At 64.0% G+C, this 100,254-nt stretch carries 91 protein-coding genes and 3 pseudogenes (1 of these 94 only partly in view); 59 read left to right on the top strand and 35 right to left on the bottom strand.

The features are described from left to right. Nucleotides 1-635, bottom strand: partial view of a 2-hydroxyacid dehydrogenase gene (locus ACTJK4_RS13455; protein WP_440818124.1) — the 5' portion only. 298 nt of this gene lie to the left of the window's left edge; 635 of the gene's 933 nt are visible here — the first part of the coding sequence; its start codon is at nucleotides 633-635; the stop codon falls past the left edge of the window. Nucleotides 636-663: 28 nt separating this feature from the next. After that, a complete protein-coding gene (locus ACTJK4_RS13460) occupies nucleotides 664-1,551 on the bottom strand; it encodes a GNAT family N-acetyltransferase (protein WP_440818125.1) in 888 nt (295 codons plus the stop codon). A 194-nt stretch (nucleotides 1,552-1,745) separates the two neighbouring features. Between ACTJK4_RS13460 and ACTJK4_RS13465 the strand changes: the two genes are divergently transcribed. The 15 genes from ACTJK4_RS13465 (at nucleotide 1,746) to ACTJK4_RS13535 (ending at nucleotide 20,562) form a co-directional block, all read left to right on the top strand. Further along, on the top strand, nucleotides 1,746-3,275 hold the full coding sequence (locus tag ACTJK4_RS13465; protein WP_440818126.1) for an aldehyde dehydrogenase family protein: 1,530 nt from the start codon (nucleotides 1,746-1,748) through the stop codon (nucleotides 3,273-3,275). A 204-nt stretch (nucleotides 3,276-3,479) separates the two neighbouring features. Further along, nucleotides 3,480-4,145 (top strand): haloacid dehalogenase type II, encoded by a 666-nt coding sequence (locus ACTJK4_RS13470; protein ID WP_232039124.1) that lies wholly within the window; start codon nucleotides 3,480-3,482, stop codon nucleotides 4,143-4,145. 33 nt (nucleotides 4,146-4,178) lie between these two features. Further along, nucleotides 4,179-5,468, top strand: coding sequence for an NAD(P)/FAD-dependent oxidoreductase (locus ACTJK4_RS13475; RefSeq protein ID WP_440818127.1), 1,290 nt, complete (start codon nucleotides 4,179-4,181; stop codon nucleotides 5,466-5,468). A gap of 82 nt (nucleotides 5,469-5,550) precedes the next feature. Next, nucleotides 5,551-7,170, top strand: a complete 1,620-nt coding sequence (locus ACTJK4_RS13480; RefSeq protein WP_440818128.1) for an ABC transporter substrate-binding protein — start codon at nucleotides 5,551-5,553, stop codon at nucleotides 7,168-7,170. 45 nt (nucleotides 7,171-7,215) lie between these two features. Then, the gene (locus ACTJK4_RS13485) at nucleotides 7,216-8,172 is read left to right on the top strand and encodes an ABC transporter permease (protein ID WP_316871698.1); all 957 of its coding nucleotides are present in this window, start codon (nucleotides 7,216-7,218) and stop codon (nucleotides 8,170-8,172) included. A 28-nt stretch (nucleotides 8,173-8,200) separates the two neighbouring features. Beyond that, a complete protein-coding gene (locus ACTJK4_RS13490) occupies nucleotides 8,201-9,115 on the top strand; it encodes an ABC transporter permease (RefSeq protein WP_232040239.1) in 915 nt (304 codons plus the stop codon). A gap of 2 nt (nucleotides 9,116-9,117) precedes the next feature. After that, a complete protein-coding gene (locus tag ACTJK4_RS13495; protein WP_440818129.1) occupies nucleotides 9,118-10,755 on the top strand; it encodes an ABC transporter ATP-binding protein in 1,638 nt (545 codons plus the stop codon). Between the two features lie 20 nt (nucleotides 10,756-10,775). Then, entirely contained in the window at nucleotides 10,776-11,864 is a 1,089-nt protein-coding gene (locus ACTJK4_RS13500; RefSeq protein WP_440818130.1) for a tartrate dehydrogenase, read from the top strand. Between the two features lie 27 nt (nucleotides 11,865-11,891). Next, a complete protein-coding gene (locus ACTJK4_RS13505) occupies nucleotides 11,892-13,361 on the top strand; it encodes an NAD-dependent succinate-semialdehyde dehydrogenase (protein WP_440818131.1) in 1,470 nt (489 codons plus the stop codon). A 70-nt stretch (nucleotides 13,362-13,431) separates the two neighbouring features. After that, a complete protein-coding gene (locus ACTJK4_RS13510) occupies nucleotides 13,432-13,827 on the top strand; it encodes a winged helix-turn-helix transcriptional regulator (RefSeq protein WP_414562614.1) in 396 nt (131 codons plus the stop codon). Between the two features lie 64 nt (nucleotides 13,828-13,891). After that, nucleotides 13,892-14,419 carry a hypothetical protein gene (locus ACTJK4_RS13515; protein WP_232039132.1) on the top strand — a complete coding sequence of 176 codons (528 nt, stop codon included), beginning with the start codon at nucleotides 13,892-13,894 and terminating at the stop codon, nucleotides 14,417-14,419. 113 nt (nucleotides 14,420-14,532) lie between these two features. Beyond that, on the top strand, nucleotides 14,533-15,879 hold the full coding sequence (locus tag ACTJK4_RS13520; protein WP_440818132.1) for a TolC family protein: 1,347 nt from the start codon (nucleotides 14,533-14,535) through the stop codon (nucleotides 15,877-15,879). Beyond that, entirely contained in the window at nucleotides 15,876-17,096 is a 1,221-nt protein-coding gene (locus ACTJK4_RS13525; RefSeq protein WP_440818133.1) for an efflux RND transporter periplasmic adaptor subunit, read from the top strand. Before ACTJK4_RS13520 ends, ACTJK4_RS13525 begins: the two co-directional genes overlap by 4 nt. Then, the gene (locus ACTJK4_RS13530; RefSeq protein ID WP_440818134.1) at nucleotides 17,093-20,242 is read left to right on the top strand and encodes an efflux RND transporter permease subunit; all 3,150 of its coding nucleotides are present in this window, start codon (nucleotides 17,093-17,095) and stop codon (nucleotides 20,240-20,242) included. Before ACTJK4_RS13525 ends, ACTJK4_RS13530 begins: the two co-directional genes overlap by 4 nt. Beyond that, nucleotides 20,239-20,562: a P-II family nitrogen regulator gene (locus ACTJK4_RS13535; protein WP_182557788.1), complete on the top strand. Its 324-nt coding sequence runs from the start codon at nucleotides 20,239-20,241 to the stop codon at nucleotides 20,560-20,562. The genes ACTJK4_RS13530 and ACTJK4_RS13535 overlap by 4 nt, the downstream gene beginning before the upstream one ends. Nucleotides 20,563-20,678: 116 nt before the next feature. Here ACTJK4_RS13535 and ACTJK4_RS13540 read toward each other — a convergent pair whose 3' ends face one another. Further along, nucleotides 20,679-22,919, bottom strand: a complete 2,241-nt coding sequence (locus ACTJK4_RS13540; RefSeq protein ID WP_232039135.1) for a M1 family metallopeptidase — start codon at nucleotides 22,917-22,919, stop codon at nucleotides 20,679-20,681. Nucleotides 22,920-23,214: 295 nt separating this feature from the next. Between ACTJK4_RS13540 and ACTJK4_RS13545 the strand changes: the two genes are divergently transcribed. Both ACTJK4_RS13545 and ACTJK4_RS13550 read left to right on the top strand, forming a co-directional pair. Further along, nucleotides 23,215-23,505, top strand: a complete 291-nt coding sequence (locus tag ACTJK4_RS13545) for a hypothetical protein (protein ID WP_440818135.1) — start codon at nucleotides 23,215-23,217, stop codon at nucleotides 23,503-23,505. Next, nucleotides 23,486-24,958 carry a diguanylate cyclase domain-containing protein gene (locus tag ACTJK4_RS13550; protein ID WP_440818136.1) on the top strand — a complete coding sequence of 491 codons (1,473 nt, stop codon included), beginning with the start codon at nucleotides 23,486-23,488 and terminating at the stop codon, nucleotides 24,956-24,958. Before ACTJK4_RS13545 ends, ACTJK4_RS13550 begins: the two co-directional genes overlap by 20 nt. Nucleotides 24,959-24,976: 18 nt before the next feature. Here ACTJK4_RS13550 and ACTJK4_RS13555 read toward each other — a convergent pair whose 3' ends face one another. Then, nucleotides 24,977-25,819 carry a class I SAM-dependent methyltransferase gene (locus ACTJK4_RS13555; RefSeq protein WP_440475899.1) on the bottom strand — a complete coding sequence of 281 codons (843 nt, stop codon included), beginning with the start codon at nucleotides 25,817-25,819 and terminating at the stop codon, nucleotides 24,977-24,979. 215 nt (nucleotides 25,820-26,034) lie between these two features. Here ACTJK4_RS13555 and ACTJK4_RS13560 point away from each other — a divergent pair, with 215 nt between their 5' ends. Next, nucleotides 26,035-27,297 (top strand): TIGR03862 family flavoprotein, encoded by a 1,263-nt coding sequence (locus ACTJK4_RS13560; RefSeq protein ID WP_440818137.1) that lies wholly within the window; start codon nucleotides 26,035-26,037, stop codon nucleotides 27,295-27,297. 9 nt (nucleotides 27,298-27,306) lie between these two features. Here the strand turns inward: ACTJK4_RS13560 and ACTJK4_RS13565 are convergent, their stop codons facing one another. After that, nucleotides 27,307-28,461, bottom strand: a complete 1,155-nt coding sequence (locus tag ACTJK4_RS13565) for a methyltransferase (protein ID WP_440818138.1) — start codon at nucleotides 28,459-28,461, stop codon at nucleotides 27,307-27,309. A 300-nt stretch (nucleotides 28,462-28,761) separates the two neighbouring features. Between ACTJK4_RS13565 and ACTJK4_RS13570 the strand changes: the two genes are divergently transcribed. From ACTJK4_RS13570 to ACTJK4_RS13590, 5 genes are all read left to right on the top strand, one after another. Beyond that, nucleotides 28,762-29,496 carry a DUF3348 domain-containing protein gene (locus ACTJK4_RS13570; protein ID WP_440818139.1) on the top strand — a complete coding sequence of 245 codons (735 nt, stop codon included), beginning with the start codon at nucleotides 28,762-28,764 and terminating at the stop codon, nucleotides 29,494-29,496. Nucleotides 29,497-29,514: 18 nt separating this feature from the next. Next, on the top strand, nucleotides 29,515-31,821 hold the full coding sequence (locus ACTJK4_RS13575; RefSeq protein WP_440818140.1) for a DUF802 domain-containing protein: 2,307 nt from the start codon (nucleotides 29,515-29,517) through the stop codon (nucleotides 31,819-31,821). Further along, complete coding sequence (locus tag ACTJK4_RS13580) at nucleotides 31,818-32,471, top strand: OmpA family protein (RefSeq protein WP_322018530.1); 654 nt, start codon at nucleotides 31,818-31,820, stop codon at nucleotides 32,469-32,471. Before ACTJK4_RS13575 ends, ACTJK4_RS13580 begins: the two co-directional genes overlap by 4 nt. Further along, nucleotides 32,449-33,093 carry a DUF2894 domain-containing protein gene (locus tag ACTJK4_RS13585; protein ID WP_440818141.1) on the top strand — a complete coding sequence of 215 codons (645 nt, stop codon included), beginning with the start codon at nucleotides 32,449-32,451 and terminating at the stop codon, nucleotides 33,091-33,093. Before ACTJK4_RS13580 ends, ACTJK4_RS13585 begins: the two co-directional genes overlap by 23 nt. A gap of 161 nt (nucleotides 33,094-33,254) precedes the next feature. Continuing rightward, nucleotides 33,255-34,238, top strand: coding sequence for a hypothetical protein (locus tag ACTJK4_RS13590; RefSeq protein WP_260803201.1), 984 nt, complete (start codon nucleotides 33,255-33,257; stop codon nucleotides 34,236-34,238). Nucleotides 34,239-34,316: 78 nt separating this feature from the next. On the opposite strand, the gene ACTJK4_RS13595 is transcribed toward ACTJK4_RS13590, so the two are convergent. Further along, on the bottom strand, nucleotides 34,317-34,742 hold the full coding sequence (locus ACTJK4_RS13595; protein ID WP_232039144.1) for an HU family DNA-binding protein: 426 nt from the start codon (nucleotides 34,740-34,742) through the stop codon (nucleotides 34,317-34,319). Nucleotides 34,743-34,934: 192 nt separating this feature from the next. On the opposite strand from ACTJK4_RS13595, the gene ACTJK4_RS13600 reads away from it, so the two are divergent. Together ACTJK4_RS13600 and ACTJK4_RS13605 are read left to right on the top strand one after the other, a co-directional pair. After that, nucleotides 34,935-36,137, top strand: coding sequence for a DUF2252 family protein (locus tag ACTJK4_RS13600; RefSeq protein WP_433868222.1), 1,203 nt, complete (start codon nucleotides 34,935-34,937; stop codon nucleotides 36,135-36,137). A 131-nt stretch (nucleotides 36,138-36,268) separates the two neighbouring features. Next, complete coding sequence (locus tag ACTJK4_RS13605; protein ID WP_440818142.1) at nucleotides 36,269-37,138, top strand: NmrA family NAD(P)-binding protein; 870 nt, start codon at nucleotides 36,269-36,271, stop codon at nucleotides 37,136-37,138. A gap of 33 nt (nucleotides 37,139-37,171) precedes the next feature. On the opposite strand, the gene ACTJK4_RS13610 is transcribed toward ACTJK4_RS13605, so the two are convergent. Then, nucleotides 37,172-38,446: an Nramp family divalent metal transporter gene (locus ACTJK4_RS13610; protein WP_440818143.1), complete on the bottom strand. Its 1,275-nt coding sequence runs from the start codon at nucleotides 38,444-38,446 to the stop codon at nucleotides 37,172-37,174. Nucleotides 38,447-38,590: 144 nt separating this feature from the next. Between ACTJK4_RS13610 and ACTJK4_RS13615 the strand changes: the two genes are divergently transcribed. From ACTJK4_RS13615 to ACTJK4_RS13625, 3 genes are all read left to right on the top strand, one after another. Next, nucleotides 38,591-39,460: a manganese catalase family protein gene (locus ACTJK4_RS13615; RefSeq protein ID WP_232039147.1), complete on the top strand. Its 870-nt coding sequence runs from the start codon at nucleotides 38,591-38,593 to the stop codon at nucleotides 39,458-39,460. 87 nt (nucleotides 39,461-39,547) lie between these two features. After that, nucleotides 39,548-39,730: a hypothetical protein gene (locus ACTJK4_RS13620; RefSeq protein WP_373407682.1), complete on the top strand. Its 183-nt coding sequence runs from the start codon at nucleotides 39,548-39,550 to the stop codon at nucleotides 39,728-39,730. After that, nucleotides 39,730-39,972, top strand: coding sequence for a DUF6566 family protein (locus ACTJK4_RS13625; RefSeq protein WP_440818162.1), 243 nt, complete (start codon nucleotides 39,730-39,732; stop codon nucleotides 39,970-39,972). Before ACTJK4_RS13620 ends, ACTJK4_RS13625 begins: the two co-directional genes overlap by 1 nt. Nucleotides 39,973-40,060: 88 nt before the next feature. Here ACTJK4_RS13625 and pdeM read toward each other — a convergent pair whose 3' ends face one another. From pdeM to ACTJK4_RS13645, 4 genes and pseudogenes are all read right to left on the bottom strand, one after another. Beyond that, nucleotides 40,061-40,726 carry a ligase-associated DNA damage response endonuclease PdeM gene (gene pdeM / locus ACTJK4_RS13630; RefSeq protein ID WP_440818144.1) on the bottom strand — a complete coding sequence of 222 codons (666 nt, stop codon included), beginning with the start codon at nucleotides 40,724-40,726 and terminating at the stop codon, nucleotides 40,061-40,063. After that, nucleotides 40,723-43,325, bottom strand: a pseudogene (locus ACTJK4_RS13635) (ligase-associated DNA damage response DEXH box helicase). Before ACTJK4_RS13635 ends, pdeM begins: the two are co-directional and overlap by 4 nt. Then, a complete protein-coding gene (locus ACTJK4_RS13640) occupies nucleotides 43,322-44,968 on the bottom strand; it encodes an ATP-dependent DNA ligase (protein ID WP_440818145.1) in 1,647 nt (548 codons plus the stop codon). The pseudogene ACTJK4_RS13635 and the gene ACTJK4_RS13640 overlap by 4 nt, the downstream one beginning before the upstream one ends. Further along, nucleotides 44,965-46,011 (bottom strand): ligase-associated DNA damage response exonuclease, encoded by a 1,047-nt coding sequence (locus ACTJK4_RS13645; protein ID WP_440818146.1) that lies wholly within the window; start codon nucleotides 46,009-46,011, stop codon nucleotides 44,965-44,967. The genes ACTJK4_RS13640 and ACTJK4_RS13645 overlap by 4 nt, the downstream gene beginning before the upstream one ends. Before the next feature lie 495 nt (nucleotides 46,012-46,506). Here ACTJK4_RS13645 and ACTJK4_RS13650 point away from each other — a divergent pair, with 495 nt between their 5' ends. Next, complete coding sequence (locus ACTJK4_RS13650) at nucleotides 46,507-46,959, top strand: hypothetical protein (RefSeq protein WP_260803191.1); 453 nt, start codon at nucleotides 46,507-46,509, stop codon at nucleotides 46,957-46,959. Nucleotides 46,960-47,114: 155 nt separating this feature from the next. Next, nucleotides 47,115-47,501: a hypothetical protein gene (locus ACTJK4_RS13655; protein ID WP_316871664.1), complete on the top strand. Its 387-nt coding sequence runs from the start codon at nucleotides 47,115-47,117 to the stop codon at nucleotides 47,499-47,501. A gap of 47 nt (nucleotides 47,502-47,548) precedes the next feature. On the opposite strand, the gene ACTJK4_RS13660 is transcribed toward ACTJK4_RS13655, so the two are convergent. The 3 genes from ACTJK4_RS13660 to ACTJK4_RS13670 form a co-directional block, all read right to left on the bottom strand. Continuing rightward, the gene (locus ACTJK4_RS13660) at nucleotides 47,549-48,211 is read right to left on the bottom strand and encodes a Crp/Fnr family transcriptional regulator (RefSeq protein WP_232039155.1); all 663 of its coding nucleotides are present in this window, start codon (nucleotides 48,209-48,211) and stop codon (nucleotides 47,549-47,551) included. A 512-nt stretch (nucleotides 48,212-48,723) separates the two neighbouring features. Beyond that, entirely contained in the window at nucleotides 48,724-49,731 is a 1,008-nt protein-coding gene (locus ACTJK4_RS13665) for a GGDEF domain-containing protein (RefSeq protein WP_343620525.1), read from the bottom strand. Nucleotides 49,732-50,585: 854 nt separating this feature from the next. Further along, nucleotides 50,586-51,647 (bottom strand): SDR family oxidoreductase, encoded by a 1,062-nt coding sequence (locus tag ACTJK4_RS13670; protein ID WP_440818147.1) that lies wholly within the window; start codon nucleotides 51,645-51,647, stop codon nucleotides 50,586-50,588. A gap of 112 nt (nucleotides 51,648-51,759) precedes the next feature. Here ACTJK4_RS13670 and ACTJK4_RS13675 point away from each other — a divergent pair, with 112 nt between their 5' ends. After that, the gene (locus ACTJK4_RS13675; protein WP_232039215.1) at nucleotides 51,760-52,665 is read left to right on the top strand and encodes a LysR family transcriptional regulator; all 906 of its coding nucleotides are present in this window, start codon (nucleotides 51,760-51,762) and stop codon (nucleotides 52,663-52,665) included. A 115-nt stretch (nucleotides 52,666-52,780) separates the two neighbouring features. Further along, the gene (locus tag ACTJK4_RS13680) at nucleotides 52,781-53,725 is read left to right on the top strand and encodes a chemotaxis protein (RefSeq protein ID WP_092971204.1); all 945 of its coding nucleotides are present in this window, start codon (nucleotides 52,781-52,783) and stop codon (nucleotides 53,723-53,725) included. Nucleotides 53,726-53,770: 45 nt separating this feature from the next. Here ACTJK4_RS13680 and ACTJK4_RS13685 read toward each other — a convergent pair whose 3' ends face one another. After that, nucleotides 53,771-54,283 carry a hypothetical protein gene (locus tag ACTJK4_RS13685; RefSeq protein WP_440476091.1) on the bottom strand — a complete coding sequence of 171 codons (513 nt, stop codon included), beginning with the start codon at nucleotides 54,281-54,283 and terminating at the stop codon, nucleotides 53,771-53,773. Nucleotides 54,284-54,370: 87 nt separating this feature from the next. Next, a complete protein-coding gene (locus ACTJK4_RS13690; protein WP_232039217.1) occupies nucleotides 54,371-55,015 on the bottom strand; it encodes a TetR/AcrR family transcriptional regulator in 645 nt (214 codons plus the stop codon). Nucleotides 55,016-55,154: 139 nt separating this feature from the next. Here ACTJK4_RS13690 and ACTJK4_RS13695 point away from each other — a divergent pair, with 139 nt between their 5' ends. The 9 genes from ACTJK4_RS13695 to paaE all read left to right on the top strand — a co-directional run bounded on the left by ACTJK4_RS13695 (nucleotide 55,155) and on the right by paaE (nucleotide 61,894). After that, nucleotides 55,155-55,586: a YybH family protein gene (locus ACTJK4_RS13695; RefSeq protein WP_440476090.1), complete on the top strand. Its 432-nt coding sequence runs from the start codon at nucleotides 55,155-55,157 to the stop codon at nucleotides 55,584-55,586. Nucleotides 55,587-55,659: 73 nt separating this feature from the next. Continuing rightward, nucleotides 55,660-56,091, top strand: coding sequence for a VOC family protein (locus ACTJK4_RS13700; RefSeq protein WP_433868213.1), 432 nt, complete (start codon nucleotides 55,660-55,662; stop codon nucleotides 56,089-56,091). A 236-nt stretch (nucleotides 56,092-56,327) separates the two neighbouring features. Next, a complete protein-coding gene (locus ACTJK4_RS13705) occupies nucleotides 56,328-56,480 on the top strand; it encodes a hypothetical protein (RefSeq protein WP_232039220.1) in 153 nt (50 codons plus the stop codon). A 40-nt stretch (nucleotides 56,481-56,520) separates the two neighbouring features. Beyond that, entirely contained in the window at nucleotides 56,521-57,969 is a 1,449-nt protein-coding gene (locus tag ACTJK4_RS13710) for a DHA2 family efflux MFS transporter permease subunit (protein ID WP_232039221.1), read from the top strand. Between the two features lie 163 nt (nucleotides 57,970-58,132). Beyond that, nucleotides 58,133-59,152, top strand: coding sequence for a 1,2-phenylacetyl-CoA epoxidase subunit PaaA (gene paaA, locus ACTJK4_RS13715; protein WP_260803169.1), 1,020 nt, complete (start codon nucleotides 58,133-58,135; stop codon nucleotides 59,150-59,152). Nucleotides 59,153-59,169: 17 nt separating this feature from the next. Continuing rightward, complete coding sequence (gene paaB, locus ACTJK4_RS13720; RefSeq protein WP_004635034.1) at nucleotides 59,170-59,457, top strand: 1,2-phenylacetyl-CoA epoxidase subunit PaaB; 288 nt, start codon at nucleotides 59,170-59,172, stop codon at nucleotides 59,455-59,457. A gap of 9 nt (nucleotides 59,458-59,466) precedes the next feature. Next, complete coding sequence (paaC, locus tag ACTJK4_RS13725; RefSeq protein ID WP_440818148.1) at nucleotides 59,467-60,267, top strand: 1,2-phenylacetyl-CoA epoxidase subunit PaaC; 801 nt, start codon at nucleotides 59,467-59,469, stop codon at nucleotides 60,265-60,267. Beyond that, complete coding sequence (gene paaD, locus ACTJK4_RS13730) at nucleotides 60,261-60,773, top strand: 1,2-phenylacetyl-CoA epoxidase subunit PaaD (RefSeq protein WP_260803167.1); 513 nt, start codon at nucleotides 60,261-60,263, stop codon at nucleotides 60,771-60,773. The genes paaC and paaD overlap by 7 nt, the downstream gene beginning before the upstream one ends. A 20-nt stretch (nucleotides 60,774-60,793) precedes the next feature. Further along, complete coding sequence (paaE, locus tag ACTJK4_RS13735) at nucleotides 60,794-61,894, top strand: 1,2-phenylacetyl-CoA epoxidase subunit PaaE (RefSeq protein ID WP_260803166.1); 1,101 nt, start codon at nucleotides 60,794-60,796, stop codon at nucleotides 61,892-61,894. A 3-nt stretch (nucleotides 61,895-61,897) separates the two neighbouring features. Here paaE and ACTJK4_RS13740 read toward each other — a convergent pair whose 3' ends face one another. Together ACTJK4_RS13740 and pcaD are read right to left on the bottom strand one after the other, a co-directional pair. Continuing rightward, the gene (locus ACTJK4_RS13740; protein WP_440818149.1) at nucleotides 61,898-62,527 is read right to left on the bottom strand and encodes a TetR/AcrR family transcriptional regulator; all 630 of its coding nucleotides are present in this window, start codon (nucleotides 62,525-62,527) and stop codon (nucleotides 61,898-61,900) included. A gap of 64 nt (nucleotides 62,528-62,591) precedes the next feature. Beyond that, complete coding sequence (gene pcaD / locus ACTJK4_RS13745) at nucleotides 62,592-63,407, bottom strand: 3-oxoadipate enol-lactonase (protein WP_440818150.1); 816 nt, start codon at nucleotides 63,405-63,407, stop codon at nucleotides 62,592-62,594. A gap of 111 nt (nucleotides 63,408-63,518) precedes the next feature. Between pcaD and ACTJK4_RS13750 the strand changes: the two are divergent. Both ACTJK4_RS13750 and ACTJK4_RS13755 read left to right on the top strand, forming a co-directional pair. After that, nucleotides 63,519-64,469, top strand: a pseudogene (locus tag ACTJK4_RS13750) (LysR family transcriptional regulator). Nucleotides 64,470-64,600: 131 nt separating this feature from the next. Next, entirely contained in the window at nucleotides 64,601-65,419 is an 819-nt protein-coding gene (locus tag ACTJK4_RS13755) for a class I SAM-dependent methyltransferase (protein WP_440818151.1), read from the top strand. 63 nt (nucleotides 65,420-65,482) lie between these two features. Here ACTJK4_RS13755 and ACTJK4_RS13760 read toward each other — a convergent pair whose 3' ends face one another. The 10 genes from ACTJK4_RS13760 to ACTJK4_RS13805 form a co-directional block, all read right to left on the bottom strand. After that, the gene (locus ACTJK4_RS13760; RefSeq protein WP_414562552.1) at nucleotides 65,483-66,610 is read right to left on the bottom strand and encodes an acyltransferase family protein; all 1,128 of its coding nucleotides are present in this window, start codon (nucleotides 66,608-66,610) and stop codon (nucleotides 65,483-65,485) included. Nucleotides 66,611-66,699: 89 nt separating this feature from the next. Next, the gene (locus tag ACTJK4_RS13765) at nucleotides 66,700-67,983 is read right to left on the bottom strand and encodes an RNA polymerase sigma factor (RefSeq protein ID WP_440818152.1); all 1,284 of its coding nucleotides are present in this window, start codon (nucleotides 67,981-67,983) and stop codon (nucleotides 66,700-66,702) included. 11 nt (nucleotides 67,984-67,994) lie between these two features. Next, nucleotides 67,995-68,426, bottom strand: a complete 432-nt coding sequence (locus ACTJK4_RS13770; RefSeq protein ID WP_232039232.1) for a YciI family protein — start codon at nucleotides 68,424-68,426, stop codon at nucleotides 67,995-67,997. A 158-nt stretch (nucleotides 68,427-68,584) separates the two neighbouring features. Continuing rightward, entirely contained in the window at nucleotides 68,585-69,448 is an 864-nt protein-coding gene (locus tag ACTJK4_RS13775) for a hypothetical protein (RefSeq protein ID WP_440818153.1), read from the bottom strand. A gap of 246 nt (nucleotides 69,449-69,694) precedes the next feature. Continuing rightward, nucleotides 69,695-70,348, bottom strand: coding sequence for a GntR family transcriptional regulator (locus tag ACTJK4_RS13780; RefSeq protein WP_024979306.1), 654 nt, complete (start codon nucleotides 70,346-70,348; stop codon nucleotides 69,695-69,697). A gap of 226 nt (nucleotides 70,349-70,574) precedes the next feature. Further along, complete coding sequence (locus ACTJK4_RS13785) at nucleotides 70,575-71,783, bottom strand: porin (RefSeq protein ID WP_024979305.1); 1,209 nt, start codon at nucleotides 71,781-71,783, stop codon at nucleotides 70,575-70,577. Nucleotides 71,784-71,842: 59 nt separating this feature from the next. After that, the gene (locus tag ACTJK4_RS13790) at nucleotides 71,843-73,195 is read right to left on the bottom strand and encodes a TRAP transporter large permease (protein ID WP_440818154.1); all 1,353 of its coding nucleotides are present in this window, start codon (nucleotides 73,193-73,195) and stop codon (nucleotides 71,843-71,845) included. Between the two features lie 6 nt (nucleotides 73,196-73,201). Continuing rightward, complete coding sequence (locus ACTJK4_RS13795; protein WP_440818155.1) at nucleotides 73,202-73,690, bottom strand: TRAP transporter small permease; 489 nt, start codon at nucleotides 73,688-73,690, stop codon at nucleotides 73,202-73,204. 134 nt (nucleotides 73,691-73,824) lie between these two features. Further along, nucleotides 73,825-74,817: a TRAP transporter substrate-binding protein gene (locus ACTJK4_RS13800; protein ID WP_232039236.1), complete on the bottom strand. Its 993-nt coding sequence runs from the start codon at nucleotides 74,815-74,817 to the stop codon at nucleotides 73,825-73,827. Nucleotides 74,818-74,896: 79 nt separating this feature from the next. Continuing rightward, on the bottom strand, nucleotides 74,897-76,912 hold the full coding sequence (locus ACTJK4_RS13805) for a glycoside hydrolase family 28 protein (RefSeq protein WP_433868203.1): 2,016 nt from the start codon (nucleotides 76,910-76,912) through the stop codon (nucleotides 74,897-74,899). A gap of 674 nt (nucleotides 76,913-77,586) precedes the next feature. Between ACTJK4_RS13805 and ACTJK4_RS13810 the strand changes: the two genes are divergently transcribed. From ACTJK4_RS13810 to ACTJK4_RS13845, 8 genes are all read left to right on the top strand, one after another. Next, a complete protein-coding gene (locus tag ACTJK4_RS13810) occupies nucleotides 77,587-79,878 on the top strand; it encodes a LamG-like jellyroll fold domain-containing protein (protein WP_433868202.1) in 2,292 nt (763 codons plus the stop codon). 208 nt (nucleotides 79,879-80,086) lie between these two features. Further along, entirely contained in the window at nucleotides 80,087-81,061 is a 975-nt protein-coding gene (locus ACTJK4_RS13815) for a MerR family transcriptional regulator (RefSeq protein ID WP_316871626.1), read from the top strand. 98 nt (nucleotides 81,062-81,159) lie between these two features. Continuing rightward, on the top strand, nucleotides 81,160-81,888 hold the full coding sequence (gene folE / locus ACTJK4_RS13820) for a GTP cyclohydrolase I (RefSeq protein WP_232039240.1): 729 nt from the start codon (nucleotides 81,160-81,162) through the stop codon (nucleotides 81,886-81,888). 28 nt (nucleotides 81,889-81,916) lie between these two features. Continuing rightward, nucleotides 81,917-83,212 (top strand): NAD(P)/FAD-dependent oxidoreductase, encoded by a 1,296-nt coding sequence (locus ACTJK4_RS13825; RefSeq protein WP_433868200.1) that lies wholly within the window; start codon nucleotides 81,917-81,919, stop codon nucleotides 83,210-83,212. Further along, a complete protein-coding gene (locus ACTJK4_RS13830) occupies nucleotides 83,209-83,976 on the top strand; it encodes a DUF1365 domain-containing protein (RefSeq protein WP_433868199.1) in 768 nt (255 codons plus the stop codon). Before ACTJK4_RS13825 ends, ACTJK4_RS13830 begins: the two co-directional genes overlap by 4 nt. Next, the gene (locus ACTJK4_RS13835) at nucleotides 83,973-85,172 is read left to right on the top strand and encodes a class I SAM-dependent methyltransferase (protein ID WP_433868198.1); all 1,200 of its coding nucleotides are present in this window, start codon (nucleotides 83,973-83,975) and stop codon (nucleotides 85,170-85,172) included. Before ACTJK4_RS13830 ends, ACTJK4_RS13835 begins: the two co-directional genes overlap by 4 nt. A 2-nt stretch (nucleotides 85,173-85,174) precedes the next feature. Further along, the gene (locus tag ACTJK4_RS13840; RefSeq protein WP_260803149.1) at nucleotides 85,175-85,951 is read left to right on the top strand and encodes a DUF1295 domain-containing protein; all 777 of its coding nucleotides are present in this window, start codon (nucleotides 85,175-85,177) and stop codon (nucleotides 85,949-85,951) included. A 31-nt stretch (nucleotides 85,952-85,982) separates the two neighbouring features. Next, nucleotides 85,983-87,083, top strand: a complete 1,101-nt coding sequence (locus ACTJK4_RS13845; protein ID WP_433868197.1) for an SAM-dependent methyltransferase — start codon at nucleotides 85,983-85,985, stop codon at nucleotides 87,081-87,083. 23 nt (nucleotides 87,084-87,106) lie between these two features. On the opposite strand, the gene ACTJK4_RS13850 is transcribed toward ACTJK4_RS13845, so the two are convergent. Further along, nucleotides 87,107-87,637: a DUF2878 domain-containing protein gene (locus tag ACTJK4_RS13850; RefSeq protein WP_433868196.1), complete on the bottom strand. Its 531-nt coding sequence runs from the start codon at nucleotides 87,635-87,637 to the stop codon at nucleotides 87,107-87,109. Here ACTJK4_RS13850 and ACTJK4_RS13855 point away from each other — a divergent pair. Further along, a complete protein-coding gene (locus tag ACTJK4_RS13855; RefSeq protein WP_232039247.1) occupies nucleotides 87,626-88,258 on the top strand; it encodes a lipocalin family protein in 633 nt (210 codons plus the stop codon). The two genes, ACTJK4_RS13850 and ACTJK4_RS13855, sit on opposite strands and share 12 nt — an antisense overlap. An 11-nt stretch (nucleotides 88,259-88,269) precedes the next feature. Here ACTJK4_RS13855 and ACTJK4_RS13860 read toward each other — a convergent pair whose 3' ends face one another. Further along, on the bottom strand, nucleotides 88,270-88,749 hold the full coding sequence (locus tag ACTJK4_RS13860; RefSeq protein WP_260803145.1) for a chalcone isomerase family protein: 480 nt from the start codon (nucleotides 88,747-88,749) through the stop codon (nucleotides 88,270-88,272). Nucleotides 88,750-89,159: 410 nt separating this feature from the next. Here ACTJK4_RS13860 and ACTJK4_RS13865 point away from each other — a divergent pair, with 410 nt between their 5' ends. The 3 genes from ACTJK4_RS13865 (at nucleotide 89,160) to ACTJK4_RS13875 (ending at nucleotide 92,357) form a co-directional block, all read left to right on the top strand. After that, on the top strand, nucleotides 89,160-89,756 hold the full coding sequence (locus ACTJK4_RS13865; RefSeq protein ID WP_316871612.1) for a lipocalin family protein: 597 nt from the start codon (nucleotides 89,160-89,162) through the stop codon (nucleotides 89,754-89,756). A gap of 77 nt (nucleotides 89,757-89,833) precedes the next feature. Further along, a complete protein-coding gene (locus ACTJK4_RS13870; RefSeq protein ID WP_433868195.1) occupies nucleotides 89,834-91,375 on the top strand; it encodes a cryptochrome/photolyase family protein in 1,542 nt (513 codons plus the stop codon). A gap of 49 nt (nucleotides 91,376-91,424) precedes the next feature. Continuing rightward, complete coding sequence (locus tag ACTJK4_RS13875) at nucleotides 91,425-92,357, top strand: TIGR01777 family oxidoreductase (RefSeq protein WP_322018498.1); 933 nt, start codon at nucleotides 91,425-91,427, stop codon at nucleotides 92,355-92,357. Between the two features lie 61 nt (nucleotides 92,358-92,418). Here ACTJK4_RS13875 and ACTJK4_RS13880 read toward each other — a convergent pair. Beyond that, nucleotides 92,419-92,625 (bottom strand): annotated as a pseudogene (locus ACTJK4_RS13880) (carbonic anhydrase); the annotation flags it as partial. A gap of 162 nt (nucleotides 92,626-92,787) precedes the next feature. On the opposite strand from ACTJK4_RS13880, the gene ACTJK4_RS13885 reads away from it, so the two are divergent. The 4 genes from ACTJK4_RS13885 to ACTJK4_RS13900 all read left to right on the top strand — a co-directional run bounded on the left by ACTJK4_RS13885 (nucleotide 92,788) and on the right by ACTJK4_RS13900 (nucleotide 96,860). Next, nucleotides 92,788-93,648, top strand: coding sequence for an alpha/beta hydrolase (locus tag ACTJK4_RS13885; RefSeq protein WP_260803139.1), 861 nt, complete (start codon nucleotides 92,788-92,790; stop codon nucleotides 93,646-93,648). A 184-nt stretch (nucleotides 93,649-93,832) separates the two neighbouring features. Then, nucleotides 93,833-95,383 carry a deoxyribodipyrimidine photo-lyase/cryptochrome family protein gene (locus tag ACTJK4_RS13890; protein WP_433868194.1) on the top strand — a complete coding sequence of 517 codons (1,551 nt, stop codon included), beginning with the start codon at nucleotides 93,833-93,835 and terminating at the stop codon, nucleotides 95,381-95,383. 8 nt (nucleotides 95,384-95,391) lie between these two features. After that, complete coding sequence (locus ACTJK4_RS13895; protein WP_232039254.1) at nucleotides 95,392-95,556, top strand: DUF2256 domain-containing protein; 165 nt, start codon at nucleotides 95,392-95,394, stop codon at nucleotides 95,554-95,556. Further along, nucleotides 95,553-96,860, top strand: a complete 1,308-nt coding sequence (locus tag ACTJK4_RS13900) for a DASH family cryptochrome (protein ID WP_414562521.1) — start codon at nucleotides 95,553-95,555, stop codon at nucleotides 96,858-96,860. Before ACTJK4_RS13895 ends, ACTJK4_RS13900 begins: the two co-directional genes overlap by 4 nt. 134 nt (nucleotides 96,861-96,994) lie before the next feature. Here the strand turns inward: ACTJK4_RS13900 and ACTJK4_RS13905 are convergent, their stop codons facing one another. From ACTJK4_RS13905 to sdhC, 4 genes are all read right to left on the bottom strand, one after another. Continuing rightward, nucleotides 96,995-97,696 (bottom strand): succinate dehydrogenase iron-sulfur subunit, encoded by a 702-nt coding sequence (locus tag ACTJK4_RS13905; protein ID WP_009241007.1) that lies wholly within the window; start codon nucleotides 97,694-97,696, stop codon nucleotides 96,995-96,997. Between the two features lie 22 nt (nucleotides 97,697-97,718). Further along, entirely contained in the window at nucleotides 97,719-99,497 is a 1,779-nt protein-coding gene (gene sdhA, locus ACTJK4_RS13910) for a succinate dehydrogenase flavoprotein subunit (RefSeq protein ID WP_316882014.1), read from the bottom strand. Nucleotides 99,498-99,500: 3 nt separating this feature from the next. Continuing rightward, complete coding sequence (gene sdhD / locus ACTJK4_RS13915) at nucleotides 99,501-99,866, bottom strand: succinate dehydrogenase, hydrophobic membrane anchor protein (protein WP_316882015.1); 366 nt, start codon at nucleotides 99,864-99,866, stop codon at nucleotides 99,501-99,503. A gap of 10 nt (nucleotides 99,867-99,876) precedes the next feature. Further along, on the bottom strand, nucleotides 99,877-100,254 hold a 378-nt coding region (sdhC, locus tag ACTJK4_RS13920; RefSeq protein WP_316871993.1), incomplete at its 5' end, for a succinate dehydrogenase, cytochrome b556 subunit.

Consider the following 100,254-nt stretch of genomic DNA (forward strand, 5'->3'; position numbering starts at 1 on the left):
GCGAACAGCGCTGCGTTCAGCACGCCGCGCGTGGCATCGGTTAACGGCATCAAGCAGATCAGGATGTCGGTGCGCGCCAGGAAGGCTGCGAGTTCCTCTTGCCCGGCAAAGCACTGCACGCCGTCGATGGCATGGCGCGATCGGCTCGAGCCCGCGCAGTCGAAACCGAAACCCTGCAACTGGGCCAGCACGGCCTGCCCAAGCGAGCCGAGCCCGAGCACGCCAATGCGGCGTTCATTGGCCGGCCGCACCGGCAGCGGGCGCCACTGTTCCGCCTGCTGCTGGCGGCGGTAGGCTGGAATGTCGCGGTGCAGGCTCAGCACGGCATGCGTGACGTACTCCACCATGCCGCGCACGATGCCGGGCTCCACCATGCGCACCACGGGCAGTGCGGGCGGCAGCGCCGCAAAGTTGAATTGATCGACCCCCGCGCCCGAGGAGAACAGCACCTCCAGGTGCGGGAACTGCGTCGCAATATCGGCGGGCGGCTCCCAGGCTGCAAGAAAGCGCACCCGTAGCGGATCGCCGATGTCGGGCCAGATGCGGAAGTCGATGTCGGGCGCGTGCTGGCGGAAGACCTCCGCCCATTGCCGGCCGCGAACAGGGTCGGACTTGTAGAGGAACGTAGTCGTCACGATGAGCGGTCGGCGCGGTGTTCGGGGTTCAACCCATTGCCTGGGTCACGATGGCAAACAGCGCGGGCGCGCCGGGTGGTGTGGCCAGCGGCTCGCCGCGCACCATGGTGGTGGGGGCGTCGACGCGCAGCAGGCCGATGCTCTCCAGCCACTCCGCCAGACCGCTGTCGAAGTCGATGTCGATGCGAGTGAAGTGGCCGGCGTTGATGCCCGCCAGATGCGCGATCAGCGCCTTGGCGCTCTCGGCGTCCGGGGCGACCACGGGGCCGATGGCGTGGCCGCGCCCGAATCGGCGCAGCATCGCAAAGCCGCGCGCCTCGCCATCGTCGTCCAGCACGACGCAGGCGTCTGCGCTGGCGAGCAGATCGTCGATCAGTGCATCGCGCGGCATGCCCCGCGCCTGCGCATCGAGCCGGCGCAAATCCGCAGCCTCATTGAGCCCGGCAGGGCGCAAGCGCCAGCCTGTGGGCAGGGCGATCAGCGGCGTGGGTTGGGCAACGCCCTGGTGCTGGCGGATCTCGCCGGTGCGCACAAAGCCCAGTCGCTCATACAAGCCGCGCCCTTCTGCGGTGGCATGCAGCAGCACGGTGTGGTTGTCCAGGCCGTCGAGCAGTGCGCTCATCAAGCGATGGCCGATGCGCCGGCCCTGGCATGCCGGCGTCACGATGACCAGCCCGATGGTGGCGTGGCGCGGCCCCCAGCGCCAACGTTGCGCGGTAGCGATGATCTGGCCGTCGCGCTCGGCGACGATGCCCTCGGCATGCGCAAAACTCTGCGCCCAGTCGGCCGGGCGGTGCGGCCAGCGCTGCTCTTCTGACAGGGCATGCGCCTGGGCCAGATCGTCGGCAGTCATGGGGCGCAGCAGCACGCCGTCGTCGGCGGGCAGGTTCTGTGCAGGTACGGACGAGGAAGACATGGGAGGTTCCTTCCGGCGAAGGATGAAGGTGGCACCGGCACTCATCTTGGACGACATCGCCGCCGGGAGCCAGATCGAATTCGGGTTTGCCCGCAATTTGCAAGCATCGTCTGTCGAGGGTGTGGGTTTCGCAATTCGATGCGGTAGCGCCCCCGGTTACGAAACCAAATGCCGAGCCTTCCTGCCTAGCATCAATGACCTCATTTCGATATGGGTGCCGGGCTTCGGCACCCCCCAATTTCGTGGCCAAATTTGACCCCCAGACCATCCGCGTACCTTCCGGCCATTTCATCGGCGGCAGGCTTGTGCCCGACGCCGGCCGCATCACCGTACGCCGCCCTTCCGACAACGCTGTGCATGCAGAGCTGCCGCTGGCGGACGCTTCCACCGTCGACGCTGCCGTGCAAGATGCGTGGCAGGCGTGGCGCACGACGGACTGGGCGCGCCGTGCACCGCGTGACCGGGCGCGCGTGCTGCGCCGCTGGGCCGACCTGATCGACGCCGACGTGGCCAACATGGCGCCGCTCGAGGCCGTGTGCTCCACCCGCCCGCTGCGCGACGCCGCCGCCTGGGACGTGCCATTCACCGCCGAGGGCCTGCGCTTCTTTGCCGAATACGCCGACAAGCTCGGCGGCGACGTGGCAGCCACGCGTCACGACAACCTCGGCATGGTGGTGGCCGAACCCTATGGCGTAGTCGGTGCGATCACGCCGTGGAATTTTCCGCTGGTGATGGTCTCGTGGAAGGTCGGTGCGGCGCTGGCTGCCGGCAACGCGGTCGTGCTCAAACCATCCGAGCTGACGCCATATTCGGCCATCCGGCTGGCCGAGTTGGCCATCGAAGCGGGCGTGCCGCCGGGCCTCTTCAACGTGGTGCAGGGAGATGGCCGCACCACGGGCGACGCGCTCACGCGGCATCCGCTGATCTCCAAGATGACCTTCACCGGCTCGACCCGCACCGGCGCCGCCATCATGGCGACCTGCGCCTCGCATGGCCCCAAGCCCGTCACGCTGGAGCTGGGTGGCAAGAGCCCGCAGCTCGTATTTGCTGACGCGCCGGATATCGACCGGCTGGCGGCCATTGTCGCGGGCGCCATCACCGGCAATGCAGGACAGGTGTGCGTGGCGGGCTCGCGCCTGATCGTGCAACGGCAGGTTGCCCAGGCATTGATCGAGCGCATCACCGCACGCTTTGCCGCGTTGCGGCCCGGCGCCACCTGGGACGACACCGCCACGCTGCCGCCGATCATTTCGGCGGCGCAGGCGGGGCGCATTCTCGACATCGTGGAGCGTTCGCGCGATGCCGGCGCGCAGGTGCGCTGCGGCGGGGGCCTGTTTGGCGACGGCCCCGGCGGGGCGTATTTCCAGCCCACGGTGCTCGAAGGCGTGCGCGCAGACAACCCGGCCGTGCAGGAAGAAATCTTCGGCCCTGTGCTGACGGTGCAAACCTTCGATGACGAAGAGGAAGGCCTGGCACTCGCCGCACACGAACACTACGGCCTGGCCGCCGGCGTGCACACCGCAGATATCGGACGCGCGCTGCGCGCCATGCGCGGCATCGCAGCGGGTACGGTCTGGATCAACCGCTATGGACGCAGCGCAGATTTCGTCATCCCCACCGGCGGCTATCACCAGTCGGGCATCGGCAAGGATCTGGGCCGGCAAGCCGTGGAGGCCAACCTGCGCTTCAAAAGTGTGCTGATCGATTTTGCTGCGACGCACTAGCGTGCCTTGGCGGTGCGTGCGGCACGCCAGCGGTGCAGACCGCATGGCATGCCGCGAGTGCCATCCGAAACAGCAGCTTTCTCACGTGAGACCGCGCATTTCCCTACAACCGTTACGAGTCTGCGTGCTTCAATGATTTCGTCATAACCGTGCTGCAAAGACTGCATAACAGCAGCCACCTTCAGGACCTTAGGACCTCAAACCATGACCTTCCGCCCCAAGTACATCACCTTTGACTGCTATGGCACGCTCACGCGCTTCCGCATGGGCGAGATGACGCGCGAGCTGTTTGCCGATCGCATTCCGGCCGAGCAGATGGAGCAGTTCATCGCCGACTTCACTGCCTACCGCTTCGACGAGGTGCTGGGCGACTGGAAACCGTACGAGGTCGTGCTGAAAAACGCGGTGCGCCGCCTGTGCAAGAAATGGAAGATCCAGTACTTCGACACCGATGGCCAGGCTTACTACGATGCCGTGCCGACGTGGGACCCGCATGCCGACGTGCCGGCAGGTCTGGCCAAGGTCGCCAAGGAAATCCCGCTGGTGATCCTGTCCAACGCCGATGACTCGCAGATCCAGAAGAATGTGGCGATGCTCGGTGCGCCGTTCCACCGCGTGTACACGGCGCAGCAGGCTCAGGCCTACAAGCCGCGCCTGAAGGCGTTCGAATACATGTTCGATTCATTGGGCTGCAATCCGGAAGACGTGCTGCACGTGTCGTCCAGCCTGCGCTACGACCTGATGTCGGCCGATGACCTCGGCATCGTCAACAAGGTGTTCGTCAACCGCGGTCACGGCCCCGGCAATCCGGCGTACCGTTACACCGAGATCCAGGACATCGGCGGCCTGCCCGGTGTTGTTGGCCTCTAAGCTGCGTCTCGATCGCCACCCCACATGACCTCCATGAAACTCGACTCCTACTGGAACGACTCGGTGCCCGCGCTGGCGCTGGACGCGCACGATCTGCCGGCGCAGGCAGACGTGGTGATTGTCGGCGGTGGTTTCACGGGGTTGTCGGCCGCGCTGGCGCTGGCCCGGCGTGGCGCCAGCGTGGTCGTGCTGGAAGCGGGCGAGAGGGTGGCGCCCGAGGCGTCGGGGCGGAACGGCGGCCACGTGAACAACGGCCTGGCAGTGGATTACGCCGACCTGGCCGCCAAGGTGGGCGTGGACCGCGCCCGCGCCTGGTATCACGCCTACGACGCCGCCGTGGATACGGTGGAGCGCATCGTGCGCGAGGAGGGCATCGCCTGCGACTTCCAGCGCAACGGCAAGCTCAAGCTCGCCACCAAGCTGTATCAGATGGACGCCCTGCAACGCAGTGCGGACCGGCTGATCGCGGATGGTGTGGATCGGGATGTCGAGATACTCGATGCTGCTCGCGTGCGTGCTGAAATCCAGAGCGAGCGCTTTCATGGCGGCCTGCTCTACAAGCGCAGCGGGCAGATGCACATGGGCCGCTTTGCGCAGGGCCTGGCCATGGCGGGACAGCGTCAGGGTGCTCAAGTTCATACGCGCACGTGCGTGCAACGCGTCGAGCGTGTGCAAGGGCAGGTGCATCGTGTCCACACCACGCGCGGCACGGTGCTGGCCAAACAGGTGCTGCTGGCGACGGGCGCGTCGCGCCACGGCGGTTACGGCACGTTCGGCTGGCTGCGTCGGCGCATCGTCCCGATTGGCAGCTTTATCGTCACCACCGAACCGCTGGGTGCGGAGCGCGCGCACGCGTTGCTGGCAGCGCGCCGCACGTATGTGACGGTGGCGAATATTCATCACTACTTCCGGCTGACGCCAGATCACCGGTTGGTGTTTGGTGGCCGCGCACGCTTTGCGGTGTCGAGCCCGCAGCAGGATGCGATGAGCGGCGAGGTGCTCCGCGCCGGCCTGACGGAAACCTTCCCGCAGTTGCGCGATGTGCGCCTCGATTACTGCTGGGGCGGCCTTGTCGACATGACGCAAGATCGCCTGCCGCATGCGGGTGAACGTGACGGCCTGTTCTACTCCATGGGCTACAGCGGGCATGGCACGCAGATGTCCGTGCACATGGGCGAGCGCATGGCCGAAGTCATGGCCGGCGACGCTGCTGCCAACCCGTGGCGAGATCGCGCGTGGAGCGCCATTCCCGGTCACTTTGGCCCGCCGTGGTTTTTGCCCGCGGTCGGCATGTACTACCAGCTCAAAGACCGGTTTGCCTGAGCGGTGCCGCAAACGCAGTCTTCCGCAGTATCCAACGATCGCAACGCATTCCAATCAGACCAGATCCATCAGGAGCCCCACCATGAGCGACAGCCATAACGAGTTCGAGAACCTTGTCGGTCCCGCCGAAAGCCAGCGGGTGATGGCGTCGCTCAAGCGCGGTGCCTCGCGACGCGACGTGTTGAAGATGCTGATGGCCGGTGGCATGCAGGCCACGCTCGCCGGCAGCCTGGCGGGCACGGCCGTCAGCGCGTATGCGCAGACGCCGCGCCGTGGTGGACGCATCCGCGTGGCGGCGGCCACCGCAGCAGCGACCGACACGCTCGACCCGGCCAAGCAGTCGAACCAGAACGACTACGTGCGCTGCAACATGGTCTACAACGGCCTGTTCGTGCTGGACGGCAGCCTCACGCCGCGCCCTGCGCTGGCCGAGTCGTACCACACGGCCGATGCCAAGACCTGGGTGCTGACGCTGCGCAAGGGTGTGACCTTCCACGATGGCAAGGCCCTGTCCCCGGCAGACGTGGTGTATTCCGTCATGCGCCACAAGGATCCGGCCACTGCCTCGAAGGCCAAGGTGCTGGCCGACCAGATCGAGAGCGTCAAGGCGACCGGGCCGAACGAGGTGATGGTGGTGCTGACCGCTCCGAACGCCGACTTGCCCGTGATCCTCGGCACCTTCCACTTCCATATCGTCAAGGACGGCACCACCGATTTCAGCGGCGGCATCGGCACCGGCCCGTACAAGATCAAGGAGTTCAAGCCTGGCGTGCGTACCGTCGTCGTGCGCAACGACGGGTACTGGAAACCGGGCAAGCCGTATCTGGACGAGATCGAGTTCGTCGGCATCGGCGATGAAAGCGCGCGCGTCAACGCGCTGCTCTCGGGCGGGATGGACCTGGTGGCGTCCGTCAACCCGCGTGCCGTGGCACGCGTCAAGAGCACGCCAGGCTACGCCATCTTCACGACGCAATCGGGCCAGTACTCTGACCTGATCATGCGCAAGGATATGGGCCCGGGCGCGAACCCCGATTTCGTGATGGCGATGAAGTACCTGTTCGACCGCGAACAGATGAAGAAGACCATCGCGCTGGATTACGCGGTGCTCGGCAACGACCAGCCGATCGACCCGACCAACCGCTTCTATTTCAAGGAGCTGCCGCAGCGCGCGTTCGATATCGACAAGGCGAAATTCCACCTGCAGAAGTCTGGCGTGACCGGCAAGATTCCCGTTGTGGCCTCGCCGGCGGCGCAGTATTCGGTGGAGATTGCACTGGTGCTGCAGCAGACCGCGCAGCGCATCGGCCTGGACCTCGACGTCAAGCGCATGCCGGCCGACGGTTACTGGTCCAACCACTGGCTGAGCAGCCCGGTCGGTTTTGGCAACGTCAATCCACGCCCGAGCGCCGACACGATCCTCACGCAGTTCTTCAAGTCCGACGCGGCCTGGAATGAATCGCGCTGGAAAAGCCCGAAGTTCGACCAGTTGCTCGTCGCCGCCCGCGCCGAGACGGATGTCGCCAAGCGCAAGCAGATGTACGCCGACATGCAGACCATGATCCACGGGGAAGCGGGCATCGGCATTCCGCTGTTCCTGGCCAGCATCGATGGGCACACGACCAAGCTCAAGGGCCTGGCGCCGATCCCGCTGGGTGGACTGATGGGCTACTCGTTTGCCGAGAACGTCTGGCTTGAAGCCTGACGGTGCGATGGTGGCGTTCTTGCCGAAGGTGATGAAGGGGCTGTCATGAATCGAGTCATCCTTAAGCTGCTGGTGCGGCGCGTGGCGCTGGCGCTGCTGTCGTTGCTGGCGGTGTCGGTCATCGTGTTCTCGATCACCGCTGTGCTGCCCGGCGACGCCGCGCAAGAACAGTTGGGGCAGGACGCCACGCCCGAAGCCTTGGCCGCGCTGCGTGCGCAGATGGGCCTGAACGTGCCGGCGCCGCAGCGCTATGTGCACTGGCTGGCCGGCATTGCGCGCGGCGACCTCGGGCAATCGACCACCACGCAGATGCCCGTGGCCGAACTCGTGGCAAGCCGATTGCCAAACTCGCTGCTGCTGGCCGCGGTGACGGCGCTGTTCTCGGTGCCGATTGCGCTCAGCCTTGGTGTTGCTTCAGCCGTCTGGCGCGGCTCATGGTTCGACAGGGTGGCCTCCACGGCATCCGTGGCCGTGGTGTCGGTGCCGGAGTTTCTGGTGGCGACGCTGGCTGTGCTGGTGTTCGCCGTCAAGCTGCGCTGGCTGCCCGCGCTGTCGTACGTCAACGACATCGAATCGCTGGGCCACATGCTGAAGGCGTTTGCCATGCCGGTGCTCAGCCTGTGCTGCGTGATCGTTGCGCAGATGATGCGGATGAGCCGCGCCGCGGTCATCGACCAGCTCGAGGCGCCGTACATCGAAATGGTGCGTCTGAAGGGCGCCTCGCCGATGCGCGTGGTGCTTGCGCATGCGCTGCCCAATGCCGTGGGGCCGATCGCCAACGCGGTGGCGCTGTCGCTGTCGTACCTGCTGGGCGGCGTGATCATCATCGAGACGATCTTCAACTATCCCGGGATCGCCAAGTTGATGGTGGATGGCGTGTCGCAGCGTGACATGCCGCTCGTCCAGGCCTGCGCCATGATTTTCTGTGCGGGCTACCTGCTGCTCGTGACCACGGCCGATGTGCTGGGCATTGTCGCCAACCCGCGTCTGCGCCACCGTTGATGCTGATCCTATGAACAAGAGCCTGACGATGGAAACCACGCCAACTTCCCCTACGTTGCCGGCCGGCACGCCACCCGCGCCGCCCGCACCGCGCCACCCCATACGGCGCCTGCTGAGCAGCTTCGGTGTCACGGGCCTCATCGGCCTGGCCGTGCTGGTGTTCTGGGTGCTCGCGGCGCTGGTCGGCCCCGCGCTGCTGCCCGCACATCTGATTACCAGCGGCGACGGCAACGGTGACGTCTTCGGCCCCATGAGCGCGGCCCACTGGTTCGGCACCGATTACCTCGGCCGCGACATGTTCGTCCGCGTGGTGGAAGGCGCGCGCTACACCGTGGGCGTGGCCCTCGTGGCCACCGTGCTGGCCAGCGGCACGGGCACGGTGCTGGCGCTGTTTGCCGCTGCCATGGGTGGTCTGGTCGACGCCACGTTGAGCCGCGTGCTCGATACGCTCACGGCCATCCCGAGCAAGATGTTCGCGCTGCTCATGGTGGCGGGCTTCGGCTCTTCGGTGACGATGCTGGTGGTGACTGCCGCCATCATCTACGTGCCTGGCGCGTATCGCATTGCGCGCTCCCTGGCAGTCAACATCAACGCGCTCGACTACGTGACCGTGGCGCGCACACGCGGCGAGGGCACGCTGTACATCATGCTGCGCGAGATCCTGCCCAACATCCTCGGGCCCATGCTGGCCGATCTGGGGCTGCGCTTTGTGTACGTCGTGCTGCTGCTGGCGAGCCTCAGCTTCCTGGGTCTCGGCATTCAGCCACCGTCGGCCGACTGGGGTTCGCTGGTGCGCGAGAACATCGGCGCGCTGCCGGATGCGGGCGCTTCGGTCATCGTGCCGGCGCTGGCCATTGCGAGCCTGACCATCGCCGTCAACATCGTCATTGACAACCTGCCGGGCCGAGGTCGTTCTCGGGCCCGCGAACGCGGAGGGCGTTGAACATGGGTGCGTCCGTCGTCGTAGAAAGCCTGCGCATTACCGCAGGCGAACAGACCCTCGTAGACAACCTCAGCTTTGCCATCCAGCCCGGCGAAGTGCTGGCACTGATCGGCGAGTCGGGTTCGGGCAAGACCACCACCGCACTGGCGTTGATGGGCTATGCGCGCCGCGGCTGTGAGATCGCATCGGGCAGCATCCGCATTGGCGATATCGACGTGCTGCACCTGCCGCCCGCAGATCAACGCGCGCTGCGCGGGCGCACCGTGGCCTACATCGCGCAGAGCGCAGCGGCGTCGTTCAACCCGTCGCGCACGATCCTGGATCAGGTGGTGGAGCCTGCGCGCATTCACCGTACGATGTCGCGGGCAGAAGCTGAGGCCAAAGCCGTGGAGTTGTTCCGCGAACTGGCACTGCCCAATCCCGAAACCATTGGCGAGCGGTATCCGCATCAGGTGTCGGGCGGGCAGTTGCAACGGCTCATGGCTGCCATGGCGCTGATCATCGATCCGGATCTGGTGATCCTGGACGAACCGACCACCGCGCTGGACGTGACCACGCAGATCGAAGTGCTCCGTGCGTTCCGCCGCGTGGTGCGCGAGCGCCGCGCTACCGCCGTCTACGTGAGCCATGACCTGGCCGTGGTGGCGCAGATGGCCGATCACATCCTGGTGCTGCGCGGCGGCCTGATGCAGGAGATCAACCCGACCGCGCACATTCTCGCCACGCCCGATCACGACTACACCAGGAGCCTGCTGGCGGCGGCACGGCCAACCGCGCGCCCAGCGGAGCACTGCCTGGGCGAGGGCGAATTGCTACTCGATGTGCAGGGGTTGGGCGCCGGCTACGGGGCGGTGGATGCCAAGGGCCAGCCCGCCACGCGCATCCTCGATGACATCAACTTCAAGCTCTATCGCGGGCAGGCCATCGGCGTGATCGGTGAATCCGGCTCGGGCAAGACCACGCTGGCCCGCGCCATTGCGGGGTTGATTGCGCCGTGCGAGGGCAGCATGACGTTCCACGGCAAGGCGCTCGAACCACTGCTTGCAAAGCGTTCGCCCGACGCGCTGCGCCGCATCCAGATCGTCTTCCAGATGGCCGACACGGCGCTCAACCCGTCGCACACCATCGAGCGCATTCTGGCCCGGCCCCTGCAGTTCTATAAGGGGTTGAAGGGCGAAGCATTGCAGCGGCGGATTCGCGAGCTGCTCGATCTGGTGCGCTTGCCGCACAGTGTGGCTCAACGCTTGCCGGGCGGGCTCTCGGGCGGACAGAAGCAGCGCGTGAACCTGGCGCGTGCCCTGGCTGCCGAGCCTGACCTGATCCTCTGCGACGAGGTGACTTCCGCGCTCGACACCGTGGTCGGCGCCGCCGTGCTCAACCTCATGGCCGACCTGCGGCGCGATCTGGGCGTGTCGTACCTCTTCATCAGCCACGATCTGCACACGGTGCGCGCGGTGTGCGACGAGATCGTCGTCATGCAGCACGGCCGCAAGCTCACGCAGGTGGCGCGTGCCGATTTCGATCGCGGCCCGCACCATCCGTACTACGAACAACTTGCCAACTCGGTGCCCGAACTGCGCCAGGGCTGGCTTGATGAGCGGGACCGCACGATAGCCCCTGCCGCGGCGGTCTCCATCTAACAGAGAAAAAAAGGAACGACATGATTCCAGCATTCCGCATCGCGATCATTCCCGGAGACGGCATCGGCCGCGAGGTCATGCCCGAAGGTCTGCGCGTCATCCAGGCGGCGGCCGAGCGCTTTGGCTTTGAGCTTGAGTGTCACACCATCGATTGGGCCAGCTGCGACTACTACCAGCAGCACGGCACGATGATGCCCGACGACTGGAAGGCGCAACTGAAAGGCATGGACGCGATTTTCTTTGGCGCCGTTGGCTGGCCGGCGACCGTGCCCGATCACGTCTCGCTGTGGGGCTCGCTGCTCAAGTTCCGCCGCGAGTTCGACCAGTACATCAACCTGCGCCCCGTGCGCCTGTTTGAAGGCGTGCCGTGCCCGCTCGCCAATCGTAAGCCCGGCGACATTGATTACTACGTCGTGCGCGAGAACACCGAAGGCGAATACACGTCGCTCGGTGGCATCATGTACGAAGGCACCGACCGTGAGATCGTGATCCAGGAATCGGTCTACTCGCGACGTGGTGCGGAACGCCTGCTGAAGTTCGCGTTCGACCTTGCACAAAGCCGCCCGCGCAAGCACGTGACGCTTGCCACCAAGAGCAATGGCATCGCCATCAGCATGCCGTGGTGGGACAAGCGCGCCGAGGAAGTCGCGCAACACTATCCCGACGTCACGCTCGACAAGCAGCACATCGACATCCTGACCGCACGCTTCGTGCTGCAGCCGGGCCGCTTCGACGTGGTGGCCGCCACCAACCTGTTCGGCGACATCCTGTCCGATCTCGGCCCCGCGACGACCGGCACGATCGGCCTGGCGCCTTCGGCCAACCTGAACCCCGATCGCACGTTCCCGTCGCTGTTCGAGCCGGTGCACGGCTCGGCGCCGGACATCTACGGCAAGAACATCGCCAACCCGATTGCGATGATCTGGTCGGGCGCGTTGATGCTGGATTTCCTGACGCAAGGGCAAGGCGCGGGGCGTGCGGCGCACGACGCCATCGTCGCGGCCATCGAAGCCGTGTTGAAGGGCGGCCCGCGCACGCCAGACCTGGGCGGCACCGCCAACACCACGCAGGTGGGCGAGGCGATTGCCGCGCACGTTGCGGGTGCCTGATTTTCATTTGCTGTGGACCAGAACACCATGTCTCTCTCGCTCGAACGCGCGGACTTGATCCGCAGCGGCAACTACATTTCCGGCGAATGGCTGAGCGCAACCGGGCCGCTGCTGGACGTGACAAATCCTGCGGCTGGCGACCTCATCACACGTGTGCCCGACTCCGGCGCGGATGAGGCACGCGCTGCCCTTGACGCCGCGCATGCCGCCTTCCCGGCGTGGCGCAAGGTGCCCGCCAAGCAGCGCGCGCAGATCATCAAACGCTGGAACGATCTCGTGCTGGCGCATCAGGATGATCTCGGCAAGCTGATCTCGCTGGAGCAGGGCAAGCCGCTCGCCGAAGGCAAGGGCGAGGTGGCCTACGCCGCGAGCTACATCGAATGGTTTGGCGAACAAGCCACGCGCATGAACGGCGAGGTCATACCCGCGCCCGTGCCGGGCCGGCGCATGTTTGCACTCAAGGAGCCGGTGGGCGTGGTGGCGGCCATCACGCCGTGGAACTTCCCGGCGGCGATGATCGCGCGCAAGATCGCCCCGGCGCTCGCGGTGGGCTGCACCGTCGTCTGTAAGCCCGCGGAAGACACGCCGCTGACATCCCTCGCGCTCGTGCGTCTGGCGCAGGAAGCCGGCGTGCCGCCGGGCGTGCTGAATATCGTCACGGCCTCGCGGGGGCGGACGCCAGAGGTTGTGGACGTTTGGCTGGACGATGCCCGTGTGCGCAAGATCACCTTCACGGGCTCGACGCCGGTCGGCAAGCATCTGGCGCGCCGCAGCGCCGACACGCTCAAGAAGCTCTCGCTCGAACTCGGCGGCAATGCGCCCTTTATCGTGTTCGAAGATGCTGACATCGATGCCGCCGTGGATGGCTTCATGGCAGCCAAATTTCGCAACGGCGGGCAGACCTGTGTGTGCCCGAACCGCGTGTTCGTGCACGACGCGGTGCACAATGCATTTGCCGCCAAGTTGGCCGCACGCGTGGCTGCACTCAAGGTCGGACCCGCCAGCGACCCCGCTTCGCAGATCGGCCCGATGATCAACGCACGCGCGGTCGAGAAGATTGACCGGCACGTGCAGGACGCCATCGCCAAGGGCGCCAAGGTGTTGACTGGCGGTGCGCGCCTGACCCAGCTCGGCGCCAATTACTACGCACCCACGGTGCTGATCAACGCCGATGCCACCATGGCCTGCGCGTGCGAAGAAACTTTCGGCCCCGTCGCGCCGCTCACGCGTTTCACCACCGAAGAGGACGTGATTGCCGCCGCCAACGACACGCCGTTTGGCTTGGCCGCTTACTTCTACAGCCAGGACGTGCGTCGCATCTGGCGCGTGGCCGAAGCGCTGGAGACCGGCATTGTCGGCATCAATGAGGGCGCGCTGGCTGCCGAGGCCGCGCCGTTTGGCGGCGTGAAGGAATCCGGCTACGGCCGGGAAGGCTCCGTCCACGGGTTGGACGACTACCTTCACACCAAGTACGTCTGCCAGGGCCAGCTCGACTGACGGGGCGCGTTGCAGGGTGGCACGATTGACGGTACGGTCACGCGTATCCCAATCGTGTTCCGGAGGCCCCATGGCCGACAACATGGCTTCTTCTTCAACGCAGGAAAACCCGTCTGAAGGCACCGCCGGCGCCTGTCCGTCTACGCGCGCACTCGAACTGGTAGCCGGCAAATGGGCGCTGCGCATTTTCCCGGCGCTGGAAAACGGCCCCGTGCGCAACAACGAACTCCTGCGCCGCGTGGGCGACGGCATCTCCCAAAAAATGCTGACGCAAACGCTGCGCGAGCTGGAAGCCAACGGCCTCATCCTGCGCACCATCTACGACAGCGTCCCGCCGCACGTCGAATATCGTCTCAGCCCGCTCGGTGAATCGCTCAACCGGACGCTCGTCGGCCTGGACGACTGGGTGCGCGCGCATTGGCCCGAAATGGAACGGATCCGGAAAACGCAGGTCGATTCCGATTGACATCCGCGCGATCTGCCCGACGTTGTGTGCGGATGCAGCATTTTTCCGATAGTATTCGGGGCCCATGTTTGTGACGACTCTCTCCTCCGCCTTGCCGACGTTGTCTCGCGCCACCGCGCGGGGCGTGCTGTCGCGCGTGCGCGGCGTACGTTGGATCGTCACGATCTGGTGCCTGTTGTTTACGGTGTCGGTGTTCTCGGCCACGCACTTCCCAGATGGCCAGGCGGCGGACGACGCGCTGGAAGCCATCGAAGCCGTGGTCGACGACGTGCCGGGCGATGCGCTGCAGGCAGCCAAGCCCGGCAAGGGTTTCGAGCGCGCCATCAAGGTTGCGCTCGGCAAGGCGGTCAAGCAGCCCGGCCAGTGTTTCAGCGTTGAGCATTGGGTGGCGCATGCGTCCGATGCGCCGGACATGCCAACGAGCAGCGCCGCCGCCCCCGATCACCCCAGCGACGCGCCGGAACTCTGGCTGCCGCCGCCTCCCATGGCGTTGATGCCCGGCTTGCGTGTCGCGCGCGTCCGCGTCTCTCTTCCTCCGTTCCAGGCTGGCCCCACGCCGGCCCCCATGCTGCGTCCTCCCGCACGCGTCTGACTTCCGGCATGCGCCGGAAACCATCCCCTTGAGTTGCTAGTGCTGCGCCAACTGGTCTGTTGACCGGCTGCGCGCTCGCGCTTGCCTGTTCTTCTTTTTCAGGATGATTTCGGATGTTGTCCAATCAGGATGCGGCCACTCCGCGCCCCGCAGCCGGTGCGCGCGCGTCGCGACGTGCTGTTCTTTTCGCTGTGCTGGCCGCAATGGCCGTCCACGCCAATGCCGCGCCGCCAGTGCCTTCACCGCGTGGTGCCCAGACCGCCACTGCCCGCGCTGACGAGGCCCTTCCGCAGCCGCGCTACACCTTGCAGCAGTTGCTGGAGTTGGCCCGCGCCAACCACCCGGCGCTCGCCGCTTCGCAGGCGCAGGTGCAGGCCGCGCAGGCGGGCATTGCCACCGCGCGCGCCTGGCCCAACCCCGAGGTGGAAGCCATGGCCGGCCGCCAGCGTGCCCGCATGCCGGGTGCGGCGGAAGGCCGCACCAATAGCGTGTCGATCACGCAAAAGCTCGACTTGCCGTGGCAGCGCGCCGCCCGTACACAAGCCGCCGATGCTGCGTACGAAGGATCGCAGGCGACTGCCCGGTCGCAGGCGCGCGACGTGGAAGCCGATTTGAAGCTGCGTTTCTACGACGTGGTACGCCGCGAGGCCGAGCAGCGCAACGCGCGCGAAGACGTGACGCTGGTCGAGCAGATCCGCCGTGGCGTGGCCGTGCGTGTGGAAACCGGCGAGGCCCCGCGCTATGAACTCATCCGTGGCGACGCGGAGCTGCTCAACGCGCAGCGCAATGAACAGGCCGCCGCACTGCGCGTGCAACAGGCGCTGGCGGAACTGCGCCGCGCCGTGGGCGCCGATCTGCCGCTGACGTTCGATGTCGATGCCGGTGCGGAGACCCCTCCGGTGGCGCATCTGCCGCCTCTGGCGGATCTCGTCAGCACGGTCCTTGCCACGCATCCGGAGCTGGAGGCCGACCGCGCCGCCCTGCGCGAGGCCGAAGCGCGTCTCGCGCACGAGCGCAGCCAACGCTGGCCGTCGCTCGCGCTGCGCGGATCGGTCGATCGCCAGCCCGATCTGCAGGACAGCCGCGTGGGCCTGGTGATGTCGATTCCGCTGTTCGACCGACGTGAAGGCCCGGTGGGCGAAGCGGTGGCTGCCCGCGAACGCGCTCGCGCCCTGTTGCGCGACCGCGAGTTGCGTGTGCGGCAGGCGGTGGAATCCGCCTATCGCCAATACGAGATTGCAGAGTCGCAAGTCAGCGCGCTCGAATCCGGCGTCATCAAGCAGGCCGAATCGGCGCTGCGCGTGGCCGAAGCCGCATACCGCCACGGCGAGCGCGGGATTCTCGACTACCTCGATGCCCAGCGCGTCTTCCGCCAGGCACGCAATGACCTGATTGCTGCACGCGCAGACCTGCGCACCGCCGCCGTTGAACTTGACCGCTTGCGGCCGGAGGCCCAATGACACGCCCGAGCCATCGCGTTGCCTCCCGAACTCACGAATCCAGCCAGACCATGACCGCACCTTCTTCTCTTTCTTCTTCGATCCGGCTGGCCGGCGTTGCCCTGGCGGCGATGCTGTTGCTTGGCGCCTGCGGCAAAGACGCCGGCAACGATGCGAAGGCCGCACAACAGGCCGTCGATCCCAACCTCGTCGTTGCGCAGCCCACGCTGGTGCAGCGCCTGAAGGTGGCGCCGGTGGGCAAGCAGCCGATTGCCGAGCGCTTGCGCGTGCCGGGGCAGATCGCGTTTGACGAACAGCGCGTGGCGCGTATCGGTGCCACCGTCACGGGTCGTGTGACGGAGCTGGTCGCCACGCCGGGGCAGAGCGTCAAGGCGGGCGACATCCTCGCGCAACTGCACAGCACCGAGCTTGGCGCCGCGCAGCTCGCCTACCAGAAGGCTGCTGCGCAGCGTGATTTGCAGGCGCGTGCGCTGGAACGCGCCAAGCTGCTGCTGGCCGCCGACGTGATCGGCTCGGCCGAACTCCAGAAGCGCCAGAGCGAACTCTCAATGGCCGATGCCGAAGTGCGCGCGGCCGTCGACCAACTGCGCGTGATGGGCGTGTCGCCTGGCACCCTGGCGAAGATGCGCACGGGCGGCATGTCGTCGATCTCGCCCGTGGTGGCGAGCATCAGCGGCACGGTGGTGGAGCGCAAGGTAACGCGCGGCCAGGTGGTGCAGCCGGCCGACGAGCTGTTCACCGTGGCCGATCTGTCGCGCGTGTGGGTGGTGGGCGAAGTGCCCGAAAACGCCGCTGCCGGCGTGCGCGCCGGCCAGGCCGTGGAGATCGACACCGGCGCGGGCGACCGCATTGTCGGCAAGCTGATCTGGGTGTCGGACATTGTCGACCCGCAAACGCGGACGGTCACGGTGCGCACAGAGGTGGACAACGCAGAGCGCACGCTCAAGCCGTCGATGCTGGCCACGCTGCTCATCCAGTCGCGGCCGGAGGAGCGTGTGGTGGTGCCGACGTCCGCCGTGGTGCGTGAGGACAACCGCGACTACGTATTCGTGCGCGCCAGCGAGACGAATTACCAGCTCACGCCGGTCAAGCTGGGCGATGAGTCAAACGGTGTGCGCCCGGTCATCTCCGGCGTGCAGGCCGGGCAGCCGATCGTTGTTGAAGGCGGCTTCCATCTGAACAATGAGCGCAAGCGCGCCGAGATGGAGGGCGCATGATCGACGCATTGATTCGCGGCGCGCTCAAGCAACGGCTCGTGGTGGCGGTGATCGCCGCCGTGCTGCTGTTCTTCGGGTTTGATGCCGCCCGCAAGCTCTCGCTTGACGCGTTTCCGGATGTGACCAACGTGCAGGTGCAGATCGCTACGGAGGCGCCGGGGCGCTCGCCGGAAGAGGTCGAGCGCTTTGTGACCGTGCCGGTGGAGATGGCGATGACCGGCCTGCCGGCGCTCACCGAGATGCGCTCGCTCAACAAGCCGGGCCTGTCGCTCATTACGCTCGTCTTTACCGACGAGACCGATGTGTACTTCGCGCGCCAGCTTGTGATGGAGCGGTTGATCGAGGTGCAGTCGCGCATGCCAGCGGGCGTGACGCCGGTGCTGGGCCCCGTTTCCACAGGCCTGGGCGAGGTGTATCAGTACACGCTCGACAAGCCGGATGACGGCGACAAGGAGCTTTCGGTGGAGGAACTCACCCAGCGTCGCATTGCGCAGGACTGGGTGGTGCGTCCGCTGCTGCGCTCCATTCCGGGCGTAGCCGAGATCAACTCGCAGGGCGGTTACGAGAAGCAGTACCAGGTGCTCGTCAACCCGGAGCGCCTGCGCCACCACAACGTGACGGTCAAGCAGGTGTTCGAGGCGCTGGCCGCCAACAACGCCAACTCCGGCGGCGGTGTGCTGCCGCACTTTGCGGAGCAATACCTGATTCGCGGCGTGGGTTTGGTGCGCGACACCAACGACATTGGCGCCATCGTGCTCAAGGAGGTCAACGGTACGCCGCTCACGATCCGCGACGTGGCTGAGGTGAAGATCGGCACGGCGGTGCGCGCGGGGGCGGTGGTCAAGAACGGCGTGACGGAATCCGTTGGCGGTGTGGTGATGATGATGCGCGGCGGCAATGCCAAGGAAGTCGTCGCCCGCATCCAGGATCGCGTCAAGGCCATCAACAACGACGGCATGCTGCCCGATGGCCTGAAGATCGTGCCGTATTACGAGCGTTCGGAGCTGGTCGATTCAGCCCTGCAGACCGTCATCAAGGTGCTGGCTGAAGGCGTGGTGCTGGTGGTGATCGTGCTGCTGCTGTTCCTGGGTGACATACGTTCATCGCTCATCGTGGTCGGCACGCTGATCCTCACGCCGCTGCTGACGTTCATGGCGATGAACAAGCTCGGCATCTCGGCCAATTTGATGTCACTGGGCGGGTTGGCCATCGCCATCGGCTTGATGGTCGATGGCTCTGTGGTGGTGGTGGAAAACGCCTTTGCGCACCTCGCCAAGCCGCGTGATCCGAAAGAGAGCCGCGCCCGCATCATCCTGCATGCGGTGACGGAAGTGGCGACGCCCGTGATCTTTGGCGTGGGCATCATCATCCTAGTATTCCTGCCGCTGATGACGCTGGAGGGCATGGAAGGCAAGATGTTTGCGCCGCTGGCCTTCACGATTGCGATTGCGCTGTTTTTCTCGCTGGTGCTGTCGCTCACCCTCACGCCGGTGCTGTCGTCGTATCTGCTCAAGCCCAAGGCGCATAAGCACGTTGAGGGTGAGCACAGCGACGACCCACATGCCGAGCACGACGCGCACGACACGTGGCTGATCCGCAAGATGAAGAAGCCGTATCTGCGCTTGCTGGAGCTGAGCCTGAATAACGGCCGCAAGACCGTCGTCGTGGCTGTGGCCGTGTTCCTGGCCACGGGAGCGCTGATGCCGTTCCTGGGCACGGCGTTCATTCCCGAGATGAAGGAAGGCTCGGTGGTGCCAGGCATCAACCGCGCGCCGAACATCTCGCTGGAAGAGTCGATCCGCATGGAGATGGAAGCCATGCGCCTGGTGATGCAGGTGCCGGGCGTGAAGTCGGCCGTCTCTGGCGTGGGCCGAGGTGAGTCTCCAGCCGATCCGCAGGGCCAGAACGAGTCGACGCCGATCGTCTCCCTCAAGCCGCGCGACGAATGGCCCAAGGGCTGGAATCAGGACGACATTGCCGAAGCGATGCGCAAGGCGCTGCAGGTGCTGCCCGGCGTGCAGATCGTCATGGCGCAGCCGATTTCCGACCGCGTGGACGAGATGGTGACCGGCGTACGTTCCGACGTGGCCATCAAGGTGTTCGGCGATGACCTGAACACGCTGCGCGAGAAGGCCGAGGCGATCGCCAAGGTGGCGCAGGGCATCCAGGGTGCGCAGGACATGCGCGTGGAGCGGATCACCGGTCAGCAGTATCTGCAGATCGCGATCGACCGACAGGCCATCGCGCGCCATGGCTTGAATGCGGCCGATGTGCACAACGTGATCGAAACCGCCATCGGCGGCAAGGAGGCCACGGAGATCTTCGAAGGCGAGCGTCGCTTCAGCGCGGTGGTGCGCCTGCCGGACGCATATCGCGGCAGCGTGGAGGCCATCCGCAACCTGATCGTGGCCGCACCCAACGGCGCGCAAGTGCCGATGGAAAGCATCGCCCGCATCGATGTGACCGACGGCCCTGCGCAGATCAGCCGCGAGCTGGGCAAGCGCCGCGTGGTAGTGGGCGTGAACGTGCGCGACCGCGACTTGGGCGGCTTCGTGGCGGAGTTGCAGGCGGCGGTTGCGCAGAAGGTCAAGTTGCCCGAGGGCTACTACCTGGAATGGGGCGGCCAGTTCCAGAACATGGAACGCGCCATGGGCCACCTGAAGGTGATCGTGCCGATTACGGTGGCCGCCATCTTCTTCCTGCTGTTCCTGCTCTTCAACTCGGTGCGCTACGCCACGCTGATCATTCTGGTGCTGCCGTTCGCCTCGGTGGGCGGGATCATCGGCCTGTTTGTCACGGGTGAGTACCTGTCTGTGCCGGCATCGGTGGGTTTTGTGGCGCTATGGGGCATCGCGGTGCTCAACGGCGTGGTGCTGGTCAGCACGATCCGCAGTCTGCGCGAGCAGGGCATGTCGGTGGAGGAATCGGTGCGGCTGGGCTCGCGCATGCGTTTCCGGCCCGTGATGATGACGGCCACGGTGGCCATGCTGGGCTTGATCCCGTTCCTGTTTGCCACGGGGCCGGGTTCAGAGGTGCAACGGCCGCTGGCCATCGTGGTGATCGGCGGTCTGTTGACCTGCACGCTGCTCACGCTGGTGATGCTGCCCACGCTGTACAAATGGTTTGATGAGGAGTCGAAGGCATGAAGGAAATCCGCATCGTAGTGCGCCCGCAACTGCTGGAGCGCATGCATGAAGCGCTGCGCAGTTGCCCGGGGTTTCCCGGTATGACGGTGGCCGAAGTGAATGCCTATCCGCCAACGGCTTCGCAGGCTGGCGCGCATTCCATCAAGGAAGACCTGACGGAGTTTGTGCCGCGCGTACGCATCGAGATCGTGGCCTCCGATGCGTTGGCCAGCGTGCTGTTCGAAAGCGCCGTCAAGGTGCTGGAGCACGGCCAGACCGGCGACAGCGCCATCTGGATGACTGACGTGATTCAGGCCACCTTCCTGCATCGCACGGGTTGAAGATCGTGTGATGCGTGCATGAAAAACGGCGGACCATGTCCGCCGAAAATCAGGAGCCAACGTTGCAGCGGGCTGCTTCCCAAGACACACGGGAAGCGGCCCGCTTGCTTTGGTGCTTACCGCTTGATGTCGGTCAGATGCTTCATGAGACCTTCGTAGCGGAACTTGTGGATCGGGCGATCCATGTTCTGCATCTGTTGCAGCTGCACCGCTTGCGGACGCAGCGAGCCCGTCGGCGTCACAGCCTGTGCACGCAGCGTTGCGACGGCCGGCTGCATGTTCTGGATGCCGACGATCTGGTCATACAGCGCCTTGTCGATGATCTGCGCGTTGTACAGCTGCGTTGCATCGCCGGCGATGTTGGTCGTCGTCGCCTTGTTGGTGATGGTGCCGGCCTGCGCCAGCAGCGCACTCCACAGCGTCGGGCTGTAGTTGGTCACGTAGTAGTCCAGGCCGGTGGGGTTCGCCAGCACGGCCGAGCAGGTGGGCAGCGTGACCTGTGCGGTCTGCTGATCCAGCACCACCGTCTGCGTCTGCGCCAGCCCATCGCCGTAGGCGATCGTGAGCGGAATATTCCACTGATAGCCGGAATAGACGTTCTTGTTCGGGAACGCCTTCTGCGTGATCGTCAGTACGTTCTGGTTGGTGGCCGGGTTGCACTGCGCGTCAATGCTGACGAGCGGCACGCCCGTCTGGCGCACAAAGCTGTCGCCCACCTTGCCGACAGGCTTGCCGCTGGCGGCTTCAAGCTCGGCCCACAGGCGCGGCGGTGTGCCGTTGCCGAACTTGTACTTGTTCAGGTAGCTCTGCAGCCCCTTGCGCATGGCGTCCTTGCCGACGTAGTTCTCGATCATCTGCAGGACATGGCCGCCCTTGTTGTAGGCAAAGCGGTCGAGGAAGTCCATCGAGCCGGCATCACTCAAGTTGTGCTGCACCGGCACCGAGGTCGGCTGCAGGTCGAGCGTGTAGACGCGCTGCTTGACGGCCGCATAGTCGGCCCACGTGTTGCCCTGGAACTCCGGGTGCAGTGCGATCTTGGTGACGTTCTCGAACCAGTTGGCAAAGGATTCGTTCAACCAGATGTCGTCCCACCAGTCCAGCGTGACGAGGTCGCCAAACCATTGGTGCGCCAGTTCATGCGACACAACAACGAACGAGCGTGCCTTGCCCATCGAGTGGACGGTCGTCGGCGCGCCATCGGGCGGCACCAGCACCTGGTCGGCAAATTCGAAGATGGCGCCCCAGTTCTCCATCCCGCCAAAGCCGGCATTCTTGTTGTCGTAGCTGTCGTTGGCGACGATGGTGTCCATCTTGTCGAACGGCAGCGGGATCTGGAAGTAGTTGTAATAGTGGTTCAGCGCTTCCTTCGTGAACTGCATGCCGGCCACCGCCGAGTGCGCCTCGCCAGGCGGCACCCACCAGCGCAGGCGCATGCTGCTGCCATCGAGCGGGTTGGTGAACTGGTCTTCCAGGATGTCGAACTTGCCGCCGCCGAAGAACAGCAGGTACGCCGGCATCGACGGCGTCTTGGCAAACGACACCTGCTGATAGCCATCCGGCAGCTTGGTGGCACCCGTCTGCCTGCCGTTGGCCACGGCCTTCCAGTCGCCCGGAATTTCCGCCGTCACCTCGAAGGTGTTGCGGAAGGCCGGCTCATCCCAGCTCGGGAACCACTCGCGCGCGAAGTTCGATTCGCCCTGCGTGACGATGGCGTCGGAACTCTCACCCGTTGCCGCCTGCAGGCCCAGCTTGAAGATGCCCTCGGCCTTGGTGAAGTTGATCGTGCCCGTCCATTCCATGTGCAGCACGTAGTTGCCGGGCTTGATGTCTCCAGTCGGGTCGCGCAGGTCGTAGAAGGCCCCTTGCGATTGCGGAATCGGCACCAGCACGCGCGATGCACCGCCGCCCGAGGTGGGCGTGAGCGTCAGGCGTGAGGCGTCGAGCTTCAGGTCACGCACGGCCAGCGTCACCGCGCCGGTCTGCTTGGTGACCTTGATCTCCACGTCGGCGCGGCCCGAGAAGCTGTTCAGGTCTGCGCTCGGGCGGAACCACAGTTTGTAGTTGACGGGCTTGATGTAGTCCGGCAGTTCAACCGGGGGCACCGATGCGTCGACGGCCGGCGCCTGCGCATTGGTGTTGCCGGTATTGGTATTGCCCTGCTGCTGCGAGCCGTTTGCGTCCAGCTTGCCGCCGGACGGGGTCAGCGCGTCATCTCCGCCGCCGCCGCATGCGGCCAGAATCAGCGCGGCCGCAGCCTGGGCCACGAGTGCCAGCTTGAACGAGCGACGTGTCCGGGCGCTGTGCGCGCGTCCGGTGCGTGTCGTGGCCGTACGACGGAAGGTTGTCGAATCCCGCATTGCATTTCTCCTGAGGTGGAAACGAATCGGCGGCCCAGGGCTCAAAAGAAAAGTGGGGGGCAGGCCGCAGAATCGGGACAAGGAATTACCCGCTTCTTGCGCGGTGCAAATCACAGCCCGCGCACGGGATGCACGGATTCTGGAGGAAACGGCCTGCGAATCGAGACGAAGTTTTTTAAATCACGTGCAAGAGAATGCGCTGGGGGCTTTGCAGTTTTCGGTATGCCTATCTGCAAAGCTGCGGCGGCTTTCCGGGGTGAAGGGCGACTTCTGCAAAGCGCGTTGAAAAAATGAAATGCGCTTCGCGATTCATGAAAATATCTTAAAAATGGAAACGGATATTTTTACAACGCCAGATAAAGCAAAACTAAATACGGAGTGGGATTCGAAAATCGCGCTGGGGAACTTTCCACGTATTCGGCAAGGTATTGCGCTGCAGCAGTTGATCAGGGTCGTCTGCCTGGGGGTAATCCTTCCGGATGAGGCCGGCGCTGTGCGCGGTGTTACACAAAACCGGTACGCTCGCAAGGTTCGCAAAGTGTTTTCTGTCTTCCGTAGAGCGATTCATGCAATCCGCGTCCGATAGCGTCAGCAGCCCGGCGGCTGTGGGTGTCAACCTGATCGACTTCTTCGATGTCACGCCCACGTCATTGTGGCTGGAGGACTACAGCGATCTGCACCGCCTCTTCGCCCAATGGCGCGCCGCCGGCGTGACCGATCTGCAGCGCTTTCTGGAAGAAGACGTCTCACGCGTGGCGGCGTGTTCGGCCTGCATCAAGGTGCTGCGCGTGAACCGGCGCACGTTGTCCATGTACGCCGCCCCGGATGCCGAAACCCTGACTGCACGCCTGGCAGACATCCTGCGCGACGACATGCTCGAGGCCCACGTGGGCGAACTCGTGCAGCTTTGGTCGGGCGAGTCGTCGTTCGAGAGCCGCAGCGTCAACTACACGCTCGACGGCCGCCGTCTGGACATCCTGCTCAAGGGCGTGGTCTTGCCCGACCACGAGCAACCGTGGGACCGCGTGCTGGTGGCCGTGGACGACATCACCGAACTCGAAGACGCCCGCCGCCGCGTCGCGGCCAGCCAGCTCTACGCGCGCGGCGTGTTCGAGCACGCGCCTGTGTCGCTGTGGGTGGAAAACTTCAGCACCATCAAGATGCTGCTGGACGAAGTGCGCATGCAGGGCATCACCGATTTCCGCACCTTTACCGACGTGCACCCTGAGTTTGTCGAGCGCTGCATGCAGGAGATCCAGGTGCTCGACGTCAACGGCTTTACGCTGGAGATGTTCAAGGCCCGCAACCGTAACGACTTGCTGGGCCGCTTGCCGGAAGTCTTTCGCGACGACATGCGCTCGCACTTTCGCGAGCAGTTGATCGACCTGTGGGACGGCAGGCTGTTCCAGCAGCGCGAGGTCATCAACTATGGGCTCGATGGCAACCCGCTGAACATCCACCTGCAGTTCTCCGTCTTCCCCGGTCGCGAGAGGGATTGGGACATGGTGCTGCTGGCGCTGACCGACATCACGGCGCGCAAGAAGGCCGAGTCGTACCTCGAATATCTGGGCAAGCACGACGTGCTGACCAAGCTGAAGAACCGCTCGTTCTACGTGGACGAGATCAACCGGCTGGAGCGCAAGGGCCCGTTCCCGGTCACGGTCATCATGATCGACCTGAACGACTTGAAGAGCGTGAACGACCAGCTCGGCCACGCCGCAGGCGACGCGCTGCTAAGGCGCGCCGGCGAGGTGCTCGGCAAGGCCATCGACAAACCCGCACACGCCGCGCGCATTGGCGGCGATGAGTTTGCCGTGCTGCTGCCCGGCGCCGACGCACAGGCCGGTGCGGCACTGGTGGAAAGCTTGCGCAAGCTGGTGGAACTCAACAACCAGTTCTATCCGGGCGCGGTGCTCGGCTTTTCCATGGGGTGCGCCACCTGCCACGAAGGCGGGCGCCTGGAAGAAACGCTGCGCGAAGCCGATGTGGCCATGTACGAAGACAAGCGGGTGCAGCACGAAGGCAGACGCCCGGCATAACCGCGGCGTCCCACCTCTTCAGGAGCCAGCCGGTGCAAAGAACCGCTCGTGCAGTTCTCCCAGTCCCAGCGTGCTGATCACCTCGTTCAGCCGCTCGGTCGGGCGGCGGCGCGGCAGGTCTTTGTACTGCGCGATGATCAGCTCGTTCTTCATCGAGTGTTCCCACCCGACGAGTTCCGTTACGCTAACCTGATAGCCGTGCGCTTCAAGCTGCAGGCAGCGCAGCACGTTGGTGACCTGGCTGCCGAATTCACGCGTGTGCAGCGGGTGGCGCCAGATTTCCGTGAGCGCATTGCCGAGCGACTTGCCCTTGTTCTTGCGCAGCACGCCGGCCACCTCCGCCTGGCAACACGGCACCAGCACGATGTACTGCGCATGCTTTTCGAGCGCGAAGCGGATCGCGTCGTCCGTGGCGGTATTGCACGCATGCAATGCGGTCACGATGTCGATGGTGGGCGGCAGTCGGTCAGACGTAATCGACTCGGCCACCGACAGGTTCAGGAACGACATCCCCTTGAAGCCGAGCCTCGCGGCAAGTTCGGTCGACTTGGTGACCAGCTCTTCGCGCGTCTCAATGCCGTAAATGTGGGACGTGCCATCGCCCGGCTGTTCCTTGCAGAACAGGTCGTACAGGATGAAGCCGAGGTACGACTTGCCCGCGCCGTGATCGACGAGCGTGACGTGCCCCTTGGCTTGCTGCACGTCGGCCATCAGCGGCTCGATGAACTGGTACAGGTGATAGACCTGCTTGAGCTTGCGGCGGCTGTCCTGGTTCATCTTGCCGTCGCGCGTCAGGATGTGCAGTTCCTTGAGCAGCTCGATCGACTGGTTGGGGCGGATTTCGTGGGTCTTGTTGGACATCGTCAGGACAGCCTGGGCGACATGTCGCACGGAAGGGGATCGGTGCGGCGGCGCGGAGAAAAAGCGGAAAGAGGGCGCCAGTTTACCGAAAAGCGCAGTGGGCGACGGCAAGCGCACGTCAGTGGCCGCCACCCGCGGCCTCGTTTGCCCGCGCTCGGGCAGGATGTGACAATAGCGCCCCGCTTGTCTGTCCCGCATGAACCCGTCCACCCCGCATGTCAGAAACACCTAACGCTCCTCTCGTTGCCGTGATCGGTGCCGGCCCTGCCGGGCTGATGGCCGCTGAAGTCCTGTCGCGCAACGGCGTGCGTGTGGAAGTGTTCGATGCCATGCCTTCGGCCGGGCGCAAGTTCCTGCTGGCGGGCATTGGGGGGATGAACATCACGCATTCCGAGCCGATCGACGCGTTCCTCGGGCGCTATCGCACTCGGCGCGAGGCGCTGGCGCCGTTCATCGGCCGCTTCAGCCCGGACGCTCTGCGTGCGTGGATCCATGGGCTTGGCATCGACACGTTTGTCGGCAGTTCGGGGCGGGTGTTTCCGACCGAGATGAAGGCCGCGCCCTTGCTGCGCGCATGGCTGCACCGGCTGCGCGAGGCGGGCGTGCAGTTGCACATGCGGCATCGCTGGGTGGGGTGGGCAGAACCGTCGGACCACGCGCAGGTGCTGCGCTTTGAAACCACCGATGTTGAACGGCTGGTGCAAGCCGACGCTGTGGTGCTGGCCATGGGCGGCGGCAGTTGGCCGCGCCTGGGCTCCGACGGCGCCTGGGTGCCGTTGCTGGAGGCGCGCGGCGTGCAGGTGCAGCCATTGCAGCCTGCCAACTGCGGGTTTGATGCCGATTGGAGCGTGCATTTCCAGAAGCGTTTTGCGGGGCAGCCGGTCAAGTCGGTCGCCATCGGTTTGCCGTCGGGCGATGAGGGTGCGCTGCAATTCCGCCAGGGCGAGTTCGTCGTCACGCAGACCGGCATTGAAGGCAGCCTCGTCTATGCGTTGTCAGCCCCGATTCGCGATGCGCTGGCCGCAGAGGGCAGTGCGACGATCTGGCTTGACCTTGCGCCAGGCTGGAGCGCGCAACGTGTGAGCGATGAACTGATGCGCCCGCGCGGCGCGCGCTCGATGTCGAGTCATCTGCAAAGCAAGCTGAATATCACGGGCGTAAAGCTCGGCCTGCTGCGCGAGTGCCTGAGCAAGGAAGCGTTTGCCGATCTTGCGCAACTGGCCAAGGCCATCAAGGCGTTGCCGTTGCGGCTCACACGCACGCGACCCATCGACGAGGCGATCAGCACCGCAGGCGGCGTCGCGTTTGAAGCGCTGGATGCAAAGCTGATGATCGAGCGGCTGCCGGGCGTGTTCTGCGCCGGCGAGATGCTCGACTGGGAGGCACCGACCGGCGGCTATCTGCTGACGGCGTGCTTCGCGAGCGGCGCCGCTGCAGGGCAGGGCGCGCTCGACTACCTGGCGAAGATGACGCGCTGAATTGCTGGGCTATTGGCGCGCCTTCAGGCGCCACAACGACGTCACCTCGGCAACACGGGCGCGATAGAGCGGGTCGTTTTCATCGGACGCCTTCGGGTGCTTCGGCTTGATGTCTTCCCGGCTAACAACCTGCAGGCCGGCAGCGTTGATCATGGCCAGCAGGGCATCGCGCGTGCGCAAGCCCAGGTGCTCGGCAAAGTCCGACAGGATCAACCAGCCTTCGCCATTGGGCTCCAGGTGGGCGGCCAGCCCGTCCAGGAAGCCGCGCAGCATGCGGCTGTCAGGGTCGTAGACGGCGCGCTCGATGGGCGAGCTTGGCCGCGCGGGCAGCCACGGCGGGTTGCACACGATCAGCGGGGCACGCCCTTCGGGAAACAGATCGGCCTCAACAATATCGACCTGGGTTTGCAGCCCAAGGCGCGCCACGTTCTCACGGGCGCAGGCCAGGGCACGCGGGTCCTGGTCCGTGCCGATGACGCGCTTCACGCCGCGTTTGGCCAGCACCGCTGCCAGCACCCCTGTACCCGTGCCGATATCGAATGCCAGCGCTTTTGAAGGCAACGGCGCCTTCGCCACCAGTTCGATGTATTCCCCGCGCACGGGCGAGAACACGCCGTAGTGCGGGTGAATGCGCTCACCACCGAGCGCGGGAATCTCGACCCCTTTCTTGCGCCACTCATGCGCGCCGATCAGGCCCAGCAGCTCACGCAGCGAGACGACGGAAGCGGCGTTGCTCGTGTTGTAGGCCTCCGTGCAGGCCTCGCGCATGTCGGGGGCGCGGCGCAGCGGGATCGTGTAATCCGCATCCAGCGGAATCAGCAGCATGCCGAGCGTGCGGGCGCGCTGCGATTGCGCCTGCCGGTGCAGGTTGAACGCATCGATGGGCGAGGTGGGTTCCTTGCGTGCCTTGCCGGGTTTGCGATCGGTGCGGCGGGACATCGCCTGGAGCAGTTGGCGCGCGTTCTGGAAATCGCCCTGCCAGAGCAGTGCGGTGCCTTCGCACGCGAGGCGGTAGGCGGCATCGGCGGTGGTCCGATCGTCGGCGATGACCACGCGCTTGGGCGGCGGATTGCCGGCTTCGGAGCGCCAGAGGGCGGTATGGACGGCGTCGCTGCTGGCTTCAGGGCGGTCGTCGGTCCAGGTCAGGGTGGGGTGGTCGGTCACGGGGGAAATGGGCGGAAGGCGGGGGAGGGTGCGGTCGTGGGCGACACGATACCGCTGTCGGCGTGATCGCACAAATGTGGGCGGGCGACCCGAGCGTCGCTGCACTGACGCGGTTTCGATGGGGCCTGTGTCAGAAAAAGACCCGATGCCAGGCTATGCGCGCGAAGAGGCGGGCCGCTATCGGCGGCGAGCCGATGGATCGCTGCAATTCTTCGGGCGAAGTGATTCTTCTGCCACCCAAAGACGCCAGTCCGACCCGGCAGGCAGTGTAAACTCCAGCCTTTTTTCGGCACTCGTAGCATGGCGCACGTCCAGCAACGCAGGGCGCTCAGCGCCCCTGCGCTGATCCGCATTCTTGCTCGCCTGGCGGACGTCGACGTTTCCGCATCCGCGCAGCCGCTTTCCGACCGGCTGAGCCGATGGCTCAGTTGGACGGATGCCATCACGCTGTCGTCGGCATTGAGCGCGGCACCGCCGGCCAGCGCCTCCAGCACGCGGCCTGTCGGTCCCGACGCCGAGACCATCGGCAGCCGTGTCCGTGCGGCGTTGACGAAATCCATCGCGTCCAGTTGCGCGCCAGAGACGAGGCCTGGGCCACGCGCGCCGATTCAGAACCCATCGGTGCCGTTGGTGGTCGACTATGCCGATTTTCGGCAGCGCTATGTGTTGATGCAGCAGACGATGGAACTGGAGATCGGCGACCTGCGTGCCCGTCTGCGTCGCCTGCTGGCTGCCAGGACGCCCGACCTCGCGCGGCTTGCGGTGCTGGATGCCAGCATGGAGCAGGCGCTCGCCGGCCGCGAACGTTCGTTGCTGGGGGCCATTCCGTCGATGCTGGGGCCGTACTTCGAGCGCTTGCGCGCGGCTGAGCAGCAGCGGCAGGCCGAGTTGCCCGCAGAGGGCCAGGCCACCCCATCCGCATCCCGCGCATGGCTGGACGCGTTCCGCAAGGATATGCAGAGCGTGCTCCTGGCCGAGCTAGATGTTCGTTTTCAACCGGTCGACGGGTTGCTCGCAGCCCTTCGCCCCCGCTAAGCGGGACAGACACCATTCATGTCCAGACTTCACCTGAATCTCATCGTTTTCTTTGTCGGGCTGGCGGCCTTGGGGTGGATTGCCGGCGGTTATCTGGTTGGCGGAAATCTGCTGGCACTGGCTGTAACGCTCGTGATTGGTGCCGCCTACGTGGCCGGCGCCCTGGAGCTGCGTCGCTATCGTCAGGCCACGAGCACCGTTGCGCAGGCGGTGACGGGGCTGTCCGAGGCACCGCCCAATCTGGCTACCTGGCTGGACCAACTGCACCCGAGTCTGCGCAATGCCGTACGCCTGCGCGTGGAAGGCGAGCGCGTTGCGCTGCCTGCGCCCGCGTTGACACCGTATCTGGTGGGCTTGCTGGTGCTGCTCGGTATGCTGGGCACGCTGCTCGGTATGGTGGTGACGCTCAAAGGCACAGGTGCGGCGCTGGAGAGCGCGACGGATCTGCAGGCGATCCGCGCATCGCTGGCCGCCCCGATCAAGGGGTTGGGATTCTCGTTCGGTACCTCGATTGCCGGTGTGGCGACATCCGCCATGCTGGGGTTGCTCTCGGCGCTGTGCCGGCGCGAGCGGCTGCAGGCAGTCCAGGCGCTCGACACGAAGATCGCGACCACGCTGCGCATCTATTCGCATGCGCATCAGCGTGAAGAGACGTTCAAGCTCCTGCAGCGGCAATCCGATGTGATGCCCGCACTGGTTGACCGGTTGCAGGCGATGATGGCGTCGCTGGAGCAGCAGAGTGCGGCCAGCAGCGAGCGACAGATCACCGCCCAGCAGGCATTTCTCGACAAGACGGAAGTTGCCTACAGCCAGCTTGCATCCTCGGTGGGCCAGTCGTTGAAAGACAGCGCATCGGAGAGCGCCCGCCTTGCGACCGCCGCCCTGCAGCCTGTGGTGGAAACGACGATGGCGGGGCTCGCCCGTGAATCGGCGGCGCTGCAGGAAACGGTCACGCACGCGGTGCAGCGTCAGCTGGATGGCCTGTCGACCCGCTTTGAAGCCACGGCCCAGACGGTTTCCGGCATCTGGAACAACGCCCTGTCGGCGCATCAACGTTCCAGCGAAGCCCTGGTTGGCCAAGTCGGTGCCTCGCTCGACCGGTTTGCCGAAACATTCGAGCAACGCTCGGCGCGGTTGCTCGATGGCGTAACCGACCGCCTGAACGCCACGGCGGGCGGCTTGTCCACCGCTTGGGCAGATGCGCTTGCCCGCCAAGATCAGGCCCACGCCGAACTGGCCGCCCGGAACCAGCGCGCGCTGGAGGCCGCTGCCGCCACGTTCGAGCAACACGCCGTGGCGTTGCAAGACGCGTCGCGCCAGTCGCATACGGCGCTGCAAGCCGCACTGGAAGCACGCGACGCGCAACGTCTGGCGGTCTGGACCGAGGCGCTCGGCGCCACGGGCGAGAAGCTGAGCCAGGCGTGGGAGAAAGCGGGCGCCGATACGGCAAATCGTCAGCAAGACATCTGCAATGCGCTGGCGCAGACCGCGCGCGATATCGCTTTGCAGCAGGAGGCGTCGCGCCAATCGCATGCCACGCTGCAAGCTGCGCTGGAAGCGCGCGACGCGCAACGTCTGGCGGCCTGGACCGATGCACTCGGCACGATGGCCGCCAAGCTGAGCGACGCGTGGGAGAAGACAGGCGCCGATACCGCGAGCCGTCAGCAACAGATTTGCGACGCACTGGCGCAAACCGCGCGCGATATCTCCGCGCAAACGCAGGCGCACGCCAACAACACGATCGGCGAGATTTCTCGCCTGGTGCAGGCCGCATCGGAAGCGCCCAAGGCGGCAGCGGAAGTGGTGGCCGAGCTGCGCCAGAAGCTGTCCGACAGCATGGTGCGCGATACCGCGATGCTGGACGAGCGTGCGCGCCTGCTGGGCACGCTGGAAACATTGCTCGACGCCGTCAACCATGCGTCGACCGAGCAGCGCACGGCGGTGGATGCGCTGGTGGCAACGTCGGCAGATCTGCTGGAGCGCGTGGGCGTGCGGTTTACCGATCGGGTGGAGGCCGAGACCGGCAAGCTTGGCGCGGTGGCTGCGCAGGTAACCGGCAGCGCGGTCGAGGTGGCGAGCCTGGGCGAGGCCTTTGGTGCGGCTGTGCAGCTGTTTGGCGAATCGAACGACAAGCTTGCGGCACAACTTCAGCGCATCGAAGCCGCGCTCGACAAGTCGCTCACCCGCAGCGACGAACAGCTTGCCTACTACGTGGCGCAGGCGCGTGAGGTGATCGACCTGAGCATGCTGTCTCAGAAGCAGATCCTGGAAGACCTGCAGCGGCTGGGTGACCAGCGCGCGCTGGCCGGGACCGAAGCGGCATGAACGACGAGATTGACGGTGGCATCGACGCCACAGCGCCGGTCTGGGCCGCGTTTGGCGACCTGATGTCGGTGCTGCTGGGCGCGTTCGTGCTGATCCTGGTGGGCGTGATCGGCGTGCAGCTGGAGCTGTCGTCCAAGCTGGAGAACGAGGTCAAGCAGCGCGAGGCCGAAGCGCAGCGCCGCAAGATTCTGGAGCAGGCCCTGGCTGGCCCGCTGGCGGCCGGGCGGGTGACGCTCGTCAACGGGCGCATCGGCATCAATGGCAATGTGCTGTTTGCGATCAACTCCGATCAGTTGCAGCCGGAAGGCCGTGCGCTGATGAAGAGCCTGGCGGGGCCGCTGGCTGCGTATCTCACGTCGCGTGAAGAGATCCTGATGGTGAGCGGCTTTTCCGATGACCAGCAGGTGCGTGCCGGCAATCGGCTGTTTGCCGATAACTGGGAGCTGTCCGCCAAGCGCGCCTTGACGGTGACGCGTGCGTTGATCGACGAAGGCATTCCGGCGTCGAGCGTGTTCGCGGCAGCGTTTGGATCGCAGCAGCCGGTGAGTTCCAATGCAGACGACGTGGGGCGCGCCAAGAACCGGCGGGTGGAGATCGCGCCTGTTCCAAGGCAGGCCGCTTCCAACGGTGGACGCCGTGAGCCGCACTGATTTGCCCACGCAAGCCACGCTCGACAGTTGGCGCGCAAGTGGCGCGGACCGCCTGGACCGCGTGCGCTTTTGCTTTATCGAAGCGCTGCATCGGCGCACGGCCGATCAAACCGGCGAGGCGCGGCGCATTCTCGATGCGCGGCTGGGCGCGCTGATGGCGGCCTACGCAGAAGACGTCGATCGCGCGACGGTGATGTCCGATGCGACCGGCGCAGAGGCACCTTCCGGCAGCGTGCTGTCCGAACTGCTGCGTGATATTGCCAACCGTGAACGCACGGATGTCGTGAGCGCTGCGGACGGCGGTCCGGGGCATCATCTCCACGCATTGCCGGAACTGAAGATTCTCGAAGACGTGCGGGACACCTGGTCCCGCGTCAGCGCCGAGAAACAGTTGCGCGATGCGTTGGACAAGGTGCCGGTGAATGCCGGTCCGCTGAATTCGAGCAGTCTTGTGCACCGGTCATTGCTATTGATGCGCGAGGTGTCCCCCGATTATCTGCGGCAGTTTTTGTCGTATGTGGACGCGCTTTCGTGGCTGGAGCGCATGAGCGGGGACGGCCCCTTCGCTGGCCACGACGCTGCCCGCGGCGGCGGCAAGGCCGCGCGGGGCAAGGCGCGCTAGCCGTCACAGCGGTAAATCATTTGAAAGGCGGCATAGGTTAACAAACGATCACCGTTGAAATGAGATAGATCGGTATATTTTCATTTCAACGATGTGCCGCTGCGCCGGATGAGGCGCGGCTGGATTCCAAAATCCGTTTGTTTCTCTGCCGAGGTGAACTGATGAAAACCGTTGCGCTCATTGCGCTGACTTGTGTTGCGCTCACGGCTTGTGGTGGTGGCGATTCGTCCTCCACGGTAGCGACCGGCTCCGGGTCGGGTTCCGGTACTGGTGCAGGCACGGGTTCGGGTTCGGGCTCGGGATCCGGCAGTGGTGGTGGCACCTCAGGCAGCACGCTGACGTTGCGCTACGAAGCGCTGACGCCCGCACCCGACGCAGCGAGTTTTCTGACGCAGGTGAATGCTGAAGGCGCAAAGGGCTTCCGCTATCTGAGCGATATGTTCAACGCAACGACCAACACGACGAGTTCGATCTTCGTCAACGACGGCGCTGCGCAAACGTATACGTACGAACTGGCCGCTGCGCAGACGACTCAGTCGACCTTCATCGCGCAAGCAAACGGCGAGGGCGCGCGCGGCTACCGCTTTGAAGGGCCGCTGACATACGGAAACCTCTATCGCAAGGATGGCGGCTCGTCAGCGACTTACACCTACGTGGCCGCTGCTTGGCCGACGAGTCAGGCAGCGTTTCTCACACAGGCGAACGGCCAGGGGCAGTCGGGCTATTGGCTGGTGGGCCCGATCATGCTGGGCTCGACCAGCGCGAGCCTGTACATGAAGAACAACGCGTCCAGCGCGACGTATACGTACGACGCGCTGGCGCCGCAAGCCAGCGCGGCGAGTTTCCTCGCACAGGCAAATAGCGAAGGCGCCAAGGGCTATCGCGGGAAGGGGGAGTTGGCGTTCGGCACCGATGTGGCCTGGATCTACGTGAAGGATCAGACGCAATCGCCGACGTTTACGTATCAGTCGGCCGCCATGCAGGCGAGCAGCGCGGCGTTCGTGCAGCAGTCGAATACGCTCGGCGCGCAGGGCATCGCCTACTTTGGCGACCTCGTGCTCGGGACGGCTGCGTCGTATTACTTCCAGCCCACGAACTGCGCGGGGTTCTTGTGCACGGCACTTAACCCGCTGACACAGAACTGAGCCTCACTTCCGGTTATTCCAGCCGGCAGACACGCAAAAAAAAGGGAGCCGAAGCTCCCTTTTTTTATGTGGCTGCGCTCAGCCGTTGATGGCTGCGTCCTTGACCTTCTTCAGGGCGCGGACCTTGACACGCACGGTTGCCGGTTTGGCTTCGAACCACTGGTCCACGCCAGTAAAGGGGTTCTTGCCGAAGCGGCGCTTGGTTGCCGGCACCTTGACCGACGTCACCTTGAACAGGCCCGGCAGCGTGAATTCACCGGCGCCCTTCTTGTGCAGCGAAGCCACGATGGTGTTCTCCAGATGGAGCAGCACCGCCTTCACCGCCTTGGCGTCGACGGCAGCTTGTTCAGCCAGATGGCTCACCAGGCTCGCCTTGGTGAACGTGTCCTTCAAAGGCTTGAGGGTCGGCGTCGTTGCGGCAGGCTTCTTTGCCGGAGCGGCCTTCTTAGCCGGCGAGGCCTTCTTTGCAGCGGTCTTGGCAGCGGTCTTGGTTTTGGTGGCCATAGTGAGAATAGATGGTTGAGTAAAGTTGACCATTCAATGGAAGCAACGCTGTGCAGCGCGCTTCGAGCAAGCATAGCAAAGGTTCAGCGCCGTTGAGGTGTTATCTCCACTGTCCGGTGGGCAGGGAACGCTTATTGCATGCGGTTTGGGGCGTCCATCAACCAGATCAAGCGTGCCAAGTTCAGCACAAGCATGGCCCAACGAAAATCGTCGCGTAGCGTGGTGAGCCCCAAGAATCGCGCGCCCGTGCTCACCCGGCTGCGTCAATCCAAGATGACGCGCTCGACCCATGCGTACGTTCGCGGCAGTACCGTGAGGTTTTACGAGTGGTTGAGCGAGGTGCAGCCGCACACGTTCCCAGAAGGGCCCATCATCTGGATTTGCGGCGATTGCCATGTCGGAAACCTTGGCCCCGTTGGCGATGCCTCTGGCGCCACGCACATACAGATCCGGGATATGGACCAGACCGTACTGGGCAATCCCGCGCACGACTTGATTCGGCTTGGCGTGTCGCTGGCGACGGCCGCCCGCGGATCGGACCTGCCCGGCATCGTGACCGCACGCATGGTGGAAGCGCTGATGGCGGGCTACCTGCACGGTATCGATCCGGATGCGGCGGCGCACCTGCCGCCGCGCCCCGCGTCCGTGCGCACGGCCATGAAGGCAGCGACAGCGCGCACGTGGAAAGAACTGGCCAAGGACCGGCTCGACGGCACGTCCCCCACCATTCCTCTCGGGCGCCATTTCTGGCCGCTCTCTCGCGAGGAACGGCGCGAACTGAAACAACTCGTGAGCCAGCACGAAGTGCTTGCCCTGGTGGCGCGCCTTTACGAAATGCCTGGGGAAGCCTCCGTCAGCATCGTCGATGCGGCGTACTGGGTCAAAGGCTGCAGCTCGCTCGGGCAGCGCCGTTATGCCGTCTTGCTGGCAGTCGACCAGGATCGCGGGCCGCGGTATCGGCTGATCGACATCAAGGAGGCGGGAAAGGCCGCAGCGCCCAGTGCCTGCGCAGCCGATATGCCCCGGATCAACGGCGAGCGCGTGGTCACGGGCGCGCGTCGTCTCTCTCCCGACCTGGGTGATCGCATGGCATGGGGACGCATGCTCGGCAGCAGCTTTTTCATGCGTGAGCTTCAACCGCAAGATATGAAGCTGTCCGTCGACAAGCTGGAGCACAAGGACGCCACGGTATTGGCTGCGTATCTGGGCAATGTCGTAGGCCTCGCACACGGCAGCCAGATGCCGCGAGATGTCGCCATGGCCTGGCACCGCGAGCTGGAGGCGCGTCACGGACGTTCCATCAATGCGCCGTTCTGGCTGTGGTCTTCGATTGTCGATCTGCTCGGGCTGCACGAGCGCCAGTATCTTGAGCACTGTCGTGCCTGGGCTGATTGATCCGATGCGCTGTCACGCATCCATCGGCAGGCACAAACGCTGCTTGCGAGGCATTCAGACCATCGCAAGTCATCCATGGCGATGGCGCTGGGCTGCTCGGGTACGCAGCCAAGACATCAAGGAGACGCGCGATGTACGTGGTGATGGGTGCAACCGGACACGTGGGGGGCGCCGTTGCGCAAACGCTGCTGGCGAGCGGGGAGCAGGTGACGATCCTGACCCGGAGGCCCGAGCGCGCAGGTCGCTGGCGGGACAAAGGTGCATCGGTCGCGATGGCCGACGTGGAGGACGTCGATTCGTTAAGGGCGGCATTCCGGCGCGGGCAGCGCGCATTCCTCCTCAACCCGCCTGCCGATATTGCCGGCGACACCGATGCGGCGGAGCGCCGGACGATCGCCAACATTCTCTCGGCACTGGAGGATTCAGGGCTGGAGAAGGTGGTGGCCGCGTCAACCTATGGCGCGCGCCCCGGGCAGGGCGTCGGCGACCTGACGACGTTGTGGGAATTGGAGGAGGGCTTGCGTCGCCAGCCAATCCCGGCCGCAATCAATCGTGGCGCCTATTACATGACCAACTGGGCCGGCCTGCTTGAGACAGTTACGCAGACGGGCAAGCTCCCGAGCATGTTCCCCGCCGACATGCCGATGCCGATGGTGGCACCGGCCGACCTGGGCGAGGCAGCGGCGGCGCGGCTCCTGACACCAGTGGAAGACGTGGGCGTGCGCTATGTGGAGGGCCCGCAGCGCTACACACCGCAGAATGTTGCACAAGCCATGGCGCGCACGCTTGGCCGTGGTGTGGCGGTGGAAGTTGCGCCACGCGACCGTTGGGAAACGATCTACAAAGGGCTCGGCTTCTCTGATGAAGCTGCCCGCGCCTACGTACGGATGACCGCCGTGACTCTGGACGAGGGTTTCGACATGTTGAGCGACGTTGTGCGCGGCCATGTCTCATTGGCAGATTTCATCGCAGCGGCGGTAGTGCAGGCGGCGCTCGCATGATCAGGCCGCCGAAATGAGCGCCGTCGCACATTGCTAGGCGACGAGATGGGCAAGCAGCGCACAGTTCAACCCCGCAACCAGCACTACCAGACCGTGACCGGCTGCATGCTGTCCCATCAAGTCGGGCCGGCGCGCCAACCAGATCAGCGCCGCCATGGGAAACGGCACCACCATGCTCAGAATCACTTGGCTCAGCACGAGGGCGCGCGTGACATCCATACCCGCCCCGATGACGATGAACGCAGGCACCATGGTGATCAGCCGGCGCATCCACACCGGCAAGCGCGCACGCAGGAAACCCTGCAGTACCATCTGCCCCGCCAGTGTGCCGACCACCGAGCTGGACAACCCCGACGCGATCAGCCCAACCAGAAACACCAGCCCGGCTGATGCCCCGAACAGCGGCGCCAACGTGACATAGGCATCCTCAATGCCAGCCACCTCCGCATGTGCGCCGTGAAACGCGCCCGCTGATACCACCACCATGGCGAGGTTGATGCAGCCAGCAGCGGCTAGCGCGGCCACCACCTCGCGGTTGGAATACCGAAGCAGTTGCGACGTCTCCGATGCACTGCGTGGGCGTACACGCGCATTGACCAGCCCCGAGTGCAGAAAGAGCGCGTGCGGCATCACCGTGGCCCCAACAATGCCCGCCGCCACCATGAATGCATCGGGCGGAAGTGCTGTGGGGACCAGGGTTTGCCGAAGGGCGGCCGTCCACGAAACAGGCAAGATCCACACTTGGATGATGTAAGAGATACCGATCACGGCCACCAGCGCGCCGATCATCAGCTCGACATGGCGGAACCCGCGCGCCTGCAGCGTCAGCAGCAGATAGGTCAGCACACCGGCGACAACCATGGCGTGCAGCAACGGCATTCCCGTCAGGAGTGCGATGCCGACAGCGGCACCGACGAACTCCGCAAGGTCGGTCGCCATGGCCGCAAGCTCGCTGAGCAACCACATGCCAACGCCGGCAGGTGCCGGCAAATGCGTGCGACAGAGCTGCGCCAGATTCTGGCCCGTCACAATGCCCACCCGTGCGGAGAGCATCTGGAAGAGCATCGCCACCAAGCTGGACGCGAGCACAACCCAGAGCAACTGATACCCGTATCGCGCACCGGCTTCAATGCCGGTGGCGATGTTGCCCGGGTCGGTATATGCCACGGAAACCACCACGGCCGGGCCCACAAACGGGATGCACGTGCGCCAACCGCGTCGCCGGCCTTCCAGCGCTTCGCGTGCGTGGGCGACGACGCATCGCGATGCAGAAGAGGTGTCGCGTTCAAGCGCGAGAGTGTCGTCCATGGAATCTCCCGGATAGGTGGCGCAGGGCCCTTCGCAACGCGCGTACCTGATTGCGCGCAGGGCAAGCGTGCGGCGTGCGATGGAACGGGTGTTGCGGAGAAGGGACGCGCCATGAAGGCACCCACCCATTCCCGGAGAACACCCATGTTCATGCACAACAAGCGATTGCAGTACACCGTTCGGGTCAGCGAAACCGATCCAGGCTTGGCCAACCTGTTGCTGGAACAGTTCGGTGGCCCGCAAGGCGAGCTTGCTGCCGCCATGCGCTACTTCACGCAAGCCGTGGCAGAAGAAGATGCAGGCCGCAAGGACATGCTCTACGACATCGCGACGGAGGAACTGAGCCACCTGGAGATCATCGGCACCATCGTCGCCATGCTCAATCGCGGTGCGAAAGGGGAATTGGCGGAAGCGGTGGACGAGCAGGCGGAGCTGTATCGCAAGCTCAATGGCGCCGGTAACGACAGCCATGTGACGCAGGTGCTCTATGGCGGCGGCCCGTCGTTGACGAACTCGGCGGGCGTACCGTGGACGGCGGCCTACATCGATTCGCTGGGCGAGCCCACGGCCGATTTGCGCTCGAACATCGCCGCCGAAGCACGCGCCAAGATCATCTACGAACGGTTGATCAACGTGAGCGACGACCCCGGTGTGCGCGATGCGCTCGGCTTTCTCATGACGCGCGAAGTGTCGCACCAGAAGTCGTTCGAGAAGGCGCTCTATGCCATCAACGGCAACTTCCCTCCGGGCAAGCTGCCGCCGGTGCCGGAGTTTAGTGATGCGTATTTCAAGATGTCGCGCGGCGGCCCCATCGTGCAGGCACCGTGGAATAGCGGCACGGGCCTTGAGCTGGTCGCGGACCCGCCGGTCCCCGTTGACGGTGGCGACGGCAATGCATCCGTCAATCTGACCGATGCCGAGTTGGAAGCGCTCGAAGCCATGAAGACGCGTCTGGCTTCGGACCCGGCTGTCGATCCCACCACCGGTGCGGAGCTTGGTGAAAAGAACGCGTGACAACCGCGCCCAGGCTCGGGTGCTGCGCCGCTCGGGCCTGGGCATTGCGTCTGTGCCAGGCACCGGCCGTTCCAGGCTTGATCAAACATGGAGACGCTCATGCATATGCAAGAACTGCTTGCGATCGCGGCGCTCACTCTTGCCGTGATTGCCATGTACTCCCTCGCCCGTGGCTTGCCCGCAGGTGTGTTCGGGGCGGGTGCGCAACCGCTCGCGCTGATGTATTCGGGCGTCAATCCGCCTCACCCTTTCTTGAACGGAAAGCGATGATGGCGAGCGATACGGCGCGTGAAGGCGAGGTGCGGTTCGAGTGTGCCGGCCATACGGTCACGGTCACCGCGGAGCAGGACGCGCAGGGCGTGTGGGTGCCGCGTATTGCTGTCGCAAACGGCGAGCGGCAGTTCCAAATCCGGGAAATATCCCAGACGTGGCGTGGCTGGCATACCGAAGGCGAGGCCGTTCGCGACGGTATGGAACAGGCGCGGTTGCTGCTCACGCATGAGCGGCCTTGAGTCCTGCTGTTCGATGCCGTCATGCCGGGCATGGAGGACGGCGTCGCCGTCGGCCATGAAACGATGGGCGAAGTCGTGGAAGTCGTGTCTAGCTCAAACCCGGTAGCGGCCAGACGCGGTCGTCAATCACTCCATAGAGCGCTTCGCCCGGCGCAACAGGTGCGGTCCACAACCCTGTGAACTCGCCGAATGCCGGTAGCAGCGCTCCGCATTGCCCAAAACGGAAGCACGGTAGCCGGAGCCGATCTTTTCCGCGTCCGCTGATGACAACGCCCGGGTGCACGTGACCGGCAATGACGTAGCGATCGGGCACCACTTGCGGCTCATGGCATAGCGCGAAGGGGCCGATCGCCCACGGCTCTTCCACCACGTTGAATCGCAGGTCCGCAGGCGGGTCGCCCGCATGGCGGTCGTGGTTGCCGCGGACCAGCGTGCAGGCTATGTCGGCGTGCCGTATGCGCCACGCGACGAGCGCGTCGATTGCACCGTGCGCCTCGCGCGCGTGGAGCAGGTCGCCGAGCCATGCAATATGTGCGACGGGTAACCGCGCCAGCATGGCATCCAGGCGGGCGATAGCCTGGACTGTGCTTCCGGCGGGCACCGGCACACCGCGCGCACGGAAGGTTGCCGCCTTGCCGAAATGCGCGTCGGCCACCATCAGCATGCGTTGCGCGGGCCACCACAGCGCGCGCTCGGGCAGGAGCCATACGGTCTCGCCCGCGCATTGGATGACGAGGTCTTGAGCAGAGGTCATAGCAGTGGCAGCGGCTTCGATGTCTTGCGCGGCCGGCGCGTGCGGCGGCTGGATTTGCCCGCGGTGTCGGGCGAATCGGTCAGGCGCAGCGCGGCCTGTACGTCTGTCTCGATGTCTGGCCGCGTTGCGGCATCCGGATCGGTCGGCTCGGGGCCGGCAGCGCGTTCTGCTTCGGCCAGCATGCGGGCGATCCGATCGGCGAGCTTCTCGGTCGAGAGTTGCTCGCGAAACCGCTCCACCATCAACGGAAAGCCGAACGGCGAAGGCCGGCGCAGTGTGCAGAGTTGGAGCTGCAAGCCGCGCATGCGGGTGAGGGCGGCTTCGATGCGGTCGAGGTCCAGCTCCTGGCGCAGCACTTCGGTTTCTGCCTGCGAGAGCAGCAGGTTGCCAGGGTCGTGGCGCCGGAAGACTTCATAGAACAAACCGGATGAAGCCTGCAACTGGCGGGTACTTTTGTGCGCGCCGGGGTAGCCCTGAAACACGAGCCCCGATACGCGTGCAATCTCGCGAAAGCGGCGTTGCGCCAGTTCTCCGGCGTTGAGGCTGGCCAGCACATCCTGCATGAGCGTGTGGGTCGCGAAGAGTTCGCCGCTGGCCAGCAGCGCGGGCCAGTCGATGGGCGTGGCCGACAGGAGTTCGAGGCCGTAGTCGTTGAACGCCAGGGAAAACGTGGCCGGCGTGCGATTGGCGGCGCGCCAGCCCAGCAAGCTTGCCAGCCCCAGGTGCGCATGCCGCCCGGCAAACGGGTAGAGAAAGAGATGCCAGCCTTCGCGGGAGTGCAGGGTTTCGGCCACCAGCGTTGCCGTGGTGGGCAGCGCAGACCAGCGCGCCTGCAGCTCCAGCAGCGGGCGCGCCGCTTCCATTTCGGGGCTGTCGAAACGCGCATGTGCCGCCGCATCGAGTTGCGCCACCACTGCGTGCGCCAGCTCGGTGGAAAGCGGCATGCGACCACCGTTCCAGCGCGGCACGGCAGCGCGTTTGCCGGTGGCGCGCCGCACATAGGCTGTCATGTCCTGCACGCGCACCAGCTCCAGCAGGCGGCCCGCAAACAGGAAGTTGTCGCCGGGGCGCAGCCGCGCAATGAAACCTTCCTCGATCGAGCCCAGCGCACCGCCGCCGGAAGCGCGCCACCAGCGCACGGTCATCGTTGCATCGCTGACGATGGTGCCGATGCTCATGCGGTGCCGCCGCGCGAGCCGTGCGTCGGGCACGCGCCAGATACCATGTTCATCGGGCGTGACGCGGTGGTAGTCGGGATACGCCGTGAGCGAGTGGCCGCCTTGCCGCACGAAGTCGAGCGCCCATTGCCACTCGTCGTCGCGCAGATCTCGGTAGGCCCATGCCCGGCGCACTTCCTGCAACAGCGCCTCGGGTACGAAGCCGCCCCCGAGTGCCACCGTCACCAGATGCTGGACCAGCACATCAAGCGGTGTATGCGGCGAGGTGCGGGCTTCCACGTGGCCCGACATGGCNCCGCGCCTTCCACGAGCTCAAGACTATGGGTGGGCACCACCGTCACGCGAGAAGGCCGGCCGGGTGCATGGCCAGATCGCCCTGCACGCTGCAACAGGCGCGCCACGCCCTTGGGTGAGCCGATCTGCAGTACGCGCTCCACCGGCAGAAAGTCCACACCCAAATCCAGGCTCGACGTGCAGAACACCGCCTTGAGCATGCCTTGCTTGAGTCCGGTCTCGACCCAGTCGCGCGTTGCGCGGTCCAGCGAGCCATGATGCAACGCAATCAGCCCCGCCCACTCCGGCCGCGCATTGATGACGGCCTGGTACCACAGCTCCGCCTGCGAGCGCGTATTGAGAAACACCAGCGCGGTGCGGGCACTTTCCAGCTCCTCAAGCACGTGGGGCAGCATCGCCATGCCCAGGTGTCCGGCCCACGGAAACCGGCCCACACCATCCGGCAGCAACGTATCGATCTCCATGCGCTTGGGCAGGTGGCCTTGCACCAGCGTGCCGGCGCTGGGCGCCGCCGCATCGCCCAGCGCGTCCATGGCTTCCGGCAGGTTGCCCAGTGTGGCTGAGAGGCCCCACACGACCAGCCCCGGCGACCACGCGCGCAACCGTGCCAGCGCCAATTGCACCTGCACGCCACGCTTGTTGCCGACCAGTTCGTGCCATTCATCCACGATCACCACGCGCACCGAGCCGAGCGCCTCACGCGCATCGGCACGCGCGAGCAGCAACGACAGGCTTTCGGGTGTTGTCACCAGGGCCGTGGGCAAGCGGCGCGATTGCGCTGCACGCTCGGCGCTGCCGGTGTCGCCGGTGCGCAGCCCGAGCGTCCAGTGCGGTGCCAGCGCCTGTGCAGCTTCGTTCAATGCCCGCGTGGTGTCGGCCGCCAGCGCACGCATGGGCGTGAGCCACAGCACCGACAAAGGCGGCGCGCCGCCGCGCCCGCGCACCTGCGCCAACCGCTGTAGCGCGCCGAGCCACACCGCATAGGTTTTTCCCGCCCCCGTGGTGGCGTGCAGCAGGCCCGATTCACCGCGTGCCATGGCCGACCACACGGTGCGCTGGAATGGCATTGGCGTCCAGCCACGCGCGGCAAACCACGCATCAAGATTGGGCATTGGGGGTTCGTTCATGGCGGAGGCAGCAGGCTTTCCAGTGCCTGCAATGTATCGGCTTCTGCGACCGGCTTGTCATGGCGCCAGCGCAGCATGCGCGGAAACCGTACCGCGATGCCGCTCTTGTGGCGCGCGCTGCGCGCAATGCCTTCAAAGCCGAGTTCAAACACCAGCGTTGGGGTCACGCTGCGCACGGGGCCAAAACTTTCAACCGTGGTCTTGCGGATGAGCGCGTCGACCTGGCGGATCTCCGCGTCGCTCAAGCCAGAGTACGCCTTGGCAAAGGGCACCAGCTTGCGCTCGGGCACCTCGGGCGGTGCATCCCATACGGCAAAGGTGTAGTCGGTGTAGAGGCTCGCACGCCGGCCGTGGCCGCGCTGCGCATAGATCAGGACGGCATCCACCGAGAACGGATCGATCTTCCACTTCCACCAGACGCCCACATCCTTGGTGCGCCCCACGCCGTAGCGCGCGTCGCGCCGCTTGAGCATCAGCCCCTCCACGCCGAGCTCGCGCGAGGCTTCACGCTGGCGCGCAAGGTGGTGCCAATCGTCGCCGTAAAGCAGCGGAGACAGCTCCAGCGCCGGATGAATGTATTCGGCAATCACGCGTTCAAGTTGCACGCGCCGCTCGCTTTGCGTGCGCTCGCGCAAATCCTGCCCTTGCCATTCCAGCAGGTCATACGCCAGGAGCACCGCCGGCGCTTCGCGCAGCACGCGCGCATTCAGCGTCTTGCGGCCGATGCGTTGCTGAAGCAGCGCAAAGGGCTGCACGCGGCCCTCTTGCCACACCACGATCTCGCCGTCGAGCACGGTGCCAGAAGGCAGCGCCTCCGCCATGGAGGACAGTTCGGGAAAGCGCTCGGTGATGAGTTCCTCGCCGCGAGACCACAGCCATGCGCTGTCGGCGCGACGCACGAGCTGTGCGCGGATGCCATCCCACTTCCATTCGATTTGCCAGTCAGCGGGCGCGCCGAGCAGTGTGTCGAAGGCGTCCACCTCGGCCTGTAGCGGGTGCGCGAGAAAGAACGGATACGGGTGGCCGGTATCGAGCGTGTGGCCGTCGACACTGGCATCGGCCAGCAGCGCGCGATAGCGCTCGGCCGTGGGCGCTTGGCCGATATCGGTATAGCCCATCAGCCGTTGCGCGACGTGCTTGGGATCGGTGCCGCCCACTTCGGCCAGTGCGCGCGTGACCAGCAGTTTTGACACCCCCACACGAAACGCCCCCGTGATCAGCTTCATCAACACCAGCCGCGCTTTCAACGGAAGGCCGCGGCACAGTTCAGCCAGGCGTGGCAGCACCAGCTCGGGCGGCTGCCCGCGCAACGGCAGCAGGCGGGCTTCCATCCACTCGGCCAGGCTGGTGTCGTCTGCGTGATCTGCATCGGGCAGGACGAGGGCGATGGTCTCGGCCAGGTCGCCTACGGCTTGGTAGCACTCGTCAAACAGCCATTCGGGCAGGCCGGATGTGGTCTGCGCAAAGCTGGCGAGCACGCGCGCGGGCACCAACTGGCGGGGCTTGCCGCCGGCCAGGAAGTAGACCGCCCAGGCTGCGTCGGCATCGGGCGCGGTGCGCAGGTAGGCCACCAGTGCGGCCAACTTGCCGTTGCTCGATGTGGTGGCGTCGAGCTGCGCGTACAGGTCGGCAAAGGCTTTCATGGCGCGGGAGGGGCCGCTGGTTCGACTTCTTCGCCTGCATCGACTTCTTCGCCTTCGTCGCCATACTCGGTGGCGAAGGCGCGCGCATCCAGGCCGCGCTCGCATAGCCAGCGCACCATCGGCGCGACTTGGCCATGCGTGACATAGACCCGCGTGGCGCCCGTGGCATCAATGGCTTGCAGCAAGCCGGGCCAGTCTGCGTGATCGGACAGCACGATGCCGCGATCGACGCCGCGCCGCCGGCGTGCCCCGCGAAGCTGCATCCAGCCGCTGGCAAAGGCATCGGCATAGTCGCCAAAACGGCGCATCCACGGTGTGCGTTGGGCGGAGGGCGGTGCCAGCACGAGTGCGCGTCGCAATTCAGCGCGGGGCACGTCGGCCGCCAGTTGCGTGGGTGGGAGCGCCACGCCCGCGTGCCGATAGGCGGTGTCCAACTGCACCATGGCGCCGTGCGAAACAATTGGCCCGATGCCGGTATCGAGCCCCGACAGAATGCGCTGAGCCTTTCCGAACGCATAGCAGAACACGACGCTCGCGCGGCCCGCCTCGGCATTGTCCCGCCACCATGCATTGAGCTGCGCAAAGATCTCGGTCTGCGGCCGCCAGTGGTAGATCGGCAGTCCGAATGTGGATTCGGTGATGAATGTATTGCAGCGCACGGGCTCGAACGGCGTGCAGGTGCTATCCGCCTCGACCTTGTAGTCGCCGGACACGACCCACACGTCGCCGCGGTATTCCAGCCGCACCTGCGCAGAGCCCAGCACGTGCCCTGCCGGATGAAAGCTCAACCGGACGCCGTGATGGACGATGGATTCGCCGTACGACAGCGTCTGCAGGGGGATGTTGTCACCCAGGCGCGCACGCAGCACGCCCGCACCAGGGGCGGCAGCGAGGTAATGCTGGTGCCCGATGCGGGCGTGGTCACTGTGGGCGTGCGTGATGACGGCGCGGTCAACCGGCCGCCAAGGGTCAATGTAGAAGTCGCCTACTGGGCAGTACAAGCCTTTGGGCGTTGTCACGATCAGTTCCGCTGCGCTGGTCATCACTCGCTCTCATTCGAGACCCCTATCAGGTTTTGGCGACAACATTAACGCAATGGCTGCTTATGCGCAGGCTCGCCACGCATGTCGGCCGGGCGCGGCTCAGTAGGCTGCGCAAGCGAAAGTCCGCCGCAGCCCGTCGATGCCAGGAAGAACAGCCAACCTGCTGCTGTTCGTTTTGTCACTTGTAATGCGTAATGCATGCGTGGCCTCCGTTGCGCTCCCGTGGGCGGAAGCAGCCGGCATGCCAGGGCTCTTCGCCGGTGGGCGCGGAGCGATTGGCTTTCCGGGCAACGGAGGCGGTCGGCCATTTCTGCAATAGAGGGGAAAAAGGGACGATCGGCGGTCTTGGAGCGCTGAAAATCGCGAGCGTCATTTCTCAGGTGCTGCGCGACAGATCCAGAGGTTGATCTGTATCAGCCAACGAAGGCCGGCGTCGGCTTACCGTGGAGTGCTATTAGAAAGAGCCATCCAATAGGCTGAAAACGGGGAAACGTCATGCTTGAACAACAACCAGACGAGGTGGTCGCCGCCACGCTTTGGGAACTGGAGTCCTCAGTGTCCCGTGCGTTAGCCAGAGGGGCCCTCGTCAATTCGACTCGTGCCAATTGCGGTGGCTACGACGTGGCAGCGAAGTGGACCATGTCTACAGCCCGTGGCAATCGGCAGGAATGCACGTTGGCGGTGCATTTCAGTGTGGCTGAGGCCAAGGCGTACTGCCGATTCAATCATCCAAGACGGGAAGAGATCTGTCGGCGGGTGAGCGAATGGCTGTCCGTCCAGTTGGAATTCCACGGCGGAGAACAGTGCGCAGACACGGGCTACGACCTGGTGCTCACCGTGCCAAACGGCTTCTTTCTTGATGAGAGAGACGCCATTCGTGTGGGGCGGCAGGACCGAGAACACGATTTTTCGCTTCATCGGGGCGCATCCCTGCCGCCATTGACGTGAGCGGCAGTTCTATCCGCAGGTTCTTGACGTGTGTCTGTCCACCGATCTGCCTTCTAAACGCCGGTTGATTGTGCGCCGTCAAGGCACAGGGGTGCGCAGCAGCTACCTTCGAATAGCGGCCCGAGAGTGTGGGCGCGCGGAAATGCGGAGGTCTTATGCGCGAGCGGATCAACGAAGCCGAAAGGACTTGTCTACGTGAACTCCAAGATGCGCTAACAGAAACGCTGCCTCGTCGGGCCGTCTTGCGGCTTGAAGGCGATGAACTGGGCGGAATCGATGTACACGCGTGGTGGATCGTAGAAGGCCCGCGAGGCGACAAGCAGGTCAATTCATTTTCATTTCACCTGACGGAGTTGATGTTGCAGGTCTACTTTCACCAGTCGATCGACGCTCGAGCAAGTACCTGCGGGCGATTGAAGGATTGGGCGAACTGGGCGCTCGAGGGCGCGGAAGAGACTGGCGACAACGATATGGGCTTCGATATCTGCGCGCTTGTGCCGGGAGGCATCTTTCGTCCGAGCGTCGATTTACAACGGTCCTGATGGCTCTTTGCGTCGGTATTCACGAGCCAACCCGCAAGCAAACGATCTTAGAAGGCACGATTTTTCTGAACACCTGCCTGTGAGACCGTCGCCAGCCCCTGGATGTCCAAAATCTGAATTTCGCGATGATTGACCCGCAAAATGCCCTCGCGCGCGAGCGAACTGAAAATTCGACTCACGGTTTCGAGCTGCATGGCTAGGTGCTCGGCAATCTCTTCGCGACTCATGCGCAGAATAATGTGCCGATCGGAAAAGCCCCGCTCTTTCAGGCGCTCCGAAAGATCGAGCAAGAAACTGGCGACGCGTTCCTCCGAGCGCATGGATCCGAGACAGAGCATCAGCCGTTGTTTGCGGCCGATGCGCGCGCTGAAGATCTGCGTAACCAGTTTTTGAATCGCACCTTCTTGCTGTGCTAACTCGGCAAGGTGCTTCCACGATACGGCGCACACCTCCGAGTCTTCCAATGCAATCGCGGTTGAGGTTCGGGTATCCGATTCGAATCCATCCGCGCCGAATATGTCGCCGCTCAGGTAGAACGCGGCAATCATCTCGCGGCCTTCGGCTGTGCCAAGCGTCAGCTTGAACGTACCGTATTTCACCGCGTAGATTTCATCCAGGGGATCGCCGGAGCGGAAGATTGACTCGCCTCTCTTTACCCGGATTTTTCGCTGTGCGATGTCTTCTACCAGCGCGGCTTCACGGGCGTTCAAACCGCGCGAAAGGCAAAGGTGACCGTTCCGACACGTGGTACAGCCTTGATTGGGGGCGCTCTCGGACATGGGGGGCATTTTGGGGGGGAAGACAATGGTGTTATCGGCCGCCGCTCAAAGAACTTCATGTTGCCACGTCAGATATCGGATACATGCCCTTACGCGCGCGCGGTCATTCGCGCCTTTCGGTGTGATCGGTCAGTCGCGGCGCGCAAATTCGTTGCGCAGGTGTGTCGAGATATCGGGGGGAGTTGGCTTACGATTCGGGCGAAAGATTTCTGCCCTGCCACGTGGCTCCATGTGCCTGGAAGACAGTGACGTTGTCTATTCGACAGCAGGTGCACTAGGGAACCACCCCCCTTAGGGCAGTAGACTTTTTCTCATGGGATGCCTTGGAAATCCGCTGCGGTGGATGTCTTCGCCTGTTCGGGCCGGTAAAGATCCGGCAACGGCAGCGGATCGCATTTGGAAGCGAGCGCGTTTTCCGCTCACCCACCATCTCACAGGAGCAGCTAGTCGGAGAACACGGTGTGGTTCTTGCCGGCGGTCTTCGCACGATACATCGCATTATCTGCGCGACGCATGATGGCAGGAATGTCGAGCGGTTTGCCTCCCGTGCCGGTTGAAAACAGATAGACGCCAATGCTGGCCGACACAGAAACTGGATGTCCATCAACGGTTTGAATCGCATTCAGTACCGACTGGACATCATCTGCAATGGCTTGCGCGTCTGTCTTGCTATCAAGGTCGCGCGCCAGAATCACGAACTCGTCGCCTCCCAAGCGGGAGAGCGTATCGCCCCGACGCATGCGAGCTTGCAAGGCTTGGGCAAAGCGTTGCAGCAGCAAGTCTCCTACTCCGTGCCCATATGCGTCGTTGACTTGTTTGAACCCGTCCAAATCAATGAGCAACAGGGCCGTTCGTTCCGCTTCGCCATCATGACCACAAAGTACGCGCGCGATGGTCTTCTCAAGGCTCTTGCGATTGCTCAGTCCAGTCAAAGGGTCGGTAGCGGCTCGCTTCTCGAGCCTGTTGACCAGCACTGACAAATAGATCGAGGTTGCGGTAACACCAAAGGCGATGCCCAGCGCGGCGGAAAAGTTCTCTTGCCACCATGGCGCCCATCGCATGAGCGCTGCAATGCCAGCAAGCGCGACAGTGCAGGAGAGTGCCAACATGCGTTTGCCATGGCGACACCCGGCGCCTACCAAAAACCAGAAGAAGGCCCAGAGCATGGGCAATGCTATCCGGCCGCCCGCGGCAAGAATCATCACCACCGAAGCCTGGTCCATGACGGTGGTCGTGACTAACCGTGTGCGCGATGGGCCGGACAGTGCATTGACAGCCATATACGTACCGACGCTGAATACGACATAGAAAAGACATGCCAATAGCGTTCGGTGGGCCTCTGGCGTTGGTTGGATGAACGCAACGACTCCATAGGCCAGGAAGGGCAGCGGGCCCAGGTAGATCCGCAACAGCGCTTGCTCATACTCCGGCAGCCTTTCAACGGCGCTCAAACGCCGTGCTCCGCTAACACCAAGTAAATCTGCCCATCTCATATCAACTCGCAAGCCACAACCTTTCTCCTTTTAGTCGAGTGTAGTTGAAGCACAGGCGCTGAAGTTCATCTGCCGACGTAGTGAATTGGTGGGGTTGCGCACGTCTTGCAGACGCGGCCTGTTTACCCCCCGGGGTCCAGCCGCACATGGGATTCCTCAGGAGAGCGAGTTGTCAGCGATTTCGTCCGATCGGGAGGGCGTCGAGGCAATGCGAGACAGCCCTGAATACGTTCTCGAAGGGGCCTTCTGATCATTCGAATCCCGTCCAATTTGAAGCGGCAAGTTCTGTTGTCGGGCGCGCCGCCATTTGTCTCGAAACGGTCAACGGCGACAGCGTGAACAGTATTCTCCCGGCTCTGCTAGATTTTCGAGCCGTTTGCGAAGTCACGCACGCTGCTTCGAAGGAGAGCGTATCGCGGCGGACTGAAGGTCACCGAAGAGTGAGACGTCAAGACAAAAGCCGGCCATTGGCCGGCTTTTTTGCCCGTCGGTTTTGCGACTGTTGAGGACCCGAGCGTCAAGATGCGCCGCGCCGATAAAGCATAACGTGGCCGAACGGGTAAACAACCATAACCTGTCCAAATAGCCACTTTATGCTTAACGGCACAGTTTTGTTGTTCCTCAATAAATCCCTAGATGGTGGGACGTACAGGATTTGAACCTGCCTGCCTGCGTCGGTAAACCGTCGCCGCTCGACCCATGAGCTACCGTCCCGCCTTCACTATATCGACCCTTCCTGAGGAAACCCGAGTCGGGACATCCCCCTAGCCGGATCGGTCAGTGCATCGTCCCGGAGGAGGCATCCGGACGCTCTACCCCGGAATGATGCTGCGCTGGCGTAAGTCGTCGAAGATGCGCATGAACATCGCCTCCGTCTCTACGTATTCGTGAAAGCCAAAGCGGCGTGCCTTGGAGCCGTCGCCGAACATGTCGTAATCCCACGAGAAAACGAAGTCGGCAAAGCGCCACGAAGACACATCGCGGTAGGGCGTGTTCGCCAGGCCATGCTTGGCGATCATGCTCTGCCAGAGCGGCGCCTTGTCGGCCATGACGTTGTCAAGCGACAAGGGCAGCGGTGGGGCGACTTCCAGGTCAAAGTACCGCGCGATCTTGGGCCACATTTCGCTCCAGCGGAATAGGTCACCGTTGTTGATGTTGAAGGCCTGGTTGGCGCAGCGCGCGTCGGTGGCAGCCCACACGGTGGCGCGGGCGAGCAGGCCGGCATCGGTCATTTCCAGCAGGTGGTCGTAAGCGCCGGGTTTCCCGGGAAAGCGCAGCGGCAGGCCCAGTTCTTTCGAGATCGACGCGTACATGGCGATGGCCACGGAAAGGTTCATCGGATTGCCCAGCGCAAAGCCGCCGACCACCGACGGGCGCATTGCCGACCATGTCCACGCCTTGCCCACCTGTCGTGCTTCCAGGAAGGTCTGCTGATCGAACATGAATTCGGGCGGCATGAAATGCGCATCGGTTTCACGTGCCGGGGTTTTGAACGGCCCGAGGTGGCCGCCGTAAACCTTGTAGCCCTGCATCAGGCTGATGTGCGTGAGATGTGGCGACGCGGCTTCCAAGGCGTCGACCACATTGGTCAGCATGGTGAGGTTGGGCGGCACCAGTTCAGCCCAGGTCGGACGATCCTGAAAGGCGGCGTAGAAGATGTGGGTAACGTCGCCAAGCGCGCGGAGCTTGGCGCGCGTGCCGGCCGCGTCGAGCAGGTCGACGGCCACATGTTGGATGCGCTCAGTGGATTCTCCGCCGCGGCGCGACAGGCCCACGATGCGCCAGTCGTCCAATGTGGCGAGGTGCTCGATCAGGTTGCGGCCGATCACGCCTTGTGCGCCCACGACGAGCGCGACTTTGTTCTGTGCAGTCATGTTGGTGTTGGGTTGAGCCCAACGCAGCGATGGCAATGGCGGCCAGTATGAGAACGATCGAATCTGTGCGATAGACTGCCTGCAAGCACAACATCTATGAATTGAAATCACAATGTCGCGGCTTGATGTCAATCGCTTTGGCGAAATGGAAGTCTTCGTGCGGGTGGTGGAAGAGGGCGGTTTCTCCGCTGCGGCGCGCGCTTGCCGGATGACGCCATCGGCGGTGAGCAAACTGGTCGCGCGGTTGGAAACCCGGCTGGGCGCGAGGCTGGTGAACCGTTCCACCCGGCGCTTTCAACTCACGCCCGAGGGCATGGCGTTTTACGAGCGCAGTGTGACGGTACTGGCCGATCTGGAAGAGGCCGAGCGCGAGGCTTCCGCCGGGGCGCAGCCTTCGGGGCGATTACGCATCAATGCGAATGTGCCGGTCGGCACGCATTTGTTGCTGCCGATTGTGCCGGCGTTTCTGGCATGCCATCCGGAGGTGTCGCTCGACATTGCGCTCACGGATCGCGTGGTCGATCTGCTGGAAGACCGCACCGATGTTGCGCTGCGCAGTGGTCCGCTGAAGAGTTCGCGGCTGGTGGCGCGCAAGCTGGGGCAGACACGCTTGATGGTGGTGGCGTCGCCGGCGTATCTGGCACGCGCGGGCACGCCACGCACGCCGGCTGATTTAGCAAACCACAATTGCCTGGCGTTCAGTTACGTTCGCGCCGGCAACGCCTGGCCCTTTATCAAGCGCGGTCGCCGCACCGAATTCACCCCACACGGCAACACGCAGCTCAGCGATGGCGAGGCGCTGCGCGCCGTAGCGGTCGCTGGCCTGGGTTTGGCGCGCCTGGCCGAGTTTCAGGTGCGCGCCGATCTGGAGGCGGGCCGTCTCGTCCCCGTCCTGGAGGATTACAACCCGGGCGAGACCGAAGACATCCACGCCGTCTATGTCGGTCAGGGAGCGCATCTGCCGGCGCGCGTGCGGGCATTTCTCGATTTTCTGGTCGCGCACGTAAAGGTTGCCTAGGCTTGTGTTTCCCCACGCAGGAAGGGCGCGGCCTTCACATTCGCAAAACCCCTTCAAGTTGCCAAACGCCGTGCCGTTTACCGCCACATAACGTGTGCTTGAACGGGGGAAGACAATGTCGCAGCACGAAGTTGATGAACGGACCAATCTGACAAACAACAACCGTTTTGAACTGTTGCTGTTCCGCCTGGGCGAATCCGCGCGCTCCAATCAGCGCGAAATGTTCGGCATTAACGTGTTCAAGGTGCGCGAGATCATGGTCATGCCGCCCGTGACGCATGTAGCCGATGCTGGCGCCCATATCCTGGGTGCGGTCAATGTGCGCGGCCAGATTATTCCCGTGATCGACCTTGCCAGCGTGATCGGCACCAAGAACGGCAATGCCAACATCCTGCTGATTACCGAATACGCGCGTTCCACCCAGGGCTTTGCGGTGGAAGAGGTGGACGAGATCGTGCGCCTGGAGTGGAGCCAGATCTTCCCGGCCGAGGCGAGCGTGGGCAGCAGCAACATCACCAGCCTGGCGCGTCTGGACGGCAACGCCGACAACTCGCGCCTGGCGCAGGTGATCGACGTTGAGCAGATCCTGGTGGATGTGTTCCCGACGCGCCGCACCGATCTGGCGCCCGACAATGACGAGCGTCCGATCAAGCTGCCGCCGGGCGCCAAGCTGCTGGTTGCGGATGACTCCGGCCTCGCGCGCTCGCTGATCGCCAATGGCCTGGAAGCGATGGGCACACCATACGTGATGACCAAGAGCGGGCAGGAAGCGTGGGATACGCTGCAGAACATCGCGCGCGATGCCGCACGCGAAGGCAAGACCGTGCGCGACAAGATCGCGCTGGTGCTGACCGATCTGGAAATGCCAGAGATGGATGGCTTTACGCTGACGCGCAAGATCAAGACCGAGCCGGCGTTCCAGTCGATTCCGGTGGTGATCCACTCGTCGCTGTCGGGCTCGGCCAACGAAGACCACGTGCGCCGTGTTGGCGCCAACGGCTACGTCGCCAAGTTTGAAGCCAACGAACTCGCGCAGGCTATCGCTTCGGCGCTGGGCTAAGCCCTGAAGCCCTGGCGGCGTGCAATGCGCCACCAGGGCTGTGTATCACTTGCGGCTCTGGTGATCGCCGCCGAGCGGGTCGACGACGATCATGGTGCGATCGAGCACGCCGTTGTCGTCGAAGAGGGCGTTGAAGTGCGCCTGCTGATACCCGAGCACGTACATCCGATATGACCACGCCTCCCGCTTCATCAGAGGGTAGTACTGCGTCGGCTCTTTCGGTGTGCCGAAGCGCTCAAGCACATCGCGTTTGGTCCACACACCAGGGCGTGCCTCGTAGATTTCCTTTTCCGTCAGCATCTGCCGATAGTTGGTGAGCTTGCCGCTGGCATCAAAGTCGGCGGCATAGACTTCGTGCCCCATCGGCTGCTTCGAGTAAATCCAACGGTGCGTGCCGCCTGCCAACTGATAGGTCTCGGTGGGCGCGCCGAAGGTCTCGCGTACGGCACTTTCGGGCTGGCCAATCATCTTTTGTGCTGTCTGGATGGGTGAGAGCGACGCGCATGCGCTCAGCACGAGCGCGGCGGCGCCGATCCATCTGCCTGGTCGCATCTGCATGGTGATTCTCCGGTGTGTGTGGCTTGTGCTGATGGTAAACACTTTGGGTGCGGGCAATATTCCATCGGCCCGCCGGTCTGGCAGTCTCTACAGGCCGTTTTCCACCATTTCCACCACACGCAATGCAATGGCGCCGGTCTGCTCGGGCGGGCGCCCGCGCAACGGCCCATCAATGATGAGCAGGGCCAGCCCGTGCACCGCCGACCACGCGAGGTATTCGGCGCCCGGGCGGCGTTCGGCCGGCAGTACGCCGGCAGCGGTCATCCGGTCCAGCGCCAGGCTCAGCAACTGGAACGGGTTCAGGCCGCTATTGCCGGCCTTGGCGGGGTCCGCGTCGTTTTCTACTTCATCGGGCACCGCAAAGGCTGTGCGAAAGAGGCCGGTTTCCGACTGCGCAAACCGCAGATAACCCACGCCGATGGCGCGTAGCGACGCACGTGCGCGCACATCCTCGGGCCACGTTGGGTCGATGGCATCCAACTCCGCTTCCATGGCGCGCGCCAACGCCGCCAATGCTTCTGCCCGGACGGCCTGCAGCAGGTCCTGTCGCCCCGCGAAATGCCGGTAGGCGGCATTCGGCACCACGCCCGCGCGGCGCGTGGCTTCGCGCAGCACGATGGCGTCGGGCCCGCCCGCGCGCGCCAGTTCAATGCCGGCGTCGAGCAGCGCACGTCGCAAGTCGCCATGGCGATACGTGGTGCGCACGGGCGGTCGGGGTGGTTCCTGGGTCATGCAATGCAACTCCGCAAGTTCTATGTGGACACCGTCCATTATGTCTGCTACTGTTTGTGGACAGTGTTCACAATTCAACCGTAGGCGCTGCTTCGCAAATTTCCAAGCCTTTATTGCGACAGATCTTTCGGAGGCCAACATGACCCTAGCCACAGCTGCAACGGACGATGCAGCGGAGCTCCGCACGTTGATCGACGCATGGGCTGCCGCCGTCCGCGCCAAGGATATCGACGCCGTCATGCGTCATTACGCGCCCGACGTAGTGGTGTTCGATGTGATGCCGCCGCTGTTCGTCAAAGGTGTCGACGCATACCGCCGCAACTGGCAAAGCTGGTTCGATGCGCTTGAGGGCCAGGCCGATTTCCAGTTCGCCGAGCTGCATCTTGAGGTGAGTGGCGATCTGGCCTATTGCTTCAGCATCAATCGCCTGCGTGCGCGCTATCGCGACGGTGCGAAGCACGATGCACAGACGCGCGCCACCGTGTGTTTCTGCAAGCGCGATGGCCGTTGGCAAGTCGTACATGAGCATGCATCGGTGCCGATGCCGATGCCTGAACCGGCGTGCGGCTGAGCGAGGTTTCCCCCGACCGCGTGGCGCAATGCGCGGCTTTGCAGTCCCCCGAGTCCACCCCCAAGGAGTTGTGATGCAAGTTCAACCGTATCTGTTCTTCGAAGGCCGTTGTGAAGAAGCGCTGGAGTTCTACAAGAAAACGCTCAGCGCCAAGGTCGATGTCGTGATGCGCTACAAGGATGCGCCCAAGGATGCGCAGCCCACTGCCGAGCAATGCGGCGGCGTGGCGCCCCCGCTCGACAAGGTGATGCACGCCGCCTTCCGCGTGGGCGAAACCCAGATTCTGGCGTCCGACGGCATGGCCGGCGGCAAGACGGATTTCAAGGGTTTCGGGTTGTCCGTCAGCGTGCCAGACAACGCCACTGCCGAGCGGACATTCAAGGCACTCGGCGAGAGCGGACAAGTCACGATGCCAATGTCCGAAACGTTTTTCGCCAACGCATTCGGCATGGTGACCGACCGCTTTGGCATCACGTGGATGGTGATCGCGCCCAAGCCGATGTAATTGCTGCAATGCGTGTGCAAGCGGCCACCGGGCGGTGGCCGTGCTACGCAAAATCGTAGGAAGCTTGCCTTGGCGCAGGGCGATGGTCCGGTGCTAGACTGCGCGATCACCGGGGCATTACCAATATCAACGAAACCACCCCCTTGGTGACGACCGGCTGGTCTGGCGCGACCCTTTGTCTGGCCCACGCAAAGGCGTCCAATTCACGTGCTGCCCCATCTGCCGGAGCGCTCTTCATGCTGAAGATCATTGCGTTGGGCATCGTCGTTGCGATGACCGCTGTGCCGGGCACATCGCCAAGCTGGCGGGCCTTTTTCTGTATGGACGCGATGGCCGGCAAGGGCTTTGAAGCCGGTCTCGCCAACCTTAAATCGGCTGCGCAATTCTGAGCGACATCCAGGCGCAGCAGCCAAGCATAGGAGTGATTCCATGACGCATGGCATCGACGAACGCAAGCGCTGGCTTGCCCTCATCGTGCTCTGTCTGGGCGTGCTGATGATCGTGCTGGATACGACCATCGTGAACGTTGCGCTGCCGTCCATCCAGGCAGACCTGGGCTTTACCGAAACCTCGCTCGTGTGGGTCGTCAACGCCTACATGCTGACCTTCGGCGGCTGCCTGCTGCTGGGTGGTCGGCTGGGCGACCTGTTCGGACATCGCAAGGTGTTCCTGCTCGGGCTCACGCTGTTCACGCTGGCGTCGGCCGCATGCGGGCTCGCGAATTCGCAAGGGCTGCTGATCACGGCGCGCGCCGTGCAGGGGCTGGGCGGCGCGGTGGTGTCGGCGGTGTCGCTGTCGCTCATCATGAATCTGTTCACTTCGCCGGCGGACCGCGCCAAGGCAATGGGCATCTACGGCTTTGTGTGTGCGGGCGGTGGCAGCATCGGCGTGTTGCTCGGTGGCTTGCTGACGAGCACGCTGAGTTGGCACTGGATCTTCTTGGTCAACCTGCCGATTGGTGTGGCGGTATACGCCGCGTGCGTGGCGTTGTTGCCTGCGGGCAAGCCGTTGGCCGACCGTACGAAGCTGGACGTGGCGGGTGCTATTGCCGTGACCGCATCCCTGATGCTGGCGGTGTACGCCGTCGTGCATGGCAACGAAGCCGGTTGGACGTCCACGCAAACGCTAACGCAGTTGGGCATTGCCATCGCGTTGATGATCGCGTTCCTGATCATTGAATCGCGCGTGTCGCATCCGTTGATGCCGCTGCACATGTTCGCTCTGCGCAACGTCGCTACGGCCAACGTGGTGGGGGTGTTGTGGGCGGCTGCGATGTTCGCGTGGTTCTTCATCTCGGCGCTGTACATGCAGCGCGTGCTCGGTTACAGCGCCATGCAGGTGGGGCTGGCCTTCCTGCCGGCCAACATCATCATGGCGGTGTTCTCGCTGGGCTTGTCGGCCAAGCTGGTGATGCGCTTCGGCATTCGCGCGCCGCTGTCGTTGGGCTTGCTGGTGGCAGGCATCGGGCTGGTGCTGTTTGCACGGGCGCCTGCCGGCGGCAGCTTTGTGATGGACGTGCTGCCCGGCATGCTGTTGCTGGGCTTGGGCGCCGGTGTGGCGTTCAATCCGGTGCTACTGGCCGCCATGAGTGATGTGGCGCCGGATGAATCGGGCCTGGCGTCCGGCGTGGTCAACACGTCGTTCATGATGGGCGGTGCGCTGGGCTTGGCCATCCTGGCAAGTCTGGCTGCAGCGCGCACCGAAGGCTTGGCCGCGGCAGGCGCCGATGCCACGACGGCGCTCAATGGCGGCTATCACCTCGCGTTCCTGCTAGGGGCAGTTGCCGCGGTACTCGGTTCGGTGCTGGCGGGCGTGTTCGTTCGTACGCGCACACACGGAGCGGCGCAGGGCGAAGCATCTTCGGCAGCGCCGATTTAAGTCGCTGGAAAAGAAGAGAAGGAAGGACGCACCGCATGTCTCAAACGTGGTATGCGGTGAAACCCGTTATTGACCGACCGGTCGGACGGTTTATAATCGATCCATCCAAAACACGGCGCGCATGACGTGCCGTGCACATGTCCAAAAGCGGCCGGAGGATCGCATGTACACCCAAAGCCTCGACCAGCCCGGCGGTCTGCCCACAGAGCAGGAACTGGCCGTCGCCTCCCAAGGCGAAGCGGATTTGCAGGCGCGCTTTGATGCACGCATCGGGGCCGACCACAAGATCGAGCCGCAGGATTGGATGCCTGCGCCGTACCGCAAGACGCTGCTGCGGCAGATTTCGCAACACGCGCATTCCGAGGTGGTGGGCATGCTGCCCGAGGGCAACTGGATCAGCCGCGCGCCGTCGCTCAAGCGCAAGGCTATCCTCTTGGCCAAGGTGCAGGACGAAGCGGGCCACGGCCTCTATCTCTATTCCGCCGCAGAAACACTCGGCAGCTCACGCGACGAGATGATCGACGCGCTGCACGAGGGGCGCGCAAAGTATTCGTCGATCTTCAATTACCCGACGCTCTCCTGGGCAGACGTGGGCGTGATCGGCTGGCTGGTCGATGGCGCGGCGATCATGAATCAGGTCCCGCTGTGCCGCTGTTCGTATGGCCCATATGCGCGCGCCATGATCCGCATCTGCAAGGAAGAGTCGTTTCACCAGCGTCAGGGCTACGAGTCGTTGTTGACGATGATGGGAGGCACGCAGGCGCAGCGCGACATGGTGCAGGAAGCCGTCAACCGCTGGTGGTTTCCCGTGCTGATGATGTTTGGCCCGCCCGATACCGCATCGCCCAACAGCGCGCAAACCATGGCCTGGGGTATCAAGCGCATCTCGAACGACGACCTGCGGCAGCGGTTTGTTGATGCCACCGTGGAGCAGGCGCGCGTGCTCGGCGTGACGCTGCCCGACCCCGGCCTCACGTGGAACGAAGCCCGCGGCCACTACGATTTCTCGCCGCTCGATTGGTCCGAATTCAAGCGCGTGCTCGATGGCCACGGCCCCTGCAACCGCGAGCGCCTTGCCACCCGCAAACGTGCACACGAAGAAGGCGAGTGGGTGCGCGAAGCCGCGCTCGCCTACGCTCGCAAGCAGGCCGAACGCGCCGCCGCCAACCAACAAGCTGCCTGAACCGGAAGGAGCCCACCATGCATCAACACGAATGGCCGCTGTGGGAAGTGTTCATCCGCAGCAAGCAGGGCCTGGAGCACAAGCACTGCGGCAGCCTGCATGCGGTAGACGCCAAGCAGGCGCTGCAGATGGCGCGCGATGTCTACACGCGCCGGCAGGAAGGCGTCTCGATCTGGGTGGTGCCGTCGGCCGCCATCACCGCCAGCGAACCCGACGACAAACCGATGCTCTTTGACCCGATGGCTGACAAGATCTATCGGCACCCGACGTTCTATCGGCTGCCCGATGAAGTCAACCACATGTGAGCCGCGGTGATGACTTCTGACGCGCATCTGCAATACATCCTTCGCCTGGCCGACAACGCGCTCATCCTCGGTCAGCGCAACGCGGAATGGACGGGCCATGGCCCCGTGCTGGAAGAAGACATCGCGCTGTCCAACCTGAGTCTTGACCTGATCGGCCAGGCGCGGTTGCTCTACACGCGCGCGGGGCAGATCGAAGGCAGGCTTACCGGTACACCGCGCACCGAGGATGAGTACGCCTACTGGCGTGCGGAGCCCGCTTTCCGCAATTACACGCTGCTGGAGCTGCCGCACGCAGGGCCGATGGTGGCGACCTCGGCAGCCGCGCGCGACTACGCTGTCACCAGCGTCCGCCACTTCCTGTACGCGGCATTGATGGTGCCGCTTTGGGAAGCGTTGACGCGTTCGACCGACACTGAACTGGCCGCCATTGCCGCCAAATCGGTGAAGGAGATGCGTTACCACCTCGCCCATACGCGTGATTGGCTCGTGCGCTTCGGTGATGGCACCGATGAGTCGCATGCGCGGGCCCAAGCCGCGCTCGATTGGCTGATGCCATACACCAACGAAGTCTTCGCCACGGACGATGTTGAAACTGCCGTGGCCGAGGCCGGCATTGGCGTGCGCCCGGCAGACCTGCGTGACGCATGGGAAGCCACCGTGCGTGACGCGCTGGATGAGGCGACGCTGCGTTGGCCGGAGCCTGGCCCGTATGTCAGCACTGGCAAGCACGGCGTGCATTCCGAACATATGGGCTATCTGCTGGCCGAGATGCAGGGGCTGGCGCGCCAGTTCCCGGGGGCATCGTGGTAAGCGAGCGGTTGGCCCGCGCACGTATCGCGCTGGAGGCCGTCACCGACCCGGAGATTCCCGTGGTGACGATTGCCGAGCTTGGCATCCTGCGCGATGTGCAGCTCGACGAGGCCGGCACACTGGTGGCGACGATCACGCCTACGTATTCCGGCTGCCCCGCCATGGAGCAAATTGCCGATGATGTGAGTCGTGCGTTGCAGGCGGCAGACGTGGGTGCGTATCGCGTGCGCTCGGTGCTGTCGCCGGCATGGACGACCGATTGGATTACGGCTGAAGGGCGCCGCAAGCTGCGCGACTTTGGTATTGCGCCGCCGGCACATGCGGCCGAAGCAGATGGTGCACGCCCGATTCGTGTTACTCGCCCAACGCAGGCCGAGCACATCGCCTGCCCGCAATGCGGATCGCACGATACGGTACTCATCTCCACCTTCGGTTCGACAGCTTGCAAGGCGCTGTACCGCTGCCGTGCGTGCCGCGAGCCGTTCGACTATTTCAAGCCCTACTAAGCCCCCCGAGCGCGATCGCCATGACTCCGCAATTCCACCCCTTGCGTGTTGCCGAAGTGCGCGGCGAGACGGCCGATACGATCTCCGTGCGCTTTGACGTGCCGAATGACCTGCGCGATGCATACCGCTTTACGCAAGGCCAGTTCCTGACGCTGCGCGTACCGCCGGGTCAACTGCCCGGACACGAAGAACTGCGGCGCTCGTATTCCATCTGCTGCGCCGTACAGGACTATGACGCGCACGGTGAGTTGCGTGTGGCAGTCAAGCGTGTCGACGCGGGGGTCTTCTCCAACCACTTGCACGACCGCATCCGCGTGGGCCAGACGCTCGATGTGCTGCCGCCAGACGGTCGCTTCTACGTGCCGCTTGCAGCCGAAAGCGCACGCCACTACGTCGCCTTTGCGGCTGGCAGCGGCATCACGCCCATCCTGTCGCTCATCAAGACGACGCTGGCGGCGGAGCCGCAGAGCCGCTTCACGCTGGTCTATGGCAATCGCAGCGTCGACAGCATCATCTTTGGCGAAGCGCTCGAAGATTTGAAAGACCGCTACCTCGATCGCTTCGCCCTGTATCACGTGTTGTCGCGGCAGGCGCAGGAGATCGCGCTGTTCAACGGGCGGCTCGATGGCGTGAAGGTGCGCGCTTTTCTGGACACGCTGATCCCGCCCGACGATATCGATGCTGCTTTCATCTGTGGCCCGTCGACGATGATCGATGCGGTGGAGGCGGCGCTGCTCGAGCGCGGTGTGCCGCGCGAGCGCGTGCATGCCGAGCGCTTTGGCGTGCCGGTGGGCGATGCGACGGCGGCGGCCAAGCCGCGCAAGCATGCCGCCGTGGCGGGCGATGTCGCGCTCACCGTTGTGCTCGATGGCAAATCGCACGAGGTGCCGATGGCGGGCGACGCCAAGGTGCTGGACAGTGCGTTGAGTGCGGGGCTGGATCTGCCCTATGCGTGCAAGGGCGGCGTGTGCTGCACGTGCCGTGCCAAGGTGCTGGAAGGCCGTGTGGAGATGGACAAGAACTTCACCCTGGAAGACTGGGAGATCCAGCAGGGGTTTGTGCTGACCTGCCAGGCGCGGCCGCTCACGCAGCGCGTGGTGGTCAGCTATGACGAGCGTTGAACGTCAGCCTTTCGTGCCGCTCGGGCCAGCTAGCCCGCCCAGGCCGTTCTCCAGCATGTCGATCACCATTTCCGCATAGCCTTCGTACGAGAGCGGTCCGTCAGGTTTGAGCCAGGTGAACGTCCAGTTCATCATGCCGAAGAGCATCATCGTGATGGGCGTGCGGTTGGCTTCATCCACCTTGTCCGGGTAGGCGGCACCAAGTTGCCGCCCCACGGCTGCCACCACGTCCCGCTCGCGCGCGAGCACGATGTCGCGCTGTTCCGGCGCCAGGTATTTCACATCATTGAGCAAGGCCACATGCCGCGTGCGCGACGTGGCGTACTCGGCCAAAAACGTGCGGATCAGCAAATGCAATGTGGCGCGTGCCGAGAGCTTGGCATGGCGCGCGTCGCTCTCGGCGCGTTCAACCAGATCGGCCAGCCGGCGCGTGTAGCGGTCGAGCAGGTCGAAGAGGATAGCTTCCTTGCCTTCGTAGTAGTGATACAGGCGCGATTTCGAGCCGCCGCACGCAGCGGCAAGCTGGTTCATCGACACGCTCGGGTAGCTGTCGGCCGCAAAGGCTTCGGCGGCGGTGTCGAGCACGCTTTTGCGGCGTAGCTCGAATTCGTCTTCGTTCTTGACGCGGGACATGGCTGGCGGCACATCGGTTGGATGGCCGCCATGTTAACCGGCTGCGTTGCCGCGTGTCGATGTATCAAACAGTTTCGAGCACGCCCAGGAAATCCAGCACGGCTTCAAGGAACGCGTCCGGCAACTCCACGTTGGCAAGGTGCACGGTGTCCAGCATGTGCAGTTGCGCTCCTGGAATGGCGGCGGCAATTTCCTCGCCATGGCGGGCAGACGTCACGGTGTCGTGCTGACCGGCAATGACGAGCGTCGGATGCGTGATCAGCGTGATTGTGCGGCGCAGGTCGGCATCGCGCACCGCCGTCCACCCGCCGATGATGCCCTCGCGCGGCGTGGCCAGGAGTGTGCGGCGGAATGGATCAACGGCAGGATCATTCGACTCCAGCATGCGCGCCGGAAACCAGTTGCGCAGGAATGTTTCGGTAGTTGCCTGCATGTCGGGCGCTTGCCGAAGTTCGGCAATGGCGTGATCGAAATACTGCGTCGGGCCGATGTGCGCAGCAGTGTTGGAGAGGATCAGCCGGTCGATGCGTTCCGGCACATGAATCGCCAGCCATTGCGCCACGATGCCGCCCAGCGACAACCCCAGCATATGCAGACGCTGGATGCCCAGCGCATCGAGCAGTTCCACCACGTCACGACCGAGCCGATCCATCGAATATGCGCCGGCCGGTGCATCCGAAGCGCCATGACCGCGCGCGTCGTAGCGCAGCACGTGAAAGTGCTCGGCCAGGCGTGGCACGCTCACGTCCCACATGTGCAGGTCGGTGCCGATGGAATTGGACAACAGCAGGACGGGCTTGCCCGCCGCGCCGTCGAAGCGATAGGCAATGCGTGTGCCGTCACCGGTGGTGATGAACGAGAGGTCGTTTCGGGTGGTCACGATGGGCTCCTGAGAAAGACGGTTGAAACGATTGGGATGTCGTCATCCTAGAAGCCGATGAGGTTCGTGGATACTATGAAGTTCTGACGAACTTTGTAGGTTTTGCCGACAATGCAGAAATTCACGCTTCACGAGCTGCAGTGCTTCGATGCGGTGGTGACGGGCGGCAGTTTTCAGGCGGCCGCCGACCGGCTGCATCGTTCGCACCCTTCCGTGTTTGCGGCGGTCGCCAAGCTGGAGGGGCAATTGGGTTTGTGCCTGCTGGACCGCAGCGGCTAGCGCGTGCGCTTGACGGAGGCGGGGCGATCATTCCACCGCAAGGTGGAGTCCGTGCTGCGCGAAAGCGATGAACTGCGGACTCATGCAAAGCAGCTGGCGATGGGCGAGGAAGCCGAGCTACGCGTGGTGCTGGGTGACCTGTGCCCGCTGCAGCCCGTGCTGGCATTGCTCAGCCAGTTCTTCGGTCAGTGCCCGCAGACGCGTCTGCAATTGCAGTTTGAGGCCGTCACCGGACCGTGGGAGCGCTTGCTGGAAGACGACACCGACCTGATCGTCCACCGCGTGCCGAAAGGGGATGTGCGCATGGAGTGGATCGACCTGGGCAAGATCGCCATGGTGCCGGTGGTGGCGCCGGGTTTTCTCCCGTTCCCCATCACTTCGGCAGTGACGGCACAGCAGATGCAGCGCTTCATGCAGTGCGTCATCAATGATTCGGCGCGGAACCCACCGGAGCAATCCCACTACGTCATCGAAGGGGCGCCGCAGTGCGCCGTGCCCGATCAGTTGATGAAGAAAGAGCTGATCCTCCACGGCATGGCGTGGGGGCATCTGCCGCGGTTCCTGATCGATGCGGAATTGCGCGAAGGGGCATTGCTGTCGATTGCGGGGCGGCATTTTCCTGGCATGGTGCAGGAGCTGGCGGTTGCACGACGGCGGGATCAGCCGCACGGGCCCGTCGCCAATCGGCTGTGGGATTTTCTTGGCGACCACGCACCGTTGCTCAAGCCGTCGTTGGGGCGCATGCCCCGTCAGGCGGGGGCGGCCGCCAGAAAGCGTGCGTAATCCCGCGCCTTGCCGGCTCCTTCATGCCTTGGCAGGCATGTCATCTAGTCGACTTGGCGGAGTGCCCGCCGCGCGGTTCCGGACTATAACCATTCATACCCAAGCATCCTCTTGGGCAAAGGTGGTGAACGATGGCTGCGCATGGCACCGATCAGGTCTTCTCCGGCTCCATTCCTGAGCTGTATGACACGCTGCTGGTCCCGTTGATCTTCGAGCCCTATGCGATGGACATGGCTGCGCGGGCGGCGGCATGTCAGCCGAAGCGCGTGCTGGAAGTTGCCGCAGGTACCGGAGCAGTGACGCGCGCACTGGCGCGTGCACTACCCGCAACCACGGAGATTGTCGCAACCGACCTGAACCTGCCGATGCTCGATCGCGCGGCCGCCGTGGGCACGGACCGGCCCGTGACATGGCAGCAGGCCGACGCCCAGCAACTGCCATTTGCCGACGGCTCTTTCGATCTGGTGATCTGCCAGTTTGGCGCGATGTTCTTCCCCGACCGGCCCAAGGCCTTTGCTGAGGCGCGTCGTGTGCTGACACCGGGCGGCAAGCTGCTCTTGAGCGTGTGGGGCCGGATTGAAGACAACGACTTTGCAAATGTGGTGACGAAGGCGCTGGTGCAGCGCTTTCCCGAGAATCCGCCCATGTTTCTGGCGCGCACGCCGCATGGCCATTACGACCCGGCGCCGATTCAAGCCGACGCCCGTGCGGGCGGTTTTACCGCAGACGTCATGTACGACGTTGTTGCAGCGCGCAGCCGGGCAGAGACGGCACGCGGGGTGGCCATCGCCTATTGCCAGGGCACACCGGTGCGCGGCGAACTGGAGGCATTCGGCCCCGATGCACTGACCGACGCCACCGAAGTATGTACCGATGCATTGACGGCGCAGTTCGGCGCGGGCCCAGTCGAGGGCAAGATCCAGGCGTTGATGTTCAGCGTGACTGCTTGAGGGGAGCTGCTAGCGGCATCGGCATCGCGTTACGCATCGCAGGTGGTGCGGAGGCGTCGCAGCTCAAGATTCTTGTTGGCCCAGGCGCATACGCGAGGCGTGTCGACGGTTGCGCATCCAGTCGACGGCGCGCCGGCCCAGGGCGATGGACGGTCGCTCGACATAGCGATGCAGCAGCATGGCCAACACCAGCGTGAGCGCAAGGTTGACGGTAAACAGCATCAACTGCGTGCCGATCCATTCCGGCGCCAGCCTGCCTACCAGTCGGTGCGTGGCTTCGATCACGCTCGGGTGCACGAGGTAGAGCGCGTATGACAGCTCACCCAGCCAAACGGCGACGCGCGGCACGCGAAGCTCGCCGCAGTGCTCCATGGCCACCATGCCGATCAGCAAAGCGCCTGCGGGCAGCCCGCGGGCGAGCAGATCGAACTTGGGAACAGGGCCAACGACCGATATCACGAACGTCGCCACGCCCACCGCCATCAGCACCCGCGCGAAGGCCGGGGTGAGACGATGCCGATGCGCTGCATACAGCCACGCCAGCCCCGCGCCCAGCAGGAACTCCAGCACAAGCGGGTTGGCTGCCATGGCCTGCAGCGGTGTGGCCCAGTCGTACAGTGCTTCCGGGTTGCGCTGCACGGCCCCGCTATGCCAGAACGGCACGATGATCGTGGTCGTGAATAGCGCCAGCGTCACCAGCCCCAGCGCAAGCCGGCCGAACAGCGCAAGCCCCACCGCGCACAGCCCATAGAAGAACACCTCGTAGTTGAGCGACCAGCCCACATACAGTGCCGGATACCCAAAGTACGGTGCATCCACATTGGCCTGCGGCACAAACGCGAGCGACGTGAGCAAAACGCCCGCCGACACCGGGTTGAGCCACGTGGAATGCAGCACCGACATCAACCAGTAAGGCGGCGCCAGCCGGAATGCACGCTTGACGAGAAATTCGCCGGCCGGCTCAGGCCCCTTCGGGCCAAGAATGGCGACCCACGCAATGATGAAACCGCTGATGACGAAGAACACATCCACCCCTACATGACCGCGCTTGATCACATGTGTGGTCAGCCACGCAAGGGCAGGGATGTCGGTGTGGGCCAGGGCCAGCCCGGAGTGGAACACCACCACATACAGCGCGGCAAAGCCCCGCAGCGCCTGAATGCTGAGAAGGGAAGACGGAGAACGGTTCACGCAGGATGGACGGCTGCAGCGCAATCAAGGTTCCGCCGCGGTCGTGTTGTCGACAAGCCAATCTGCGTAGCAAGCAGCGTGCCGCGGTGTTACTCCGGGGACGCGCACTTGGCTGCGCGCTCCAGCAAAAGCGCGCGTTCCTGCCGATTGTGTGCGAGTGCAGCAGCGCGCTCGTACTCCACGCGGGCTTCCTCCATGCGGTTGAGGCGCGCAAGAAAATCGGCGCGTACGCTGGGCAGCAGGTGATAGCAGCGCAACGCCGGTTCGGCGAGCAGCGTATCGACGATGTCGAGGCCGGCTTGCGGCCCATACGCCATGGCCACAGCAACGGCACGGTTGAGTTCGACGACGGGCGAGGGCGAGAGCTGGGCGAGCGCGTCGTACAGTGCGGCAATGCGTGTCCAGTCGGTTTGTTCGGCGGTCCGCGCGCTTGCATGGCATGCCGCAATGGCCGCTTGCAGCCCATAAGGGCCAAGCCCGCGCCCGCAGGCTTCGGCTTGTGCCAGCGCCGCAAAGCCACGCTGGATAAGCAGGTAATCCCAACGGCTGCGGTCCTGCTCCATCAGGAGGATGGGCTGGCCGCCGGGGCCCACGCGTGCACGCAGGCGCGAGGCCTGAAGCTCCATCAGCGCAAGCAGGCCAAGCACTTCCGGCTCGCCTGGCATGAGCCCCGCCAGGATGCGGCCCAGGCGCTGCGCCTCTTCACACAGCGTGGGGCGCGTCCAGTCGTCACCGGCGGTAGCGGCATAGCCTTCGTTGAAGACGAGATAGATCACCTGCAGCACGGCCGAAAGCCGCTCGGGCAACGCTTCGGGCTCGGGCAGCTCGAACGGCACGTGTGCTGCAGAGAGCGTCTTCTTGGCGCGCACAATGCGCTGCGCCACCGTGGGTTCCGGCACCAGAAAGGCGCGGGCGATCTCGTGTGTGGTCAGCCCGCCAAGCAGTCGTAGCGTGAGCGCCACGCGGGCTTCGTGCGGCAGCACCGGATGGCAAGAGATGAAGACCAGCCGCAGCAGATCGTCGCCGATGGCCGCTTCGCGCGCTGTTTCGGCATCGGCCTCGGCTAGCTCCTGTTCGATCTCAAGCTGGATGGCAAGCAGCGCATGTTTTTGCTCCGCCAGCGTGTGATGGCGCAGCCGGTCAATGGCGCGGTGTTTGGCGGTGGCAGTAAGCCAGGCGGCCGGATTGTCGGGGATACCGGATGCAGGCCACTGCTCCAGGGCCGAGACCAGCGCATCCTGCGCCAGTTCTTCGGCCAGCCCCACGTCGCGCAACAGGCGTGCAAGCCCGGCAATGATCCTGGCCGATTCAATGCGCCACACCGCATCGATGGTGCGGTGGATGGGGAGTGCATCGGGCGTCGAACGGGCCATGACGGTGCCGCTTATTGCTGCCTGGCCGCCAGTTCTGCGCGCAGGCGGTCTTCGCGCTCGCGGGCTTCGGGTGTGAACTCCGCACCAAAATCTTCCGCTTCAAACACGCGCCGGATTTCCAGCCGCACGTTGCCGCCGGCATCCAGTGCGGGCCAGCGCTTGACCCACTCCAGTGCTTCTTCTTCCGACTTGACCTGCAACATGGTGTAGCCGGCGATCAGCTCCTTCGCTTCGGCAAACGGGCCATCGATCACGGTTGGCTTGCCATGCTTGAATTCCACGCGTGCGCCGCGCGAGCTGGGATGCAGCCCTTCGCCGCCCAGCAGCACGCCTGCCTTGGCCAAGTCTTCCATGTACTTGCCCATGGCGGTGAGCAGTTCTTCGCTCGGCATGACGGCGGCTTCGGTGTCTTTGTCGGCCAGACGCAGAATCATGAATCGCATGGTGCTTCTCCTTCGGTTCGATTGGGTTGGAGGCGACGGATGATGTTCGCGCCTCTACTTGCACGTCGAATGAAGGGTGGGCGGAATCGACAGACCTGGCAAGCGAAAATGTAACAAGATGTAACGGTGCCAATGCTTGAAGAGCGCGCCACTGCCGTTCAACGGCATTTGACCTCGTAATCGACAACGTGCGGCGGGTCGTCCTCCCCCGCTGTGGTCACGGTCAGCTTGCCTGCGGGGCTGGTGTAGCTGAAGTCGCAGTAGGCGAGGCCGGTGCCCGCACAGTTTTCGGTTTCCACCAGGCCCTGCTTGACCAGGGCGCTCTGGCGCGGCTCACCGTTGGGGCCGCCTCGTACCGGTTTCCAGCCCTTGGCGGCAAGTGCCTTGCGGACTTTGTCGATCGGCATGCCATAGATTGTCGGCACCTTGGCGCGGCCATGGCAGACGGCATCTTCGTCGGCAATTTTGCCCAGGCGCACCGTGCCATCAGCGTCGACACGCAAGTCACCGACCGGCGACGCAACCATGTCGCCGTCCCACACGCGCACGGCGCCGCCTTCGAGCGCAGTAAGAGTGCCGATGGCGGTGTCTTCGGCGGATTTGCCGTAGGCCAGCGCGACGAGCTTGTCGTTGTCGAACACGGCCACATTGCCTTGCGTGATGTTGCAGGTTGCGCTGGTACCGGCTTCCAGGCGGCCCGCAAAACTGATGGCGCGATACGTGCCGGAAGATGCCGAGCCAAGCGGCACATCGGCCATCACCGCCCAGCCTTGTGCCGCTACCTGCCTGGCTGGTGCCGACACGGGCTTCATGACGGCCTGGGGGCAGTCATCGCGGTCGCTCTTGCTGCCATTGGCCTTGGGCAGCACGTCCAGCGCCTTGATGCGGATGTCCTTTACATCGGAGGCCACCCGCAGGGCGTTTGTTTGCGCCAACGCTGGCAACGAGAGTGCCAGGCTGAGTGCCAATACGGCACTGCGCAGGGTGCTCGGCAAAGGATTCACGGAAGTGGAATTCGGCATGGAGTGGCGTTGCATGGGGAGCGAGTCGGTCCGACATGATCCACTGCGCATGTGAATCGAGGATTAACAGCGAGCCAAGGTCGAACGAAAGGTGAATTCGGCAGATCGATTCGGGAATGTAAATTCCCGATGTTCCACGCGTCGGCGCCGAAGCCGCTTACGGTGGTGCAGGCTGGCGAAGGCCGTGCATCGACATGGTTGACCAAGCGGCCGCCCAGCCCGAAGCGGCCACTCGCCCGAACCTGCCTAGATGGTGAAGTACTCCGGACGCAGCCGGCGGGTAATTTCCAGCACCGGCAGCACATGGTCCAGGTGCTCACGCATGGCGCGCACGGCGCGTTTCGGATTGTTGGAGGCGAGGGCGTCGATCACCGCGCGGTGCTCGGCCAGGACTTCAGTCATGCGGCCCTCGAGCGGGAGCGTCAGCAGCCGGTAGCGGTCGATCTGCGTTTTGACTTCCAGGATGATCTGCCAGACGCCGGGGTAGCCGGACAGCTCGGCCAGCGTGGCGTGAAAGGCTTCGTCGGTGCGGAAGAAGCCGCGCCGGTTGCTCTCGCGCACGCATTGCGCTTGCCGTTCGAGCACGACGTTCAGCTTGTGGATGCCTTCGGGCGTCATGCGCTCGGCAGCCTTCTCGATGATGGCGACTTCCAGCGCGCCACGCACGAGCATGGCTTCTTCCAGCGTGTTGAGCGGAATGCGCGACACGAACGTCCCGACACGGGCCTGGACATCGATCAGCCCTTCCTCGGCCAACCGCTGGACGGCCTCATGAACGGGGGTACGGCTGGTGCCAAATTCTTCTGCGAGATCCTTCTCGACGATGCGCGTTCCGGGTAGCAGTTCCATCTCGACAATCCGCTCGCGCAGCTTCAGATACACGCGTCGGGCGGCGGTCATGGTGGCCTCGTCCTCAGGGGGCGAGGGGAAAGGGCGCGAAGTCATACAGCTCGCAACGAGTTCGGGAGGAAGTGGAAGGGATCGCAACGGCGCGGCCTGAGGTGTCGATGCGGTCAGAGACCAAGGGCAGCGCGGGCACCATGATAGCGGCAAACTCCGCGCACTTGAACTGAGGTGAACCCGGTCACAGCGTCCGGGCGGACACCGTGACGGGCGTTCAAACCGGTCAGAACCGGTGAATCATGCCGACAGCCACGGTAAGTTGCGACCCGGTTGCCGAGGGCGCGCCGTTCTGGCCATCGCCGATGGACGCCGTGGCATCGATGATGCCCCCCGTGGGGGAGATCGTCTTACCCTTGGCTTTCTGATACGCCTCCAGCAGGTACAGGCCCGTGCGCTTGGAGAAGCTGTAGTACTGCGACAGGTTGAACTGGTGATATGTCGCCGCGTCCGCAATGCCGTTGGCCTTGGTGGCGCGCGTGTACGAATAGCCGGCCGCCAGGTCAAGCGTCGGGGTGGCCTTGTAGTGCAGGACGGCGCCGCCGGTGTTGAAGATCGCCTCGCTGGCGAACTTGGAGTTCACGCCGGGGATGTACTGCACGTTGGAGTACGACACCGACACGTCCCATGCCGGCGAGAACGTGTACGAACCGAGCACGGCAAAGCGCTGTTGCGCCGCCGCCAGTTGGTAGCCCGCGTTGATGGCGGACACGGCCGGCTGGCTGCCGTTGTTGGACAGCGCCGAGTTCGCGCCCCAGGCACCGCCACCCACCGTCGAGTTGTTCACGCGCATGAAGCCGGCACCCACGCCGACCGGGCCATTGGCATAGCGCGCGGCAAAGCTCCAGGTCGAACCGTTGCCCACGCTGCCCGGCGTTTCGCCCATGCCGTAGGAGCCGCTGAAGGTCACGCCGCCCAGTGTGGGCGAGGTATAGACCACGGAGTTGTTGACGCGGTAGTTGGTGTCGAGCGAGTCGATGTCGCCCGGGTGCGCACCGTAAAAGCCGGTCAGCCAGTTGATCGGGCTGTACGGGGCCAGGATCGAGAAGTACGCCGTGTACTGGCGGCCCAGCGTAACGGTGCCCAGCTCGCGGTTGGCCAGACCGACGAAGGCCTGGCGGTTGAACATCAGCCCCGAGACCGATTGCGAGCCCGTGTCGCCATTAAAGCCTTCTTCAAGTACGAACTGCGCGCTGTTGCCACCGCCCAGGTCTTCGTTGCCCTTGAAGCCGAAGCGGCTGCCCGACCAGATGCCGCTGTTCTGCTTGACGACCGAATGGCCGTTCGACGTGGAGCCGACCGAGGTCTGGTTGCTCTGATACCCGACCGACACGTCGATGTTGCCGTACAGCGTGACGCTGCTTTGCGCGTACGCCGATCCGGCGATTCCCCCCGTGAGTGCGATCGCTGCCGCGATGGCGACTTGGCTCTTCATGATGACTCCTTCCTTGATGTCGCAGCCGTGGCTGCATGTTGGTTATTGGTTGGGTTGCTTCAGTACACCGGGTGCCCGTTGATCACGCTCGGCAGCCAGGTCGAGAAGAACGGCATGTACGTGACCACGTTGATGGCGGTGAAGATGGCGAGGTAGTAGGGCCAGGCGATCTTGGTGGTCTCGCCGATGGAAACTTCGCCGATGGCACAGCCGACAAACTGCACCGAGCCGATGGGCGGATGCACCAGCCCCAGCGAGCAGTTGAGCAGCAGCATGATCCCGAACTGCACGGGGCCGACGCCGCAATGCATGGCCATGGGCAGGAACAACGGCGTGGTGATCAGAATGTGCGCCGCCATGTCGACGAACGTGCCCAGGAACACCTGCAGGATGTTGATGTAGAGCAGCATCAGCCACGGTGCGGCGCTGGTCTGCGTGAGCATCTGCTCGATGGCGTCCGGGATCTCCAGGTAGGCCATCTGGAAGCGCAGCATGTTCGACACGGCAATCAGCAGCAGCACCACGCCGGTAGTCTTGGCGGCGTGGGCCAGCGCACGGCGAAATTTGGCCCACGTCATGGAGCGATAGACGAGCACCGTCAGGCACAGCGAATAGGCGACTGCGATGGCGGCGGCTTCGGTGGCGGTGGCAATGCCCATGGCCACGCACACCAGGATCAGTGCGATCACCATCAGGCCCGGAACTGCGCCCACAAAGGCACGTGCCACGGCAAACCAGCCGGGGAAAGGCGGCAGCTCGGTCGAGCCGTCGGCGCGGCGCGGGAAACCGTAGCGCTTGGCTTGCCAGTAGGCGGCGATCAGCACGAAGCCCATGACCCAAAGCACCGGCAGCAGCCCCGAGAACAGCAGGTCGCCAATCGACACGCCGCTCACCTGCTGGCCGTTGAGCGAGCCCACGATGCCCTGCGCCGCAAAGGCGTAGATGATCATGTTGGTGGAAGTCGGCATGAGCGCGCCGGCCAGTGACGCATGCGTGGTCACGTTGACGGCGTAGGCGGCGCTGTAGCCCTCGCGCTTCATCAGCGGAATTACCACGCCGCCCATGGCGGACGTGTCGGCGGTGGGCGAGCCCGAGACGCCACCGAACAGCGTGCAAGCCACCACGTTGGCCATGCCTAGGCCACCGCGGAAGTGCCCCACCAGTGTTTGCGCGAAGCGCAGGATGCGGTCTGCAATGCCGCCGTGCAGCATCAGCTCGCCCGACAGGATGAAGAACGGCACGGCCAGGAACGAGAACGCGTTCATGCCCGAGATCATCGACTGCATGGCGGTGGCCGCCGGCAGACCCTCGTGCAGATAGGTCAGCACGCATGACAGGCCGAGCGCGAACGAAACCGGTACGCCCAGTAAAAGAAACGCCAGAAAACTGACGGAGAGAATGGCGAGGTCCATGGTGACTTAACTTGCGTCTTGCGCGAACAGCCCGATCAGGCGTTCGAGAGCGAACAGGGCGATGGCGACACTCGCCACGAGAGGAATCCAATAGCGAACGGCTTCAGACAAACCGAGGATGGGGATGCGGTCACCAAACGTGGTTTCGGCCATGTCGAAGCAGCCAATGAAGATCACTACAGCAAAGGCGATCAGGCACAGCTTCTGCAGCACGTGCGCGGCGCGCTTGCCGCCCGCGGGCAGGCGTTCAACAAAGGAATCGAGGCCGATATGGCCGCCTTCACGCACCTTGAGCGCGGCCCCGAACATGGCAATGGCCACCACCATGAGTAGCGCGATGGGTTCCACAAAATCCGGCGCGTTGTTGAAGACGTAGCGCATGATCACGCCGTAGAAGACAAGCACGGTCAGCGTGGCCAGGCATGACGCCGCCACAAGCGTGAGCACGAGCGCAAACGCATCGTTGATGCGTTTGAGTAAAGACATCGATTGCATGCTGAACCTGGAGGGGAGCGCGGTATCGGAGGTGGGCAGGCGGGGCCGGTGTACCAACGGCATACATCGGGGGCCTGCCCGGCGTGGGGCCTGCGGGAAAGTCGCAGGCCCCGCGCTTGAGCGGTGATGCAGGCTTACTTGGTGGCCACGATTGCGTTGACGATGTCCTTCATCTGCGGCGTGGTCTCGTACTTCGTCCAGATCGGCTGCATTGCCTTGACGAAGGCGGCACGGTCAACCTGCGAAGCCGGCACGATCGTGGCGTTGCCCTTGGTCACGGTTGCCGTGGCCGCCTGCTCGCGCGCGGTCCAGAGCTTGACGTAGTACGGCACGGAGTCGGCAGCAGCCTTGCGGATTGCGGCTTGCTCCTGCGGCGTCAGCGTGTCCCAGATTTTCTTGGAGAAGACGAGCACTTCCGGCGTCATCGCATGCTGCGTTTCGGAGTAGATCTGCGCGACTTCAAAGTGCTTGGTTTCTTCATACGACGGGATGTTGTTTTCCGCCGCATCCACCAGGCCCGTCTTCAGGCCGGTGTAGACCTCGCTGAACGGCATCGGCGTGGGTGTGCCGCCCATGGCCTTGATCTCGTCGACCATCAGGTCCGACGGCTGCACGCGGATCTTCACGCCCTTCATGTCGGCCGGCGTGTGGATGGCCTTCTTGGCATAGATCGAGCGCGCGCCGCTCTCATAGAACGTCAGGGCGACAAAGCCCTTGGCGGCAAACGCATCGAGGATCTTCTGGCCGACCGGGCCGTACATCACCTTGCGGAAATGGTCGATGTCGCGGAACAGGAAGGGCAGCGAGGGGATCACCGATTCCGGGACGATCTCGTTGAAGGCCGCGCCATTGGCGCGCACCATGTCGATGGCGCCGATGCGCACTTGGTCGATGGTGTCTTTCTCCGAGCCCAGCGCGCTGTTGCCGAACACCTTGACGGAGTCCTTGCCGTCAGTGGCCTTCTTGATCTCCTCACCCATGAACTTGACGGCCATGTTGGTGGGGTAGGTATCGCCGTGCACGTCGGCAACACGGAAAGTGCGCGCTTGCGCAGCGCCGCTTGCAAAGGCGGCCAGCAGTGCGGCGAACAGCAGGGAGGTACGAGCGATTGCGGTAGGGCGTTTCATGATGGATGTGTGGGCAGCAGGGTCGGAATAAAAAGGCGCTGGCCAGCAGAACCAGCCAAGCGCGAAGGAGGCGGGTTGCTCAGCGGGCGTCGGTTACGGTGGTGTTGAAAGTCTGTCCACCGATCACGACGTTCTGCAGCGTGATGTCGTGCACGTTGTAGGCGTAGATCGGCCCCGGCGTAGTGGCGCTTGCCGGGCCTGCCGCCGTGGGCGTGCCGAAGTTGCAATTCGAGATCGTCACGCCAGTGATGGGCGGAACGGTGGGCACAGGCAGCGCGCCGTTGTAGTCGAACGCCACGGGGCCCTGCGCAACGATGGCCTGGAAGCACGAGCCCGTCAGGCCGCCGGTGGTGACGTTGCCGGCGGTTACGTTGGAGATGTTCACGTTCTGCACCAGTGCCGGCCGCGTACGAATGGCATCGGCTGCAGGCTGGTAATCGCAGTCGAACGTGATCAGCCCGCCTTGCGAAGCTGACGGGTTTGCTGCGGCCGCCGTCACCACGCCCAGCGGCACCGTGCTGTTGATCGGGCTGCCTGCCAGCATCTTGCTGCCGTAACCGGCACCGGTGAGGTTCACGCCGTTGGGCAGGCTGACGTTGGTGACATAGAAATTCTTCACGAACCCGCCACGGTTCATGTTCGTCTTGATGCGGATGGCGATGTTCAGCGAGTTTGTCGCCCAGAACTGGTTGAGCATCGCCAGGTTGCGCGCATAGATGTTTTGCACGCCGCCGCCCATTTCGCTGCCCAACGTGATGCCGCCGTGGCCGCTGTTCATCGTGCAGTTCTGGATGACGTGGTCTTGCGCCGGGCCGTAGCCGGTATCGAGGTTCTTGCCCGACTTGATGGCGATGCAGTCGTCGCCCGTGTTGAACGTGACGTTTTCGCACAGCACGTTGCTGCAGGCGTCGGGATCGAAGCCGTCGTTGTTGGGCCCGATGCTGTCGACCGTTACGCCACGGATGACCACGTTCGTGCAGTGCACCGGATGGTGCTGCCAGAACGGCGTGTTGACCGTGCGGTAGTTCTCCATCAGCACGTTGGTGCAGCCGATGAACTCCACCATGCTGGGGCGCAAGTAGTGACCGAGCCCGAAGATGCGCTTCTCAACCGGCACGCCGGCTTCGGACAGCGCGGGCAGATAGTTCTGGTCTTGCTGCCAGGGCGTTGCCGGATTGGTGAGCAGCGTATACAGCGCGCTCGGAATACCCGGCACCGCGGTCTGCAAGTCGACGTTGTTCGGGTTGCTGTAAGCCTGCGACGGCGTACTGGAGCTGGCGCAGCCATAGGCGCCGTTGGTGCCCTTGAAAGTCCACCAGCACGTGCTGGTGTTGCCCGTGCCGGCAAACGGTGTCATGGCCTGGCCGTTGAGCACCGAGGTCGCCCCTTCGCCCGTCAGCGCAATGTTGCTGGCGTTGCGTGCGTAGATGGGCGAGCCGTAATTCAGGCAATCGTCGGCCTGCCAACGGCTGTAGTAGAGCTTGCCGTTGGTGCCGCAATCGATCGGGCCATCCTTGGCGTAGTCGGCCGGATTGGCGCTGAAATAGATCGTGCAGTTGGCGCTGAGGTGAAAGTTGACGTTGCTCTGCAGCACGATCGGCCCGGCGCAATACCACGTGCCCGACGGCACCACCACGCGCCCGCCACCGGCTGCGTTGCATGCTGCAATGGCTGCCAGGAATGCCGGGCGCGAATCGAATGCGCCGGGCGCCTGCGTTGCGCCGGCGCCTGAACTGACGGGCGACTTGGTCGGATCGGTGTAGGGGCTTGTTTGTGCGACAACGCTGCACGGCTGCGCGCCATACGCTTCGACCTGGAAATCAACTGCCGGGAACGCACTCTGCGCCACGCCCTTCAGCGACGAAATGATGGTGGTGGCCAAGCCGTTCGTGCCCCAGATCGGGTCCGCTTGCACAGGTGCGGTGGGCGTGGTGGCGACCGGTGCTGCGGCGTCGTCGGAGCTGCCGCCACAGGCGCTCACCAGCGCGCCCCCGACCACGGCACCGCTGTAACTCAGAAAGGCACGTCGCGACGGACTGTGCGGGGCGCGGGCATCAGATGCCTGCCGCCGCCGGTTACGGAAGGGCGCTGTCATTGGGTCTCCTCGTCGGTTTTTTGTCTGACGTGTCGACCCGGCAGGAGGCTGCTGAATCCGGGCACGTCTTTTGATATATCAGAATTTATTGATTGATATATTAGAGGTCAAGGGCGGGTTTTCCCGATCCCCACCAGCGGGGTACGGAGGGCGACGACAACTAGGTAACCCGCTCGGTGCGGCGTCGCATTGGGCTCGATGGCAACGTCTGCAGACATGCCCGGGGCGACAACGGATCGTCCATCTGCCACCCGCTGTAGGTGCTGCTGCGGGCCGGGGCAGCGCATGGCAGCGCGGTATTGGCCTTCCCCGCACAGCATCAAACAGGTTCTCTGTTTCGGGGTATCGAATTGCGATTTGATGCAATCGCGATTGAATGTGTACGACTTAAAGAAACGCCCCTGTCACACATCATTCCTACCATGCGAGTGCCAATCGATGTGACCGATTCATTTCATGAATCGCAGGCAATAAAAAGAGCATCGAACGCATTCGCAATCTGAGGATTTTTGAGAATGTTGTTTCTCGGGGGCTCAGTGCGGTTGATCTGTGTCGATGAGAATTGCGGCTTTTCAGGCATCACTTCATTTCCCTTCGAGCGTTGGACCAACCCTGCGAATTGCGGCGGCAATCGCTTTGCCTTCTGGGTAGCCTAAAACGTAACGGAGAGAACCATGTCAATGAAAAGTGGGGCCGATCAACAGCAGCTGACGCTGGATGATCTGGCCGCTGTTCCTGAGCTGAAGCGCCGGCAATTGCTGCGCATGATGCTGGCTTCGACGGCGGTCGGCCTGTCGGGCGTGCTGAGCGGGTGCGGTGGCGGCGATTCGCCGGACGCCTCAACGGGTTCAACGGGCACCCCGCCAAGTGCGGGCGATCCGGGTACCGGAACGACGACACCAAAGCTGGTGTCGTCGTTTACGCTGGCGGCCTTGCCGGATACGCAATTTTATCCGCGCTATGCATCTGCAAAAATGGGCGGGTTGTATCAAAAGAATTATCCGACGATCAATCCGCAATTCGACAATCCATTCAAGGCGCAGACGCAATGGATTGCCCAAAATGCAAAAGCGCTGAAACTGGCTTTTACCACGCACCTTGGCGATATTGTCGACCAGTCCTGGTATTACACGTCTGAAGGTTCGGCGCCGTGGAGTGCGAGCACAGATCTGCTGAGCAATAGCCAACTCACCAACGGCACGGTGACCAAAGAGTGGGAGCTGGCGAGCCAGGCGATGCAGGTGCTGGAAAAGGCCAACTGCAACTATTCGATCTGCGCGGGCAACCACGACGTTGGCGCCATCGGCTCGTCGATGCAATGGGGGCCTGACTGGGGCGTTGGCGTCTCGGGCTTTGACAACACCGACGGATACCAGGACGGCGGCAGCCACCGGCAAGGGTTGGTGGAGCCGTATCTGAAGGTGTTTCCGACCGCGCGTGCACAACGGCAGCCAACCTTCGGCGGCCGCCATGGCTCGGGCTTTCACGAGTACCACGTCTTCAACGCGGAAGGGAATCAGTTCCTGGTGCTGTCGATGTCGTGGCGCGCTTCGGACGATGCGATTGCGTGGGCCAACTGGGTCATCGCAAAGAACCCTGGCATTCCGGTCATCCTGATTTGCCACCAGCTTGCGGGCATTGGCCCGGACGCTGTTACGGCAGCCGATACGGCGTATTCGAATTACCTGTGGGACAAGCTGATCAAGAATAACGACCAGATTTTCATGGCCGTATCTGGTCACTACCACGGGTCGTGCAAGATGACGAAAAAGAATGCGGCCGGCAACGACGTCATCTTCATGGTCGTCGATTATCAGATGGCGTATATGGGCGGCAATGGCCTGATGCGCTTGTACGAATTCGATCTGACGAACAACAAGATCATCGCCAGTTCGTTCTCGCCGTGGGTGCCTGTCAAGCCGGAAGCGAGCCTGAATCAGTTCGATTCGGCATGGTTGACCGCGGATAACCAGAACTTCTCGATCGACATCGATTTTGCCAAGCGCTTTGCCGGCTTCAACCCCGCCTTCAAGGCGGCAGCCGGCTCGGTGCCGGGCAGCCTGACGGATGTCGCCAAGGGGCTGATCCTGGCGAACTATCACAATCCGCCGCAGGATGCGGGCAAGCCGGCGTCCGGCCCGAGCGACTACCCCGTGGTGCCCAACACGCTGGCGCACTGGCGCTTCTACAACACGTCCGCTGCCGAAGGCGAGGCGCTGTCTCCGTATCAGACGGGCTTCCAGATCAAGGATGTTTCCGTGCCGGGCGATTCCACGGCGGGCGCGAATCCCATTTCGCTCAACACGTGGATGGGTGGTCAGCCCGGCGACCTCGTGTGGTCGAAGGATCATCACCCGCTGTCTTCCGCTCCGGGCAGCCTGCAGTTCAAGAACGCCACCCAGACGAGGTCTTCGTATTTCACGACAGACCCGACTTCGCCGTTGAACGTACAAACGTTTGCCAACGGCTACACCATCGAGGCGTTCGTGAAGATCGACTCGGCCTGGACCGCGCAGAACAACGCGTGGATGGGCATTCTCTACCGGCTTGGCGCGCGCAGCGCAGCCACTGGCGTGTCATGGCCGGGCGATGTCGACCAGGGCGACACAATGGCGATGTTCGCGTTTTCCAACCTGATGGAGTTCCAGTGGGAGGTCATCCCGACCGATAAAACCGAGAACCTGGCGTGCTGGTCCGGCGGTGTCTCGGCCGGGCAATGGCTGCACGTTGCCATCGTCAACGATGGAAAGGGCAGCACGACGATGTACGTGGAAGGCGCGCCCATTCTGCGCAACAACAGCGGGATGGACGGCATCCGCTACGTGGCGAGCAACCAGCAGATGGCAATCGGTTGCGCGCAGTACGGTGGCAGCATGGGCAATGGTTTCTTCGGCAGTCTCGGGGAGATGCGGATTGTCGGCGCCCCGCTGCAACCAACACAGTGGTTGACGGCACGCGCTTCGTAACGTGAGGGCGGCTCCCGCCGAAGCGGTTTGGCGGGAGCGCGGCTGGAGCCCGCAGGTGTGGCCGCTGCGCGATCTGTTCGTCCACACCGGAATAGCGATTCAATTCCGACTCATTTGTGCGCAAGACACGCGTTTTGCGCTTCATTTCATTGACGATGTCGGCGGCACAGCGTTTCATGTCAGCAAAGCAGCTTGCTTGGAGACGCACGTGCCACACGAAGACAACGCAGCGCCGATGTACCGAAGCGGAACGGCCGCCCGCATGGCCAAGATGCCTGTATCCACGCTCCGTGTGTGGGAGCAGCGCTATGGCGTGATTTCGCCCACCAAATCACAGTCCGGCCAGCGGTTGTACTCGAGCGAGGACGTCAAGCGCCTTGCGCTTCTGCGCTCGCTCGTCAACCAGGGGCATGCGATCGGCGCCATTGCGCATGCAGACAGCACCGAGCTCCAGCAGTTGCTGGACGCCTCGCTCGCTGCTGAAGCACCGGCGCTCGCGCCGGCCACCGCCGCAATTTCGCTTTCCGTCTGTGGCACGTTGCTGGCGGAGCGCGTCCGGCGCAGAAAAAGCACGCTGGTGTCGCTTGGGATCGAGCCCGTCATCGAATTGCCCGCGCTGGACGCCGAGGCCCAGCTTGAGTCACCGCCGAGCACAGATGCGTTGATCGCCGAAGCCGCGTCCCTGCATCCGGAAACGGCGGAAGCCTTATTGGCGCTGGCGCGGCGGTGCGGTGCCAGCGCCGTCGGGGTGATCTACAGCTTCGGCACGGTGCGCGCCACCGACATGCTGCGCGCGGCCGGCGTGCGGCTGTATCGGGAGCCCAATGCGCACGGTGAGCTTGACCAGGTTCTGCAAGAACTGGCGCAGCTCGTGCGCGTGGACGCGGTCTACGGAAAGCTCGAACCGTTGCGACGCAATGCGCGCAGGTTCACAGACCGGCAGCTGGAGATCTTTGCCAACGCCTCGCAGACGCTTGCCTGCGAGTGCCCGCGGCACCTTGTCGGGCTGATTCGCCAGCTCGATGCATTCGAGCGTTTCAGCGATGGCTGTGCGGTGCGGTCTTCGCTTGATGAACAACTGCACCGCTATCTCGGGGATGTCGCCAACCGCGCCCGGTTGATGCTCGAAGACGCCATGGAATTCGCAATCCGGGCGGAATCGCTGCATCCACCAGCAGGTTAGCCACGTATATACCGTATGCGTCCCATCCGCCTCGCTCGGGAGCTTGCCTGAGGCGGCATGGGCAGCGACAGCACCGCCGAATTTTCGGAGCAACTTCAATGAAACTGACTTTGGATCCGCCCGGGTTTGCCGGTGCGGCTGGCAGCGTGCCGCTTTCTGTCCGGATTCGTGAGCGGTTGATGAGCGCCGGCCACCGCTTTCACGCCAATGACAACATCGCGGCCTACCTGCGCGATGGTGAACTGGATCTCCTGCAGGCCGAGGTTGAGGAGCGCCTGCAAGCCGTGCTGCGTGCGCTGGTCATCGATGTCGAGCAAGACCACAACAGCCGGGAGACGGCTCGCCGCGTCGCCAAGATGTTCGTGCGCGAGGTATTTGCGGGGCGCTACGTCGAGGCCCCCGAAGTGACCGCGTTTCCGAATGCGGAGCGGCTCAACGAACTCATGGTGGTGGGGCCGTTGCGCGTGCGCAGCGCCTGCTCTCACCATCTGTGCCCGGTCATGGGGCGTGCGTGGGTTGGTGTCATGCCGCACAAAGACTCCCAGTTGATCGGGCTGTCCAAGTACGCCCGGCTGATCGACTGGGTCATGAGCCGCCCCCAGATCCAGGAAGAAGCCATCAAGCAGATTGCCGACTTGCTGGAAGACCGCATGGCGCCCGATGGTCTGGCGGTCGTGCTGGAGGCGGAACACTACTGCATGCACTGGCGCGGCACGAAGGACGACGGGTCGCGCATGGTGAGCAGCGTGATGCGCGGGGTGTTTCTGACCGATCCCAGCTTGCGGCGCGAGTTTCTTGCGCTGCTGCCCGGCCGCACCGGCGATTGAGCGCCAAGCCACCCTAAGAGGCATCGCCTTGAACATTCTTCAGTTTCCTGCAAAGCGCATTGCCGTGGTCGGCTCCGGTATCTCGGGGCTCGCGGCTGCGCATTTTCTTGCGAAGCGGCACGCCGTGACGCTGTTCGAGGCCGCCCCTCGGCTTGGCGGGCATACCAATACAGTCGATGTTGAAGAAGGCGGGCAAGTCTTCGGTGTCGACACCGGCTTTCTGGTCTTCAACGCGCGCACGTATCCCAACCTCATCGCGCTGTTTGACGAGCTTGGCGTTGCCCATTGCGAGAGCGACATGTCGTTCAGCGTGTCGGTTGACGGCGGGGCGCTGGAATGGGCCGGCACCAGCCTGGGTACGGTCTTTGCCCAGCCGCGCAACTTGGTGTCGGCGCGGTTTCTGTCGATGCTGGGCGACATCCTGCGCTTCAACCGGCAAGCCCACGCCAATCTGGCGGCGGCGCGCAACGAGCGCCACAGCCTGGGCGCGCTGCTTGCCGCCGGTCGCTATGGCGAGCCGTTCTGTGCGCATTACCTGTTGCCGATGGCGGCGGCAATCTGGTCCACGCCCAGCCGCGACATCCTGGCATTTCCGGCGGAAACCTTTCTGCGGTTTTGCCTGAACCACGGCTTGCTGCAGATTTTCAACCGGCCGCGTTGGCGCACCGTCAAAGGCGGGGCACGCAGCTATGTCCACACGATTGCGCGCGGGCTGGCAGACGTGCGCGTCGGCACGCCGGTACGCGGCATCCACCGTGCGGCGGACCACGTCGACGTGCGGACCGATTCCGGCAGCGAGCGCTATGACGCCGTCGTGCTTGCCACGCACGCGCCCCAGACGCTGCGTCTGCTCGACGATCCCACGGACGACGAGCGCGCCGTGCTGGGCGCCTTCCGTTATCAGCCCAACACTGCCTTCCTGCACCGCGATACCCGCCTGCTTCCGCGTCGGCGGCGCGTGTGGTCGGCGTGGAATTATCTCGATGCCTCGCGGGCGGGCACAACGGGCGCGGCGCCGTGCGTCAGCTATCTGCTGAACCAGTTGCAACCGCTGCCGGTGTCGACGCCGGTGGTCGTGACCTTGAATCCGTCCGAACCGCCCGCGCCCGAGCTGGAGTATCAGCGCTTCGAATATGAGCACCCGGTGTTCGATCAACCCGCCATCGATGCGCAGGCCCGCTTGCCGGAGCTGCAAGGTCGCGGCCACACCTGGTTTGCAGGCGCCTGGACGGGGTACGGCTTCCATGAAGACGGGCTGAAGTCTGCCCTGCGCGCGGTGGCGGATTTTGGCTGCGCCCCCGCCTGGGCACAGGTGGCGCCATGAACGGCGACGCGCAGCTTCTCGTCGGTCAGGTCATGCACCGCCGCCTGCGGCCGGTGGCCAACCGCTTTGTCTACCCGGTGTTTGCCGTGCGCGTGAAGCTCTCGGCGCTGGGGCGACTGACGGGCGCGTGGTTTGGCGTGGACTGCTTGCGGCCGCTGTCGTTGCGCGTGCGTGACTATGGCCCGCGGGACGGCACGGATCTGCTCGCCTGGATACGTGGCGTGCTGAGCAGCGCGGGTTTGCCTGACGATGGCGAGGTCTGGTTGCAGACCTTTCCGCGCATTGCCGGCTGGATGTTCAATCCCGTCTCGTTCTGGTATTGCCACGACGCGGCCGGCACGCTGCGCGCCGTGCTGGCTGAGGTCAACAACACCTTCGGGCAGCACCACCGCTACCTGCTGTGCGCGCAGGACGGCGGGGCCATCGACGCACAGACCGTGCTGACGTGCCGCAAGCAGTTGCATGTCTCGCCCTTCTGCAGGGTCGAGGGCGGTTATCGGTTCCGCTTTACCGAGACGGCGGCAACCGCGCTGGTGCGCATCGATTACCACGACCAAGACGGTCTCTTGCTGCATACCGCCATCGGCGGATGGCTGCAGCCGTTTGATGCGGCTCACCTGCGCCGTGCGTTGCTGCGGCAGCCGTTGCTTGCGCTGCAGGTTATCGGTCGCATCCATTGGCAGGCCCTGCGCTTGTGGGCCAAGGGCGTGCCGTTCTTTGGCCGTGGTGCCCACGACAGAACTTCTCCGGAGAATTCCCGATGACAGCCTCGCGCTCCCTGGCCTGGGTGCCGCCTCATGTTCCTGCGGCCGGCCGGCTGTTCCTGGCACTGGCCGGTCGGCTGCGGCACGGCTTCCTTCATCTTGTCACGCCCGACGGCGATGTGCAGATCGGCGATGCCGCGTCGCCGCTGTCGGCCGAGCTGCGCATTACCGACTGGCGCGCGTGCGGGCGCATCCTGCGCAGCGGCGATGTGGGGTTTGCCGAGGCCTATCGTGACGGATGGATCGACACGGGCAACCTCGCCAACCTGCTGCGCCTGGCCATCGTCAATGCCGCCACGCTTGATCAGGCGATCTTCGGTCATGCGCTGGCGCGTTCCGTCCTTCGCTTGCGCCACCTGCTGCGCAGGAACAGCCGTCGCGGCAGTCGCCGCAACATCCACTTGCATTACGACATCGGCAACGATTTCTATCGGCTGTGGTTGGACGAAGGCATGGCATATTCGTCTGCATGGTTCAACGGCAACCTGCGGCAGGGGTTGGCAGACGCCCAGGCCGCCAAGTACCGGCGCGTGTGCGATCTGCTCAGGGTGGGGCCCGGCATGGATGTGCTGGAAATCGGCTGCGGATGGGGCGGCCTGATGGAAATGGCCTGCGCGCGCGGTGCCCATGTTCACGGCATCACGCTCTCGGAAGAACAGCGCCGCTACACGGCCGAGCGCCTGGCCGACGAGCCACGCGCCCGCGTTGAACTGCGCGACTACCGAGACCTAGACGGTGCTTACGATGCCATTGCCTCCATCGAGATGTTCGAGGCGGTAGGCGAATCTTATTGGTCGACCTACTTTCAGACGCTGGTGCGCTGCTTGCGCCATGGCGGGCGGGCCCTGGTGCAGAGCATCACCATCGACGAGGCGCACTTCGAGCGGTACCGCGCCGGCACCGATTTCATCCAGCAGTTCATCTTCCCGGGCGGCATGTTGCCCAGCCGCGAGCGCTTTATCAGGCTGGCGGAGCAGCACGGCTTGCGACTGGTCGACCGCCTCGACTTCGGCCGCGACTACGCAGAGACGCTGCGCCGCTGGAGCCAGCGTTTCGAAGCCCGGTTGGAATCTGCGCGTGCACTCGGATTCGACGAGCCCTTCATCCGCATCTGGCGCCTGTACTTCGCGTATTGCGAGGCCGGCTTTGACGAGGGCCGGATCGGCGTGTCGCAGTTTCTGCTGGAGCGGGAGTGACCATGTCGGCGATCGGCGTCGCACTCGTTGCGCTGGTGTTCCTGGTGGCCGTGTTCAGCGCCGTATGGGCGTGGCAGTTGCGCAGTGGGAACGCCGGCATGGTCGACCCGGTCTGGGCGTTTTCGCTGGGCATGGTGGCATTGCTTTACGCGTGGTTGGGTGCGGGGTCGTTGCTCGCGCGCGTGTTGGTCGGGGTAGGCGGCGCAGTGTGGGGCGCGCGCCTTGGCTGGCACTTGTGGCGCCGCAATGCGGGCAAGCCGGAAGACGCGCGCTACCGGAAACTGCGCGAGGAGTGGGGCACTGCCGCACCGCGAAACATGTTTGGCTTCTTCCAATTGCAGGCGGCGGTATCGATGTTCCTGTCGATCGCGTTTGCCGTGCCGAGTTACCGGCTGGATTCACCGAGTGCGCTTGCCATGGCGGCCGCTGTGGCCCTGTGGCTGATGGCGGTAACCGGCGAAGCCCTGGCCGACAGGCAACTGCGCAGCTTTGCGGCGGACCCGGCAAACCGGGGCAAGACCTGCCGGGTGGGGCTGTGGCGCTATTCGCGGCACCCGAACTATTTCTTTGAATGCGTGCACTGGCTGGCCTACGTGCCCTTGGCGATCGGCACGCCGTGGGCATGGCTCACGCTGTTGCCGCCGGTGGCCATGGCATGGCTGCTCGTGAAGGTCTCGGGCGTTCCCATGCTCGAAGCCCATATGCGTGCCACGCGCGACGACTATGCCGAATACGCCCGCACAACGAGCGTGTTGATTCCCTGGCCGCCGCGCCACTGATGTACAGACATACAGACCCAAGGAGCCTCACATGACTGCGCTGTCCACGCCGACCATACCGCCGCAGGCCGCGGCCGACGCCAGCGACGGCTGGCTTATCCAATGCTGCGAGCGCGGATTGCTGCCGGATGTGCTGGTGCGTGCCGGCATGCGCGCCCTGATGCGCCAGCGTTTGCAAGATGAAGGCCTTCATGACGGGGAACTGCGTTCACGGCGCTTCAACGCGCTACTGGATGAGTTGCACGGCAGCCCCATCGCAATTGAGACAGAGGCGGCCAACACGCAGCACTATGAATTGCCACCCGCATTCTTCGAGGCCCATCTGGGGCCGCAGTTGAAGTATTCCTGCGCGCTATACCCGAGCGGCAATGAAACGCTGGCCGAGGCGGAAGAGGCCATGTTTGCCTGCTATGCCGAACGCGCCAGCCTGGCCGACGGGCAGTGCATTCTGGACCTGGGCTGCGGATGGGGATCGCTGTCGCTGTGGATGGCCAAGCGCTATCCAAACGCACGCATTGTGGCGTTGTCCAATTCGCGCGGTCAGCGCAGCTGGATCGAGGCCCGGGCTGCGGAGCGCGGGTTGACGAACCTCAGCGTGCACACCGGGAACATCGTCGATTTCGATTTTGCAGACATGCCCGCAGGTGGTCGCTTTGACCGCGTCGTGTCGATCGAAATGTTCGAGCACATGAAGAACTACGGCCTGTTGCTGGGCAAGATTGCTCGCTGGATGCGACCGGATGCGGTGCTGTTCGTGCACATCTTTGCGCATCGCACGCTGGCGTATCACTTTCAGGTGCAGGACGGCACCGACTGGATGTCGAAGTACTTCTTCACCGGCGGCACCATGCCATCCGAAGCGCTGCTGCTGCATTTCCAGGAAGACCTGCGCGTGGCGCGGCAGTGGTGGGTCAGTGGCGCGCACTACGCGCGCACGGCGGACCATTGGCTGGCCAATCTTGACGCGGCCCGTGGCAGGTTGATGCCGGTGTTCGTGCAGACCTATGGCGAGCGCCAGGCCGCCGTGTGGTTTCAGCGGTGGCGCATGTTCTATCTGGCGGTGTCGACCTTGTTCGGCTATGCCGGCGGCAACGAGTGGGGCGTGGCGCATTACCGGTTCGTCAAGCGCTAGCTGAACGCCGGCCGCCGTGGCCGTCAGGGCAGGCTGCCGGTTCCGTCGCTGCGCTCGCCCATCCATACCAGGAGCGGCATCCATACCGCCCACCCGATGGCCAACACGCCCAGCGTGGCGGTCAGATCGGGAATGAGCGCCGCTCCAAGTGCCGCTCCCGCACGAAACGACAGAGGGCCGGCAATAGCACCCAGCGCCATGGCCAGCCACCACCTGCCGCGCAGCCAACGAAAGAGGACATTCACTTGGATCGCGAACAGCACCCACAGCGCCAGCAGCCAGGGCGGTACGAACCCGGCCCACACGGCCCCGTGCGGATAGACGATGACACCGGTGCGTATCAGCAGGGTTTCCCACGGCGCCGCGAGCACCACCACCCACATCACGAGCCGCAGTTCCTGGTATGGCCGGTGGGCTTGCCGCAGATGAAGCGCCAGCAGTACCGCGACAAAAACGATGCCGACCCACGCGGCATCGCGCGCGGCACTCAGCACGCAGACAAACCAGCCGGCTTGTCCGGCTACCGTATAGAGGAGAGCACGATGAGAACGCATCAAAGAGGCCACCGTTGGCTCACCCTGTCAGGTTGGGCACGTCGTTTGGCGGTATTCACGCTGGCCATCGCCAGTGCCGCCTGCTCCAGCCCACCCCCGAATCCCAACCCACGGGCTGCCGTGCCGCTGAAGACGGTACCGGTTGATCTGCCGCGCTACATGGGGCGCTGGTATGTCATCGCCAACATTCCGTACTTTGGTGAGCGCGGCAATGTCGGCAGCTATGCCGAATGGTCCCTGCGGCCCGATGGCCGTATTGACGACGCCTATGTCTACCGGCCGGGCAGTTTCGACGCCCCCTTCAAACGCATGCAGTTCGTTGATTCGGTGGTAGAGGGCAGCGGCGGTGGCGAGTGGCGCGTGCGTTTGTTCTGGCCGATCTACGTGTCGCAACTGACGCTGTATGTCGATCCGGAATACCGGGTGACGCTGCTCGGCTATCCAGACAAGAGCCTTGGCTGGGTGTTCTCGCGCGACCCCAACATGAGCGATGCCGACTATCGCGCAGCACTGAGCCGTTTCGACGCGATGGGATATGACATTTCGCGTTTCCGGCGTGTGCCGCAAGTGCCGAGCCAGATTGGGCAACCGGGCTTCCAATCGCCGGGAGATGCCAACTAGCCTTGCGTGCGTCAACGTGACTTGCCCAGAAGATGACGACGCAGGGACGGAGCGCGCGTGCCGGGTGCCAGCCAGATATCGAAGAAGGCACGCGCGAAGGCCGGATCGTCCACCTCGGTCGTCAATTGTCCATTGGCGTAGAAGCGTGCACCGCGCCCGGGCAAATACACGCCGCACAAGGTGTCGCCCGGCCTGACATCGGGGAAGGCGGGGGTCATTGCACGCTGCCATTGCGCGAGGGTGTCATCGGACGGGACGGGCGCCTGGAGTCTGCGGATCTCGTCAATGGCGGTCTCGATGAGGCGGCTGCGTTCGATCGCGCGCCGATACGTCACCTCCAAGGCAAAGGGCGCGTTATAGCTGGGCGGGAGTTCTGCGGTCCATAGTTGTGCATCGTAGAGGCAGAATCCGAAAAGGCACAGCGCGCCCTTGCCGGAGAGTTGCGGCGCGGGCACCGTGTCGCGGCAGTCGGCCCACGCTCCAACGCTCATGAGCGTGCAAAGCGTGAGGATCAGGGCTCGGACGGCGTGAATGCGTTGGGCTGGCATATCGCGAGGGCATGCTTACAGGTGGGTCAAGCGGCGGACTGTCGGCTTCCAAAGTCTACTGACGCAGCGTATGACACGGAAACGCTCGCACCAAGTTTTCTTGATGCAAATCCTGCTCACGATTGACATTGCTGAGCACCACCGGGATTGCGGCTGCGTGAGCTGGCATGCCAACTCAAAGCATGTTCATTGGCGGAAATGAGCCGCTTGTTCTGCTGCATTTCGTTGACGGGCAGCGCTGCGCAGCGTTTCATGTCACAAGTAGCGGCATTCACTCTAAGGGGACTCGAATGGCAGATGCGTTGACAACTGCATTTCAATTCGCGAAGCGCGCAGGGCTGCATGGCGGGGGCATGTTCAAGCAGATCGGCGTTGTTCTGCGGGCGGCAGCATTGTCCACAGTGCGTGCGCGCCTGCACTGGCTGGCTCCGCTGCTTGCAGGGGCATTCCTGGCAGGTTGTGCGCCAACGAGCCCGCCAGAAGGCATCACGGCCGTCACGCCGTTCGATCTTCAACGCTACCAGGGGCGCTGGTACGAGCAGGCCAGGCTCGATCATTCTTTTGAGCGAGGCTTGACCGATGTCTCGGCCACGTACCAGCCGCAGCCCGATGGCAGCGTTCGCGTGGTCAATCGTGGCTTTGACCCTGCCAAGGGTGAATGGCGTGAGGCGGTTGGCAAGGCGCTCTTCGTGGGCGACCACGATACCGGCTCGCTGAAGGTGTCATTCTTCGGTCCGTTCTACGGCGGCTACCACGTGGCGGCACTCGATCCAGGCTATCGCTGGGCCCTGGTTGTCGGGCCGGACCGCAGCTACTGCTGGGTGCTGACACGCGACAAGCATCTCGACCCCGCACAGCGTGACGCGATCTTTGCGCGTGCGCGTGCGCTGGGCATTGACACGTCCGCGCTGATCTCCGTGTCACACGAGCGGCAGGATCCGTCCAAGTAGCGGCGAGGGCGCATGCACCACACCAAGAGCGAGCACGCAGCGCAAGACCGTGGCGCCATGTTCCGGCGGGCAATGACATGAACCAGAGCGCAAAGACGATCCGGCTGGTGCTGGGCGATCAGCTCAACCCGCAGCATTCGTGGTTTGCGCGTGTGGATCACGAGGTGATCTACGTGCTGATGGAGGTGCGGCAAGAAACCGATTACGTGCTGCATCACGCGCAGAAGATCCTCGCCATCTTTGCAGCCATGCGCGATTTTGCACAAGGGCTGCGAGCCGGCGGCCACCGGGTGCGCTATGTGGCGATCGACGATGAAAGCAACCGCCAGTCCCTGACCGAGAATCTTGCCGCATTGGCCAGGCACTACGGTGCCGAACGCGTGGAGTGGCAATCCCCCGATGAGTGGCGCTTGGATGCGCAGTTGCGCGAATGGGCCCAAACGCAGCCGCTATCCACGTGCGAAGTCGACACAGAACACTTCCTCACGGGCAGGCATGATCTGGCCACCATGTTTGCAGGCCGCAAGCAGTGGCTGATGGAGCGGTTCTATCGTGAGATGCGCCGCCGCTTCAACGTGCTGCTCGACGACACGGGCGGGCCGGAAAGCGGGCAATGGAATTTTGATCATGACAACCGCAAGCCATGGCGCGGCACGCCCCCCGAACCTGCCGACGCGCGCCCCGTACATGACCACCAGGCGTTGTGGCTCACGGTGGAACGCTGCGGTGTGAAGTTGTTCGGCGACCCGCAGGCCGGTGAGTTTCGGTGGCCCGTGAACCGTACGGAAGCGCTGGCTTGCCTTGACGCATTTATCGAACAGACGCTGCCGCATTTTGGCGATTTTGAAGACGCCATGAGCAGCAGCCACCAGCGGCTATTCCACTCGCTGCTGTCGTTTTCCCTCAACGTGAAGATGCTGAATCCGCGCGAGGTGATCGCCCGCGCAGAGGCAGCGTATCGGCATGGCAGGGCGCCGTTGCCTGCAGTGGAGGGGTTCGTTCGCCAGATACTGGGCTGGAGGGAATATGTACGCGGCATCTATTGGGCGCAGATGCCCGGATACGCGTCGTGCAACGTGCTGAATCATGATGCGCCGTTGCCCTCGTGGTTCTGGAGCGGAAAGACGCAGATGCGCTGCCTGCAACTGGCGATTGGCCAGTCGCTGCAAACGGCCCACGCCCATCACATTCAGCGCCTCATGGTGATCGGCAACTTCGCCTTGCTGGCGGGGCTCTCACCCGACGAGGTCCACCGCTGGTATCTCGGTGTGTACATCGACGCATTCGAATGGGTGGAGCTGCCGAATACGGTGGGAATGAGCCAGTGGGCAGACGGCGGTCGCATTGCCACCAAGCCGTATGTCAGCAGTGCCGCATACCTTTCGCGCATGAGCGACTACTGCAAGGGCTGCCACTACGACAGCAAGCAGCGTGTCGGAGAGCGCGCCTGCCCTTACAACGCGTTGTACTGGGATTTCTTCGCACGCCATATTGACGTGTTCGGCCGCAATCCGCGCCTGTCCATGGTGTATCGGCAACTCGCCAAGATGGAAGCCGAGGAGCGCGATGCCCTGCGCACGCGTGCAGCCCAAGTGCGAGCGCGGCTCGAAACGTTATGACGGATGCGACGGCCTGCGCGGCGCAACTGCAATCAGGAGACCAACCATCGTGCGCATCTTGTTGACTGGCGGCACCGGATTGATCGGGCGTGCGCTTTGCCGCCAGTGGCGTGCGCAGGGCCACGATCTGGTTGTCTGGAGCCGCTCGCCTGAACGGGTAGCTAGGTTGTGCGCGGGTGCACACGGTGTGGCAACGCTGCGTGAGCTGGATGGCGCCCCGCCGTTTGATGCGGTCATCAATCTGGCCGGCGCACCGATTGCCGATCGCCCATGGACGGTTCAGCGGCGGAAGGTTCTATGGCGCAGCCGGGTCGACCTGACACGGGAGCTCGTGGATTGGCTGAGCCGTTGCGAGCAACGGCCTCGCGTGCTTATTTCCGGATCCGCCACCGGTTGGTATGGAGATCGAGGGCAGGCGCCCCTGGATGAAGACAGCCACCCGGGCGAGCACGACTTTGGCAGTCAACTCTGCGTCGCATGGGAAGACGAAGCCCGCCGCGCGGAGGGGCTGGGTATGCGCGTCGTATTTCTGCGCACGGCGCCCGTGCTGGCGCGTGACGGCGGCATGTTGCCGAGGCTGCGTCTGCCGTTCAGCATGGGACTTGGCGGACGGCTCGGCAGTGGCCAGCAGTGGATGCCGTGGATCCATCTTGACGACGTGGTCGGCCTGATCGATTTCCTCTTGCATCGCACCGATTGCCGCGGCGCCTTCAATGCATGTGCGCCGCATCTTGTCAGAAATGCGGACTTTGCCGGCACGCTGGCGACTACGCTGCGCCGGCCGATGCTCTTGTCTGTTCCCGCGTGGACATTGCGCATGGCGCTAGGCGAAATGTCAGTGTTGCTGCTGGGCAGCCAGCACTTGCAACCCAAGAAAGCGATGGAGGCCGGCTATCGATTTCGCTTTCCGCATCTGGAAGCGGCATTGGGTTGCCTGTTGGGGCGCGAGAAACATCCCGCTACCCGGCGCCCCGCAGAATGACCTGCAGAGGAAGGCATTGCGCCCGCAGCGCATAGCCGCCTACCGACCCGTGCCCGAGAGCTCTGGGCTGTCTTCGTCGGGGGATGGGGGATTCGGCCAACCCCGCAAAGCGGCGTGTTGCGCCACCGAGCGCATCGATGCCGCCCGTTTCGATGTCATACACCCCGCCGTACAGATTCATACGGCCCTGCTTGAGCATCAGTGCCACAGATGGGTGCGTGCGCAGGTTGGCTGGCTGTGCGATCACGTTTTCGCGAACCATCCTGGACATTGCATCCAACGCGCACGGGTGTGCGTATATTTTCCAGCGCTCTGTCTTGACCTCAACCTGTATGTGCCTGCACTTGATTCATATCTCATCGAGCATGGGCGGCATTGACCGCTACCCGTGCGTTTGCCCGGAATTTTTTTGGCTGCAAGGAGGAAGTCGATGCGTGGCGTAACCCGCCGAGCATGGATGGCAACTGCGTTGGCGAGCCTCGCAGGGTGTTCCGCCCTGGACGTGCTCAACGCAGTGACCAAGTCCGACGCAAGCGTGCCGACGCTGGGTCTGGCCTACGGTCCACACCCGCGCCAGAGATTGGATATCTATCGACCCGTCCGGCCGATGGAAGGGCCGCCCCGTGCGGTTGTGTTCTTCTACGGCGGGTCGTGGCGCGAGGGAGACCGCAAGGACTACGCATTCGTGGGTGAAGCATTGGCCGCAACTGGGGCGATTGCGATGGTTGCCGACTACCGGCTGTATCCGGAAGTGCGCTACCCCGACTTCCTGCTGGACTGCGCAGCCGCCACGGCTTTCGCGCGGCGGTGGCTGGATCGGCAGGGCCATGCCGGCTCGCGCTTGTTCGTCGCCGGGCATAGCGCGGGCGCCTACAACGCTGCGATGGTGGCGACCGATGGTCGCTGGCTCGAAGCGCAGGGTCTGCGCATCGAAACGCTATCGGGCTGGATCGGTATGGCCGGCCCCTACAACTTCCTTCCGATTCAAGCAACCGATGTGTTGCCCGTGTTCAATCATCCGAACGAAACAGCGGATAGCCAGCCGCTGTTCCATGTAAGCCAGGGGTGGCTGCCTCCAGCTTTGCTGCTCACGGGGGAGCACGATGCGTACGTTGATGTCCGGCGAAATACGTTCTCGCTTGCCGAACGCCTGAGGCAGTATCGGCACCCGGTGGAACTCAAGGTCTATCCGCAGCTGGACCATAAGACACTCGTGGCAGCGCTGGCTTCGCCGCTGCAGTTTCTGGGGCCTGTGCTGTCAGATATGGCGCGCTTCGTGGCCACTGCCTGAGCGCGCGCGGCGCAGCTGCACATGATTAGGCGCGAATTGCATCTTCAACGGTGTGCCCCGCTGATTGAATCGGGGATGCGTTGAAAATTCGCGCCCGGCCGGCTATGTCACATGTTGATTGCGGGCCCGTCATCCATATACTCGGTCGGGCCGATCAAGCTGCGCTGTCAGTCGCCGAAGATCAATGAACTACACCGTCGTCTGGTTCAAGCGTGACTTGCGGGTGCGCGACCATGCCCCGCTTGTCCATGCCGCCCGCCAGGGAAAGGTCCTGTGTCTGTACGTCATCGAGCCCAGCCTTTGGGCTCAGCCGGACGCCGCATCGCAGCACTATCTCTTTATCCAGGAATGTTTGCGGGATCTCTCGCAACAGTTGCGTGCGTGCGGCGCACGGTTGCAGGTGGCCGTGGGCGAAGTGACAGAAGTGTTCGCGCGGCTGCATGCAGCGGCGCCTTTCAGCCACCTGGTGTCTCACGAAGAGACGGGCAATGGTCATACATTCGCGCGCGACAAAGCCGTCGCCCGTTGGTGCCTTGATCACGGTGTTAACTGGCGCGAGTGGCCCCAGCATGGGGTGGTGCGGCGCCTGCCGACCCGGGACGTCTGGCACGACCGCTGGGCCGAACACATGTACGCGCCGCGCGTGGCCGCGCCCGAAGCGGGCAGCTTGAGTGATGTTGCCCTGCCATGGAAGACGATGGATTGGCCTGGGTGCGAGGCTCTTGGCTTGGATGCCTCTTCGCCACCGCGTCGCCAGCGCGGCGGACGAGCGCGCGGCGCAGAGGTACTGCGCGAATTCCTGTCCGAGCGAAGCCGCCACTATCGAGGCGGCATCTCCTCACCTTTGACGGCGCCAAGCGCTTGCTCGCGACTTTCCCCTTACTTGGCATACGGATGCCTGAGCATGCGTGAAGTGGTGCAGGGCACCGAGCAACGCCTGCTCCAGCTCAAGGGCAACGCAGACGACGATGCGGTGTGGCAGCGTAAGGGGTTGTCTGCGTTTGTCAGTCGCCTGCATTGGCATTGCCACTTCATCCAGAAACTGGAATCTGAACCCGCCATCGAGTTCCGCAATCTTCACCGTGGCTACGACGGCCTGCGTGAAGCGGGATGGAACGCGGCGCACTTTGCTGCGCTGGTAGCTGGGCGCACCGGCTGGCCGATGGTGGATGCCTGTGTGGCCATGCTGAGAGAAACCGGTTGGATCAACTTTCGCATGCGGGCCATGCTTGTCTCCGTTGCTTCCTACCCGTTATGGCTGCACTGGCGGCCGGTGGGCCTTTGGCTAGCCCGGCAGTTCATCGATTACGAGCCGGGAATCCACTGGAGCCAGATGCAGATGCAAGCCGGCACCACCGGCATCAACACCACGCGGGTCTACAACCCCATCAAACAAGCGCAGGATCAAGACCCCCATGGCCGTTTTGTCAGGCGCTGGCTGCCAGCGCTGCGTCGCGTGCCCGATGCATGGCTCCTGCAGCCGTGGCGTATGCCCCCCGATGTGCAGGCCCGCTGTGGCGTGCGGGTTGGGGAGGACATCCCCGTTCCGCTGGTCGATCTTGAGGCGGCTACGCGGCAGGCCAAGACGCGCGTGTATGCGCTGCGCGCCCGGCCGGAGGTTCGGGCCGCTAATGACGTTATCGTAAAGAGGCACGCCTCCCGCTCGCGCCGGGACCGTGTTGACACCCCCCGCGGGAAAGGGGCCACGTACTCGCAGCTCAGTCTCGACTTTTGAATCCGTCGATGCACAAGAAGCTGAATCTGCCGAGCAAGCACTGCGTGCACTGCGGCTTGCCGTTCACGTGGCGCAAGAAGTGGGCAAGGGACTGGGATGCGGTCAAGTACTGCTCCGAGCGTTGCCGCAAAGACGCCAAGCAAGGCAAGGCACGCGATGGAGAGGCGCGTTGAGTACCGTCCTGTTCTGGTTTCGCAACGATCTACGGCTGCATGATCAGCGGGCACTGCGTGCAGCGTGCGAGAGCGGGGCCGGGCACCTCGTACCGGTGTACTGCCATGCCGACTACGACGAGCCGACGCCCTGGGGTTTCGCACGCGTGGGCGTGCACCGTCGGGCCGTGCTTGCGGCAGCTGTCCGGGATCTGAGGCGCCAGTTGGCCGATCTCGGCAACCCCCTGGTCGAGTGCTGCGGGCCGCCAGGAAAGGTCCTGCCCGCATTGGCGCGTGCTATGGGTGCCACGGCTGTGTTTTGCGAAGACATCGCCGCACCATACGAGCAGGCGGAGGTGGCCGAACTGCGAAGTGCGGGACTGCATGTGCACACCGTCTGGCAGAGCAGTCTGATTGATCTGCTTGGCCTGCCTTGGCCCGTTCAATCGCTGCCGCGAGTGTTTACAACGTTCAGGCAAGCGATCGAGCAAGCGCGGATCGAACCGTCGCAGCCTCTGCCTCCGCCGGCCTACCTTCCGCCACAGCCGCCTGGTCTCGTCTTTCCGCCTGGCCTGGTGCGTGTGCCTGCTCTCGATGCAGCCGAAGTGTCGGCGGCGGATTCGCGCTCGTCGTTTCCGTATGGCAGGCCGGAGTTTGATGGAGGTGAGAGGGCGGGCCTTCAGCACCTTGCCAATTACCTGCAGCGCAAGCTGCCTCATACGTACAAGCGCACACGCAACGCCTTGGCGGGGCTGGACTTCTCAAGCAAGTGGTCTGTGTGGCTGGCCAGCGGCGCGTTGTCGCCGCGGCGCGTGGTGGCGGAGCTGCGGCAGTTCGAACAGTTGCACGGCAAGAGTGACGGCAGCTATTGGCTGTGGTTCGAGTTGCTATGGCGAGACTACTTTCGCTTCCTGCATCTTCAGCATGGCGCCCGACTCTACCGCGCACGCGGGCTCTCCGATCAACCGCAGCATGCCGGGCGCCTCGATGCCCAGGGTTTCGAGCGCTGGCGTCGGGCATCGACCGGGGAACCGCTTGTCGATGCGGCGATGCGCGAACTTGAGGCAACCGGGTACCTTAGCAACAGGCTCAGGCAGGTGGTCGCCAGCTACCTCGTGCATGACCTGAACGGCGACTGGCGCGCAGGTGCCGCGTGGTTCGAATCGCAACTCGTGGACTACGACGTCTACAGCAATCAGGGCAATTGGTTGTATATCGCGGGGCGCGGCACAGACCCACGTGGCGGCAGGCGATTCAACACCCGGAAGCAAGCCTCCGAGTACGACCCCGAAGGGGCTTATCTGCGCCTATGGGCGGCGCGATAGTTCTCCCGCTAGCTGCCGCCGGAGGGCGGCTGAACGGCGCCGGAAAAAGGCTGAAGGCAACTTGGGCGCCGTGGCGCTTGTGCGCGAGCACTGGTGTTTGTGAGTGGCTCAGATGAGTCTGAACCACTGCGCGCTTACACCGCGCGGCGCACCATCAATTCCTTGATCTTGCCGATGGCCTTGGTCGGGTTCAGACCCTTCGGGCACACATCGACGCAGTTCATGATGGTGTGGCAGCGGAAGAGGCGATACGGATCTTCCAGGTTGTCCAGACGCTCGCTGGTCGCCTGATCGCGGCTGTCGGCGATGAAACGATACGCCTGCAGCAGACCGGCGGGGCCAACGAACTTGTCCGGGTTCCACCAGAACGACGGGCACGACGTCGAGCAGCTCGCGCACAGAATGCACTCGTACAGGCCGTCGAGCTCTTCACGCTCCTCCGGCGACTGCAGGCGCTCCTTCTCGGGCGGCGGCTCGTCGTTGATCAGGTACGGCTTGATCGAGTGGTACTGGTTGAAGAACTGCGTCATGTCCACGATCAGGTCGCGCACCACGGGCAGCCCCGGCAGCGGGCGCAGCACGATCTTCTCGGGCAGCTCACGCATGTTGGTCAGGCATGCCAGACCATTCTTGCCGTTGATGTTCATGGCGTCGGAGCCGCACACGCCTTCACGGCACGAGCGACGGAACGCGATCGACTCGTCCAGCTTCTTGAGCTTGACCAGCGCGTCGAGCAGCATGCGCTCGTGACCGTCGAGCTCAACCTCGTAGGTCTGCATGCGGGGCGCTGCGTCCTTGTCCGGATCGTAGCGATAGACTTCAAAAATACGCTTCATTTTTGTGGGCCCTTCTTATCCGTTAGAACGTACGCGCCTTGGGCGGCACCGATTCCACCGACAGCGGCTTCAACTGCACGGGCTTGTAGTCGAGGCGGTTGCCTTCGCTGTACCACAGCGAGTGCTTCATCCAGTTTTCGTCGTCGCGATTCGGGAAGTCGCTGTGTGCGTGTGCGCCGCGCGATTCCTTGCGGGCGGCGGCCGACACCATCGTCGCCTTGGCCACTTCCACCAGGTTGGCCACTTCCAGCGCTTCAACGCGCGCGGTGTTGAACACCTTGGACTTGTCCTTCAGGTGGATGCTGCCAGCACGCTCGGCCACTTCCAGGATGCGCTCGACGCCTTCATCCATCAGCTTCTGCGTACGGAACACGCCGGCGTGCGACTGCATGTTGCGGCGGATGTCGTTGGCAACGTCCTGCGCGTACTCGCCCGAGCTGGACGCATCGAGCTTGGCCAGACGCGACAGTGCGCGGTCCGCTGCATCGGCCGGCAACGGCTTGTGCTCGCGGTTCTTCAGGTTCTGCGCAATGATGTGGTTGCCCGCCGAACGGCCGAACACCACCAGGTCGAGCAGCGAGTTCGTGCCCAGGCGGTTGGCGCCGTGCACCGACACGCACGAGCATTCGCCGATCGCGTAGAAGCCGTTGATGACCTCGTTCGGGTTGCCGTTCTTCGGCACCACGACCTGGCCGTGATAGTTCGTCGGAATGCCACCCATCTGGTAGTGGATGGTCGGCACCACCGGAATCGGTTCCTTGATGGCATCGACGTTGGCGAACTTCAGGCCGATCTCGCGGATCGACGGCAGGCGCTTCATGATGGTCTCGGCACCGACGTGGGTCAGGTCGAGCAGCACGTAGTCGCCGTTCGGGCCGCAGCCACGGCCTTCCTTGATTTCCTGGTCCATCGAGCGCGACACGAAGTCACGCGGCGCCAGATCCTTCAGCGTCGGGGCATAGCGCTCCATGAAGCGCTCGCCATCCTTGTTACGCAGGATGCCGCCTTCGCCACGCACGCCTTCCGTGATCAGCACGCCCGCACCGGCCACGCCGGTCGGGTGGAACTGCCAGAATTCCATGTCTTCCAGCGGGACGCCTGCGCGCGCTGCCATGCCCAGGCCGTCACCGGTGTTGATGAAGGCATTGGTGGACGCTGCGTAGATCCGGCCTGCACCGCCCGTGGCGAACAGCGTCGTCTTCGCTTCGAGGATGTAGACCTCGCCGGTTTCCATTTCCAGCGCCGTCACACCCAGCACGTCGCCGTCCTGGTCGCGGATCAGGTCCAGCGCCATCCATTCGACGAAGAAGTGGGTCTTGGCCCGTACGTTACGCTGATACAGCGTGTGCAGCAGCGCGTGGCCGGTACGGTCAGCCGCGGCGCAGGCACGCTGCACGGGCTTCTCGCCGTAGTTCGACGTGTGGCCGCCGAACGGGCGCTGGTAGATGGTGCCGTCGGCGTTGCGGTCGAACGGCATGCCGAAGTGTTCCAGCTCATACACCACGTTTGGTGCCTGGCGGCACATGAACTCGATCGCGTCCTGGTCGCCGAGCCAGTCGGAGCCCTTGACGGTGTCGTAGAAGTGATAGTGCCAGTTGTCTTCGCTCATGTTGCCCAGCGAAGCACCGATACCACCCTGCGCCGCCACGGTGTGCGAGCGGGTGGGGAAAACCTTGGACAGCACGGCCACGGAGAGGCCGGCTTCTGCCAGCTGCAGCGATGCACGCATGCCCGAACCGCCCGCACCGACGATCACCACGTCGAATTTGCGGCGCGGCAGCCCAGTCTTGACTGCGACCATGTCTTAAACCCTCCAGAGAATCTGAGCTGCGTAGCCCGCGCAACCGACGAGCCACAGAATCGTCAACACTTGCAGCGTCAAACGCACTGCCACGGGCTTCACGTAGTCCATCCAGATGTCACGCACACCGATCCAGGCGTGATACGTGAGCGACACGAATGCCAGGAACGTCAGCATCTTCATCCACTGGTTGGCGAACAGCCCCGCCCAGCTTTGGTAAGACGTGTCTTTCGAGAGCAGGAACGCAGCCAGCAGCACGATGGTGTACACCGCCATGATCACGGCGGTGACGCGCTGCGCGAGGAAGTCCTTCAGGCCGTAGTGCGCGCCGACAACGAGGCGCTTGGGACCAATATTGTTTTGTGCCATTGCGGATTCCTCAGAACAGGCCGAACAGCTTGGCGCCGAACACGACGGTCAGCAGCAGGCTGACGATCAGCACGCTCACAGCCGATTTGGAGGCCGAGGCCTTGTCGATGCCGATATGCAGATCGAGGATCAGGTAACGGATGCCGGCGCAGAAGTGGTGCAGGTATGCCCAGATGAGGGCAAGGACGACAACCTTGGCAAAACCGTTGGACAGAAGCGCCGAAAACTTGGCGAAACTGATTTCCGACGTGAGACTTTGCTCGAACAAGTACAGCACGAACGGAAGAAGAAGGAACATCAGCGCACCGCTGGCACGGTGCAAGATGGACACCTTACCGGCCCAGGGCAAGCGGTAACGGGCGATATCGCCCAAACCGATGTTCCTGTA

This window comes from Ralstonia sp. 22111 (assembly GCF_052045895.1).
GTDB classification, from domain to species: Bacteria; Pseudomonadota; Gammaproteobacteria; order Burkholderiales; family Burkholderiaceae; genus Ralstonia; species Ralstonia wenshanensis.

Bases quoted from the DNA above. Each gene is read 5' to 3' on its own strand.
- ACTJK4_RS13460 (WP_440818125.1), bottom strand. From the start codon at position 1,551: ATGTCTTCCTCGTCCGTACCTGCACAGAACCTGCCCGCCGACGACGGC.
- ACTJK4_RS13465 (WP_440818126.1), top strand. From the start codon at position 1,746: ATGACCTCATTTCGATATGGGTGCCGGGCTTCGGCACCCCCCAATTTC.
- ACTJK4_RS13470 (WP_232039124.1), top strand. From the start codon at position 3,480: ATGACCTTCCGCCCCAAGTACATCACCTTTGACTGCTATGGCACGCTC.
- ACTJK4_RS13475 (WP_440818127.1), top strand. From the start codon at position 4,179: ATGAAACTCGACTCCTACTGGAACGACTCGGTGCCCGCGCTGGCGCTG.
- ACTJK4_RS13480 (WP_440818128.1), top strand. From the start codon at position 5,551: ATGAGCGACAGCCATAACGAGTTCGAGAACCTTGTCGGTCCCGCCGAA.
- ACTJK4_RS13485 (WP_316871698.1), top strand. From the start codon at position 7,216: ATGAATCGAGTCATCCTTAAGCTGCTGGTGCGGCGCGTGGCGCTGGCG.
- ACTJK4_RS13490 (WP_232040239.1), top strand. From the start codon at position 8,201: ATGGAAACCACGCCAACTTCCCCTACGTTGCCGGCCGGCACGCCACCC.
- ACTJK4_RS13495 (WP_440818129.1), top strand. From the start codon at position 9,118: ATGGGTGCGTCCGTCGTCGTAGAAAGCCTGCGCATTACCGCAGGCGAA.
- ACTJK4_RS13500 (WP_440818130.1), top strand. From the start codon at position 10,776: ATGATTCCAGCATTCCGCATCGCGATCATTCCCGGAGACGGCATCGGC.
- ACTJK4_RS13505 (WP_440818131.1), top strand. From the start codon at position 11,892: ATGTCTCTCTCGCTCGAACGCGCGGACTTGATCCGCAGCGGCAACTAC.
- ACTJK4_RS13510 (WP_414562614.1), top strand. From the start codon at position 13,432: ATGGCCGACAACATGGCTTCTTCTTCAACGCAGGAAAACCCGTCTGAA.
- ACTJK4_RS13515 (WP_232039132.1), top strand. From the start codon at position 13,892: ATGTTTGTGACGACTCTCTCCTCCGCCTTGCCGACGTTGTCTCGCGCC.
- ACTJK4_RS13520 (WP_440818132.1), top strand. From the start codon at position 14,533: ATGTTGTCCAATCAGGATGCGGCCACTCCGCGCCCCGCAGCCGGTGCG.
- ACTJK4_RS13525 (WP_440818133.1), top strand. From the start codon at position 15,876: ATGACACGCCCGAGCCATCGCGTTGCCTCCCGAACTCACGAATCCAGC.
- ACTJK4_RS13530 (WP_440818134.1), top strand. From the start codon at position 17,093: ATGATCGACGCATTGATTCGCGGCGCGCTCAAGCAACGGCTCGTGGTG.
- ACTJK4_RS13535 (WP_182557788.1), top strand. From the start codon at position 20,239: ATGAAGGAAATCCGCATCGTAGTGCGCCCGCAACTGCTGGAGCGCATG.
- ACTJK4_RS13540 (WP_232039135.1), bottom strand. From the start codon at position 22,919: ATGCGGGATTCGACAACCTTCCGTCGTACGGCCACGACACGCACCGGA.
- ACTJK4_RS13545 (WP_440818135.1), top strand. From the start codon at position 23,215: ATGCGCTTCGCGATTCATGAAAATATCTTAAAAATGGAAACGGATATT.
- ACTJK4_RS13550 (WP_440818136.1), top strand. From the start codon at position 23,486: ATGCAATCCGCGTCCGATAGCGTCAGCAGCCCGGCGGCTGTGGGTGTC.
- ACTJK4_RS13555 (WP_440475899.1), bottom strand. From the start codon at position 25,819: ATGTCCAACAAGACCCACGAAATCCGCCCCAACCAGTCGATCGAGCTG.
- ACTJK4_RS13560 (WP_440818137.1), top strand. From the start codon at position 26,035: ATGTCAGAAACACCTAACGCTCCTCTCGTTGCCGTGATCGGTGCCGGC.
- ACTJK4_RS13570 (WP_440818139.1), top strand. From the start codon at position 28,762: ATGGCGCACGTCCAGCAACGCAGGGCGCTCAGCGCCCCTGCGCTGATC.
- ACTJK4_RS13575 (WP_440818140.1), top strand. From the start codon at position 29,515: ATGTCCAGACTTCACCTGAATCTCATCGTTTTCTTTGTCGGGCTGGCG.
- ACTJK4_RS13580 (WP_322018530.1), top strand. From the start codon at position 31,818: ATGAACGACGAGATTGACGGTGGCATCGACGCCACAGCGCCGGTCTGG.
- ACTJK4_RS13590 (WP_260803201.1), top strand. From the start codon at position 33,255: ATGAAAACCGTTGCGCTCATTGCGCTGACTTGTGTTGCGCTCACGGCT.
- ACTJK4_RS13595 (WP_232039144.1), bottom strand. From the start codon at position 34,742: ATGGCCACCAAAACCAAGACCGCTGCCAAGACCGCTGCAAAGAAGGCC.
- ACTJK4_RS13600 (WP_433868222.1), top strand. From the start codon at position 34,935: ATGGCCCAACGAAAATCGTCGCGTAGCGTGGTGAGCCCCAAGAATCGC.
- ACTJK4_RS13605 (WP_440818142.1), top strand. From the start codon at position 36,269: ATGTACGTGGTGATGGGTGCAACCGGACACGTGGGGGGCGCCGTTGCG.
- ACTJK4_RS13610 (WP_440818143.1), bottom strand. From the start codon at position 38,446: ATGGACGACACTCTCGCGCTTGAACGCGACACCTCTTCTGCATCGCGA.
- ACTJK4_RS13615 (WP_232039147.1), top strand. From the start codon at position 38,591: ATGTTCATGCACAACAAGCGATTGCAGTACACCGTTCGGGTCAGCGAA.
- ACTJK4_RS13620 (WP_373407682.1), top strand. From the start codon at position 39,548: ATGGAGACGCTCATGCATATGCAAGAACTGCTTGCGATCGCGGCGCTC.
- ACTJK4_RS13625 (WP_440818162.1), top strand. From the start codon at position 39,730: ATGGCGAGCGATACGGCGCGTGAAGGCGAGGTGCGGTTCGAGTGTGCC.
- pdeM (WP_440818144.1), bottom strand. From the start codon at position 40,726: ATGACCTCTGCTCAAGACCTCGTCATCCAATGCGCGGGCGAGACCGTA.
- ACTJK4_RS13640 (WP_440818145.1), bottom strand. From the start codon at position 44,968: ATGAAAGCCTTTGCCGACCTGTACGCGCAGCTCGACGCCACCACATCG.
- ACTJK4_RS13645 (WP_440818146.1), bottom strand. From the start codon at position 46,011: ATGACCAGCGCAGCGGAACTGATCGTGACAACGCCCAAAGGCTTGTAC.
- ACTJK4_RS13650 (WP_260803191.1), top strand. From the start codon at position 46,507: ATGCTTGAACAACAACCAGACGAGGTGGTCGCCGCCACGCTTTGGGAA.
- ACTJK4_RS13655 (WP_316871664.1), top strand. From the start codon at position 47,115: ATGCGCGAGCGGATCAACGAAGCCGAAAGGACTTGTCTACGTGAACTC.
- ACTJK4_RS13670 (WP_440818147.1), bottom strand. From the start codon at position 51,647: ATGACTGCACAGAACAAAGTCGCGCTCGTCGTGGGCGCACAAGGCGTG.
- ACTJK4_RS13675 (WP_232039215.1), top strand. From the start codon at position 51,760: ATGTCGCGGCTTGATGTCAATCGCTTTGGCGAAATGGAAGTCTTCGTG.
- ACTJK4_RS13680 (WP_092971204.1), top strand. From the start codon at position 52,781: ATGTCGCAGCACGAAGTTGATGAACGGACCAATCTGACAAACAACAAC.
- ACTJK4_RS13685 (WP_440476091.1), bottom strand. From the start codon at position 54,283: ATGCAGATGCGACCAGGCAGATGGATCGGCGCCGCCGCGCTCGTGCTG.
- ACTJK4_RS13690 (WP_232039217.1), bottom strand. From the start codon at position 55,015: ATGACCCAGGAACCACCCCGACCGCCCGTGCGCACCACGTATCGCCAT.
- ACTJK4_RS13695 (WP_440476090.1), top strand. From the start codon at position 55,155: ATGACCCTAGCCACAGCTGCAACGGACGATGCAGCGGAGCTCCGCACG.
- ACTJK4_RS13700 (WP_433868213.1), top strand. From the start codon at position 55,660: ATGCAAGTTCAACCGTATCTGTTCTTCGAAGGCCGTTGTGAAGAAGCG.
- ACTJK4_RS13705 (WP_232039220.1), top strand. From the start codon at position 56,328: ATGCTGAAGATCATTGCGTTGGGCATCGTCGTTGCGATGACCGCTGTG.
- ACTJK4_RS13710 (WP_232039221.1), top strand. From the start codon at position 56,521: ATGACGCATGGCATCGACGAACGCAAGCGCTGGCTTGCCCTCATCGTG.
- paaA (WP_260803169.1), top strand. From the start codon at position 58,133: ATGTACACCCAAAGCCTCGACCAGCCCGGCGGTCTGCCCACAGAGCAG.
- paaB (WP_004635034.1), top strand. From the start codon at position 59,170: ATGCATCAACACGAATGGCCGCTGTGGGAAGTGTTCATCCGCAGCAAG.
- paaC (WP_440818148.1), top strand. From the start codon at position 59,467: ATGACTTCTGACGCGCATCTGCAATACATCCTTCGCCTGGCCGACAAC.
- paaE (WP_260803166.1), top strand. From the start codon at position 60,794: ATGACTCCGCAATTCCACCCCTTGCGTGTTGCCGAAGTGCGCGGCGAG.
- ACTJK4_RS13740 (WP_440818149.1), bottom strand. From the start codon at position 62,527: ATGTCCCGCGTCAAGAACGAAGACGAATTCGAGCTACGCCGCAAAAGC.
- ACTJK4_RS13755 (WP_440818151.1), top strand. From the start codon at position 64,601: ATGGCTGCGCATGGCACCGATCAGGTCTTCTCCGGCTCCATTCCTGAG.
- ACTJK4_RS13765 (WP_440818152.1), bottom strand. From the start codon at position 67,983: ATGGCCCGTTCGACGCCCGATGCACTCCCCATCCACCGCACCATCGAT.
- ACTJK4_RS13770 (WP_232039232.1), bottom strand. From the start codon at position 68,426: ATGCGATTCATGATTCTGCGTCTGGCCGACAAAGACACCGAAGCCGCC.
- ACTJK4_RS13775 (WP_440818153.1), bottom strand. From the start codon at position 69,448: ATGCCGAATTCCACTTCCGTGAATCCTTTGCCGAGCACCCTGCGCAGT.
- ACTJK4_RS13780 (WP_024979306.1), bottom strand. From the start codon at position 70,348: ATGACCGCCGCCCGACGCGTGTATCTGAAGCTGCGCGAGCGGATTGTC.
- ACTJK4_RS13785 (WP_024979305.1), bottom strand. From the start codon at position 71,783: ATGAAGAGCCAAGTCGCCATCGCGGCAGCGATCGCACTCACGGGGGGA.
- ACTJK4_RS13790 (WP_440818154.1), bottom strand. From the start codon at position 73,195: ATGGACCTCGCCATTCTCTCCGTCAGTTTTCTGGCGTTTCTTTTACTG.
- ACTJK4_RS13795 (WP_440818155.1), bottom strand. From the start codon at position 73,690: ATGCAATCGATGTCTTTACTCAAACGCATCAACGATGCGTTTGCGCTC.
- ACTJK4_RS13800 (WP_232039236.1), bottom strand. From the start codon at position 74,817: ATGAAACGCCCTACCGCAATCGCTCGTACCTCCCTGCTGTTCGCCGCA.
- ACTJK4_RS13805 (WP_433868203.1), bottom strand. From the start codon at position 76,912: ATGACAGCGCCCTTCCGTAACCGGCGGCGGCAGGCATCTGATGCCCGC.
- ACTJK4_RS13810 (WP_433868202.1), top strand. From the start codon at position 77,587: ATGTCAATGAAAAGTGGGGCCGATCAACAGCAGCTGACGCTGGATGAT.
- folE (WP_232039240.1), top strand. From the start codon at position 81,160: ATGAAACTGACTTTGGATCCGCCCGGGTTTGCCGGTGCGGCTGGCAGC.
- ACTJK4_RS13830 (WP_433868199.1), top strand. From the start codon at position 83,209: ATGAACGGCGACGCGCAGCTTCTCGTCGGTCAGGTCATGCACCGCCGC.
- ACTJK4_RS13835 (WP_433868198.1), top strand. From the start codon at position 83,973: ATGACAGCCTCGCGCTCCCTGGCCTGGGTGCCGCCTCATGTTCCTGCG.
- ACTJK4_RS13840 (WP_260803149.1), top strand. From the start codon at position 85,175: ATGTCGGCGATCGGCGTCGCACTCGTTGCGCTGGTGTTCCTGGTGGCC.
- ACTJK4_RS13845 (WP_433868197.1), top strand. From the start codon at position 85,983: ATGACTGCGCTGTCCACGCCGACCATACCGCCGCAGGCCGCGGCCGAC.
- ACTJK4_RS13855 (WP_232039247.1), top strand. From the start codon at position 87,626: ATGAGAACGCATCAAAGAGGCCACCGTTGGCTCACCCTGTCAGGTTGG.
- ACTJK4_RS13850 (WP_433868196.1), bottom strand. From the start codon at position 87,637: ATGCGTTCTCATCGTGCTCTCCTCTATACGGTAGCCGGACAAGCCGGC.
- ACTJK4_RS13860 (WP_260803145.1), bottom strand. From the start codon at position 88,749: ATGAGCGTTGGAGCGTGGGCCGACTGCCGCGACACGGTGCCCGCGCCG.
- ACTJK4_RS13865 (WP_316871612.1), top strand. From the start codon at position 89,160: ATGTTCAAGCAGATCGGCGTTGTTCTGCGGGCGGCAGCATTGTCCACA.
- ACTJK4_RS13870 (WP_433868195.1), top strand. From the start codon at position 89,834: ATGAACCAGAGCGCAAAGACGATCCGGCTGGTGCTGGGCGATCAGCTC.
- ACTJK4_RS13885 (WP_260803139.1), top strand. From the start codon at position 92,788: ATGCGTGGCGTAACCCGCCGAGCATGGATGGCAACTGCGTTGGCGAGC.
- ACTJK4_RS13890 (WP_433868194.1), top strand. From the start codon at position 93,833: ATGAACTACACCGTCGTCTGGTTCAAGCGTGACTTGCGGGTGCGCGAC.
- ACTJK4_RS13895 (WP_232039254.1), top strand. From the start codon at position 95,392: ATGCACAAGAAGCTGAATCTGCCGAGCAAGCACTGCGTGCACTGCGGC.
- ACTJK4_RS13905 (WP_009241007.1), bottom strand. From the start codon at position 97,696: ATGAAGCGTATTTTTGAAGTCTATCGCTACGATCCGGACAAGGACGCA.
- sdhA (WP_316882014.1), bottom strand. From the start codon at position 99,497: ATGGTCGCAGTCAAGACTGGGCTGCCGCGCCGCAAATTCGACGTGGTG.
- sdhD (WP_316882015.1), bottom strand. From the start codon at position 99,866: ATGGCACAAAACAATATTGGTCCCAAGCGCCTCGTTGTCGGCGCGCAC.